Genomic DNA, 114,798 nt, shown 5'->3' with positions numbered 1-114,798 from the left:
CAGCGGCGCTTTGGGCGTGCCACCAAACAGCAGGTACAGGCCGCAGGCGAAGACGATGACGGGCAGCATCTGGTTCAGCCAGGCGGCGGGCAGATACTGAGCGATCACCGCGCCAATCAGGGCGCCGATGGCCGTGCCGATCAGGGCACGGCGCCATTGCCGGGGCGCGAACAGTTTGCGCCGGTAGAAGGTGAAACTGGCGGTGGCCGAGCCAAAGGTCGAACTAAGCTTATTGGTGCCCAGCACCAGATGCGGCGGCAGGCCGGCGGTCATCAGGGCTGGGGTGGTCAACAGACCGCCGCCACCGGCAATGGCATCGATGAAACCGGCAACAAAGGCGACGACCGCCAGAGCGGCCAGGGTGAGCGGGTCGACACTGAAATCAATAGGCATGGGGCAGGCTTACTGGGCAGAGTGGGCAGAAGGGCTGCCCGAAAGGCGCGCAGTTTAACGCAGTTTAGGTTGGAGCGAGGCTTGCCCGCGAAAGCTATGGTCTCGGTTTGGAATATTTTTGAATGTACCGACCTCTTCACGGGCAAGCCCGGCTCCAATGGTTCTGACATGCCGTTAAATCTCGCCGTTGAAAGCTAACAACTGGCCCAACCCCAAGGCGCCGGGTAGGATAGCCATATGCAATTACCAGCCAGTCCGTCGCCATGTTCAAACCCACTTTTGCCTGGGATGCCACCCGCCGCAGCCATCAACTGATCCTGCGTCTGCTTCCGGCCATCTGCGCCTTATTGCTGCTGATCGGCCTGGGTGGCTATCTGCTGGTCAAGAATGCCCTGAGCCAGGACCTCGACGTGCAGCAGCGCTCACGCATGTTCATTGCCCGCACCCTGGACCAGGTGCGCAATGAGGTGGGACGCAACATCATCAACTACAGCAAGTGGGGCGAGGCCTACAAACACTTGCATATGACGGTGGACAAGGTCTGGGCCGACGATCAGCGCAATGTTGGTGACATCCCCTACGATTTGTATGGTTACAACGGTGTGCTGGTCGTCAGCCCTCAGGACCGTACTGTCTATGCCGTGATCGATGGCAAGGCCTCGGATATCCAGGCCAGCGACTGGCTGGAAGGCGATCTCAACGGCCTGATCGCTGCGGCACGGGCGTCGACCAACGACAACGACGGTGTGGTCCGTGCCCTGCGGGTAGCCGGAATCCCGGCCCTGGTTGCCGCTTCTAGTATCTCGCCGGGTTGGGATCCGCTGATTGAGGTCACCCCTGGCCCGGCTTCGGTGATGATATTCGTGTCGGTGCTCGATGCCGCCAAGCTCAACCACTTGAGCGAAACCTATGGCCTGCCGGGCATGACGGTTTCCCGCGAGCCCATGGCCGATCATGAAAGCATGCCGTTGCTGGAGTCGAACATCTTGCTCAACTGGCGCGCGCCGCAGCCGGGCATGGGCTTGCTGCAACAGACCCTGCCTCTGTTTATCGCCGGGGTCCTGGCCTTGGCCGGCGTATTGATCGTACTGCTGCGCTACGCCCTTGCCTCGGCCCGGCAGATCGATGCGCAAATCGATGCGCTGCGCAGCAGCCAGGCCCAAGCGCATCATTTGTCCCTGCATGACTCGCTCACCGGTTTGCCCAATCGCTACCAGTTGCATCAGTTCCTCGCCAGCCAACTCGATCAGCAAACCCCACAGCCCCTGGCGCTGCTCAGTCTCGACCTGGACCGTTTCAAGCCCATCAACGACGCCCTGGGTCACGCCGCCGGTGATCAGGTGCTGCAAGAAGTCGGGCGGCGCTTGCATGACGCGGTTGCGGCGGACGGCATGGTCGCGCGTCTGGGCGGGGACGAGTTCATCGTGGTCGTTCCCGGCGGTCTGGATCAGGCGGCGATCAGCGATTTTTGTACCCATCTGGTGGGCCGGTTGTGTCATGCCATTCACCTCGACGGCCATACGGTTGCCGTCGGCACCAGTATTGGCATTGCGCTGGCGCCGCAGCATGGGCACAGCGCGAGCGAACTGCTGCGCATGGGTGATATCGCCCTGTATAAGGCCAAGGCCGATGGGCGCAATACCTGGTGCCTGTATGACGAAACCATGAGCGCGCAACTGCTCGCCCGTCAGCAGCTCGAACAGGAACTGCGCCAGGCCTTGCGCGAAGGCCAGTTGCGCGTGCACTACCAACCGCGCTACGCCACGGTCGACGGCAGTTTACGCAGCTTCGAGGCGCTGGTGCGTTGGCAGCACCCACGCCAAGGCTTGCTGGCGCCGGACGTGTTTATCGAATTGGCCGAAGACACGGGGCTGATCCTGCCCTTGGGGCGCTGGGTGCTGGAGCATGCCTGCCGCGAGGCAATGAACTGGCCGGATCACATTGGCTTGTCGGTCAACCTGTCGCCGTGCCAGTTCAGTGATAGCGAAGATATCGTCGCCAGTGTCAGCGAGGCACTGGCCAGCAGCGCCTTGCCCGCTTCACGCCTTGAGCTGGAAATCACTGAACGGGTGTTTCTGGAAAATACCCAGGGCGCCCTCAGCACCCTGCACGGCCTCAAGGCCTTGGGCGTACGCCTGAGCCTGGACGATTTCGGCACCGGCTTCTCATCCCTGGCCTACCTGCGCAGCTACCCGCTGGATGGCATCAAGATCGACCGCAGCTTCATCACCCACCTGATCGACCATGGCACCGATCAGGCCATCGTTCAGGCGGTCATCGACCTGGGGCGCGCCCTCGGTATCCGGGTCACGGCCGAAGGCGTGGAGACCCTCGAACAACTGGAATGCCTGCAGCGTCACCCGTGTGATGAAGTGCAGGGTTTTCATTTCAGCAAGGCACTACCAGCGGAACAGTTGGCGCCATTGTTTGCGGCGGCAGTCAGTATTACACCAAGTTAAACCCTTGAAATACGAGGGCTTGCGGGAGACCGGCGGTGTTTCTTCCAACATTGACGCATGTTAGATTGCCAGCATTGATGACCTGACGCCGGGAAAAAAACATGGCCGCTTCCACTTATTTCGATCAAATCCAGCAGTTGTATATCGCTTACTTTGGTCGTCCTGCCGATCCGGTCGGGCTTAACTATTGGGCCAGTCAGGTCGATGCGGCCAATGGCAGTGTCGCCGCGGTGATTGCCGGGTTTGCCGCGTCGTCCGAGTCCAATGCGCTGTACGCGGGTGTGCCGACGGCGCAAAAAGTCAGTGCCATTTACTTGAACCTGTTCAACCGTCTGCCGGAAGCGGCCGGGCTGGCGTACTGGACACAGCAGATTGACAGCGGCACCGTCACCCAGGCCCAGGCGGCGTATCAGATTCAGTCGTCGGCCGGGCCGGGCGACGCTTCGGCGGTGGCCAACAAGCTGGCCATGGCCAAGGCCTTCACCGCGCAGATCGACACCACGGCGGAAATCACTGGCTACAGCGGCGCGATTGCCGCCGCCTATGGCCGCGCGTACCTGACCTCGGTGGATTCGACCCAGGCTTCGGTGAACACCGCCACGAGCAGCTTGCTCAACTCGGTGGCTACGGCTACCGGTACCACTGTTCCGACGACTACTACACCACCGGTAACGCCCACTGCGCCGGTGGGTGCTACCTACGTATTGACGACCGCTTCCGAGAGCCTGACCGGTACGGCCGGCGATGACACGTTCACGGGGATTATTGACTCCGTAACCCCGGGCAACAGTACGCTGAACTTCAAGGACTTTCTTGATGGCGGCTCGGGCACCGACGCGCTGACGGTCACCGTGCAGGGCGCGGCGACAGCCACCTGGCCAACCGTGTCCCTGAGCAATATCGAGAAGCTGTCGATCCGCGACCAGCATACGGGTGGCGGTCTTTCCCTCTATAACCTGTCAGGGGTTACCGGCCTTTCAACCGTGGCGAGTAACGTCTCGACGGCGGCTGTGAGCTTTACCGGCCTGCAAACCGGCACCACCGTGGCCGTATTGGGCAACAAGGTCACCTCGGTGGGTAATGTTGCATTCAACATGGCCAACAACAGCGATACCGTCAGCCTCCTGTTGGACGGTGGCGTGCAAGGGGCGGCCACTATCAGCAATACTTCCACCACCGCTACGACGGCAACCATTGCCTCTACCGGTGCGGCCAACAAGGTGAGTACGATCTCGCTGGGTGGCGCGGACAGCTTCAGCAGCCTGACAATCAATGCCACCACCGACCTGACCGCCACGCTACAAGCGGCTGACTATAAATCCACAGCGTCGTTGACCGTGACCGGCGCGGGCAAGGTCGATCTGAGCAGCACGCTGGGCTTCGACGGCGCGAAAATCGACGCATCGGCCAACAGTGGCGGGCTGACCATTGCCCTGAGCAGCAGTAATATCCAGACCGTAGTCGGCAGCTCCGGGGCAGACCGCATCCTGGGCACCTCGTTGCTGGGCTCAGCGAGCAGCATCGACGGCGGTGCTGGTATCGACACTATGTCGGCGAGTCTCGTGGGCGCAGGCAACGGCGCAATCTTCAAGAACTTCGAGCTGCTGGATCTGGGCAGCGGTGCCAATAGCGGGGCGCTGGACGTTGGGCAACTGAGCAACTCGACCATCACCGGCGTGGTGCTTTCCGGTAATGCGGTGGCCCCAACGGTAGTCCTTAATAACGTGGTCGATACGCCAACCGGTTTCAATGTGAACCTGATTGCCAATTCGTCCTCCAGCAACCTGACTTTGAACTTCGGCAACGTGACCGGCAGCAACGATGTTCTTAACTTCAACTTCAGCAACGTTGCCGGCACCCAGTCGAATGCGGGCACGGTGGCTTCTCAGGGTATCGAGACCATCAATGTCAAGTCCGGCGGCATCGCCAACTCCCAAAACAGTCTGAGCATTGTGGATAATGCGCTCAAGTCCCTGGTGATTACCGGGAGTGAGTTAATCTTCCTGACGATAGGTGCGCAAACCGGTATAGGCGGTGCTTCGCAACTCACCAGTATCGATGGCTCGGCAGCTACCGGTAATCAGGTTATTACTGTTACAGCGCCCGCAAGCGGATCTCAAGCAGCCCTTATCATCAAGGGCGGTACGGGCAATGATTACTTTAGCGTGACGACTTCTGCGGTGTCCGGTTCACTCGGTACTTCTGTAACGACCGGTGCGGGTGCTGATACGATTTCCCTTGCAAACGCAACGGTGAGAGATGCAAGCAATCCGCAATTCACCACCATCACCGACGCGCGTACGGGTGACAAGTTGCAATTCGGTGGGAACAATACCTTTGTCAGTGCAGCGGTCCCGATCGCGGGTGGGCAGACAGTGACTCAGGCTCTGAATACTGCCGCCGATACTGCCAATACCACGAAGTGGTTTGTGTATGGCTTGGACTCATACATCGTTTACAACAATTCTACAGTCGGGATCGATGCCGCTGATATTGTGGTCAAGGTGTCAGGCGTGACCGATCTGAGCGGGATGACGGGCGGTGGCACGGGTACGCTGACGTTTGTCTGACCTGCCGAGGCTCGCTTGAGCGCACAGCCACTGCTACCCAACGAGCCGCGGATAGTCGACTCCCTGCGGGAACAGGCCCTGACTGAACAGCACCTGCTGCCGCATCTTGCGGCCCTGGAGCTGTTCTGCCTGAGCCTGCGGGCCAGCCTCGACGGGCCGTTGAGCCAGGCGCAGCCGAGCAAGCTGGGCAAACCGTATCCTTTGGGCCAGTGCCTGGAAATCTCCCAGGCGGCCGAGCGCTGCCTGACCCAACTCGAGCACCTGACGGTTACTGGCCCGGCCGCACAGGGCCATGCCGCCTTGCTCGCGTTCATGCGCGCGGGCGGCACGGTGCGCCAGGTGTGGGGCGACTTGCGTGGCGAGTATTTCCAGAATGCCTTTGTCGTCGGCAGTCTGTATGTCGATGTGTCCAACGATACGGTATTCAGCCACAAGCCCAAGGTCGAGATCCTGCCGTTCAACGAGGCGCGTTTTGCCCCGGTGGAGAATTTCTGGCACTTCATCCGCGTGGCCAATAATTACTGGCAGGCCGAGATCTATCCAAACTGGATCTTGCCGTCCCTGGCGCCGTATTTTCCCCTGGTCGTGGCCATGCCGGGCGGGAGCATTCGCCTTGAGGCGGCCTCCAACTATATGTTTGCCCTGGCCCGACGCAGTGGCTTCACGGTCAGCGCGGCGGTGCTTGATGGCCTGACCTTGAGTGATGAGCTGTTTGCGCAGATGAGCCAATGCCTGGCCGGTTCCGCTCTGGAAAGGGCGGCAAGCCTTGCTGAAGGCAAAGCCGCTGCATTGCGCCTGTGCGAGCACTACCGCAGTCATGAGCCGCAACTGACGACCGAGCGTTGTACTGATTTGATCAATGGCATGATTGAGGCCAACCGGCTGCTCACGCCTTTGCAGGTAAGCAAAAGCAAAGCGGCGGGCTAGGGGCTGCGACCATTCGCTATATGGCTAACCCGGTTGTCTGGCGTCAATAATGTGGGACCGGCTTTAGCCGGGAATGCGCTTCCCGGCTAAAGCCGGTCCCGCAGAAAAGCCCGCCGGTTCAATGTATTCAGGAATTCCCCTTGATCATCCGCCCCAAACCCCTCTCGACCCTGACCCTGTTGTTCTCCCTCAAGGGCTCGATCATTCCGGCCATCTGGCGCAAGGTGCTGTTTACCGTGCTGGTCAGTTCGGCGGTGGTGGCGATTCACGGTACGCTGTTCAACTTCAAGGTCATCCTTACCGCCACGCCCTTCACCCTGTGGGGGCTGACCCTGGCGATCTTCCTCGGCTTTCGCAATACCGTGGCCTACCAGAGATTCTGGGAGGCGCGTACGCTCTGGGGCGAGCTGTTGATCGTCAGCCGCAACCTGACCCGGCAGAGCCTCAGCCTGTTAGCCGGCCTGAGCCGTGAGCATCGTCGTGATCTTGCCGAAGGGTTGATTGTGTTCAGCCGCGCACTGAAAAACGACCTGCGCGCCGATCCGCAAAGCCCGGAGATTCAGGCCTGGATCGACAAGGGCCACGAGCATCCGGGCACGCCGAAAAGCGGCCTGCCCAATGCCGTGCTCGGCGAGCTGGGCAAGCGCTATATGGCGGCGACCCAACTAGTGCAGACCAGTCCTGTGGTGCAGGTGGATATCGATCAGCAGCTGTCACGGCTGTCCTCGGTGCTCGGCGGCTGCGAGCGCATCAGCAATACGCCGATTCCCTATCCCTACATCCTGATGCTGCACCGCATCGTGCATATCTACTGCTTCCTGCTGCCGTTTTGCCTGGTCGATACCATTGGCTGGTTCACGCCGTTTGCCGTATGTGTACTGGCCTACACCTTTTTTGGTCTAGATGCCCTGGGTGATCAGATCGCTGATCCGTTCGATAAGCAGCCCAACGATCTGCCCCTGGAAGCCATGTGCCGCACCCTGGAAATTGCCGTGCTGGAGCTGCTCGACGAGCCAGCCCCGGCACCACTGCAACCCACGGGCGACGTCCTGCTCTGATCAGGCCGGCACGCCAAGGATAATGTGCGAGGCTTTGATTACGGCGGTGGCGCTGACACCCGGCGCCAGGCCCAGTTCTTCGACGGCATCGCGGGTGACGATGGCAAATACCTCGGTACCGCCGGGCAGTTGCACGACTACTTCGGAGTTCACCGCGCCTTCGTTGACGCGAACCACCTTGCCTTCCAGGCAGTTGCGCGCCGACAGGCGGATATCACTGGCTTCGGTCATCAGCATGACCCACGGCGCCTTGATCAGCGCGACCGCATCCTTGCCCACGGCAAGGCCCAGGCTTTGCACGCTGGCCATGGTCACCACGGCCACCAGTTGCTCGCCACCGGCCAGGGTAAGGGCCACTTCGGCATTGACCGCACCGGCCTGAACCTGGCTGACGGTGCCTTTGAAAACATTGCGGGCGCTGACTTTCACGGGTGAACTCCTAGAGAAATTGAGGGCGCAAGCATCCGCCTTTACCCTAGGTCATTGCCACCCTGGCGCTGATAATTTTTAATTGCGCTCGGAGGACGGCTGAAGCTCAACCACCACTTTTCCTGCCGCGTTGCCTTCTGCCACGACTCTGTAGGCATCATTCACGTCATTCAGGGTAAAGCGCCGATCATCCAGACGAACCCGCAGCTGCCCGGCCTCGGCCATGCGAGTCGCTTCAGCCATGATCTCGCCGTGATGCTTGCGTCCCTTGCCGGTCAGCAGTGGCAGCAGGGTGAATACGCCTGAGTAAGTCGCCCCGCGAAACGACAGCGGCGCGAGCTTGTGTTCGCCCCAGCCCAGGCAACTGACGACATGGCCGGTGTAGACCTTCGCCACGCTGAATGACGCATCGAGGGTAGCGCCGCCCACCGTGTCATAAACGATATCGAAACCTTCCCCGGCGCTGTACTGCTCCATGTATTGGGCGGGCGTCTGTTCGCGGTAATCGATGGCGGTGGCATCGAAGCCTTCAATGGTTTCCCGGCTGCTGGCGCTGCCCGTGGCAAATACGTTGGCGCCATGGGCCTTGGCGATCTGCACAGCAATATGACCAACGCCGCCCGCACCGCCGTGAATCAGCACGCGGTGTCCGGGCTGGACCTTGGCCCGGTCTACCAGGCCTTCCCAGGCGGTGATGAAAATCAGCGGCAGGGCGGCGGCTTCGCGCATGCTCAAGTTATACGGCTTGCGTGCCAGCAGGTCGGCGTCCACCGCCATGTACTGCGCCAGCGAGCCCTGCTGGCCGCCGATGCCGCCGACCATGCCATATACCTCGTCACCGATCTTGAACGCACTGACTCCGGCCCCGAGGGCTTGGACCACGCCGGCCATATCCATGCCCAGCACCGCAGGCAGCGGCTGACGGGCGTGGCCGCCCTGACCGCGGCTGATCTTGGTGTCCAGCGGGTTGACGCCGCTGGCCATGACTTTCACCAATACCTGGCCTGCCTGAGGCACGGGTATGGGCAGTTCCTGCAGCTGCAACGGCGCTTCGGCTTGTACGGCGACGGCGGCGTGCATGGTGGTCTGGCTCATGGGGTAATCCTCTGATGTTAGGCGGTGGAGCTACTCTGCGCCGTTGCATTTATTTCGATAAGAGGCTAAATGGCTATAGTATTTATTCCTGATCATCGCTAAATGAGGCGCGAATGGACGCACTGGAAGCCATGGCAACCTTCGTCCGGGTGGTGGAACGAGGCAGTTTCTCGGCAGTGGCCCGGGAACTCGGCGTGACCCAACCGACCATCAGCAAGCAGATCGGCCTGCTGGAAAAGCGCCTGGGTGGGCGGCTGTTTGCCCGCAGCACTCGGCAGCTATTTCTCACCGATGAAGGTCAGCGTTACTACGAGCACTGCCGCCAAATCCTCAACGCAGTGGACAGCGCCGAGCAGAGCTTCAAGACCGGGCAGGAGCAAGTGGCCGGCACGTTGCGCATCGCTTCGTCAGGCAGCTTTGGCCGCGTGCAGATTGCGCCGCGCTTGCACGGTTTTTTGCAGCGCTGTCCGGATGTGACCATTGACCTGCAACTGAGTGACGAGAACGTTGATATCGTCAGTGAGGGCATTGATGTCGCCATCCGTATCGGTGAACTCAAGGACAGCAGCCTGATCGCCCGCCAGATCGGTCTGACCCGGCGCGGTGTATTCGTTGCGCCTGCCTATCTTGAGCAGCATGGGCTGCCGCTGATACCCGCCGATCTGGCCGCTCACAATTGCCTGGTGTTCAGCCAGTTGGCGCAGTTTGATCAATGGCGCTTTGCCCGCGATGGTCAGTGGCAGGCCGTGCAGGTCAAAGGCAATGTGCGCAGCAATAACAGCGAATCGATCCGGCAACTGGTGCTTAGCGGCGCCGGGTTATCACTGTCGCCGTCGTGGCTGTTTCGCGAGGATTTGCAGGCGGGGCGGGTGAAGGCGGTGCTGGAGGATTACGCCACCGCTACATTGCCGATTCATGCAGTGTTTGCTCCGGATCGTAGGCAGTCGGCACGGGTGCGGGCGTTTGTCGAGTATCTGGGGGAGGGGTTTGCCCAAGATGCGGACATTGCCAATACCCGATAGGAATGAGCTGTTATTGCCAGTGATTGAGTTTGCACTGCGGGAGCGAGCAAACCGCGCTCCATCGGTCCCATTTTGCCAAGCATCCGGGCAACGCCAGAAGCTAGCGATTCAATGCACTTCATCCTCCCCCAGATGATCAATATGCTCAAACCGTTCGACCAGAAAGTCGATCAGGCTGCGCACTCTGGCTGACAGGTGCAGTTGCTGCGGGTAGACGGCGTAGACGTCGGCCCGGGTCGGTGTCTGGTCTTCCAGTACCAGGCGCAGGCGGCCGCTGCGTAGATAGCGGGCGATATCCCATTCGGCGCGCAAGAGAATGCCATAGCCCTCCAGCGCCCAGTTCAGTGCTACTTCACCATCGTTGCAGCCCAGGGCGCCGCGCACCTTGATGTTCTGCGTGCGCCCGCCGTTGGTGAAGCTCCACACGCCATAGGGCGTTTCGTTCTGGCGCAGGAAGATACAGTTGTGTTGTTGCAGGTCGGCCAGGCGTTCTGGCACGCCGTGCTTTTCCAGGTACAGCGGTGAAGCGCACAGCAGCCTGCGGTTGGAGGCGATCTTGCGCGCATGAAAGGCCGCGTCCGGCAGGCTGCCGAAGCGAATGCCCAAGTCGAAGCCGTGGGTGGTCAGGTCCAGCGGGTGGTCGCTGATTTCCAGCTGGATCTCCACCTCCGGGTAGCGCGCAAAGAACGCGGCCAAAGCCGGGCCGATATAGCGGCGGCCAAAGCCCAGGGAGGCGTTGACCCTGATCAGGCCCTTGGGCGTGGCACGGCTGCTGCTGACCAACTGCTCCACTTCATCGATCTGGGTGAGGATGCGCGCGGCATGGGAGAAGTACAGCTCTCCCTCGGTGGTCAGGCTCATCGAACGGGTGGTGCGATTGACCAAGCGGATCCCCAGGCGCGCCTCCAGGGTGCTCAAGCGCTTGCTCACGGCGGGCGGCGTCACGCCCAGTTCCCGGGCTGTGGCGGCGAGGCTGCCTTGTTTGGCCAGCAGGTAGAAAAACGACAGATCCAGAGTCTGATTCATTCGTAACTCAAAGTTATGGATGTAGTGATTTTGAATAACTCACTGCTTTGAAGTCACTACATATACTCCCCTCAACCCCTGCTTGAACAGTCCGGTTCGCCAGGTAAAACAAGAACGTTGAGAGAGTGGAAACCATCATGAATGCATACAGAATTGCTGCGGTTCCCGGTGACGGTATTGGCGTGGAAGTGATCGCCGCCGGTGTTGAGGTGTTGCAGGCACTGTCGAATAAATCCGGCTTTGCCCTGGACTTCAAACACTTCGACTGGAACTCCGACAATTACCTGAAAGACGGCTACTACATTCCCGAGGGCGGGCTGGCCGAGCTGAAAACCTTCGACGCGATTTTCTTCGGTGCGGTCGGTGCTCTGAATGTTCCCGACCATATCTCCCTGTGGGGCCTGCGCCTGCCGATCTGCCAGGGCTTCGACCAATACGCCAACGTTCGCCCGGCGCGGGTTTTGCCGGGGGTGAAAAGTCCACTGCACAACGGCCACCTTATCGACTGGGTGGTGGTGCGGGAAAACTCCGAGGGCGAGTACTCCGGCAACGGCGGTCGCGTCCACCGGGGCCTGCCGGAGGAGGTGGCTACCGAGGTGTCGGTATTTACACGGGCCGGGGTCGAGCGTATTCATCGTTTCGCCTTCGAACTGGCCCGCAGCCGGCCGCGCAAGCACCTGACCATGGTCACCAAATCCAACGCCCAGCGCCATGGAATGGTGCTGTGGGACGAGATTTTCTACGAGGTGGCCAAGGACTTCCCTGATGTGCACATCGACAAGGAACTGGTCGATGCCGTGACCACCCGCATGGTGCTCAAGCCGGCGACTCTGGACGTGATCGTCGCTACCAACCTGCACGCCGACATTCTCTCTGACCTGGCGGCAGCCCTGTCCGGCAGCCTGGGCATTGCGCCCACCGCCAACCTCAATCCGTCGCGGCAGTTTCCGTCGATGTTCGAACCCATCCATGGCTCGGCCTTCGACATCACCGGCAAAGGCGTGGCCAACCCCATCGCGACTTTCTGGACCGCGGCCATGATGCTCGAACATCTCGGCGAACCGGCAGCAGCCCGGCAACTGATGGCGGCCATCGAGGCGGTCACCGAAAGCGGTCTGCACACCCCGGACCTGGGCGGTACCGCCACCACCCGGCAGATCACCGATGCGGTGCTGGAGTTGATCAACCGCTGATTCAAAACAGTACTGCGGCATAGCGCCAAGGGGCAGTTCTGCACCCTTGGCATTTCCTGACAACAATAAAAAATCAGGGCCCTGTCATGAAAAGAATAGTTGGCAAACTCTACGTACAAGTTCTTATCGCCGTGATCCTCGGCGCCCTCGTCGGTGAGCTGTTCCCCGACACTGCCACGTCGCTCAAACCCTTGGGTGACGCCTTTATCAAGCTGATCAAAATGCTTCTGGCGCCGGTGATTTTCCTCACCGTGGTCTCGGGTATCGCGCGCATGGAAAGCATGAAGGAACTGGGTCGCGTCGGTTTTCGCGCGCTGCTGTATTTCGAAGTGGTCTCTACCCTGGCCCTGGTGTTGGGGCTGATAGTGGTGGACGTCTTCACGCCCGGCGCCGGTATGAACATCGATGCCGCGAGCCTGGACACCTCCAGCCTTGCCACCTATACAAGCGCGGCCAAGCACAGCTCTTTCATGGAGTTCGTGATGAACATCATCCCGGACACCATCGTTGACGCATTCGCCAAGGGCAACGTGTTGCAGATCCTGCTGTTCTCGATCTTGCTGGGCGTCGCGCTCGCTCAGGTCGGGCCACGGGGCAAGGTGTTCGTTGATGCCCTGGACAGCCTGATGCAAGGCATGTTTCGCATCGTCAATATGGTCATGCGCCTGGCACCCATCGGCGCCTTCGGCGCCATCGCCTTTACCATCGGCAAATACGGTTTCGGTTCGCTGTTTTCCCTTGGCAAGCTGATGGCCTGCGTCTACCTGACCTGTGCGCTGTTCGTGATCTTTGTGCTGGGGCCGATCTGTCGCTACAGCGGCTTCAGCCTGTGGAAGTTCCTGCGTTTTATCAAAGAGGAGTTGTTCACCGTGCTGGGCACCAGTTCCTCGGAATCGGTATTGCCGCAAATGATCTCGAAAATGGAGCGGGCAGGGGTGTCAAAGCCGGTGGCGGGGATGATCATTCCTTCGGGCCTGACCTTCAATCCGGACGGCCAGGCGATCTACTACACCATCGCCGCGATCTTCATTGCCCAGGCCACCAATACGCCGCTGACGTTGACCGATCAGTTGATCGTCCTGGCGGTGCTGATGTTCACCTCCAAAGGGTCGGCAGGGGTTACCGGCTCGGGCTTTATCATCCTCGCTGCAACCCTGGCGTCATTGGGCACCATTCCGGTGGCGGGCATGGTCCTGTTGCTTGGGGTAGATCGCTTCATGTCCGAAGCCCGGGCCATTACCAACACCATTGGCAATGGCGTCGGCACCCTGGCCATTGCCAAGTGGGTCGGTGCGCTGGATACCGAGAAGATGAACCGGGCTTTCAATGGCGAGCCGGAGCCTGAAATCAGTCAGGCCGCAGCGCCCGTTACTCTCGCCAAGCATGGGGCGATCAGCGGGACGGCGCGGGCCTGATCTGGGAAGGGGGCGTTGCGAGGACGCCCCTTATTCTTTCGCCGCATCCCCACCATGAGCCGCTGCCAGTTCCTTGGCTTTTGCCAGGTGCTCTTTGAGCTTGGGCAGGGTTTCTTTGGCGAAGGCTTGCAGTTGTGCGTCCTCGCTGCCCGCCGCTTCTTCCTCGAATAGCTTGACCGCCGCTTCATGGGCCTTGACCTGATTGTTGGCGTAGGCCTGGTCGAAGGATTTGGCGCTGCGCAGGTCAAGAATCATGGTCTTGATTTTAGCCATCACGGTCGGGTCTTCGGAGACCTCGAGTTTTTTGCTCTGGGCGATTTCCTTGAGCTTGTTATTGGCCAGGGTATGGTCCTCGACCATCATGCCGCCGAAGGCTTTGATATCGTCGGCGACGCCTTTTTCCTGGGCCAGTTGCCCGGCCTGGATCTCACCGACACCGGCGGCCGAGGCATCATCGATAAAGCTGCGCGGGCTCTCGGCGGCGAAGGCGCTGTGGCAGCCGAGAGTGAGGGCGAGCGCCAGGGCGCTGCTTTTGAAAACCTGAGGAAGAGAGTGAGCCATGGTTAACATTCCTTATTGTTGGGCTGGGAACAGCCGTAACGGACGGCATGGAAATGTCGACTGAGGGCGTTTGCGAGGGTTCAGTTTTTTTGGCTGGGTGGCAGGGCCGAGCCGTCAGATGCGTTGGAATGCGATTTTCTTTGTGGGAGCCGGCTTGCTGGCGATGGGGTCAGTTCATTCAATGACGATATCGCCTGCCAGATCTCAATCGCCAGCAAACCGGCTCCCACAGTCCGATTAACCCGCAGGTCTATCGGTCAACCGTACCTCCATCACCTCCAGCACGTCACAACCATCCTGCAATAGCAGGCTCGCCGCATGAGCGATGTGGGACAGGTCCTGTTCCTCGGGGTCGGGCTTGCGGGTGCCGTCGAGGCATTGCATCAGGTTCTTAACGGCCAGCAGACGCTCGTAGGCGACGCTGTGCAGGTCGCTTAACGGGGCATCGGGGTTGATGAAAAGGACGGTATTGCAGGTGGTGCTTAACGGTATATAGCGAGTCATGCATGTAACTCCAGATTTGATGAAGCTGCCGCTGTCTCGTCGCCAAACGAAGCAGGGTGGCAGCTGTACGCGGGTTGGCGAACCGGTTACATGCACCCGGCAGACCCGAAGGTCTCCCACGCACAGCCGCCATAGATGTGGCCTGCACAAAAGGCAGACAACGTAGCCATGGAGCTGTTGCGGATACATGAACTCGGATCGCCAAATCCGATCGCTGGTATGCAGCGACGGGGCGAATCATAGGGGGGAGGGAGATTCGGTGCAACCGTTCGACGGCAGCGGCCTGAATGGAAATGCGGTTTTTCAGGCGCTGCCATGGCGCCTCTGACAACGCGCTTTCGCCCAGTAAACACCCGATCGTAGGACCGGCTTTAGCCGGGAGAGCGTCGTCAGACTCGCACGGTCTTCCCGGCTAAAGCCGGTCCCACACTATGTCTCCCCAAAAACCATGTCGCGAACACACACCACCCTGTCGGCCAGAAACAACCATCCCCTGATCGCCCCGCACCGGTCATCGCCGCATCTATTCAAAAAACGACAGGCCACATTCCTGTAAGCGACCACGTTACTTTTCCACTGAAAGCTAACTCCATGAAAAAAAAGGAAAAATAAAAATACTCTCGGTGTTTTTTAAGTATTTTCAATGTATACATAAGAAATACATTCTATTGACCGCCATATAGACCCATGCGAATCTGCATCCATCGGCCAGCCACAAAGCGTGGCTAACAACTTCCGGAGGTCGTTTGTGAAAAACGGCAAAAGCACTCTTTACGAAGACTTGAAGCGCCAGATCCTGACCATGGAACTGGACCCTGACGAAGCACTGGACGAGGTCATTCTCAGCGAACGCTACGGTCTGTCCCGCACCCCTGTTCGCGAAGTGTTCCGGCGTCTGGCGGGGGAGGGTTATCTGGATATTCGCGAGAACCGCGGTGCCCGGGTCATCCCCATGAATCATTCGACCCTGCGCAACTTCTTCCTGGTTGCGCCAATGATCTATGCCGCGATCGGTCGCCTGGCGGTGCAGAACTTCAAGCAGCGCCAACTGATCGAGTTAAAGGAAACCCAGTACCGCTTTCGCAAGGCCACGATCGATCGTGACGCCCTGGCCATGGCGGTGGAGAACACCCGCTTTCACGCAATCATGGGCGAAATGGCCGGCAACCAGTATCTGCAGCCGAGCCTGGAACGCCTGCTGATCGACCACGCCCGGATCGGCTACACGTTTTTCCGGCCGAACAACGAGCAGATGGAAGAGCGCCTCGATCAATCGGCCGGGCATCACGACTTGTTCATTGAGGCCATTGAGCGGCGCGATGAAAGTTCAGTAGTAGATCTTGTGTTTGAACATTGGGAACTGTCCCGGGAAGACATGGAAATGTATATCGCCCCGCAAGGCCTTAAAACCGATGCACGTGTCGATATTCCCGGTCATTCATCTTCGGAGAAATCGTCTTGAGATTTGAAGGTATTTACACGCCTGCGGTAACGCCTCATACCCCCGATGGGGAAATAGACTGGAGCGTCTTCAGCGAAGTGCTGGAGTCTCTGGTCGAGGCGAAAGTGCATGGCATTATCATCGGTGGTTCCACCGGTGAATATTATGCGCAGACCGCCGAAGAGCGCCTGAAACTGGCCGCCCGGGCCAAGGACGTGATTGGCTCGCGCACCCAGCTGATTATCGGCACCGGTGCCATTCGCACCGAAGATGCCGTGCTGTTCGCCGAAGATGCCAAGCGAATCAAGGCCGATGCCATTCTGGTCACTACGCCGCCGTACGCGCTGCCGACCGATCAGGAAAACGCCATTCACGCCCTGACCATCGATCGCGCTGCCAATATGCCGATCATGCTTTACAACTATCCGGGCCGCATGTGCGTGCAGATGAACGAGGACTATCTGGCGCGTGTCGGCAAGTCGAAGAACGTTGTCGCCATCAAGGAAAGTTCCGGTGAGATGGGCCGCGTGCACCTGCTGGCCCGCGAGTTCCCGCACATCGCGCTGTCCTGCGGCTGGGACGATCAAGCCCTGGAGTTCTTTGCCTGGGGCGCGCGCAGCTGGGTCTGTGCCGGTTCCAACTTCCTGCCCAAGGAACATATCGCGCTGTATGAAGCCTGCGTGGTCGAGAAGAACTTCGACAAGGGGCGCCAGATCATGTCGGCCATGATGCCGCTGATGAATGCCCTGGACGGCGGCAAGTTCGTGCAATGCATCAAGTTTGGCTGCGAATTGAACGGCCTGAAAGTCGGTGATGTGCGTGCCCCGTTGCGTCCGTTGAACGCGGATGACAAGCGCAGCCTTCAGACCGTCATCACCAACGTGAAGCGCACCGTCGCCCACATCACTTCGGGAGCCAGCCATGCGTGATCTGCTTACTGCGGCCGAATATGCCGCCATCGCCCAGTCGATGTCGTACCCCTCCAATGCCTTTATCAACGGTTCGTTCAAACCGGCGCTGTCGGGCAATACTTTTGCCACGATCAACCCGGCGACCGGTGAGTTCCTCACCGATGTTGCGGCCTGTGCCAGCGAAGACGTCGACTATGCCGTGGGCAAAGCCAAGGAGGCCTTCGACGATGGCCGCTGGCGACTGCTGGCACCGGGCGAGCGCAAGGCCGTGCTGCTCAAGTTCGCCAAATTGCTGGAAAACAATCGCCATGAACTGGCCGTGCTGGAAAGCCTGGACAGCGGCAAACCGGTGCGTGAGTGCCAGATGGTCGATGTACCGGACACCATTCATACCCTGCGTTGGCATGCCGAAATCATCGACAAGCTGTATGACCACACCGCCCCGGTTGGCAATGACGCCCTGACCATGGTCGTGCGTGAGCCTATCGGTGTGGTCGGTTGCGTACTGCCGTGGAACTTCCCGCTGCTGATGCTGGCCTGGAAAATCGGCCCGGCCCTGGCGTCCGGGTGCTCGGTGATCGTCAAGCCTGCCGAGCAGACCAGCCTGACCACCCTGCGTGTCGCTGAACTGGCCTTCGAAGCCGGTGTGCCAGCGGGCGTGCTGAATATCGTTACGGGCACCGGCAAGGAAGTGGGCGAGCCCATCGGTCTGCACAAAGACGTCGACATGATCAGCTTCACCGGTTCGACCGCGACCGGCCGCCGCTTCCTGCATTACTCGGCGGATTCGAACCTCAAGCGCGTGGTGCTGGAGTGTGGCGGCAAGAACCCGGCCGTGGTCATGGACGATGCCGAAGACCTGGATCTGGTTGCCGAGCACATCGTCAATGGCGCGTTCTGGAACATGGGCGAGAACTGCTCGGCCACCTCGCGTCTGTTGGTGCACGAGTCGGTCAAGGCCGAGTTGCTCGAGCGCATGGGTGCCTATATCCGCGAATGGAAAATGGGTGACCCCCTCGACCCGCAGAACCGTGTCGGCGCTCTGGTCAGCAGCGATCACTTCGAGAAAGTGAAGTCCTACCTCGAATACGCCATTGCCGGGAAACTGGACGTGGTCTACGGCGGCGATACCCAGGACGGCGCTTTCGTACAACCCACCGTGATCGATGGCGTGGACCGTGACAGCCGTCTGTTCCAGGAAGAAATCTTCGGACCGGTGCTGTCGGTCACGACCTTCACCTCGATTTCCGAAGCCATCGCCCTGGCCAACGATACCGCTTACGGTCTGGCGGCTTCGGTCTACACCGGCAGTCTGCGCAAGGCGATCAAGCTGGCTCGCGAGATTCGCGCCGGGATCGTCACCGTCAACTGCTTCGGCGAAGGCGATGCCTCGACGCCGTTCGGTGGCTACAAGGAGTCGGGCTTCGGTGGTCGCGACAAGTCGGTGTTCGCTCACGACCAGTACACCGAAATCAAAACCATCTGGATCGATGTGTCTGATCGGTCGGTTGATGAGACCGTAAAATGAGCACCCACACCATCAAGCGTCTGCCGGTAGACACCGGGGTTTCAGGCTGGGAGGCGACTTCCACGCGCACGGCTCCCATCCAAATGCTTGATGGGGCCGTGACGGCAGACTGGCTGATTATCGGCGCCGGTTTCGCCGGCCTGTCCGCTGCGCGCCGGTTGGCTCAACTGCGGCCCGGCGAGCGCATCGTGGTCGTCGATGCCCACGAAGTTGCCAAGGGCCCGGCGGGGCGCAACTCCGGCTTCATGATCGACGTGCCCCACAGCCTGTCGTCGGGTGAATACTCGGTGGCGGGGGAGTCGGCCACGGCACTGGAAATTGCCCAGAACCGCTTCGCCATCGGCTTTGCCGGGCAGGCTGCGCTGGAGTACGGCATGTCCGCCGGGACCTTCGACCCGTCGGGCAAGATCAACGCAGCGGCAACCGATCGCGGCGACAAGCTGAACATCAACTACGCCGCTTCGCTCAAGCGTATCGGTGAGCGTTTCGAGTTGTTCGATGCTGCGCAGATGCGCGAGATCACCGGCTCGAACTACTACCACGGCGGGCTATACACCCCCGGCGCGGTGATGATTCAGCCGGCGCAATATATCCGCGACCTGGCCGCTGGCCTGGGCGACAAGATCAGTCTGTTTGAGCGCTCGCCGATCATTGAGCTGTCCAGGGTCGGCAATGACTGGCGCGCGGTGTCCCATCGCGGATCGGTGATGGCGCCAAAGGTGATCCTGGCAGTCAACGGCCATATCGAAGACTTTGGTCATTTCGGCGGGCGCCTGCTGCATGTCTTCACCTATGCGTCCATGACTGCGGCTTACAGTCATCAGCAGTTCGGGCGCCCGGTGAGCGGCCAGCCGAACTGGGCCTTGCTGCCCGCTGACCCGATGGGCGCCACGGTACGCAAGATTACCCATGAAGGGCTGTCGCGGATCGTCATTCGTACCCGTTTCACTTACGACCCGAGCATTCAGGTCTCGCCCAGGCGCGTAGCTGAAATCGCCGAGGAGCAGCGCCATTCGCTGGATTTGCGTTTCCCCGAGCTGAAATCGACGCCGCTGGAATTCAGCTGGGCAGGGCGCCTGTGCCTGAGTCGCAACAGTGCTCCGGCATTCGGTGAGATAGAAGACAATCTGTACTCGGCCTGCTGTGAAAACGGCCTGGGTACAGTCAAGAGCACCTTGGCGGGCGTGATGGCCGCCGAGTTGGCAACGGGGACTCAGTCGCCGTTTCTCGATGAGTTCAACCGCGCACCAGGGCCCAGCAAACTTCCACCCAAAATAATTACCCAGCTGGGTGTCAGTTCCGTCATCCGCTGGCAAGAGTTGCGAGCGGGACGCGAGGGCTGATTAATGAGTTGCACAACTGCTTATAAAACCAAGGGCTTTTATTAACGAATCGCCTACATCCAGTTGTAATCACGTAACTGTATTAACTAACCAGGGGAATGCCATGAAGAATATGTGGAAGACACTCTGCGCCGTCGCGGTGGCGGGCATGATGAGCGTATCGGTTCAGGCGGAAGAAAAAACCATCACCATGGGCACCATGAACTGGGAAGATTTGACGCCTATTACCGGTATTACCAAAAAGGTTCTTGAGGACTCTGGTTATACCGTAAAAGTTGTCGAGTTCTCCGAGTGGGGCATTGCCTATGCCGCGTTGACCAAAGGTGACGTACAGGTGCTGGCGTCGCAGACCGATTACGCTGCCTCGGATTACTGGAACAAGAACAAGAACAAGATCGAGAAGTTGTCGCCGGTCTCATTCGGTTTGTACCAGGGTCTGGCCGTTCCCAGTTATGTCGATATCGACTCCATTGACCAGCTGAACGCCAACTCGGAAAAACTCGGCGGCAAGATCATCGGCATCGAGCCGGGTTCGGGCCTGATGAGCGATGCGACCAATGTGGTCAAGGCTTACGACCTGAAACTCAAGCTGGTCGAAGGCAGTACCACCGCCATGACCGCCGCCTTGAAGTCGGCTGTGGATCGCAAGGAGTGGGTCGCGGTAACGGTCTGGGATCCGTCGTGGATGACCAAGAAATATGACCTGAAATTCCTCAAGGACCCAAAAGGCATCTTCCCGCCGCTGCAAGGCTACTACTGGATCGGTCATAAAGGCTTTGCCCAGGAAAACCCTCGTGCCCGTGAGTTGATGGCCAGTGTTTATGTACCGATTGGCGATATTACTGCGATGAACGCCGAAGTCAAAGATGGCAAGACCATGGATCAGGCAGTCAAGGCCTGGACTGACAGTCACGCTGATTTGCTCAAGCGTTGGGAAAACGTCAAGAACTAAGCACTCACTTAGAAAAGCAACTTGCTTGTGCGCCACTGCTGCCGCCCTTTGATCAATTAGAGAAACCAGAAGTTACTGGTTCGACGGGTTACGAAATGACAACGGCAAAAATTGACACTAACGAAGTGCTGGTAGATTGCCAGTCGGTCTGGAAAATCTTTGGTGAAAGTGCACCTGCGGCGATGAAGGCTGTCGTCGAGAAGGGCCTGACCAAGACCCAGATACTGCAAGACTACAGCTGCGTAGTCGGGGTCTCTGACGTCAGTCTCCAGGTTCGCCGGGGAGAAATCTTCTGCATCATGGGGTTGTCAGGCAGTGGCAAATCCACCCTGATCAGGTTGCTCAACAAGCTGATCACACCCAGCGCCGGCAAGGTCCTGGTCAAAGGCAAGGACCTTTCCTCCCTGAGCCCCGCGCAGTTGCGCGAGGTCCGGGCCAAACATATCGGCATGGTCTTCCAGAGCGTTGCCTTGCTGCCCAATCGCACCGTGTTGGAGAACACTGCGTTTGGTCTGGAAGTGCAGGGCGTCGGCAAGGCCGAGCGCTACAAAGTGGCGGAGCACGCATTGGCCAAGGTCGGTCTCACCGACTGGGCCTCGCGTTATCCAAACGAACTGTCCGGCGGCATGCAGCAACGGGTCGGCCTGGCCCGAGCCATTACTGCGGATCCTGAAGTCATCCTGATGGATGAACCCTTCAGCGCCCTGGACCCCTTGATCCGTCGGCAACTGCAGGATGAATTCCGCCAGTTGACCAAGGAACTGGGCAAGTCGGCAGTGTTCATTACCCACGACCTCGACGAAGCGATTCGTATCGGTGATCGCATTGCGATCATGAAAGACGGCGTGATCATTCAAGTCGGTACAGCTGAAGACATCGTGCTCAACCCGGCCGACGATTATGTCGCCGAGTTCGTGGCAGGGATTTCCCGGCTGCACCTGGTCAAGGCCCATTCGGTGATGACGCCAGTGGAGCCGTTCAAGGCAGCCAACCCTGGGTGCGATGTCTCGCGCCTGCTCAAGACCACGCCGGGCGCCGATATCAACGAGCTGATCGGCCTGACCATGCAGTCCGAACGCGACGCCCTGGCAGTGGTTGATAACGGCGCGGTGGTCGGCATCATCACCCTGCGTGACCTGTTGCGCGGCGTGCAGGGGATTCCCAACGAGTTCGCGGCGACGTCGACGGCGGCGGTGCTGGAGGCGTCGGCATGAGCACGCCTGACTTCTCCAGCCAGTTCGATGGGGTGGTCGATGCGAGCCTTGAGTGGCTGGGCGACCATGGCGAATTCTTCTTCGATTTTGTCAACGCACTGCTGGCGGGCGGCTACAAGGGCATCCTCTGGTGCATCGCCTATCCGCCGTTCTACGTCATCGCTGCGCTGATCGCCCTGATCGGCTGGCGCATGGTCGGTCTGCGCTTTGCCATTCTGTCCGGTCTGGCCTTGCTGTTCTGCGCCTTGATCGGCCTGTGGATCGAGACTGTCAGTACCCTGGCTCTGGTCCTGACGGCCACGGTTATGGCGCTGACAGTGGCGATTCCCCTGGGCGTGCTGGCCGGGCTGGCGCCGCGTTTTGACCGTGTGGTCGATCCGTGCCTGGATCTGGTGCAGACCATGCCGCCCTACATTTACCTGTTGCCAGCGATTGCCTTGCTCGGCTACGGCCCGGCGACGGCGCTGCTGGCGACCTTCATTGTCGCGCTGCCACCGGCCCTGCGCCTGACTTCCCTGGGCATCCGTATGACACCCAAGGAGTTCATCGAGCTGGGCGAGGCCAGTGGTGTGACCGGCTGGCAGATGTTCTACAAAATCCGCCTGCCGTTTGCCCTGCCGAGCATCATGGCCGGGGTCAACCAGAGCCTGATGATGGCCTTCGGCATGGTGGTGATCGCCGGGATCGTCGGTTCCGGCGGCCTGGGCGAGTCCATCTACGGCGCAGTGCGCACCCTGGATATTGCCAAGTCGATCAATGCGGCCATGGCCATCGTGATCCTGACCATGATTCTCGACCGTCTGGCGCAAAGCGCTGCGCAATCGCGTAAAGGAGCAAGCCAATGACTGTGGCCGATATCCGTTTCTCGCCGGGCGAGTTCCTGGCTCCGGCGGTGGACTGGCTCAATGCCAATCTGCATGATTTTTTCCTGATCATCAGTCACATCATCGAGGCGGTACTGGGTTTTGCCGAGAGCCTGCTGCTGGCGCCGCACCCGTACGTGTTGATGGCGATTATCTTCGCCGCAGCCTGGCTGCTGGCGAACAAGCGCGTGGCGGTGTTTGCCGTGCTGATGTTGGCATTCTGCCTGTTCTCCGGGCTGTGGGTGGCGTCGATGCAGACCATTGCTTTGGTCTGTGTCTCGGTGCTGATCTCGGTGACCATCGCCTTCCCTTTGGGCGTGCTGGCGGCCCGGGTCAAACGGGTCGACGAGGCGTTCCTGCCGATCCTCAACATCATGCAGACCGTGCCGCCGTGGGTGTATTTGATCCCTGCGGTGATCCTGTTCAGCCTGGGCCGGGTGCCAGCCATCATCGCCACTATTGTCTATGGCATCCCGCCGATGCTGCGCCTGACCACTTTGGCGTTCAAACAGCTGCCCAAGGACCTGCTGGAACTGGGCCAGGCCAGCGGTGCTTCGCCACGGGACATCCTGTTCAAGATCGAACTGCCGACAGCCGCGCCGACCCTGCTGGTGGGTTTGAACCAGTGCATCCTCATGTCCCTGGCCATGGTGGTGCTGGCCGGCCTGGTCGGCGCTGGCGGCCTCGGCGCGGAGGTCACACGGGGCCTGTCGCGCATGGAAATGGGCCTGGGGCTGCGTGCGGGCCTGGCCATTGTCGCCATCGCCCTGTTGCTGGACCGCTTGTCCCGGGGCGCGTTGCAGCGTCACTCCCCACGCAAACTCGCTTGAGAGACTGAATCATGAGACGCAGCTTTTTCTGTATCGACTCCCATGCCTGCGGCAATCCGGTGCGGGTCGTCGCCGGTGGCGGGCCCTTGCTGCCTTCGGTGTCCATGGCCGAGCGGCGCGAGATTTTCGTTCGCGATCACGATTGGGTGCGCACCGCGCTGATGTTCGAGCCTCGGGGCCACGACATCATGTCCGGGGTGATCATTTATCCGTCGTCCCGTGACGATTGCGATTTCGGCGCGCTGTTCATCGAAGTCAGTGGCTGCCTGCCGATGTGCGGCGCGGGGACCATCGGCCTGTCTACTGTGGTGATCGAAGAAGGTCTGGTGACGCCGAAAGTGCCGGGCAAGCTGGCCATCGAGACCCCGGCAGGGCGTGTGGACGTGGATTACACCATGGGCGGTGAGTTCGTTGAGTCGATTCGTTTGTTCAACGTCGCCAGCTATCTGCATAGCACCGATGTCGCAGTCGAGGTGCCCGGTGTCGGCACCTTGATAGTGGACATTGCCTACGGTGGTAACTTCTATGCAGTGGTCGAGCCCCAGGCCAACTGGGCAGGGCTTGACGGTTTGCAGACGGCGGACATCGTCGGTCTGAGCCAGAAACTGCGCACGGCCCTGGCGGCGATCAGTAATCCGGTGCACCCGGAGAACGAGCGGATCAGCGGCGTGCACCACGTTATATGGTGTGACACGCCCCAGAGCAGCACGGCTCACGGGTGTTGTGCGGTGTTCTACGGCGACAAGGCCATCGACCGCTCGCCGGGTGGCACAGGCACCTCGGCGCGCATGGCGCAGTTGTATGGCAAGGGGCGCCTGAAGGTGGGCGATATCTATCGGCATGAAAGCCTGATCGGCACGATTTTCGAGGGCAAGGTGGAAGCGGCGGTGCAAGTGGGCGAGTTCGATGGCATCAGGCCGAGCATCAGTGGCTGGGCCCAGGTTACCGGGCACAACACCATTTTTGTCGATGATAAAGACCCGCTTGCCCATGGCTTTCAACTGGCATAATCGGCGCTTCGTGCGGGCACCGGCTGACTGTTCGTTACTACAAGAAAAGCGAGACGAGCATTGAACGAGCGACGCCAATTCAGCGGTGGCATGAAGGGCAAAAACCTTCGCTATGTCGAAGAGGGCCCCCGGGAGAGTACGCAACAGGCCCGGGCCGGTTTTCTCTTGCTCGAGCACTTCTCCCTGCCGGCTTTCACCCAGGCGCTGGACACTATTGTCACGGCCAATCTGTTGCGCCCGCGCCTGTTTTCCTCGCGTACTTTTGGCCTTGCCGAGGGTGAAGTGATCAGTGACCTGGGTCTGGTGATTCGCCCGGACGCGCAAATCAACCTGGAGGCCGTGCGCAATCTCGACCTGCTGGTGATCTGCGGTGGTTACCGCACCGAGCTCAAAGCCAGTGACGAACTGATCCACTTGCTGCGTACCGCCGCCGAAGTGGGAGTGACCCTGGCCGGGTTGTGGAATGGTGCGTGGTTCCTCGGCATGGCCGGTCTGCTGGAAGGCTACCGCTGTGCGATTCACCCGGAGCATCGCCCGGCCCTGGCGGAAATTTCCAGGGTGACCCAGGTCACCAGCGAGGCTTTTGTCATCGATCGCGACCGCCTGACCGCGTCCAGTCCGGCGGGGGCGTTCCATATGGCCCTGGAATGGATCAAGGGGTTGCACGACAAGGCCTTGATCGAGGGTATCGAAGACATCCTGTCCTTCGAGGAGTCACGCTACCGGCGGATCAATCCTTCCCGGCATATCTCCATGAGCGCGCCGCTGCGCGAAGTGGTCAAGCTGATGGAGGCGAATCTGGAAGAGCCGCTGGAAATGGAGCAACTGGCGGTATACGCCGGCCGCTCCCGGCGCCAGGTCGAGCGGCTGTTCAAGGAACAACTGGGCACTACACCGCAGCGGTATTACCTTGAGTTGCGCATAACCGAGGCACGGCGTCTGCTGCAACATACCGAACTGTCCCAGGTGGAAGTATTGGTGGCCTGCGGCTTTGTTTCACCGAGTCATTTCAGCAAGTGCTATAGCTCGTACTTTGGTTATCGGCCTTCGCGTGAGAAGCGCTTGGTCAAATAGGGGCATCGGATCGAAGTCTGTAGCAGGGAGTTCGGTGGGCGAATTCAGTGGGAGCGAATTCATTCGCGAAAGCGCCATTCCAGGCGACGAATATCTATCGAATGTACCGGCCTCTTCGCGAATGAATTCGCTCCCACAAGATTTGCGTCCTGCCTCGGTTAGTGTTTGCTGCGCGACAGCGCGGCGCGTTAGCGGCGGGACGGCTCCCACAAAAATCACCCCCACCATTCAATCCCACAGGTTGTTCCGCGGCATGAATTGCCTGTCCGGCCATTTATGACTAGTATCAGCCCCGGCCGATACAGCCAGCTGCTCGCACCCGCAAGGGACGGTGAATGTATCCTCAGGCTTGCGTCGAATCCCCCTCGTCCATAGCGAATGTGTCGGTAACGCGAGCCCCGGATCTACGTTCGCTGTACGAAGGATTGATTCATATGCGCAGCTTCCTCGATGCCAAGGCCATGGCCAAGGCACTCAAGCAACAACTTTCCGATCTCGATCTGCCTATCACTCACAGCCAGGCGCTGGAGTTGGTGGCGAAGCAATTTGCCCTGGACAGCTGGAATGTCCTGGCGGCGCGGATTGCTCAGGATGTCGACGCCAAGACTGTCGGCTTCACCCAGACAGCCCCGGTGTTCCGCAGTTTCGATGCACTCAAGGCCAAGGAATTCTACCTGGGTTTTTTGGGCTTCAAACTGGACTGGGAGCACCGCTTTGGCGATAACTTCCCCCTCTATATGCAAGTCTCCCGTGCGGGCCTGGTCCTGCATCTGAGTGAGCACCACGGCGATGCCAGCCCCGGTGCCACGGCTTTTGTCAGCATGCGCGGGGTCGATGACTATCAGCGCGAACTGGCGAGCAAGGACTATCAGTTCATGAAGCCCTCGGTTCAGGCGCTGGACTGGGGCAAGGAGATGATGGTCACCGATCCGTTCAGCAATCGCATTCGCTTCTGCGAGCTTTCTGACGACTAGCGCTATCGCGTGACCAACGCGAGACGGTGTGAGAACGAATGTGTGGGAGCGAATTCATTCGCGAAGACGATATTTCAGACGGTGAAAATGCATCGACTGTACTGGCCTCTTCGCGAATGAATTCGCTCCCACAGCGTTTCGGTGATTGCGCAGGTTTTGTGTTGTTTGATAAGAGGTCGCTGCGGGCGTTACATCGCCGCCAGATCCTCAAACAGACTTGGCCCTGCAGGTTGCCAGTTCAGGCGCTGGCGGGTCAGGGCCCCCGAGGCGGACATATCTTTGCCGACAAAGGCCGCCATCCAGCCAAAATGCTCCGCAGCCTGTGCCGACGGAATCGATGCCACGGGCAGGCCGAAGTGTTGGCCGATGGCTTCGGCGATCTGGCGGAAGGGAATCGCCTCTTCGGCGGTAGCGTGGTATCGGGCGCCGGGCTGATTCTTTTCCAGGGCCAGGCGAAACAGCCGTGCGGTGTCGGATATGTGTGCGGCCGTCCAGTTGTTGAGCCCCTCGTCGACGTAAGCCGAGACGCCGGTCCTGCGGGCGACTTCGATCACGTAGCTGACAAAGCCCTGTTTGACGGTGTCGTGGATCTGCGACAGGCGCATGACTGATACGTTGACGCCACGCTGAGTCAACTCTGCGCCTGCCAATTCCGAGGCAACGCGAGGGTTGGGATGGTCCGGGTTGAAGTAGTCCTCAGTGGCAACCAGCCCCGGTCCGGCCGAGCCGATCGGCGTGCCGGAAGTGATCAGCAGCGGACGGTCGGAGCCTTCCAGTGCTGCGCCCAGGGCAAGGATGGCCCGGCGATCCTTCTGGCAGTTCTCGACGAAGTGGGCGAAGTCATGATCGAAAGCGGTATGAATTACGCTATCGCACTGTGCGGCGCCGCGTTGCAGGCTGGCGAGGTCTTCGATGTCACCGCGAAAGGCCTCGGCACCGAGTGCAGCCAGGGCCTCAGCGCCCTTGTCCGAGCGGGTCAGGCCGAGTACCTGATGGCCGCCACGGATCAATTCCTGGGCCACCTGAGAACCGACAAAGCCTGTGGAACCGGTAAGAAATACGCGCATGGGTCTATTCTCCGTTTGCTGGAGGGCCAGCTTGCGCTTAGGCTTTATCCTGTAAAAGCAGTGTCCTTATCAGGGTATAAGAACTAACAGGATCAGCATGCCGGACGCTTCAGACAACTCGCTTGGGATCTATCTCAAGGACTACCGCGGTCGTATCGACCCGGCGACCTTCGGTTTCTCCAGTTCGCGTCGACGCACGCCGGGCCTGCGTCGGGAAGAAGTGGCCCAGCGCGCCAATATCAGCCCGACCTGGTACACCTGGCTGGAGCAGGGGCGTGGCGGCGCGCCGTCCAGGGAAGTGCTCAACCGCATCGCCGAGAGCTTGCTGATGACCGCGCCCGAACGCGAACACCTGTTCATGCTCGCCTTCGGTCACCCGCCTGAGGTGATCTATACGGTGCCGGGTGGGGTGACGCCACGCTTGCAGCGCCTGCTGGATCGCTTTGAGGTCAGCCCGGCAATCATCAAGACCGCAACCTGGGACGTACTGGCCTGGAACCGCGCCGCTGCCGTGGTCCTGACCGACTACAGTCTGTTACCGGTGGAGCAGCGCAATATTCTGCGGCTGATGTTTTCCAATGCCGGGGTGCGGGCCAAGCAGGACAACTGGCTGGGTATGGCGCGTTTCGTGGTCGCGGCCTTCAGGGCTGATGCCATTCGTGCGGGGGCTGCCTCGGAGGTCAATCGGCTGGTCGAAGAGCTGTGTCAGCTCAGCCCGGAATTTGCTGCCTTGTGGCGGGACAACGATATTCGCGTGCACGGCGAGGGCACCAAGCGCCTGCAACATCCGTTGCTTGGCCCGCTTGAGCTGGAGTACTCGTCCTTAGCCGTGGATGGTCGCCCGGACCTGGGCATGATCGTGTACAACCCGGCGACGCTTGCTCAAGAAGAAAGGATCCGGGAGCTGATTAATAAATCACCAGCGGCTGAGTAGCGTTTATGCATCACATCAAGAGGTCAGGATGCAACGATTTCAGTGCGCTGCGGTCGATGGATTAGCGCATGGCATGAGGCCATATCCGCCATGGCCCGAGCGATAATTTCCCTGTATCAATTTCCCTTGTTTCGTTCACACTGGCCTATCTTTTTTGTAGGCATTTTAATGCAGTCAGAGGCGCGTTGATTGTCGTTTGGCGATGATTTTTAGTGAGATTGTTGCCAATTGAATAGCTTCTCTTTGCTTCTCAAACAATAAGCGGCTTGCCGCCTGGTTATGTTTGTACACCTTCAGGAGTTGGATTAATGGCTACATTGCAGCAGCGCACTATTGAGGCTATGAAAAAATCCGAAACCTCACTGGCTTCGGACTGGCTGGCCAATCTGGAAGCCAGCGGTGCCACGCGCAATCTCAAGGGTGAGGAGATCAAGCAGCAGATCGCTGATTTCCTGCATCTGTTGTTGGCTGCATTTGCCAGCGGTAGCCAACAGAACCTGGCCGACAGCGTCTGGAACGATGCGCGCCTGTTCCTCGAGAAGCTGTCCCAAAGCCGCGCCCAGGCCGGTCAGGATTCGCAGCAGACCGCCAGTTTCATTTTCACGCTCAAGGGCCCGGTATTTGCGCTGTTGCAACGTGAATACAGCGACGACCGCGCTGATCTGGGCGAACAACTCTGGGTCGTCTCCGAACTGTTGGATGCCCTCGGGCTGCACACCATCCGTACTTTCCAGAAGTCTCGCGAAGCGGTCATCAAGCGTCAGCAGGAAGAGCTGCTGGAGCTGTCGACGCCGGTGGTCAAGCTATGGGATGGCGTCCTCGCGTTGCCCATGATCGGTACCCTGGATTCGCAGCGTACTCAGGTGGTGATGGAGTCGTTGCTGCAACGCATTGTCGATACCGGTTCGGAAATCGCCATTATCGATATTACCGGTGTGCCGACCGTAGACACTCTGGTGGCCCAGCACTTGCTCAAGACTGTCACTGCCATTCGGCTGATGGGCGCTGATTGCATTATCAGTGGCGTGCGTCCGCAGATCGCCCAGACCATCGTGCATCTGGGGCTCGACTTGCAGGGTGTAGTCACCAAGGCCAATCTCGCCGATGCGCTGGCGCTGGCCCTCAAGCGCCTGGGCATTACCGTCAGCAAGGCGGTGTAGGCTGATGGAACGCATTCCGATTTTGCAGATGGGCAAGTTTCTGCTCGTCACCATTCAGGTGGAAATGCATGACCAGCTTGCACTGACCCTGCAGGACGATCTGGCTGAACGTATCAGCACCAGCTCGGCGCGAGGCGTGTTGATCGACATCTCTGCGGTGGACATTGTCGACTCGTTTATCGGCCGGGTCATCGGCACCATTTCCGCATTGTCGCGGATCATGGACGTCGAGACCGTGCTGGTCGGCATGCAGCCTGCGGTGGCGATTACCCTGGTCGAGTTGGGCATGACCCTGCAGGGCGTGAGCACGGCGCTGAACGTTGAGCGCGGCATGAAGCTGTTGCACCAGCGGGTAAGCGAGCAATGAATGTACGCAGCAGCGGCAGTCAGCCGATTGTGATCGAGCAGGATGTGGTCCTGGCCCGGCAGACCGCGCGCAAGCTGGCTCAAGAGTGCGGCATGCGCCTGGTCGATCTGACCAAAATGGTCACTGCGGTCAGCGAGCTGGCACGCAACACCATGGTCTATGGCGGTGGCGGTGATATGGATTGGCAGATTGTCGAGGACGGCATGCGCACCGGTTTGCGCATTACCTTCCGTGATGAAGGGCCTGGCATTCCTGATCTGAAGCTGGCCATGACGGATGGCTGGACCTCCGGCGGCGGGCTGGGACTGGGGTTGACCGGCGCCAAGCGCCTGGTTGAAGATTTTGAACTGGATACCGCACCCGGTGCCGGTACGCGGATAACCATTACCCGATGGACTTGACTCTACGCAGTAGCCTTACCCAGGTTCTTTCCATTGATGACAGCAGTCAGATCGGTTATGCCCGGCGCATTGCGCAAACCCTGGCTGAACGCTGCGGGTTCGACGCCACCGACGCTGGGCGTGTTGCGCTGATTGTCACGGAACTGGCCAGCAATATCCTTAAGCATGCCCAGCGCGGTGAGTTGCACCTGCGTGTGCTACCGGGCGGGCAGCAGGCTGGTATCGAAATCCTGGCCGTTGATCGTGGGCCGGGCTTCGACCTGCATCTTTGCATGACGGACGGTTTTTCCAGCCAGGGCACCCAAGGCATCGGTCTGGGCGCGATCTTCCGCCAGGCGCAGGTGTTCGATGTCCATTCAGACGACCGCGGCTCGGTTGTTCTGGCGCGTTGTTACAGCCGTACCGACAAGGTTCAGGACCTGCGCTTCGGCGTCAGTCAGCACTCCTTGCGCGATGACCCGGCCTGTGGCGATGTCTGGGGCCTGACGATTGCCGGTTCGCGGATCAGCGCGTTGATGATCGACGGGCTTGGGCACGGTGAAGAAGCAGAGGCGGCGGGTCTTGCCGGTGCGGCGGTATTTCATCAGCAGCCTTTTGCCTCGCCACCCGTGCTGTTGGACGATATGCATGTGGCTATGCGCGGCACCCGCGGAGGTGCAGTTGCCATCAGCCAGTTTGATGCCAGTGAAGGCCGGTTGCAGTTCCTCGGAATCGGCAACATCGGTGCCAGCCTGATTGATGTGGAAAAGTCACGCGGGCTGACCTCGCATCCGGGCATTGTCGGCCTGCAATATCGTAAACCATTGGCGTTCGATTACCCCCAGTCCACCGGACAGTTGCTGGTGCTCTACAGTGATGGTCTGCAATCGCGCTGGAGTCTGGGTGACTACCCCGGCCTGCGTTATCGCCACCCGGCGGTTATTGCCGCGTTGCTGCACCGTGATTTCTGTCGTGGTCGTGACGATGTAACGGTCATGACCATTGCCTTGGAGAGCGCACATGCCTGAATCGACTTCTGCGCCCGTTTCGGCCATGGAGCTGGAGCTGCAACAATTGCGTGCGGAAACGGCGGCCTTGCGCGACGAGCTGGATGAGACCAACCAGGGTGTACTGGCCTTGTACGCTGAATTGGATACCCAGGCGGACCAGTTACGGCAGGCATCGGATTTAAAGAGTCGTTTCCTGGCCTACATGAGCCACGAATTCAGGACGCCCCTGGGGTCGATCCTGAGCATCGCCAGCATGCTGAGCGAGGAGTTCGATGGCCCGCTCACCGCTGAACAGCACAAGCAGGTTGTGTTCGTCAGCGGCGCGGCAAGGGAACTTAGCGATATGGTTGACGACTTGCTCGATCTGGCGAAGATCGAGGCCGGACGCATCACCATTTCGCCGGCCTGGTTCGACATGTTCGATCTGTTTTCTGCGCTGCGCGGCATGTTTCGACCCATCGCCGACGCAGGTTCCGTAGACCTGATTTTCGAAGCGCCCGAAGGCCTGCCGCGCCTGTACAGCGATGACAAGAAGCTGGCGCAGATTCTGCGCAATTTCATCTCCAATTCGCTGAAATTTACCCAGCGTGGAGAGGTGCGCATCTCAGTGCGCATGGAAGGTGAACAGCAGGTACGGTTTGCCGTCAGCGACACCGGCATCGGCATTCCCCAGGAAATGCACGGGGCGCTGTTCGAGGACTTCGCGCAGATCGACTCGCCCCTGCAGAAGCGCCTTCGCGGCACTGGTCTGGGGCTGTCGCTATGCAAGCGCTTCGCTCAGCTGATCGGCGGTTACGTCGGGCTCGAGAGTGAGCCAGGCCGAGGGTCCACATTCTTCGTGGTCATCCCACTGGCGATTGCTGCGGAGCCCAGCGATGAATCGTGAACTGCAACTGCTGATAGTCGACGACAATACCGCGACTCGCTATGCCCTGCGCCGTCGGCTGGAGCGGCACGGCTTTATCGTCAGAGAGGCGGGCACCGGCACTGACGGTCTGCAAATGCTTGCTGCCCAGATGCCGGATGCGCTGATCCTCGACATCAATCTGCCGGACATGAGCGGCTTCGATATCGTGCGCAAGCTGCGTTCCGAGCCCGCTACCGCGTTGCTGCCGGTGGTGCATGTGTCGGCTGCGTCGGTGCAGAGCGGCGATATCGTCACAGGCCTTGAAGCAGGAGCCGACGCCTACCTGATTCATCCGATTGACCCCGATGTGCTGCTGGCGACGCTGCGTACGCTGTTGCGTGTGCGTGATACCGAGCGCGCTTTACGCGACAGCGAGGCGCGTCTGCGGGAGATCTTTGTCAATGTATCGGCACCCATCGCCGTGATCGATGAAGAGCTCAGGGTGCATGAGTGCAACCATGCCTTTAGCCGCCTTCTTCACGATGAGCAGGCTCAGGCTTCGGTGCTTCATGCGTTCGCCGATAATCAGCAACTGATCATTCAGGAGCTGCGCGAACGCCTGCTGGTCGGGGAGCGTTGGAAGGGGACGTTGAGCATGCGCGTCAAAGGCGAAGTGCGTGAGACCGAGTGGCAGATTTCGCCTTACCGCACGCCGGGCTTGAGCCTGGTATTCGTTGAGGACGTCACCGAGCACCGCCTGCGCGAGCAGTCGCACCTGCGCCAGCTGGACAGCATGAACGACCAACTGGCTCATGAAGTGGCCGAGCGCGAGCGCACCGAAGCGCAGTTGCTGCAGGCGCAGAAAATGGATGCGATTGGCAAGCTCACCGGCGGCATCGCCCATGACTTCAACAACTTGCTGACGGGCATCATCACGGGTATCGAGCTGATCAAGAGCCGGACCTTGGACGGCAATACGCAAAAGGTCATGCGCTATGCCGATGCTGCGTTGACCTCTGCAATGAGCGCTGCCGCTCTGACCCACCGATTGCTGGCCTTTGCCCGCCAGCAGCCGCTGGACACCCGTGCAGTGGACATCAATGCTCATGTGCGCTCGCTCGAGGATTTGCTGCGCCGCACCATCGGCGAACGCATCGTGCTCAAGCTCGATCTCACCAGTAAGGCGGCCATTGCCCTGGTCGACTCCAGTCAACTGGAAAGCGCGATACTTAATCTGGTGATCAATGCCCGGGATGCGTTATCCAAGGGCGGCACGATACTGATCAATACGTATGCAATGCATTCCCATGGCGATGCGAAACTGGCGGATGGCGCGTATGTCGCCCTGTCAGTCAAGGATGACGGAGTGGGCATCGATCACAGTGTCATCGACAAGGTGTTCGACCCGTTCTTCACCACCAAGCCTCTGGGGCAGGGCACCGGCCTCGGGCTTTCAACCATCTATGGTTTTGCTCGCCAGTCCGCAGGCGATGTGCATATCCGCAGCCTGGTCGGCCATGGCACCGAAGTGACCTTGATGCTGCCGGCCGGGACCCAGTTGCCTGTAGTTGCCGAGCCTGTTTCAGACGCGCTGCAACCCGGTGCCGGGGAGCATATTCTGATTGTCGAAGACACGGCTTCGGTGCGCATGTTCGTCAACGAGCTGCTGGTCGACAATGGCTACAACTGTACCCAGGCCGCCGATATCGAAACGGCGCTGGCCATTCTCAAGAGTGATGCCTCGATTGATTTGCTGTTGAGCGATGTCGGCCTGCCGCAGATGAGTGGCCGCGAGCTGGCGGATCTGGCCCGGACGTGGCGCCCGGGCTTGCCGGTGCTGTTCATGACGGGCTATGCGGAAAACGCCGTCAACCGACAGCGCTTTCTGGGGGAGGGTATGGACATGATCATCAAGCCGTTTCAGCTCAATGCGCTGCTCAACTGCGTAAAGAATATTCTCAAGAAAAGCTGATGATTGAATCGGCAGGCTCGTTGGAGCCGGGCTTGCTCGCGAATACGGATATTCAGCCCCAGAAAGGTGGTGGAGGTACCGGCCCCTTCGCGGGCAAGCCTCGCTCCTACGGTGTTGGTGTTTGCCGCACGGATAGTTGAATTGGAGGCAGATAGGCATGTGTTCGCTGGGCGCGAACGGACCATGGTGGAGAACGACCTGGGCGCCGATATTGCCCGCAAAGTAGCGCGCAAGCGGGTGATCTATCAGCGCCGGGGCACTGAGCAGTCGCAGCTCTCGACCCTGCTGGAACCGGACCCCAAATCCGACCGGGTACGACTGGCCCTGGTCTATGCACGAGAAAACCTCAAGAGCGATCTATCCATTGAGGCCCTCGCCGATATGGCGCGGCTAAGCCCCGGGAGATGCAGCGAGGGTTTTACGCACAGCATGCGTGCTGAGGTGTTTGCCGCATGAAAGAGTGTTTCCATCCGCCCTGCTGGGGCGACGACGCTACAGGAGTCAACATCATGAAAGTGCCAGGCCCCGACCATCCCATCACTATCACAGCGGCCGCAGAGCTGATCGTAGTCAGCTTCCACGGCCAGGAAATCGCCCGTTCCACACGGGCCCTGGCCCTGGCCGAGTCGACCTATCCGACGGCGTTCTATATCCCACGGGAGGACGCCCGGATGGAGCAGATGAGCGCCTCGGAGCATCACACCTGGTGCCCCTACAAGGGCGAGGCCAGTTACTACAGTCTGGCCGAAGTTGCCGGTGACGGCTTGAATGCAGTGTGGAGTTACGAAGAGCCGTATCCGGCCATGGAGCAGATTCGCGGTCACCTGGCCTTTTACAGCAATCAGGTAGAAATCGTCCGCACGCCCCTGGCTTGATCGAAGGCGTGACAAAAGTCAACGCAACCATTTGAATTGGAACATCAATTCTGTGTTTGCCGTGCGACAGATTTATTGATGGGAATACAGCTTCAAGGCCTTGGCAAAACCCTGAGCCTTGAAGATGGCACTGCCTTCACCCAGGTCACCGTCACTGGCCACCAGATACACCTCGTTGGTGTCTGGCTTGAGCGCCAGGCTGGTGGAGCGCAGGTAGTGGCCATTCTCGCGGCCGGGGATCAGGATCTGGCCGATGGGCAGGCCATTGGGGTTGAGCACCAGCACGCGACCCTGGCTGTACATGGCCACGTACAGATTGCCGTCCTGGTCGACCCGCATCGAGTCCGGGGAGGGGCCGTTAAAGCGGTAGACCACGGCCTCGCCGAAAGGCGCGATGGTGGTGGCATCTTTCAATTCGATGCGGTGCAGCAGGCCGGTGGCGAACTCGGTGACCCACAGGGTTTTGCCATCCGGTGACAGGGCGATGCCGTTGGCAATGGCCAGGTTCGGCAGGATCGCCACCACGCGCTTGCCGTCGGCGGGCACGTAGTAGACGCCGCCGCTTGGCTGGGTCGAGGTGCCCTTGAAGTCGGTGAAGTAAAAACCGCCGTTGCTGTCAAATACCAGGTCATCGACCAGGTAGTTGCTCTTGCCAGGAATAATCACCTGCTTGCCCGAGCCATCGGCCTTGTAGGCGGTCAGGTTGCCGGTGTCCTTGAAGTTGCCCAGGCCTGCGACAAACAATCGGCCATCCTTGTGAATGGCCAGGCCGGCTGAACCGAGGGCGTTCTTTGGCACCAGGGTACTGAGCTTGCCTTGCGGATCGACCTTGAGCACCTGGCCGCCGAAGACCTCGACAAACAGCAGGTTGCCGTCGCGGTCGAACGACGGCCCTTCCAGTTGCAGGGCGGTGTCCGAGACCTTGAGCCAGCGCTGGGCGGTGACGGTGGGCAGGTCCTTTTCCGAAGCTGCGATGCCCTGCAACTGTTGCCCTTGTGCAGGGTAGACGAGGGCCGGGAGTGGTTCTTCGGCATAAGCGGTGGCCGTTTGTACGGCGCAGACGAACAGCATTGAAGCCAGCAGGTTTTTTTGCATCGTGGTCACCCAGGTATTGTTGTTATGTTGAGTCAGACGCCCATCAGGGCGGTCAGGGCCGGCACCGTCAGCACGGCGGTGTAGTAGCCCATGAACTGCACGCCGATGTTGAAACCGAGAAAACGCGAGAGAAAACCGCCCAGTAACCCGACGGTGACGATCACCAACAGTCCCAGCAGGCCGCCTTCCCAGATGCCGATCACCAGAATCAACCCGACGAAGGTCGAGATCACCGCCTCGTGGCTGATCTTGCGCGACACATAGGCCGCCGCGCGGTGTGCGTAATTCATGGTGAAGGGATAGGCGATCAGAATCGCGATCAGCACCGCCAGCAGGCCATAGCCGAGAAATTCCCAGGTGCTGAGCAGCGAATGCAGGTTATTGATCTGGCCGCTGGCGGCATCGACGCTGAAGCGCGGCGGGGCGTTGAACAGCGGCGCGGCCGGGCCTGCCGCTACCGGGCTGAGCGGCAGGCCGAAGGCGATCAGCGGGATCAGTGCTTCGGCGATGTAGGTGGCCTCGGTGACGCCATTGCGGGCCGTAATCACGGTGGTCAGGCGATGGTAAACATGCTTGACCCGGGCACCGACCATCTCGCCCATGATCACGGTCATGGCCACTGGGCTGAACACGAAGGTGGCACTGGAAATGACGGCGGTCACGGCGGTCCAGCGGCTCTGACCGCTGTCCAGGACCTTGAGCGGATTGGGGAAGAAACCGCCCCAGCTCTTGACGTCGGGGGACAGGGAAAAAGTGCGCCCGGTCTGGCGACGCATGGCAGCCCGTTCGGCAGGTGCGAGCAGAGAGAACAGCGCAGCGATCAGTGGGCCGATGGCGATGCCGAGGAAATAGCTGACGCTGAGCTTGACCCCGTATTTACCGGTGATGCTCTGCAGGCCGATGATGATCAGCACGAAAGGTATCAAAGCCAGTACCGCCGCCAGGCGACCTTTGGAGAACCCGGCGATGGCGATGGCTGCGGCCAGGAACACCCAGGGCGCCGCCTGTTTGATCATGTCGCCGAAGGGCGCCAGCATCACCGCGAACAGCACGGCCATGGGCACGGCGATCAACGCGGCAATCACCGCGCCGGAAATCATCTTGCGCAGGGCGATGTGGGGCACGCCCAGGTTGCGCAGGAAGTTGGCTTCGCGCATCAGCGGCGTGGCCAGGGTGTCACCCGGAATACCCAGCAGTGCGGTGGGCACCGCGTGGGTCATGTGCTTGGCCACAGCACCAGCCAGAAAGAAGGTCAGCACTCCGGGCGCGGGCACGCCGAGCAGCACCACCAGAAGCGTCAGTGGCGCCAGGGTCGTGGTTTCATCGCTGCCGGAAATCAGCCCGATCCCGGCAAAGATCACCGCCCCAAGGATGCCCATGCCTGCGGCAATCATTATCGATTCAAGCAACGGACCCATCATGACGACCTCCCTGGGTGCCCGGCGCAGTTTCGGGTGACGGGTGGGGACTCTTCAGGTCGCGTTCATAGTCGGCAAACAGCTGGTAAAGGTCCATTTCATGAAGTTCGGCCACCGTCGCCGGGGGCAGGTCGGCCAGACGGCCCAGGTCGCCAAATTCCTCCTGCAATTCGAGCAGCACCTGAGCGCGCCAGGCTGGATCGGCCTGATGCTCGACGACATGGCGCTTGGGTTTGAACAACAGAGCACTGAGCGCACCCCCGGCCAGGCAACCGATGATGCCCACTAGCATGGCGTAGGCCCGGGCCATTTGTTCGGAGGCGACCCAGCCCAGGAACAGTTGCTGGGCGCTGAAGAACGCGCCCAGGCTGATAGCGGCACCGATAAGGATGGAATAGAGCAGGTGGCGACCGTCTACGGTGTCGCCCCAGACTTCATAAAGTTCAGGTTTCAAAGGTGTCTCCCACTGCCCCAGGGGGCTTTTATTGTTATGACCGTGAAGAGAAGCGGCTTAATTCAGTTCCCGTGCGTGGCGTTTGCCGAGCATTGCCCGGGCGACCCTGGAGGCAGTCGTGCGGCCCAGTTCGGCATTGATGAACTCGCCGATATCGACCAGTGCGTCAAGGTCGACGCCGTGTTCGATACCCAGGCCATCCAGCAGGTACAACACGTCCTCGGTGGCCACGTTGCCTGTAGCGCCCGGCGAGTAGGGGCAGCCGCCCAGGCCCGCCACCGAACTGTCGAACACTCGTACATCGGCCTCCAGTGCCGCAAGGATATTGGCGACGGCCATGCCATAGGTGTCGTGGAAATGGCCGGCCAGAGCGTTGACAGGCACCACCTGGCGACACGCCTCGATCAGTCTGCGGGTTGCCGCGGGAGTACCGGCGCCGATGGTGTCGCCCAGGCTGATTTCATAACAGCCCATGCCGTACAGCGCGGCGCTGACTGCAGCGACCGCCTCCGGGCTGACATAACCACTGAAAGGGCAGCCCATGACGCACGAGACGTAACCTCTGACCTTGACGCCGGCCTCTCGTGCCAAAACCATCACTTCCTGAAAACGCTGCAGGCTTTGTGCAATCGAGCAGTTGATGTTTTTTTGTGAGAAGGCCTCCGATGCCGCTGCGAATACCGCTACTTCACGACAGCCCGCTGCCAGGGCCGCTTCGAGGCCCTGGCGATTGGGCACCAGGGCGGTCCAGGTCACGTCGGCAAGCGTCGGCAGGGCCTTGAACACCTCGCCGGACCCTGCCATTTGCGGCACCCAGCGCGGCGAGACAAAAGCCCCGGCCTCAAGAGTGCGCAAGCCCGCGCCCGCGAGCCTGCGCAGCAGTTGCACACGGATCTGCGGCGACAGGGTCAAGGCTTCGTTTTGCAGGCCGTCCCGTGCGCCGACTTCGACCAGGCGAACCGACGGTGCTGCGGCAGCGCTCATCACTGTGCCCGCTTTTGCTTGAGCAACTCGGCGGCATGATCGGCGCGTACATCGCGCGCCTGTACCATTTGCTTGACCAGCCAGTTCACTTCATCGCCCTTGGCCCCGGCCGACAGGGCAATGTTGCGGGCGTGCAAGGCCATATGCCCGCGCTGAATGCCTTCGGTGGACAGCGCTCGCAGTGCCCCGAGGTTTTGCGCCAGGCCTACGGCCACGGCGATTTCCGCCAGCTCCTGGGCAGTCTTTACCCCGAGGATACGCAGCGACAGTTGCGCCAGTGGGTGGGTTTTCGTGGCGCCGCCGACCAGGCCGACGGGCATGGGCATTTCCAGGGTGCCGACCAGATGGCCCTGGCTGTCCTTTTCCCAGGTGGTCAGGGAGCCATAGTGACCGTTGCGACAGGCGTAGGCATGAGCCCCGGCTTCCACGGCGCGCCAGTCGTTGCCGGTGGCGACAATCAACGGGTCGATGCCGTTCATGATGCCCTTGTTGTGGGTCGCCGCCCGATACGGATCGACCACGGCGAAGTTATAGGCATCGAGAATGCCTTCGATGACGTCCTCACCCTTGAACTCTATGGTATCGAGCAGGCGTGGGGCGATACGCAGCTGGGCCCGGGCCAGGCGCAGGTCGGCCAGGTTGGAGAGGATACGCAGACGCACTTTGCCGCCGGTGATCTCTTCCATCAGTGGCGCCACAGCTTCGGCCATGGTGTTGACGGTGTTGGCGCCCATGGCGTCGCGCACATCGACGATCAGGTGGGCCACCAGCATCGGCCCGCGCGGGCTTTGCGCAAAGGTGTGCACTTCAATGTCACGGCAGCCGCCGCCCAGCCGATTGAGCAACTGGTCCTTGCGGTTGGCCAGCTCGATGATCTCGTCCTTGCGCCGCAACAGGCTCAGCCGCGCATTGAACGGGTCGCTGACTTCGACGATCTGTACCTGGGCGCGCATCAGCGGCAGCGAACTGGAGGTCTGGAAGCCGCCTGCATCCCGGGCCAGCTTGGCCATGAACGAGGCCGCTGCCACGACCGAAGGCTCTTCGACCACCAGCGGCACGATGACGTCGCGGCCATTGATTTGAAAGTTGCTGGCCACGGCATATGGCAGCTCAAATGTGCCGATCACGTTCTCAATCATGCCATCGGCGATTTCCAGGGGCAGGGCGCCCGCATCGCTGAGCAGCGCCACATCACTGGCGGGCAATTGGAGCAGTTCCTGCAGATGCGCCAGGCGCTCAGTGGGGGTCAGGCTGCGAAACATGGGGAGGCGTGAGTCGATGCTCATGAGGGAAGGGCTTCCTGTAGCAATTATTGTTTTTCAGTTGCCGCCACCCTAAATCGCTCTGTACTGCGAAAGAAGGTACAGTTTTGACAGACAGTACCCAAGCTGTACCCTTGATTGATCTTCCCTGAGGACTGTACGCCATGGCACGCCTCACGCTGGCCCAGCAACTGACCGCATCACTGGTCGAGCAGATCGGCAACGGCACCTATCGGGTCGGCGATCGCTTGCCGTCCTTGCGCGAGTGCATGCGTCTGCTGGGGCATTCGAAAAATACGGTGATAAACGCCTACGAGTCACTGGCGTCCATGGGCCTGGTCGAGGCCCGTCATGGTCAGGGTTTTTTCGTCAAGCAAGGTGCGCCCAATGGCAGCGAGCCGGAAGAACCGCTGCCCTACGCCCGGGCCATGGACACCATCTGGCTGATGCGCCAGCAGTTCGTTCGCGAGCCTGGCCATTCCCCTCTGGGAGAAGGCTTTGCTCCGGTGGAATGGCTGATGGACCTGCGCCTGGACAAGTTCACCCGGCAGATCATGCGGACCGGCGTCACCACCTTGTTCCGCTACGGCAACCGCCTGGGCAATGCCCAGTTGCGCCAGCATCTGGCGCAGAAACTGGCGACCTACGCCATCAACGCAAGCCCCAGGCAGATCGTCACCACCCACGGCGCCAATCATGGCCTGGACCTGATCATCCGGCGCTTTGTCGCCAACGGTGACGCTGTACTGGTGGAGGACCCCGGATACTACCCGCTGTTCGGCAAACTGCAATTGCAGGGCGCCCGCATGCTCAGCGTACCGCGCCTGGCAGATGGCCCGGACATGGCAGTGCTGGAACAGCATCTGCGGATACACAAGCCGAAGTTGTTCTTCCTGCAATCAGTGGGGCATAACCCCACCGGCTCCGATATCTCCCCGGGCAAGGCCCACCAACTGGTGCAACTGGCCGAGAAACATCAGTTCATTCTGGTGGACGACGACGCCCTGGCGGATTTCAAGCCGACTTCGGCGATCAAGGTCTCGGCCCTCGACCAGCTCAAGCGTTCTCTCTATGTCGGCAGTTTTTCCAAGTCAGTGTCGGCGGCGCTGCGGGTCGGCTTCATTGCCGGCAGCAAAGAGGTCATCGATGAGCTGGGGGACTTGAAGATGCTGCTACACACCAGTTCATCGGAGTTGTGCGAGCGAACGGTTGATGTGATTCTCACCGAGGGACATTTCCTGCGCCATCTGGTGCGCTTGCAGGAGCGCTTGCAAGCCGCCACGGCAACGGGTCTACAGGTGCTTGACGAGATCGGTGCCGAGGTCTTCGTGCGGCCGCAGCAGAGCCTGTATCTGTGGGCGCGTTTCGGCCATATCGCCGATGCCAGGGAACTGACCCGGCAACTGCTGCCCAAGGGTTTCATGATTGCGCCGGGGCATATCTTTTCCCCGGAGCAATCGACGATCAATCCCTGGACCCGGCTGAATGTCGCCTACCTCGATGATCCGCTGCTCAAGGCAGTATTCAGGCAGGCCTGATATCAGCCCGGATGCACATCCTTCATCAGCAAGCCAAAGCGCAGATCCAGCCCGTCGTTGACGCGCAGATACACGGTATGGCCATCCCCCGGCGCCACCTCGACAGGCTCGCCCTTGCTGTTGTGCAACTGCAGCAGATCGAAGTGAACGTTGCCGTTGGGGGTCATCAGTTCCAAGTGGTCGCCCCGGGCAAAGCGGTTCTTGACCTTGACCTCGGCCAGGCCGTCGCGGCGTTCGCCGGTCAGCTCGCCGACGAACTGCTGACGCTCTGACACCGAACTGCCGTTCTGATAGTTCTGATACTCGTCATGCACATGCCGACGCAGGAAGCCCTCGGTATAGTCGCGCTGGGCCAGGGACTCCAGATCGAGCATCAGGCTGCGGTCGAACTCGCGCCCGGCCATGGCGTCGTCGATGGCGCGACGGTAGACCTGGGTGGTGCGGGCGCAGTAGAAGTGCGACTTGGTCCGGCCTTCGATTTTCAGCGAGTGCACGCCCATTTTGCTCAGGCGCTCGACATGCTGCACCGCGCGCAGATCTTTGGAGTTCATGATGTAGGTGCCGTGCTCGTCTTCGAAGGCGGGCATCAGCTCATCCGGGCGATTGGCTTCCTGCAGCAGGAATACCTGGTCGGTGGGCGCACCGCTGCCCAGGGTCGGCTCGGGCTGGAAGGTCTGGACGATTTCGCCGAGCTGGTTTTCCGTGGCCTCCTGTGCCGAATATTTCCAGCGGCAGGCGTTGGTGCAACTGCCCTGGTTGGCGTCGCGCTTGTTGATATAGCCCGACAACAGGCAGCGACCGGAATAGGCCATGCACAGCGCGCCGTGAACGAACACTTCCAGCTCCATGGTGGGCACTTGTCGACGGATTTCCTCGATCTCGTCCAGGGACAGCTCCCGGGACAGGATGATCCGGCTCACCCCCTGCTGCTGCCAGAACTCGACACTGGCCCAGTTCACAGTATTGGCCTGCACCGACAGATGAATCGGCATCTGCGGGTAATGCCGCCGTACCAGCATGATCAGACCGGGATCGGACATGATCAACGCATCCGGCGCCATGGCAATCACCGGTTCCAGGTCTTTGAGGAACGTCTTGAGCTTGGCGTTGTGCGGCGCGATGTTCACCACTACATAGAAACGCTTGCCCTGATCCTGGGCCTCACGAATGCCCAGGGCCAGATTGGCGTGATCGAATTCGTTATTGCGCACGCGCAGGCTGTAGCGCGGCTGCCCGGCATACACCGCATCGGCGCCATAGGCAAAGGCATAACGCATGTTTTTCAGGGTGCCGGCGGGGGCGAGCAGTTCCGGGGTAGAGAGGGGCATGGCGGTGGTTGATCGCAAAAGCCGGGCAGGGTAGCGGGGCTGGCGATTGGGGTTATTGATCAGGGTCAATGTTCGTATTGGGCATGGTTGGCGCATATCTGATGGTTGCGGACTGCAAGACCCTCAAGACCCTGATCAATACGGTGTGGATCTACCCACCAGCGGCTGATCGTGAAGTAGCCTGGGCGGTTCCGTTGATTCCGATTGCCTGATATTGCTGAACCGGATTCATCTCGTTGGAGCGAGGCTTGCCCGCGAATGGCGCGACGCGACAAGTCAGGCACACCGCGTCGGGGGCTTCGCGGGCAAGCCTCGCTCCAACAGCCGCACTTGTATCGTTTGCACCAACGCCCTCCCGGCTAAAGCCGACCCACAGTTGGTGCTCAGCCATCATTGTCGGCGGGGGCCTTGGCCTTGCGCCGCTGCTCCTCTGACGGCTCCTTGATTCGATACCAGGTCACATACAGTGCCGGCAGGAACAGCAGGGTCAGCAGGGTGGCGATGATGATGCCGCCGATCATCGCGTAAGCCATGGGGCCCCAGAATACCTCCCGGGCGATAGGGATCATGCCCAGGCTGGCGGCAGCGGCGGTGAGCAGGATCGGTCGGCGACGGTGGCGGGTGGCTTCGGTCACGGCGTCCCAGGGCAGATAACCGCTACTTTCGTAGGCGCCGATCTGGGTGACTAGAATCACCGAGTTACGAATGATGATGCCGATCAGCGCCAGTACCCCGAGAATCGCCACAAAGCCCAGAGGCGTGCCCGTGGGGATCAAGGCCAGGACCACGCCTATCAGCCCCAACGGCGCCACACTGGCCACCAGAAACATCTTCTGCACGCTGTGCAGTTGAATCATCAGGAAGGTCGCCATGAGGAAAATCATCAGCGGCACGACCTTGGCAATCGGCCCCTGGGCCTTGCCGCTTTCTTCTACGGTGCCGCCGGTAGCGACCTTGTAGCCGGTTGGCAGGCCCGCGTTGAACTTGTCGATCTGCGGCTTGAGTTGCTTGACCAGGTCGGTGGGCTGCAGGTCGTCACTGACCGCCGCTTTCACGGTAATGGTCGGCTTGCGATCGCGGCGCCAGACCAGCGGCTGCTCCAGTTCATAGCGCACGGTGGCAAAGGCCAGCAGCGGAATCGAGTTGCCCTGCGGCGTGACGATCTGCAGGTTCTGCAAGGTTTCCGGCGAACCGCGCTCGGCGTCTTCGGCACGACCGACGACATTGATCAGGTAGATGTCGTCGCGTACCTGGGTCACGGACGAACCGCTGACGATGCTGTTCATCAACTGCGCCACGTCCTCGGAGGACAGGCCCAGTTGCCTCGCCTTGTCCTGATTGATATCGATGCGCAGGACTTTCCCCGGCTCGTTCCAGTCGTAGATCATCTCACCGACATGGGGGTTCTGGTTCAGCAGGGTGGCCAGTTCGATGGCATGCTGGCGCACCTTGTCGATGTTAGGGCCACTGACCCGATACTGCAGCGGACGACCTACCGGCGGGCCCATTTCCAAAGGCTGGACATAGCTGCCAATACCGACGAAGTCTTCGCGCAGGCGCTTGTTCAGGCGCTCGGTGAGCCCGGCGCGCTCTTCCAGGCCCTTACTGACGATGACCAACTGGGCGTAGTAGGGGTTTTCCAGTTGCTGATCCAGGGGCAGGTAAAAACGCACGGCGCCCTGGCCGATGTAGGTGCTCCAGCGCACGATGTCCGGATCGTCCTTGAGCGTGGCTTCGAGGCGATCGACCACCTTGCGGGTTTCATTGATCGAGGCGTTCTGTGGCAGGTTCAGGTCGACGAGGATTTCCGGGCGATCCGATGACGGGAAAAACTGGTTCTGCACGAACTGCATGGAAAACACCGCGCCGACAAACAGCAGCACGGTGATCGCGATCGTCAGCCAACGATGGCGCATGGCCCAGAACATGCTGTTGTTGAAGCCGCGGGCGATGCGGCCGTCCTCTTTCTTTTTCTTCTTCAGTTCGCTGCTGAGGATATGCACGCCGATGACCGGCGCAAACAACACGGCGACCACCCATGACACCAGCATGGCTACGGCAATCACCGCGAACAGAGTGAAGGTATATTCTCCGGCCGAACTGGCGTTCAAGCCAATGGGCACGAAACCGGCAACGGTCACCAGGGTGCCGGTGAGCATGGGGAACGCCGTGGAGGTGTAGGCGAAGGTGGCGGCCTTTTCCTTGGAATCGCCCATTTCCAGACGCGTGACCATCATTTCCACGGTGATCATCGCATCGTCCACCAACAGACCCAGGGCGATGATCAGTGCGCCGAGGGAAATCCGCTGCATGGTAATGCCGCTGTACTCCATGAATACGAAGACCATGGCCAGCACCAACGGGATCGAGCAGGCCACCACCAACCCGGCGCGCACGCCCAGGCTGACGAAGCTGACAATCAGGACGATGACCACGGCTTCGAACAGCGCACTGGTAAAGCCGCCCACGGCCTTTTCCACCACTTCGGCCTGATCGGAAACGTTGTTCACTCCGACACCCACCGGCAGGTTCGCCGTGGCGCTGTCCATGCGCGCGTGCAACGCCTTGCCGAAGTCCTGGATATTGCCGCCTTTCTTCATGGCAATGGCCAGGCCGATAGCCGGTTTGCCGTTGAACCGGAACAGCGGTTTTGGCGGATCGGTGTAGCCGCGGGTGATTTCAGCGATATCGCTCAGGCGATAGAAACGGTTGTTGAGGCGCAGGTTGACCTCGGCGAGGTCTTTCTCCGAAGCGAACTGACCCGAGGTGCGTACTGAAATACGCTCAGGGCCGGCTTCAATCACTCCGGCCGGGGTGACGGTGTTCTGCGCTTGCAGGCTTTGCACCACCTGGCGTTGATCCAGGCCCAGGGCCGCAAGCTTGCGGGTGGAGAAGTTCAGGTAAAGCACTTCATCCTGCTGGCCAATCATCTCGACCTTGCCCAGCCCCGGCACTTCGCGAATTTCCGCGCGCACCTGCTCCACGTAATCGCGTAGCTGGCGCATGGTGAAGCCGTCGGCGGTGAAGGCGTAGATCGAGCCGTAGACGTCGCCGAACTCATCGTTGAACGCAGGCCCCTGTATGCCTTGGGGGAACTGGCCACGGATATCGTCGATCTTCTTGCGCACCTGATACCAGATTTCCGGAATCGCCTTGGCGTCGGTGGTATCGAGCAGATTGAGCATGATGGTCGATTCGCCGGGGCGGGTGTAGCTCTTCACGTAGTCGAGGGAATCCAGCTCTTCGAGTTTTTTCTCGATGCGATCGGTGACTTGCTCCAGGGTTTCATCCACCGTCGCGCCGGGCCAGCGGGTCTGAATGACCATGGTCTTGATGGTGAAGGAAGGGTCTTCTTCTCGACCCAGATTCATGTAGGAAAACACGCCCATGAGCAGGGCGACGAACATCAGGTACCAGACGAACGACTGGTGTTTGATGGCCCACTCGGACAGGTTGAAACTCCCTTTCATCGCGGGCTTTCCTCATCGACTTTGACTTTCTGCCCCGGTTTCAGGCTGTTTACTCCAGCACTCACCACACGTTCCCCTGCCTGCACGCCGCTGCTCAGGACCATGCTGTCGGCCGTGCGGCTGGCGATGCTGACCGGGCGAGGAGTGACGGTCTGGCTCTGCTTGTCGACGATCCACACCTGGGCTTTGCCATCGACCTCTTGCAGGGCACCGATGGGTAGCTCGATGCGGGTGGCGATGGCCGAGCTGATGGTCACGCTGATGGCGGTGCCGAGGCGGAAGGCGTCCGGCGTCTCCGACAGGGTCAGGCGCGCGCGGCGGGTGCGGGTGGTACGGTCGGCCTGAGGCTCGATTTCACGCAGGGTCGCCAGGGTATTGATCTGCGGGGCGAGTTGGCTGGCGACTTTGAACTCGACACCGGCCGGCAACTGATCGACCACTGAGTCGGGCAGATCAATCACGGCTTCCTTGATATCCGGACGGGCCAGGGTTACCACTTCCTGACCGGCGCTGACCACCTGGCCTGCCTCGACCTGCCAGTGGGTAACCACGGCGGCGTGGTCGGCGCGCAACTCGCTGTAGCCCAATTGATCCTGGGCCTGACGGGCAGCGGCCTGGGCTTGCTCCAGGGACGAACGAGTGGTTTTCAGGTCGGTCAGGGCGATGTCGAGTTGCGCCTGGGCGCCGACGCCACGGTCGAACAGCTCCTGTTGGCGGCGGGCGTTGGCCTGGCTGTTGATCCACTGCGCTTCGATACGCGACAGATCACCCTGGCTGGCGCGCAGGTTGTTTTGCTGGTCCGTGGGGTCCAGGGTCGCCAGCAGCGTGTCCTTGTCCACCTCGCTGCCAACGTCGACAAAGCGTCGGGCGATGCGCCCGGAAATACGGAAACCCAGGGTGCTTTCATAGCGCGCTTCGATATTGCCGGCGAAGCGCCCAAGGCTTTCCTGGGATATCGGCTGCACATCGACGAACAGCACCGGGCGTACCGGCTCCGGCGGCGGTTCTTTCTTGCTGCAGGCACTGAGCACGCCGAGCAATAGCAGGCAGGGCAATCGTTTCATGGCTGTGCTCCGCCCTTGGTCTCGGCGATTTCGACCTGCATGTCCGGGTGCAACAGCTGGCCGCCGGCGATCACGACTTTTTCGCCGGATTTCAAACCGTCGCTGATGATGACCTTGGCGGTCAGGTAACGGCCGACCGTGACTCCGCGCAGATTGGCCTTGCCCTGTTCGTCGACAATCCATACCGCAGGTTTGCCCAGTTGATCGCCAAGGCCTTTGGTCAGCGCAGCCCAAGGCAGCTCAACGCTGCTTTTGCCGGAAGTGCTCAGGGCGACGCTGACTACCGAACCGAGGTCCATGCCCGGCGGCAGTTGGCTCAGGGCGATTTTCACTTGCAGGGTGCCGGTCTCGGCGGACACTGCCGGGGTGACCTCGCGGACCTTGCCGAAGGCTTTGACCTGGGGATTGTCCAGCAGCGTCACCTGTACCGGCTGATCATTGGCCGGTTGCACGAACAGCGATTCATAGACGTTGAATACGGCATCGCGATCGCCATCCCGGGCCAGGCCGAAGATCGGCATGGTCGCCTGGACCACTTGTCCGACTTCCGCCTGGCGCGCAGTGATCACCCCTGGCGCTTCGGCAACCAGCGCGGTGTAACTCAGCTGCTCACGGGCACTGGCCAACTGCGCCTGGGCCGCCTTGAGGGCGCTCTGGCTGCTGCGCAAGGCAGCCTGGGCCGAATCGTATTCACTGCGGCTGGTGTAGCCCTTGGGCAGGAGTTTTTCCTGGCGCACAAAGGCGGCGCTGGTCTGGCTGACCCGCGCCTGTTCGGCGGCGACGGCAGCCACGGCGGAATCGACGCTGGTCTGCAGATCCTTGGGGTCGAGCCGGGCCAGTACCTGGTGTGCGGAAATGCGGTCACCGACATCCACCGAGCGCTGGATGATTTTGCCGCCGACGCGAAAGGACAATTGCGTCTGCACTCGCGCCTGAATATCGCCGGTGAGATTAACTTCAGAGGCGTAATCGGCTTCCTTGACGGCTTGCACCTGCACCCTGGGCAAGACGGGCGCAGGCGGTTTTTCCTTGCCGCAACCGCTCAGCGCGGCCAGTGACAGCGTCAGGCCGAGGAGGGTCAGTCTGGGTAGAGAAGCGGGCATGCATATTCCTTGTCGGGATGCCGGGCGCACGCCGGTCGTGGCGTCGATCACTATGCGACTTCGGCCGCTCTTGAGGGTTCCTTGTCGGCCTCACCCATCTTTGCGCTGCTTTGTGCGCTCGTAGTGGGCCAGCAGCGGCTGAGTGGTCAGGCCATGGACGAGAATGCTCAGGGCCACCACCGACAGCGTGAGATTGGTACTGGATACGGCGATATCCGGGGCGAGGTCGTGATTCAGAGCATAGAACAGGTAATAAAGACTGCCGATGCCGCGGATGCCGAACCAGCCGAGCAACAGCCGTTGATGACCGCCAAGCAAGGCTCCCCAGGGCATCAGTAGTACGCTCGCTGGGCGGATCAGCAGGAACAGTGCCGCCGCGACCGGTAAGGCGTGCCAGTCCCAGTGCAGCGGCAGCACCACGCCAAGCAGGGTGACGATAAAGACTTCCATGGAGCGCTCGACCAGGCTGCCGAAGGCGAGCATGTCACCGAGCATGATCCCGGCCGCCACCTGGGTTTCCTCCAGTTCCTCGATATCGCCATGGACCGCTTTTTCGGGATCGATATGCTGATGCCCGACCACAGGCTGCACCAGATGCTCGGCGGGCGTTTGCGGATCGGTAGTGGAGTGCACTTCTGCCTGACGCAGACCGAGGCCTGCGGCGAACACTGCAAGGAAGCCATAGCCATGGATCAGTTCGGCGACGACATAGGCCAGAGCGATCAAGGCCAGGGTCAGGTAGTCGTTGGGCGACACCGTGCTGTCGGCATGGCGGGTACGGATCAGCAGGGTCAGGCGCCCCAGCCCACGACCCATCCAGTAACCGCAGAGCAGCCCGGCGGGCACGGCCCAGAGTACGTTGACCCAGAGCCAGTCGCTCAGCCAGGCGTGGTTATTGTCCGGCGCCATCAGGAGCAGCAGTCCGAGGATCACAAAGGGAAAGGCCACGCCGTCGTTGAGCCCGGCTTCACCGGAAAGGCCGAAGCGCACCCGGTCATAGTCCTGGGCGTCGTTGACCTGCACCAGTGTCGCCAGTACCGGATCGGTAGGCGCCAGCATCGCGCCGATCAGCACCGATAATCCCCAGGAAAGCTGCAAGCCGTAATGCAGCACCAGACTGACCCCGGCGATACACAGCACCATCACCGGTCCGGCCAAACCGAAGGCGACCCGCCAACTGCGACTGGTCAGGGGCAGCCGCAGCTTGAGGCCGCTGACGAACAGCGAGAACAGCACCGCCACCTCGGTCAGGTGCTCCATCCAGCTGGCGCTCTGGGCAAGGTCCAGGTGCAGCAGCATCAATCCGCCGGGGCCGATGGCAATGCCCAGGGCCAGGCAGACCACCGAGGTGGTCACGGGCATCCAGCGCAAGTAGGAGGAGGTCAGGGCGAGGATCAACAGGACCGCGCCCAGTACGGCGACCCAGATACTGAAGCTCATGCCCGTGGATACTCACAGGTTGCGCGGGCAGGCAAGGGTATGCAGGTAGGGCTCGGGCAGGCAGACATAGAAAAACCTTGTCGGGTGGAGCGAGGGGAGGCTCTCTAGTGCTGACGTCCGCCGGGCGCGGACGTTCCATCGGCACGCCGGATGGCACGGTGCTCAGGGCTGGCTGCCCTTGACCCTCTCATCCACTCGGGACTGGAACAGCAACCGCAAAGCACCTTTGGCTACCTGGCCTCACATCTCGATCAGTTCCCCGTTGGCCTACCTGCATATCATCGAGCCACGGGTCGAAGGCTCCGATGAAAACCTCGCGGCTTCTCAAGTGCGGCGGCTTGAGCCAGTAGATGCCAACGGTTCACAACGTGGCGAGTCGCAACTCGGTGTAAGCCTCGACCAGTCGATCCAGGTTGAATGAACGGTTCAAGCCGCTGGGATTGGGCAATACCCAGACCTTGGCTTCAGCGAAACGTTGTGCCTGTAAACCCCAGTGGATCTCGCGCTGGCCACTGATGGCGGCATAGGCAGGCTTGCCGAGGAAAGCGATATACGCTGGCTGCCAATGGGCGATTTTGTCTTCCAGCGCTTGCGCTGCGTCACGATATTCATGGGCTTTCACCGCCTGTGCCGAGGTCGTGGCGCGGGGCACCACGGTGGTCAGGCCGCAGCCGAACTCCAGGACCCGATTATCCTCAAGAGGGCTGAGCTGCTCAGAGGTGAAACCTGCCAGATGCAGGGTGCGCCAGAAACGGTTGCTGGGATTGAGGAAATGGCGCTGTTCCAGGGCTGAACTCAACCCGGGATTGAGTCCGCAAAAAACTACGGATAGTCCGGGCGCCAGCAGGTCAGGCAGGCCGGGTGCGTCTTCTTTCATGTCGGCTGCGCCGCTCACTGTGCTGTTACAACAATCGTTTATCGACCGTCAGGCAGGGCATTCTGCCTCAGTTATGGGAAGCGGGTCATGGGTTCAGCAATGGCCACATACTTGGCGACCCTATAGTTCGGTAAACACCGAGTCGTAGGACCGGCTAAAGCCGGTCTTACGGTCGCCCATTGCTGCGCGACATTGTATTTGTCAGGCGCGGGCGCATAAACAGCAGCTCGCCGACTCGATATTCAAACGCCCTTGGTCGACGGCAGCAGAATCGTCAGCACGCCAATCAACGGCAGGTACGAGCAGAGCGTGTACACGTACTCGATGCCATGGATATCCGCCAGATGACCGAGCAACGCGGCGCCAATCCCGCCAAAGCCAAACATCAGGCCGAAGAAAATCCCGGCAATCATGCCGACATTGCCCGGCACCAGTTCCTGGGCGAAAACCACGATGGCGGAGAATGCCGACGCCAGGATGAAACCAATCAGCATGCTCAGTACGCCGGTCCAGAACAGGTCCACATACGGCAGCGCCAGGGTGAAGGGCGCGGCGCCGAGAATGGAGCACCAGATCACTTTTTTGCGGCCGATCCGGTCACCGATGGGGCCGCCAAAGAAGGTCCCGGCGGCAACGGAGCCGAGGAACAGGAACAAATACAACTGCGAACTGGCGACGGACAGGTCGAACTTCTCGATCAGGTAGAAGGTGAAATAACTGGTGAAGCTGGTCATGTAGAAATACTTCGAGAACACCAGCAATGCCAGTACGAACAGAGCGAAGCTCACGCGTCGACGGGACAGACCATGGGTGGCCTGGCTGCCTTGCTTGAGTTTGAACAGGTTCAGGTGCTCGCGGTACCAGCGGCTGAGGCCGAACAGCACGAGGATGGCGAAGGCGGCAAACAGACCGAACCAGGCGACATTGCCCTGGCCGTAGGGGATGACGATGGCGGCGGCAAGCAGAGGGCCGAAGGCGCTACCCGCGTTACCGCCGACCTGGAAGGTTGACTGCGCCAGACCATATCGGCCGCCCGAGGCAAGGCGGGCAACACGGGAGGTTTCCGGGTGAAAGGTCGAGGACCCGACTCCCACCAGCGCCGAGGCCAGCAGAATCGCTGGAAAGCTGCCGACAAAGGCCAGCATCAAAATGCCAATCAACGTGCAGACCATGCCCGCAGGCAGCAGCCAGGGCTTGGGATGACGATCCGTGTGATAGCCGATCCAGGGTTGCAGCAATGAAGCGGTCAGCTGGAAGGTCAGGGTGATCAGGCCCACCTGGGTGAAGGTCAGGCCGTAGTTGGCCTTGAGCATGGGGTAGATCGATGGCAGCACCGCCTGAATCAGGTCGTTGATCAGGTGCGCCAGCGCGCAGGCACCGATCACGCGCATGACCAGTGGGCTGGCTTGGCTGGCAACCGAGGCGGTTGTCGCAGAGGGGGTCGTACTGATGGACATCGCAGGTCTTCCGGACTGTGGAGGAGAGGGCTGTGCGTGGCGTCATGTGGCGAACGGTCGCAGCTCATGACCGGGGACTATGCTAGATTCTCGAGAATTGCCTGTCTCGCGCAGTTCGGGCGTCTACCTTCGCAAAAAGGGCATTATGGTCAAGTCGCAGAAAGAGTTTCTGATCGAAGTGGATCAGCAGGCCTGGACGGTCAGCAGCAGTGCCACCGATTATCCGGAGAACTGGTTCATCGAACCGCACTCCCATACCAAGCATCAGCTGATTTATGCCATCGAGGGGGTCATGGTGGTGTATTCGGCGCTTGACCAATGGACGGTGCCACCCAGTCGCGGAGTCTGGATGCCTGCGGGGCAGGCGCACTCGGTTCGCTGTGTCGGCGCGGTGAAAATGCGCAGCGTATTCGTGCATCCAAAGTATTTCCCCGGCATGCCGACCGAAACCCGGGCGGTGAGCATCTCGCCGCTGTTGAGTGAGCTGATCAAGGCTTCGGTGGACATTGTCCATCCCGTTGATCCTGATTCACGGGAAGCCAGGGTCATGCGCCTGATTCTCGATGAGCTGGCGATCCTGCCGGTGCTGCCCTTGCACCTGCCGCAACCGGCCGACCCGCGGATCAACAGCATCTGCTCAGCCTTGCAGCGCGATCCCGGTGACGGCTCCACCCTGGCGGACTGGAGCGGGCGTTTGAGTCTTGATGAAAAGACTATCCAGCGCCTGTTTCACAAGGAAACCGGCATGACATTCGGCCAATGGCGGCAACAGGCAAGGCTGCTCCTGGCTCTGGAGCGTATTGCCGTTGGCGAGAAAATCATCGATATCGCCGGTGAACTCGGTTACGACAGCCCCAGCGCCTTTACCACCATGTTCAAGAAACAGTTCGGCAAGACGCCCAGTCAGTTCTTCAAGTAAAGGTCAGGTTTGCTGTGGGGCGGCGGGAAGTGGGTTGTCGATTTTGCCAAATGGCAGTAAAGTTATTGCCATCTGTCTCAGTGTGAAGGAGTCAAACATGACTGCAACAGCAGAGAGCCTGGGCGCCCCCAAAGCTTCGCCAAAAGCAGCAAAGGTGAAGGCCGATGGTGTGAAAGCGGTCGCCAAGGCCGCCCCGGTAAAGCGAGTAAAAAAAGCCGTAACCCAGGCCACCGGAGTGGCTTCGGCGCAAGGGCAATATGTCGTTACCAAGGCTGGCGGTCGTCAGCCCATCATCGCCTTGCTGCTGCCTGGCACCAATACCGATGATCGTATGGAAGTTTTCCGTGCCACAAAAACCGGATTCCCACTCAGCTCAGTGGTTGATCTGGTGGAGTCGGTGGATGCCTTCAAGCGCAATAACGTGCTCTCGAAGATCTTTGGTCTGTCCGATCGCACGTTGGCGCGGCGAATGAAGAACAAGGACGAGTCCCTGAGCCAGGAACAGAGCGCTCGCGCCTTGTACTACGCCGAGATACTGGAAAAGGCCCAGGAGGTTTTCGGTACGCGGCAGTTGGCGGAGGAGTGGATGATCAAGCCTGCGCTGGGCCTGGACGGCGAAACCCCCATCGACCTGCTGTCCAATCCGGTCGGTTATGAACTGGTGGCGGACTTTCTCCATCGGCTCGAGTACGGAGTCTATTGATGCTGACCGACCCGTTGAGCACGGACGTTCATTTCTGGCGCCTCGACCAGGCCCGCCATGCCGCCACCTGGAACAGCGGCATCGGTGCAGAAGGCAGTGGCGGGCGCTGGAATCCCAAGGGCGTGCAAGTCGTCTACACCAGTCTCGATGCCGCGACGGCGATTCTGGAGGTGGCGGTACACAAGGGCTTTGCTGCGCTCGACTGCGTGCCGCATACGCTGACGGCGGCGCGGGTGCTGGATCCTTCCAGAATTCATCGGGTTCGCCCGCAAGATATCCCCAATCCCAACTGGCTGATCCCCGGCACCCCGAGTCGCAGCCAGCAAGCTTTTGGCGCGAGCCTTCTGACGCAGCATCCGTTTGTCCTGATTCCGTCCAGCGTGTCGCGCCATAGCTGGAACCTGCTGGTGAATCCGACGCTGGCGCATGGGCTCTACGAGTTGGTGATACAGGAGCGATTCGGTCTGGATGGGCGGTTGAATCCACCGGACTCTTGAGGCAAACACATCACCTGCGGCAAAGCCTTTCGTAATAGGCCTGGATTTCCATCGGGATCATATCCTTGAGATCCCAGTCAGGGTGTTGGGCTACCAGGATTGGCGTCAGGTCTCGTTGTATGGATGACAGATCATTACCTGCGGCGCATCGCTGAGTGACTTCCTTGCTAGCGAAATCCATATGGCGGGCAGCTTCGTCCAGATCTGCTGCAGTACCGACCTGGCCATGTCCGGGAATCACGACTACAGGGTTTGTCGCTGCGACATTGCGGAAAATTTCCCGCCAGTTTGCCGGGTTGACGTCTGTATCTGAAAGTTCAGGAAACCAGGGCATTATCGGGAAGGACTGGGTCTCGAGCAGATCGCCGAGTATCACGACGCCTTGCGCGGGGATCGAGATCACCTGGTCGCCAAGCGTGTGTGCAGGCTTGTAGTAGTTGAGTTTCACTACCCGCCCGCCAAGATCGATTTGTGCTTCGCTGTCATAGACAATATCGGGTGTCACCAGCTTTACACCCTTCATGGCATCAGCCACGCTAAGTTTGTCTGCGAAAAGAGCCTGGAAGGGCGCGCCCTTTTTCAGGAGTTCGTCGCGCTGGGCGCGGTTGTAGATGATCGTGGCCTGGCCTTTGAATACTTGCGCGCCAAAGCCATGTTCAGGGTGGAAGTGAGTGACGGTCAGATATAGCTTTCGATTTCCCGCCAGCTTTCTGGCTTCACTCAATACACGTTGTGCGCTCTCTATTCCCAATCCCGTATCGACGATGAGTGCTGCGTCCGTGCCGACAATAATAGTGATATTGGGCACCAGGAATATGTGCTGTTTATCTTCTATCACATGTACGCCTGGGCTGACTTCAGTGATGTTGTCGAGATTGACAATCTTCTCTCTGGATATATCTACATACTTTGCAACTGCGGCGGATGCGGCCAGTAATGCAAGCATCAAGATAATGGGATTGAACGTTCGGGTTTTCACGGCTTCTGCCTCCAGCGTGAGTCGACAATCTGCCTGAGTCTGGAGGCAGAAAAAGAGTAAGGTTTATGGTTGCGGGCGAATGGGTAGGGCTGCCTTAGCCAACATCGATCACCACCTTGCCGAATGCGCCCTTCGCCGCGTGCCGGAAAGCAGCCGGAGCGTCAGCGAATGCGTAAGAGCGGTCGATCACCGGGCGGATACCTGTCGTTTCGATGAAGCTGATCAAGTCTTCCTGCATCTGACGGCTGCCGACCATCATTCCGGCGAGTGTTTTGGCGCCGCCAATAAGAACACCAGGCTCTACGGCGGCACCTTCTGCAGCGGCACGGCCGCCGACGACCACGATCGTGCCGCCCAGTCGTGTGGCTTCAATAGAGCGTTTCATCGTGCCCTTGCCGCCGACTTCAATCACCAGATCGACACCGCGTCCGTTGGTCAGTCGTTTGACTTCATCCTGCCATTCAGGTGTTTTCACGTAGTTGATGGTCTCGCTTGCGCCCAATGCTCGGGCACGAGCCAGTTTTTCGTCGCTTGAAGAGGTAATGATTGAGCGAAGCCCGGCGGCCTGGGCCAATTGCAGGGCCCAGATCGATACGCCACCGGTGCCCAATATCAATACAGAGGCTCCTGGCTTCAGTCCACCTCTGACAAACAAAGCGTTCCATGCCGTGACGCCGGCACAGGCAATGGTCGCAGCCTCTGCAAACGACAACCCTGCGGGCGCGATGGTCAAGGCGTTCTCATCGGTCACCAGTTGCTCGGCCAAAGTACCGTCAGGCCCTGCGCCGAATTGCGCCGAGATTTTCTCGGGAGCGATCTGGCCATCCAACCAGCGTGGCCAAAAACCGACAATGACATGATCGCCTTTTTTGACTCGCACGACCTCGCTGCCCATCTCGACGACTTCGCCTGCACCATCGCTGAGTGGCACTACGACCTGACCGGCAGGAATACCGTAGTTGCCGTCCGCAATCATCAAGTCGCGAAAGTTAATGGCCGCAGCGCTGAGTTTGACGCGAACTTCATGGGCGCCAAGTTCCTTGGCGGGACGCTCGACCTGTCTTAGAGAATCAATACTTTTACCGGCAACGAGTTCATAAGCATTCATTCGAAATACCTCTCAGGTTGTTGCATCAGATTTAAAGGATGAAATGGCCTGATATCGCGTCGCTACCGTGATGGAAGGTGCGATGAAATCCTGGAGGCGTGTACGCAACAATGACGCTTTATAAGCGTGAATATCGTTCGTTTAAGCCGCCAGGCCTTGGCGTGCCCGGAATATAGAACGACGTATTTAGTGGACGTGAGTGATATTATTGCGCCATTTTGTAGCGAGAAATTCTACAATGGGCATGAGCGATCTGTTTAACGACGTCCCTGCGTTTGTTGCGGTCGTAGAGGCGGGTAGCTTTGCGGCAGGCGCCAGACGCCTTCACTTGTCGCGCTCGGCGGTGGGAAAGGCTGTGGCTCGTCTCGAGGAGCGCCTCGGAGTACGACTGTTTCAGCGCACTACGCGCAGCTTGAGCCTGACTGACGACGGGCAAGCTTTTTTTGAGCATTGCCAGCAGGCCATTGCCGCGCTGATGGCGGGCCAGGCTGTAGTCGAGACCGGTAATAAGGTTGTCAGCGGCACGTTGCGCGTAACGATGCCGGTGCTGTTCGGGCGGCTGTGTGTGGCGCCGATTTTAATACGGCTTGCGGTACAGCATCCGGCTCTGACGCTTGAACTCGATTTTCGTGACCAGCATGTCGACCTCATCGAGTCGGGCATGGACCTGGCCATTCGCAACGGCGCTGTTGGCGCTGGCACCGGCCTCGTCGCCCGACACGTCGCCCATAAGAAGACCCTGCTCTGCGCCGCGCCGTCCTACATCGAGCGTTGTGGCAAACCGCAAGGCCCGGATGACCTGGCTCGACATCAGACCATCGCCTACAGCCGCGATGGGCGTGTGCTGATCTGGCAGTTTTATCGCGACGACGGAACGCTCTGTGAACTGATGCCTTCTTCGCGTCTGCTTCTGAACGATCTCGGCTCCATGCTTGATGCGGTTGTTGCCGGTCAGGGAATAGCCTGGCTACCCGACTGGTTGATAAGCGAAAGCCTCAAGCGCGGCGAGTTGCTGCAACTGCTGCCTGATGCGCCCAGCAGGCTTGAAGACGTTCATTTGATATGGCCGCAAGCACCGCATTTGCCGGTGCGTGTTCGGGTGGCTATCGAAGCGCTGACACTGGGTTTGTCCGGGGTGGCGCGGGATGTTCTGCAAAAGCCTGCGTGAGTCCTTTTTGACGACAGATACCTATCAGGTTTTGGCTGCCACTGTCTGGCTGCCAATGTCGCAGCTGAGAGGCATGTTGACGATATATAATATGCGCACATATGATAAGCCAACTTACAAAAAGGTGCCGACATGTCCAATCGCAGCCACGCCACTGCTTCATACAGCCATGAAACCAGCGCATCAGCCGCTACCGTGTGGGCGCTTTTAGAAGCCGTTCCCCATTGGAAAGACTGGAATGCAGGTGTCTACTCGTGCTCGCTCGATGGCCCGTTCGTCAAAGGCTCGTGGATGACAATGGTGTTGCCTGATCAAGAGGTCATCAAGTCGCAACTGGTAGACGTCAATGAACCTGACGGTTTTACCGACGAAACCGTGCTGGGTGATATCACCGTTCGCGTCAGGCACGAAATCACTGCGCTCCCGAATGGCAACCATTCAATCGCTTATTCGATAGACGTGATCGGGGAGGGCGCCGATGAGATCTGCTCACAAGTCTCTTCCGACTTCCCTGACGTCCTGCGTGCACTGGTGGCCCGTGCAGAAAGTGTGGTGGGTGTATGAGCCAGGGCTGGCTGGGCGTCGTCTCACGCTCGCACGTCTGGCGAGGGGTGGAGGGTGGCTTTGCGCAAGTCTGTCACGGCAAGGTCCAGCCTCTGCGCAGGATGAAGAAGGGCGACATTTTCGTGTACTACTCCCCGAGTGTAGAGATGCAGGGCGCGCCGCTCAAAGCCTTCACAGCCCTGGGGATAATCCAGGACGATGAGGTATTTGAATTCGATATGGGCGAGGGCTTTGTGCCGTTTCGTCGACGGGTTCGATATGCCGTGGCCCAAGAGGTCGCCCTTGATGAAGTGCGTGCTGATCTGGACCTGTGTGTCCCGCCAAACTGGGGCATTGTGCTTCGGCGCGGCTTGATCCCGTTGACCGAAAAAGACGTCTGCACCCTTGCCAGGGCAATGGGTGTCGATCTGGATGAATTGAGGCGTAGTCAATGAAGTCGAAACCGCTGCCAACCCGCCATGGCGGACCGTCAGACAGCCCTGGCTTTTTGCTCTGGCGCATCTCCAACACCTGGCAGCGCGAGCAACGCGCCGCATTGCAGCCGCTGGGCCTGACCCATACGCAGTTTGTCATGCTCGCCGTCACCACCTGGTTCGGCTCGCAAGAGCCCCTGACCCAGGCGCGCCTTTCGCAACTGACGGGCAGCGACCCGATGACCACTTCACAGGTGGTCAGGACGCTGCTTGCAAATGGGCTTTTTGTGAGAGATATCCATCCTACCGATACGCGGGCCAAGATTATTTCAGTATCAGAAGCCGGTCGTGATATCGCACACAAAGCCATAGTCGTGGTGGAGGAGGTCGATCGCAGATTTTTTGCCCCTCTGGGCGAACAGCAATCGAGCCTCGTCACTCTTTTCCAACAACTGCTCGACAACAAATCATCGACAGAATGACCTGTTGCTGATCAGCCGGGCGATACCGGCATTTCTGACGATTTCGCGGCCCCGATCAGAAACACCACAACCTGCATCGGAATGGCCGAGCAACCGGGGATCAATGATGTACGCATAAAATCAGTAAAAAATTCACTACCCGCGCTTGACTTCTCTATAGCAATCAGTAAGATAGCCCTCATTCCGCGATAGCTCAGTTGGTAGAGCAAGTGACTGTTAATCACTGGGTCCCTGGTTCGAGTCCAGGTCGTGGAGCCAGATGCTACAAGGCTTTGAGCGGGTTTTGCAGGATGTTTCAAAAGCCACGATGATCTCCATCGCGGCCACTGAAACACTTTGCAAACCCGCTCTTTGTCGTTTTACACATCTGGTTACAAAGCTTTCGGGTTCTCTGTGCAGGTGCAACCGCTGTCTCTAATCATTCGATTTAGAGGCCAGCATCATGAAAATAGCATCGGTCATCTCGACCAAAGGCGGACCGGGTAAAACCACGGTCACTGCCAATCTGGGCGCGTTCTGCGCCGAATCCAACCTCCGTACCCTGCTTGTCGACCTCGATACGCAACCCTCGTTGTCCTCGTTTTATCGCCTTGAGCATGAAGCGCCAGGCGGCACCTACGAGCTCATCTCGCAAAATCAGACCCGTGCCGATCAGGTCATTTCCCGCACCTACATTCCCAATCTGTCGGTGATCCTATCCAACGATCCTCATAACCAGCTCAGCAATATGCTGCTGTACGCGGCGGACGGGCGCTTGCGCCTGAAAAATCTGGTTGCAGCGTTTGCTGATGATTTCGACCTGATGTTGATCGACACCCAGGGGGCTCGGTCGATCACTCTGGAAACCGCGCTGCTGTGTTCGGACCTGGCGATCTCGCCGATAACCCCGGATATGCTCGCCGCACGGGAGTTTTACCGCGGTACCCAGCAGTTGCTCAAAGACCTGGAGCCGCTCTCGGTACTGGGCGTACACACGCCGCCGTTAAACATTGTGATTAATAAACTCGATGCGACCAACGACGCGAGCCTGATCTATCAGTCGCTGGTCGAGACGTTGGCCGATCACCCCCGGCTCAATCTGCTGAACACCACCATTCCAGCCGCTGTCAGCTTCCGCCGTGCAGCAACGGAAGGAGTGCCGGCTCACCGTCTGGAGTATCGCCAACCCCACAACCGCCGTTCCCCGGCAGCCTTCAGCGTCATTCGTGCCTTGGCCTGCGAACTGTTCCCCGAATGGCGCGGCCACTTCGACAAACTGGCGTTCGAGTTGCTTGGTGCGCACGAGGAGTTGGCATCATGAAGGCGACCGATCTGATCACGCCGCCACACTCCATTGAGGCCGAGCAGGGCGTACTGGGTGGGCTGATGCTGGATAACAGCACCTGGGACTTGATCGCTGACGAACTGGACGCCGCAGACTTCTTCACCAGCGCCCATCGCTTGATCTTTCAGTCGATCCAGTCGCTGGCGACGACGAATGCGCCCTTCGACGTGATCACCATCGCCGAGTCGTTGGCTTCTGCCGACGGCGTCGGCGGCCTGGCGTACCTCAGCGAACTGGCGAAGAACACACCATCGGTGGCCAATATCGAGGCCTACGCACGCATCGTTCGAGAGCGTTCGCACCTTCGCCAGTTGATCGCCCTTGGCTACGAATGCAGCCGCAGTGCTTCCACCGAGCAAGCGCAAAGCCAGCAAGTCCAGGAGGAGGTCGAGCAGAAGTTATTTGCACTGGGCCAGGGCAAGGCGCCGAACAGCTTTGTCGACATCAAATTTGCCCTGATGAATGTGCTGGATCAGGTGGACTACCACTTCAACCACGGCTCGGGCGTTACCGGGGTTCCGAGCGGACTGAAGGATCTCGATGAGAAAACCGGCGGTTTTCAGGATGCCGACCTGATCATCGTCGCCGCACGTCCGTCCATGGGCAAGACCAGTCTGGCGCTGAGTCTGGTGGATACGGTGCTTGGGCAGGACGCCAATAGCAGCGTGCAAATCTACAGCCTGGAGATGCCCGCTCATGCCCTGATGTATCGCCTGCTGGCCATCCTCGGGCAAATGGATGTGGCCAAGCTGATGCGTGGCCAACTGGATGATGACGATTGGGCACGGTTGAGTCTGGCCGTGGCCAAGATCAATCAATACGGCGAGCGCTTGGTCATCGATGACAGCTCTGGCCTGACCCCCACAGCCATGCGTGCCCGGGCTCGACGGGCGGCCCGGCGCTTTGGCAAGCCGCGGCTGATTCTGGTCGATTACCTGCAGTTGATGCAGTGCCCGGGCAAGGAGAACCGCAACCTGGAAATCGCGGCGATCTCCAGTGGCTTGAAAGCCCTGGCCAAGGAATTCAGTTGCCCGGTCATCGCCTTGTCCCAGCTCAACCGCTCACTGGAAAATCGCCCCAATAAGCGTCCCCATAACGGCGACCTGCGTGAGTCCGGCGCGTTGGAGCAGGATGCGGACCTCACCTTATTTATCTACCGGGACGAGGTTTATAACCCCGACACCCAGGACAAGGGCATCGCCGAACTGATCATCGGCAAGCACCGCAACGGTCCGACTGGTGTCGTGCGCACGGCCTTTATTCCCAGCCAGACACGTTTCGCCAACCTGCAGCCGGGTGCCCGGCAGGAGGCGTACGCATGAACAAGCGACCTGTACGCCGTGGCTATTGCAAGGATTGTCACGCCGACTTTGCCCTGCATCGTGCCATCCGCCGCTTCGCCGAAACCATCCCGTCGGATGACGAAGGTGATCTCTATTTCTGCCCTGAATGTGACAGCTACGCCGTCGAGGAGGCCTGCCTTGAACAAGAAGCACAGTGATGACCTGCCGTGCCTGTGCACGGTGGTTTTTGACATCAAGAAGGGGCAGGCCGACGTCGGCCGTTTCATCTACGCACTGGCCTGTCGCGTGGAAAAGTGGCAGGACATCGAAGTCGTCAGCCTGAAAGTGGGCGATCAGCACTACCTCTCGAACTCAACGGAAGAACTCAATCAAGGAGCCGATCATGACCAGTAACTTCAAGGAAAAATTCGTTGTGCGTTTCCCTGAGACCGGCCTCAGGGACCAGGTGGCAACCATGGCCTACAGGAGCAATCGCTCGATGAATGCAGAGATCATTCATCGGTTGTTCCGCAGCTTTGAGCTGGAGCAGGAACTCCAGCGTGCCAATGCAGTAATCGATCGATTGACCGGTGCTTTTCCACCAGGCACGGAGGAGGGTTGATGGCTGCCAAAAACGTCGACCCCAACGACATTAAGGGCAAGCTGCTGCAGGGGGCCTTTACCAGTAAAGGCCCCGCAGTGTCGCAATTGTCTGACCCGATCGCCGACACGCCCATGGTCATGACCCTGGACAAGCTGCGGCCCTACGAACATAACCCGCGTATCAACCGCAACCCGATGTACGACGAGCTCAAGGCCTCGATTCTCAATCGAGGCCTTGAGGCCCCGCCGCCGATCACTCGGCGGCCTGGGGAGGAGCATTACATCATCCGCAATGGTGGCAACACGCGGCTAACGATCCTCAACGAGCTTTGGGCGGAGACTCGCGACGAGCGATTCTTCCGCATCAATTGCCTGTTCCGTCCCTGGCCCGAGCGCGGCGATATCGTCGCGCTTACCGGGCATCTGGCCGAGAACGACATGCATGGCGAACTGACCTTCGTCGAGCGCGCCCTGGGTATCGATCAGGCCAGGGAGTTTTATGAGTGCGAAACAGGCCAGCCGGTGTCCCAGCGTGAGCTGGCCCGGCTACTGGCCGCAGATGGTTACCCGGTGTCACAGCCCCATATCAGCAAGATGCAGGACACCTTGCACCATCTGCTGCCGGCCATTCCCAATATCCTCTACGGCGGTTTGGGCAAACCGCAGATAGAAAAGCTGATCGCCCTGCGCCGTGGTGCGGCAAAGACCTGGCAACAGTATGCCGATAACACTGAAATCGACTTCGCCGGCCTGTTCCTCGAGACGCTTTCGACCTTCGATGGCAATCCTGATTTCAGCGTTGAGCGCTTCCAGGATGAATTAATCCATCAGATGCAGCAGCCTCTGGGCAAGGACTACAACTGGCTCAAACTGGACATCCTCGAAAGCCGGCGGCCCGAGAAAGCGCCGCCTGTTCAGCGTGAAAAAGTGGAGAGGGCAACGACACCCCCGGATCGCCCTCCGGCACCAGCGCCTGAACCGCCACCTCCCGAGCCTGAGCAACATGATCAGCCGGATCCTGCTCCATTAACTGACGAGCAGGCCGAGGCCCTGATTCAGGCTCATGTGGTCACGCCTATCCCTGGCCTGACCCCGCGTACCCAGGCCATGAAGCGCAAGGTCGCTCAGGCGACCGGCGAGCCCATCCCTGACTTCGACGAAACCTGCCTGCAGGCGATCCCGATCCAGGTCGGCGGCCTGCATCCGGTTTCTGATCTTTGGTACATCGAATGGCAGATCGACGAGCCCACAGCCCTGCGGCAGGAAATCTTCGGGCTGGCTTGCGACATCGCCGAAGAGGTTGGGGCGAGTTCAAGGCTCTGCGCCAGTGAATGGGGAATCGGGTTCACCGTTACGCCTGAGCCAGATATCGAGCCTTCGGCATGCAGCTCCATTGCTGATTCAACCCTGCAGCTGCTCGATGCGCTGAGCACTGGCCCGGGTGCACAGCTGGAGCTGGGCCAACTGATGTTAGGCAATCCGGCGCTTTCCTCGCAGCCAGCCTCTATGACCAATCGCCTCAGCGATCAGGCGTTGGTCAAGATTTTCCGCATCGTACGTTTGGCTCGGCGCTTGATTGAACTGGAGGTATCGACATGAACTCACCCACCTATGTTCCGATGGATCAGGGGAGATGGCCATGTCTCATCCCCTGAATCTCGCTATCGCCCTGCAGATCCTCAACGACATCCGTAACGGGCAGCTTCGCAGCTGCCTGGCGATGGGCTTTGCCGAACAGGATCTGAGGGATTTCATCGAACCCCAGTGCATGAGCGTGTTGGTTAACGCGCCGGTGCCCTGGTTCAAGGTAGTGGTCGACCCTGTGGTCCTGCAGCGGCTTCTGGCTCAGGCCAAAGACAGGGAGGACGAGCAGCTTATCGACGCGGCATTAGAGCAGGGCGGCAGCTCGCCGCTGATTCATGAGGTGTTCGGCCTCACTAATAAGGAGATTTCCCTGAGACGCACGATGCTTGGCATCCCCAATCGCAAAGGACGCTGGCCAGCCATCAGCCAGGCCCAGGAGCGCGAGTTGTGGAACGCCTGGGCCAATCTGGTCAAGGACCACCCCATTAAAACTGGCGATGTCAGAACACGATTAAAGGTGGCGATCCAACTGAGCCAGAGATTACCGTCACTCAACCTGACCATGGTCTGGAACACCATTCAAGGCTGGATTGAACAGGATTTGTTGTAATGCCCAATACGTCGCGCCGGTTCACTCCGGGGAATGTCGATGCACTCAATACGCTACTCGACTTTGCATCCGAGCGTCTGGCTACGCAACGCCAGACCTCGTCCAGGACAGGACAACCCGGACGTTCCGGCGCCGCGCCGCTGACGTCGATTCTCGGCAGCGAAAACACCGGCATCCTGTTTACCGGCAACCCCCACGAAGCCGTGCCGCGACGGCTGCTGCTCGACAACCGGCTGACGCCTCTGGAGCGTAATGCCTGGCAAGTGTTCCGCCTGTTGCTCAATGACGACGGCCTGACGTCGTTCCCAACCTATGAACAGCTGCAACCCTATCTGGCGTCGTCTCCCTTTAAAGTGGCCTCCCGGGAAACTGTGGCCAAGGCCCTCACCACCCTGCGGCTGACCCGCTGGCTCAGCCTCGCGGGGCAGGTGCGTGACGAAAAGACCGGGCAGATGAAGGGCAATATCTACCTGCTGCACGATGAGCCAGTCAGCATCCCTGAAGCCATGCTGCTCGATCGCAATTACCTGGAGCTGCTGGGCAACGCACAGCAACATGCCAATAAGTCTATTCGTGAGGTCGCAGCCCATACCCTGGAGGAATTCAGCCAGGATCCTCACGTGTGTCACCACACCGTACCCACCCGCCTGGATGTCCTCCAGCAGCGCATGGCCAGACAGTCCTGGGCCACCGCCAAGCCTGAAAGAACAACTGAGCACCAATCCGAACTCAGCTCGAGAAACTCCGAACTCAGTAAACACCAATCCGAACTCAGTGAAAAAAACCCAGTTCGGAATGGCGCGTCGCCCAGTTCGGAATCCGAACGCAGCCGAAAACAGGGGACTTCCAGCCCAGTTCGGAATCCGAACTCATCTAGTACATGTACAAATACAAATACAGATGTATGTAAAAGCGTTGTACCGCGCGCACACGCGAGCCAGGACGATGGCTATCCATCGCCTTTCCTGGAGTTGCCGCCAGACCAGCGACTCAAGGCGATCCAGGCCTTGATCCCATTGCCTGAGCAATTGCGCCGGGACGTACTCAGCCAGTGGGCGTCAAAACCCCACAGCAGCCTGCGCAATCCGTTTGGCTACCTGCTCGGGATGATCGAAAAAGCCCGTAATGGCGAATTCAATCAGCGACCCCGGCAGCTCCCTGATCGCCCGGCGCCTATGCCGGCAACTACGCCGACGCATGCCGTCAAGGCCGAAGCACCGGTTCATCAGCCCCATTGCCCGAGCGAGGAAAGCCGTGCCCTGGCCAAACAGAAAATGACTGAGATGATGCAGATGGTGCGCGGGCGGCCGTCGAGAGAGGCAGTAAGCCCGGTGGCTGAGTATGCGGTGGACGGAGGGGAGGTTGATTCCAGTGGAATCACCTGACAGCGAGCTAAGGTCTAATTCGAACTTTTCAAACGGCTATGTACCCCCGGATTTTTCCGGATCCGGTTCATTGACCCGCATCAGCCCAGTCGGTCATTCGTTGCTTGAGAAAGTCATGTCAAAGGTATATCTTGTGGTTAGATCGAAAAATAACACTAGATATAGTGTTTTATTCGGTTTTCTCGCTGAGTCTGGCGACCATCAGGTACACGTTTGAAATTCATGATGAATGGAAGGAGTTAAGTTATGACTGACCGACGTCCAATCAACAAAGATGTGAACGTTCCAAAAAAAGGTGGTGGGGAACAACCCCGGTCACGAAATCAGGATGGGCAAATTCGTGATAAGCGCAGCGACGCGGGAAAGCCTCGTAAGTAATTGGTAGAAACATCAGCGGAGGACATTCTGTCCTTCGCTGTATTGCTGCAGTTAAAATGGCATTTCCCATTGCAATCACACCCCGCGCGGCCGTATCAGGAGCGATGGCACGGACGATCCGAGTACGCCGATATAGTTATGAGACATTGAATAGTCGTTACTCATCGTCCCACCATCAACGGTGATTCCACTGGAATCATGCTGCCGAAATGCCACCGTGATTCCACTGGAATCACACCCGAGCAAGCATTAAACCCTCACCCCCGATTCCAGTTTCCGGACTGACAGCCTTCTTGCTTCTCGCAACACTGACCACCTCATTGCAATACGGGAGGTCAGACGTGTCCGAATCCATTCAGCTCAACCTGGGCGCCTTGCGCAGCAGCATGAAGCTCACCCTGCATACCCATCATGCCGCCCGTGTCTGGCATGGTCGAATGGCCAGCGAGACCAAGAACGGCATCATCGGCCTGAATGCCTTTGTCGGCATCATGAACAAGATGAAACGCGGCGCAGAGCAGGACGATCCCTATTCGGATTGGTGGATGATCCGTATCGAGGAAAAGCTCGCGACATCCAAGGCCACGCTCACCACCATCGAGGAGCAACTGGATCAGTTGATGGCTGACCTGCCACCCGCGTTGAGTATTGGCGACAACCTCAATGTCCAGCCGGTTACGCTGCCACTGTTCATCAGTGCGCAACTGGGCTTTATGGCGGTGTATCTGCTGACCCAGTTCGACAACCTCGCCCGACGCCTGTTGCTGGCCCATCACACTGCGCTGATTGGTCGGCGTGATATGGAGCGCTGGATGAATGAGGGCGCTCATGTGCTGCGCAGCCTGTTTGGCCTGGCCCAGCAGTACCGCTTCTCTGGCGCGACCCGTGACGATTTTGCAGCGCAGAATGCCTGTGCGCGTGAAGCCCTGGAGAAGTTCGGTGAGTTGCCTCAGGACGTGCTTGAAGGCACCCGCCGTTCAGAGTTTGCGCCGCCCATTGTTCGCCAGACACCGAAGGTCGATGCCCCACAATCCCCAGAATCAATAGCTGCCCCAGATCCTTTGCCAGAGTCCGTGGATGATGGCGCAGTCGGGCATGAGTCCTGATCCATGGCCTCATTCGATAATCCTGTTGGAACAGCTTCCCGGGCCGAGGGGTCTGCGCCAAAACATGGCACCTTCCGACCCCTGCAACAGGCCGCCTTCTCGACCCTTGAACACGCAGCCTTCCTTAAAGGGCTTTTAAAACCTTTTAAGGGTAAGGGGGAGCTGAGCCAATGGGCGGGTGTTTGTCGGCAGTTGATGGAAGGCCTGATCCAGCTCGCCAACGACGAAGTGCTGCTCCAGGCACAACGTTATCCATTCAGCTTGTTGCCAATCCGCATGACCCGGCAATCGACTGGTGCAGGCACGGTCTTCCTGCGCTGGAGCAGAACAGACCGCAGCAAGATGGGCGTCCGGCTTTGGGACGAACTCCTCGACGACCCGCGCACACCCGCCAACCTGATCGCTGACCTGTACCAGTTGGAGCTGCAACGCATCACGCTGAACATGCAGATCAGCCTGACCCACACCATCTGCCGCCAGGCTGCGGAATGCACCGAAAAAATGGCCCAGGCAGAAGCCATCTATCACCACCGTATCAATCTCATCAACAGCAACCAGACCAAGGAGGCCTGACCATGGCCACGACTTTTTGGGGTGAAGGCAACATCGGCAGCAAACCCGAGTTCAAGGAGTTTCCCAACGGCAACGAAGAGCCGCGGCGGCTGCTGCGCCTGAACGTCTACTTCGACAACTCCTTCCCGCGCAGTGACGGCAAGTACGAGGATCGCGGAGGCTTCTGGGCCAATGTCGAACTCTGGCATAAAGATGCCGAGCGCTACGCCCATCTCTATGCCAAGGGCCTCAGAGTCCTGGTGCAGGGCCGCATGCATCTGGACAAGTGGGAGGACGACGAAGGCGACGAAAACAGCGCCATGAAGGTTCAGGCCAGCCGTATCGGCGTCTTGCCGCATCGGGTCGAGAGCATCGTACTCGCTGCACCAGAGCATGCGGCTGCTGAGCCGGAGTCTTGAAACTGGCATAAAAATCGCCCCGAGCGTGGAGCTTCCGATGGAATTGAAGCTTCGCGCTCGGCGAGTTTCAGGTGCCGCGAAACTTTTTCAGGGCAGGGCAAGCAAGGGTGATTCCACTGGAATCATAGTGGCGTTCAGGCATTATGATTCCAGTGGAATCACCTCTCACCCGAGCAAACCACGCTCGCTGACAAATCGCGTTACCCGTCATACCTATCGCGAATGCGGACTCTTGGCCGCTGCTCTTCACCCGCCATCAATTCATTCCATGAAACCTTACCCATGAAACTACGACGCCCCCCGTTGCTTAAGCGAGTGGTCTAAGACGGCTATGACTACGGTCTGTTATTGACCTTCATCGAAGGCGCCAATCGCGTGCTACTGCAGCGTCAGGGCTATTTCATGCGCCGCGCCGAACATCCTCAGCACAAGGCCTGGCGCATCCCAAAAGGCCGTATGCATAGCGACCCTGACGGGCTCTTCAACGAACTGACAGCGCTGACCACCATCCGCTTCGCCGAGACGCCTGAGAGCTTTTTGACGAAGCTGGATGAGGCCCGTAGTCACTGCCAGCGGGATGCTTTCATCTGGGGCATGCGCCTTCGGTTGGCGCCGTTGGTGGACGGGGGCGTGCTGGTCAGCGGTGACTATCACCCGGGCGTAGTCGCAGTCTGTAAACGCATGCACGGTCGTTACCTGTCGCAGATGCGTGCATGGCAGCTGTCTGGCACTGCCGAGGTGGTGAAGCTCAACCTCATTGACGAGTTGGGCTTTGCCGATGATCAGATTGAAACCCTGATGACGCTGCAACAGTTGCATAGCGACGGTTCGCTCGCGCCAGTCAAAAACAGCGATGGCATCCATCTGGGCGGCGACTATCCCGAAGCCGGCGCGCAACAGCCAGAGGATGAGAACTCCAAGGACATCTTTCTCGCCAGCATTGGCGAAATTCAGCGCACCGCCTGGACTGAACAAAGCATCGCCCAGGCCCTGCAAGATTTCTCGCTATACGATTACCAACACTACGGCGTGCGCCATCTGTTATTGCGCAATAGCGCGTTGCTGGCCGATGACATGGGCCTGGGAAAAACCCGCCAGGCGATCGTTGCCGCGTACCTGCAGGCGGCTGGAAGGCCGATCATGATCGTTTGCCTGGTGAGCTTGATCATCAACTGGGAGCGGGAGATTCTCGCCGTTTTGCCCGACGCGAAAGTTTCCCGCCAACAAGCGGATTCCGAGGCCGATTGGGTACTGGTCAATTACGAGCGACTGGCGGATTTCGTCCAGGACGCCGGCCGCTACGCAGTGCTCCTCATCGACGAAGCCCACCGCCTGAAAGAACCCACCGCACTCTGGACCCGTCACGCCTTCGACATCGCCGCCCAGGTCCCGTATCGCTATCTGCTGACCGGCACCCCGGTGCTCAACCGCGAAACCGAACTGCACACTCTGTTACGCCTCTCCGGCCATAACATCGGGCAGATGCCGCTCAAAGCCTTCTGCAAGGAATTCACCGGCAGCACGGAGTTCCGCCATGCATTGCGCGGGCAACTCTCAGACTGGATGCTACGCCGACGCAAGGACGTATTGCCCCAGCTCAAGGGCAAACAACGTCAGCAACTCACCCTGGCCCTGACCGACGCCCAGCGCACGCAATACGACGCCATCTTCCATGGTTCCGAACCTGTACTGGCCCGCATCGGCAAACTGCGGGTCCTCTTGGAAGGGTTCAAACTCGCGACAATCATCGCCCTGATCCAGGAGCTGGATGTCGAGGACAAGGTCATCGTCTTCTGCGAATTCAAAGACAGCGTCGCCACCCTGAAAAGCGAATGCGAGGCTCTGGGCGTAGCCAGCGTCACCCTGATCGGCAGCGACTCGGTAACCAAACGCCAGAAAGCCATCGACCGCTTCCAGAACGACCCCGACACCCGGGTATTTATCGGCACCACCTCGGCAGCCGGTACCGGCAATAACCTCACCGCAGCCAACTACGTGATGTTCGCCAGCCAGCCGTGGACGCCTGCGCAACAGGATCAGGCCGAGGACCGGGCATATCGGAATGGGCAGTTGCGGTTGGTGCTGGTGAAGATTTTGATGGTCGAGAATAGTATCGATCAGCAGCTTTGGGGGATGTTGGAGGGGAAGAGGGCGTTGGCGCGGGATTTGGTGGAGTCGGAGGATGATGTGAGCAAGGCGCATCAGGTGTTGGCTGAGGTGCTGCTGACCTCGGCCAGCTTAGGCTAAACGTAAAACGAATGAAGGTAGCTGGCGCTGAGCATTAAGGTTAATCCGTCGTTTTTCGAAGCGCCGGAGCTCAAAAAATATGCACATACCTTTAGGATCAATATAAATCAGCAATCGCAGATTATTACTGGTCCTTGGGGTTCCGGACATCGGCCGATAAGGCTCGCAAAAAAAGTCTCGCTTGGTCATACGGATAAGTTTTAAACATAATCTGCTGGCGATTCCCACTCGCAAAGATGAGACCGCCTACAACTTCTTCAGCCAATCTACTTTCGAAATGAATTCGAGAGGCTGTAGTCTTTAGCCGCCCGCCATGCTCATTTCGACTTGCCGCTGACGCGCGGCAGGTTGATCGGAGCATGCCTAGAATTGCAAGCGGCGATACTCGAGCTTATGTTACCGACCACCATGCTTCGGCAAGTCTTAGCCTCAAGCGTTCGGCATCCTTCGACCTGATGGCTGATGAGGTGATTATCTCGAATTGCATGACTTGTGACGACGGTAAGTCCTGACGCATCAGCCGCCCCAACTCTTGCTTCTCGGTCACGAGGGAAACTGGGAGTAGGGCTGAACCGAATCCTGCACATACTGCGTCAGTTAAGGTGCTGATGCTGGTGGATTCAAAAACGGTTGTGTGTTGTGTTTCCAATGAGTTGAGGGTGGCGAGGGTCATATCTCGCAAGATGCAATCAGTGGAAAGCAGTGCGATTCTCTCAATGTCGTTATCAACTTTTGGTTTGCCGAACCAGCCGACACTTTCTGTCCATAATACGTCATTGGATCCTTTGTTGATCTCGCAGGCGACAATGGCGATGTCCATGTCACCTGCTTTGACCCGTCCTCGCAAAAGACGACTGGGTTCGAGAACCACTTTGGGGTCAATGAGCGGAAACTCATTGTTCAGTAGCGGCAGGAGTTTGTGAATCAGTGCCGGTCCGTAGTCAGCAGGCGCACCGAAGCTCACTACACCACTCATTTCGTCGCGGCGCAGATCGGCAAGAAGCAGGTTGTTCGTGCGCAGAAGCGATTCGCCATGCGCACGGACGGTTCTTCCGGCATCGGTCAGAGTGATCCCTTGATTGTTACGCTCCAGAATCCTGCGTCCCAGAACCTCCTCCAAACGCTTGAGCTGCATGCTGATTGCTGAAGGCGATTTGTGTAGCTGCGCTGCTGCTGTTTTCTGGCAACCCGTGGTCACTACCGTGAGAAATGTTTTGATCAGCTCAAGGTCCAGCGCTGTGTTCATCATTCAACTTCCTTGAAGTACTTGTTTAAATGGTTTCGATTGAGTGAATGATACGCAGCCGTTATGGTTTTATAAAGCCTACGGAGAACGGCAATGAACCTTTCCTTGATCAATCCCAAAGAAGTCACCGTGCGTGCGTACCGTTTGGACCGGACCCGGCAAATGCTTGCTCGCCACGGTATGGACGCGGCGATTCTGTTCGATCCCCTCAACCTGCGTTACGCGACCGGGTGCCGCAATATGCAGGTCTGGACCGCGCATCATTTTTCCCGATACGTATTTGTGCCTGTGGTCGGCCCGGTGGTGCTGTTCGACTACGGAGGCGCCATGCACCTATCGGATAATCTGGAAACCATTAGTGAAACACGCCCGGCTAGATCCTGGGACTACTTCGGCTCCGGCGAGCGGTCTTTCGAGCATGCAGGTGCCTGGGCGAATGAAGTGACTGATTTGCTTTATGAGACCTGCGGTTCTGGCGCAGTGCTGGGTATTGACCGTGCGGATATGCTGCCTTCGCGAGCCCTTGAGAGACTCGGTGTGGAGGTCAGAGATGCGAAGGCGCCGCTGGAAATTGCCAAGTCGATTAAGTCGCCTTATGAAGTCGAGGTCATCAAGCGATCGATGTCAGTATGCAGTGACGCCATCACCTTCATGCGTGAACATGCTGTTCCGGGCGTCACCGAGAATTATCTGCTGTCTCTGGTGAACCAGTTCAATATCGAACATGGTGGCGAATACCAGGAAACCCGACTTCTGGTATCCGGCCAACACACTAATCCTTGGTTTACGGAAACCTCCGACAAAGTTGTTACGGCCGGTGAAATGCTGGTGTTTGACAGCGACCTCATCGGGCCTGACGGTATCTTCACTGATCAGACGCGCTCATTTGTCATAGGGGATGGGCACGCCACTGACAGGCAGCGCCATCTTTATTCTCAGGCACATGAACAGCTGATGCACAACATTGGCTTGCTCAAACCAGGACTTGAGTTTTCCGATTTCATCGACAAGTCCTGGAAGATGCATGATATCTACCTGCCCAATCGCTACGCTGAGATGGTCCATGGCATTGGCTTTGGCGTGGAGTTCCCAGTCGTGTATTACCCGGATGATGCTGCGACCTGGCAATACAACGGTCGTTTTGAAGCCGGCATGACGGTTTGCGTTGAAAGCTATATCGGCAAGGTTGGTGCAGAGGAGGGCGTTAAGCTTGAGCAACCAATCCTGATCACAGAGCAGGGCCCCGTGCCACTTTCGAACCTCGCATTCGAAGAACACTACCTCTGATCTCCGTTGCGCTGTTTATCACTCTTCAACTTAATGGTTACTCTCATGCCTGCAGACCGACGAGCGTTGAAAACCACCCTCCTGTCCCGACATTTAGCTACTTCGGATACCCGGCGTAAAACTGTGGCTTGGGCTGTCTGGCAATGCGCCGATGCCATCTACAGCCACGAATACGACAAAGAAGTGTCCTTTCTGGTTCTGGCAGGTTGCGCCCTGATCGAGCTCAGCAGCGGAGACAGAGTGGATGTGTTGCCGGGTGATTTTGTGACAATACGCCCCGGCATTTCTTGCCGCTGGCACATCAGCGAGCCGATGGAAAACCGTTACTGCTACCACGATTCCTTTGAAATCGCGGAGCGGCGCGCTTTGCTGTCATCGCCACAGGACCAATCCCATGATCAATAATCTTGAGTTCGATTACATCATCGGTGGAGCCGGATCGGCGGGTTGTGTGATTGCCAGACGGCTCACCGATGCTGGCCATCGCGTCCTTCTGCTTGAAGCGGGGCCTGATGACAGATCTTGGGTCATTCGCATGCCTGCAGGATTACGCTCGATTTTCAAACCGTCGTCCAAATACAACTACCGGTTTGAAACGACGCCGCAGGTGCATCTCAACTCACGTACGATCCAGCAGCCTCGCGGCAGGGTTCTGGGTGGATCTTCATCGATTAACGGCATGACCTGGCTACGGGGCCACTCCCTGGATTACGACCGCTGGGCAAATGAGGGCGCAGACGGCTGGGCATGGAAAGACTGCCTTCCGTATTTTCGGAAAGTAGAAAGCAGTAGTATTCGCGGGCTGTATCGTGGGCACGACGGGCCAATTCATGTCCAGCGTCAGGAGCAGCTCAGCCCACTGAACAATGCTTTCTTGAATGCGGCGATGCAGGCCGGATTGCCGATGACCGATGATGTGAATGGCTATCAGCAGGAAGGCGTATCACGGTTCGAGATGAGTGTCGAAAATGGTGTGCGCAATAGTGCGGCGTACGGCTATCTTCATCGTGACAAAGCCATTGAAAGGATGACGGTGTGGAGCGGCTGCAAGATTCTGAAGATTAATCTGGAGGGCACTCGAGCTGTTGGATTCAAGGTCCGTTATCAAGGGCGTGAGATCAATGTCCTCTCGCGGATCGAGACCATCGTCTGTTGTGGCGTATTTGGTTCGCCGCAGTTATTGATGCTGTCCGGTATCGGCCCGCGCCAGCACCTCAATCAACTGGATATCAAGTGCCACGTTGATCTGCCTGGGGTTGGCCAAAACCTTCAGGATCACCTCGAATGCCATATCCAGATCGAGACCAGACAGCCTGTATCCTTGAATAAAGAGCTGCAGCCACACTGGATGCTTAAGGCAGGTATCGAATGGTTTTTGCTTAAAAAGGGTGTGGGTTCAGTCAACCAGTGCCACGTGGGCGCCTTCATTTATAGCGATGAAGATATGCCACACCCGGACATACAGTTTCATTTCTTTCCAGTGTTTTTCGACAAGAACTGGATCCCGACGCCAACCACCTATGGTTACCGCATAGGTGTCGGCCCGATGCGTCCTATGAGTCGCGGCGACGTGCGTCTGCAAAGCAAAGACCCGGACGATCCATTACTGATCAATCCGAACTATATGGCAGAGGAAGATGACTGGAAAGTCATGCGTCAAGCAATGCGTATGGGTATCAAGGTCTCAAGGCAGTCTGCGTTCAAGGATTTCCATTTCAAGGAGCACACGCCGGGAATTGATATCGACGATGACAAAGTATTGGATGACTTTATCCGTGAAGACGCTACGAGTGCATATCATCCCTGCGGGACCTGCAAGATGGGAGTGCGACAGGATGCGATGGCGGTGGTCGACCCGGATGCTCGAGTTTATGGCGCACGCAATCTGCGAGTGATTGATGCGTCCATCATGCCATCGGTGCCCAGTGCGAACATAAATGCGGCCACGATCATGCTCGCAGAGAAGCTGGCGGACGTACTGTTGGGTAGAGAGACGTTAAGCCCGATGAGTCTTCCGGCGAAATCAAATCTGGCGGAATCAGTGGTCAACTGAATATGTGGCATCGACGAATCGGGAGGGCTGGCTCAGTGCTGCAATGCGAGGGCACGAACAACCGACCTTCGCTGAGATGGCGGCCCTGGTGATCTATGGCCGCTGCCCTTAGCTGCGTTTCTCACGGTTCAATAGCCACTATCAATCACGTCTAGTCATGGGCGTTGTGATTCGAAAGCTCGTCCGGTCTATCGGGTTTGGAGCTACACCGATTCGCTGGTTGACGCGGAGTTCTGGAACGATCAGACTGGAAGTCGATCAATGAAGGAAACCACTCATGACGCAGATGGGCCGCCCTCGCGCTTTTGACCGTGACTTGGCTGTCGATAAAGCAGTGTTGCTGTTTTGGCGGCACGGCTTTGATTCGACTTCACTGAGTCAGTTGAAGGAAGAACTGGGTATATCTGCGGCTAGTTTCTACGCGGCTTTTGGTTCGAAGGAAGGTTTATTCAGAGAGGCCATCACCCGTTACGTTGACAGCTACGGCAGGGCGACCTCGCCACTTTGGAACAGTTCTATATCCCCCAGCAAGGCGCTTGAGCAAGCGTTAACAGAATCGGCACGTATGCAAACTGACAAGGCGCACCCCCTGGGTTGTCTGCTCGTCATATCGACCACAACGTCGGCGGAAAATGAGCATCTACAAACGTTGCTCAGCAAGGCGCGCAGACGTATTCGCGAGGGTATTAATGCTTGTCTGCTTCGAGCGCGCCTTGAGGGAGAGGTAAGTGCGTTGGTTAGTATTGAAATTCTTTCTGAGATTTTTTGCGTTTTTCTCTTCGGCCTTACTACGCAGGCGCGTGATGGTGCTTCTTATGAGTCTCTAAAGAAGGCCATAGATGCCATGATGGCATTGGTACGGAGCGGCTGAACATTATTTTTCAGGTGTACTAAGAAAGCTCAAAATTTTTTATTCAATTATGGATCGATTGATCCGTAAATCACAGCTCTACAGATTGGAGTAACGAGTATGGCCAAGCCACTTAAGATTGATTTTATATCCGACATTTCCTGCGGGTGGTGCGCTGTTGGTCTGCGTGCCGTTGAGGAAGCCATCCGAAATATCGGATCAGAGGCGCTTGCAGAGTTTCATTTTCAGCCTTTCGAGCTGAATCCTAAGATGCCAGCAGGCGGAGAAAATCTCATCGATCACCTCAATCACAAATACGGTCCCAGCGCAGCGGAGCAGTACTTTTCTGCTACTCGTGCGAATGGTGCCGCAGTGGGCTTTGAATTCAATCTTAATGAGGATAGCCGCATATACAACACTTTTGACGCTCACCGTTTGCTGCACTGGGCCAGCCTGACAGGAAATCAGACAGAGCTCAGCCATGCTTTTTTCGAGGCCCACTTTACCCAAAATAGAGACCCTAGTGACCACGACGTGCTACTGGCGTGTGTAGCAGTTGCCCAGCTTGATGTTACAGAAGCCGGAAGAGTACTTGCCTCTAACGAATTCGGAGATGAGGTACGGGAGCTTGAGGCAAACGTGGAGATCATGGGGGTTCATGCAGTGCCAACAATTGTAATCAACGACCAGTACATGATTTCGGGAAGTCGGTCAGTTGCCGCCTTCGAACAATTTCTTCGCAAGGCACTCAATCCGGAGCCTTAGTGAATCGGGTACTTATTATTCTTGTATTCAGCAAAGGGGCAAAGAATTATGATCGACGATTCCAGCATTGGTTTAACTCAGTGGGAAAAAGAGGCAGGTAATTGCGCAGATGGCTTTTGCGGATTGCCTGAGAGAAAGGCTGAGCCTTTACCATCTCGCGAGCCTCGACAAAAATCTAAAGAGGTAATCAACATAAAAGACGTGCCTGCAAGCCCATTGCTGCCGCCCGATGAATAAAGTTCAACATATGTGGAGATGTGCGGGCAGCGTTAGATCCTAGATCTGATCCTAAAGGCGAACGGTCGGCGGATACGTCCTTTAATCAATTATACAAGGTGACCCTAAAAGTCATATTGCTAATTAATTTAACTGTCAAACGTACAATTGAGGTGCTTCTATGCGTATTGTTGTCACTGGATTAGGGGTAGTGTCCCCATTAGGCTGCGACGTTGAAACTGTCTGGGAAAATCTCCTCAACGGACGGTCCGGTGTACAACGCCTCAAGCCCGACTTTGCCCCAGGGGTTGTCTCGCAGGTGGCAGGGCTGGTGCGGGATTCAACTGAGGTTGGGGGATTTAATCCTGATGGTGTAATCGAACCGCAAAACCAGAAAAAGATGGATCGATTTATCCAGTTCGCAATTGCTGCCGCCGCTCAGGCATTGGCGCAAGCAGGTTGGGCTCCTAAAACTGAGGCAGAACAACAACGTACGGCTACGGTAATCGCGACCGGCATTGGTGGGTTTCACGCTATCACCGAGTCAGTGCGAATTACCGATGGGCGTGGCCCTCGTCGCTTGTCGCCGTTCATTGTACCAGCCTTCCTCGCGAACCTTGCGGCAGGTTGGGTGAGCATCCTCAATAGTCTCAAGGGGCCTATCGGAGCGCCAGTCACCGCGTGCGCTGCAGGTGCCCAGGCGATAGGCGACGCAGCACGCTTGATTCGTTCTGGTGAGGCTGATATAGCGATTTGCGGCGGAGCAGAAGCGTCCATCAACAGGGTCAGCATGGGAGCGTTTGGCGCTGCCAGGGCTTTATCCTCTCGATTCAACGAAACGCCTGATTTGGCATCTCGTCCTTTCGACATTGATCGAGATGGTTTTGTCATGGCGGAAGGTGCAGGGATGTTGGTTATTGAATCACTCCAGCATGCGCTCGCCCGTGGCGCGGTACCCATCTCGGAATTGGTCGGTTATGGAACCAGTGCCGATGCTTATCATTTGACCTCAGGACCAGAAGATGGATCCGGGGCCAGCCGCGCGATGATGGCTGCGATAGCCCAAGCGGGGATTTCGGCTGATGCAATCGGCCATTTGAACGCTCATGCGACCTCAACCCAAATCGGGGATCGAAGCGAGTTAGCCGCGATCAAATCGGTTTTCGGCGAAAGCCCTCGCTTGGCAATCAGCGCAACCAAATCTGCAACGGGCCACATGCTAGGGGCTGCAGGAGGCATTGAAGCGATTTTTACTGTATTGGCTCTTCGTGATGCAATGGCACCTCCGACCCGAAACCTGGGTACCGTCGATTCGATGGCTGAAGGCCTCGACATTATCGGCCACCTTGCCCGGTCGTTATCAACGAATTACGCGATGTCAAACGGTTTTGGTTTTGGCGGCGTAAATGCCAGCGTTATTTTTAAAAAATGGAGTTGAAACTCGGGCAGCCGTTAGCAAAATGCTATAGGAAACAGAATGAAAAAAAATCTGAAAATTGACTTTGTCTCTGATGTTTCTTGTGGTTGGTGTGCCGTCGCTTTGCAAACGCTGGAAATAGCGTTAAGAAATGTTGGGCACGACGTAACCGCTGAAATTCATTTTCAACCGTTTGAGTTAAATCCAAAAATGTCTATAAAGGGTGAAAATCTTACCGAACATTTAACTTATAAGTACGGTGGTCGGGGTGCCGCACAGTATTTTGCAGGCACGCTTGAGCAAGGCACACGTGTTGGTTTTGACTTCAATATTGACAGTAGAAGTCGTATATATAACACCTTCGATGCGCACAGATTATTGTGTTGGGCTGGAGTAAAAGGTAAGCAAGTCGAGTTAAAGCATGCGCTTTTCAATGCACATTTTTCCGAGAATAAAAACCCGGGCGATCACGGTGTTTTGCTAGCTTGTGCTGAGATCGCGCAGTTAGAAGTGATTGAGGCCAGACAGGTATTGAGTTCGCAAGCTTATAGCAGTGAAGTCAGGTCGCTGGAATCTCAGTGGCGCCGCCAAGGTGTTCATGCGGTGCCGACAGTTATCATTAATGATTATTATATAATTACCGGTAGTCGATCCGTAGAGGTGTTTGAAGAGGGTATTCGAGCAGTCATGGATTCGAAGTCGACCGCAGTTATTGATATTTAATTAGTCTTTAGTGCGGTAGAAGATAATATTGATATATTGGCTATTCGGTTTTTTACGCAAGTTAAAGCCTTGTTTATTGTGCTATTGCTTTGGTTAGTTTTATTTTAAGAAAGGAGTTGTGTATGCGCATTGTTGTTACAGGGCTAGGCGCTGTGTCCCCGCTCGGTTGTGGGGTTGAAGCAGTTTGGTCTCGTCTGATCGACGGGCATTCGGGTTTACGTCGTCTAGCCCCCGGATTTGCGCCTGATGTAGCGTCCCAGGTCGCGGGGTTGGTTCCCGAGGTGGATGAGCCGATAGGGTTTGATGTTAATCGAACTGTAGACGTCAAGGATCAGAAGAAGATGGACCGATTCATCCAGTTTGCACTGGCCGCCACGGATGAGGCAGTCCTGCAGGCTGGATGGATTCCTCAGGATGAGGCTTCTCGCGAACGTACGGCAACGGTCATTGCTACCGGTCTTGGCGGGTTTCCCACCATCATTGCCGCAGTCAGGACGACAGACGCACAAGGTACGCGGCGGCTTTCTCCTTTTACTGCTCCTTCTTTCCTTGCCAACCTTGCTGCTGGCTGGGTCAGTATCCGCTATGGATTCAAAGGGCCTATCAGTGCTCCCGCGACAGCCTGTGCCGCTGGCGCACAGGCGATAGCTGATGCCGCAAGACTCATTCGTGCAGGTGAGGCCGATGTGGCTATTTGCGGCGGCGCCGAAGCAGCCATCGACCGAGTAAGCATGGGCGCATTTGCCGCAGCCCGGGCGCTTTCCTCGAATTTCAACGACACACCAGAAAAAGCATCGCGGCCGTTTGATGTCAATCGAGACGGCTTTGTGATTGCCGAGGGCGCAGGCATCTTGGTCTTGGAGTCGTTGGAGCACGCCTTGGCTCGCGGTGCAAAACCTATTGCGGAGTTAGTAGGTTATGGCGCTAGCGCCGACGCCTATCATCTGACGGCGGGCCCTTCTGATGGTTCTGGCGCACAGAGGGCAATGCTTGCGGCAATCGGCCAAGCTGGGATTTCTCCCTCTCAGATTGGTCATCTCAATGCTCATGCAACTTCGACACAGGTGGGAGACAAGAGTGAGTTGGCCGCGATAAAAGCGGTGTTCGGCCGTGGCGCGCAACTGGCGATCAGTGCCACCAAGTCGGCGACCGGTCACATGTTTGGAGCAGCTGGAGGTATTGAAGCACTCTTCACCGTGTTGGCCCTGCGCGATGGGATCGCGCCACCCACGCTGAATTTAGACCATGTGGATCCTATGGCTGAAGGACTGGATATCGTAGGTAAGGCCGCCCGCAGCATCACCACGGATTACGCCTTGTCAAATGGGTTTGGATTTGGAGGCGTCAACGTCAGCGTGGTGTTCAAGCGATGGTTATCCGATGACCACTGATCGTAGTGGAGGATGCGATGAGTATTTGTCCATTTTGCTATACAATGGAAGCCTTTCATGCTGCGATCTTACGAGGGTCCATTACAGCCATGAGATCACTCCCTCGAGTCGCGCATGGAAAAGATCTCTTGGCCTACTGCTGGATTAGTAGCAGAAAATGTCAGAGTGAGGTTGTGACTCTAGATTTAGTTAAGCATGGGATTTCGCAGTTTTATTCAGCTACTGGTATTGCGCTTGTTTTCATGCATTACTCAGGTTAATCTTCAGCTAATTGCTGATTGATTTACGTCATCGGACGTGCGTATTTCATTCCGGTTGGCATTAATGCTAATGTTTTTCAGAGAGAGTAAATTGTGGCAAGGCCCCGTGAATTCAATGAAACTGATGTCGTGCGATTGGTGAGCCGGACGTTTTGGCAAAAAGGATATCAGGCCACTTCAATGCGCGATATCGAAGATGCAACGGGGCTTACCGCTGGCAGTATTTATAAGGCGTATGGAAGCAAGCGAGAGTTATTTTTATTGTGTCTTGAACAGTATTTGAAGGAAGAGTCATATTTGGCTCTTTTGCTGGCAATGTTTGAATCGCCTCTCGATGAATCCCTTAGAATGATTTTTGACACAATTATTGATACCGCTTATGAAGGCAGCGAACGACCTGCAGGTTGTCTCATAACGAAACTTTTTGCTGAATTATTGAGCGTTGATGCGTGCCTTGGTCGTGGGGCTATATCCGGGTTGAACGAGATGCAGAAGACACTGCGACTTCGTTTGATGTGGGCTCAGGAAAATGGCGATTTGGACAAACGTGCGGATGTGGACGCATTGGGCGCTTATCTGATGGTGGTCATCCAAGGAATGCTGGTTGTCTCGACTTCTACCAAGGATATTCTCGCGATGAAAATGGCGAGGGATATGGCTCTTTCCAGCCTGCACTAGGTGTAGAGCGCACATCCCATGCCTCCCTACTACTTGGGAGATCTTTCGATTACCGAGAAGGCGAACCACGAGCAATTTCCTGAGTTTCGAGATAACGTTGCGCGTCTAAAGCTGCCATGCATCCTGTACCTGCGCTAGTAATGGCCTGTCGATAAATGTGGTCCTGGACATCTCCTGCGGCAAATACGCCCGGGATGTTAGTTGCTGTGGCCATGCCATCAAGGCCAGAACGTGTCTTGATAAAGCCATTTCGCATGTCGAGTTGACCTTTGAAAATATTTGTGTTTGGTTTGTGACCAATGGCAATAAACAGACCATGAACTCCGAGCGAAGAAATTATGTTTTCTTCAGTCGACTTTATATTGATGCTGGTCACACCACTAGAGTCTCCGGTTATTTCATCAAGTGTGTGGTTATACTTTATAATAACCTTTCCTTCTGCGACTCGGGTATTTAGCCGCTCGATCAGGATTGCCTCGGCACGAAATTTTTCTCGACGGTGGACTATCGTGACCTTGCTGGCAATATTCGACAGGTACAGCGCTTCCTCGACAGCGGTATTACCCCCTCCGATCACCGCTACTTCCCGGTCCCGATAGAAGAAGCCATCACAGGTAGCGCAGGCCGACACACCTTTGCCCATAAATGCTTCTTCCGATGGCAGACCCAGGTATTGCGCCGATGCACCAGTAGCGATGATAAGAGCGTCGCATGTGTAATCTCCCTGCTCACCGATCAAACGAATTGGCTTTTCCTCCAACCTGGCAGTGTGTATATGATCAACAATCAACTGTGTATTAAAGCGCTCGGCATGCTCTTGAAAACGCTGCATCAGCTCAGGTCCTTGGACTCCCTGCGGATCTGCTGGCCAGTTATCTACATCTGTCGTTGCCATCAATTGACCGCCTTGCTCGATGCCTGTAATCAGCACCGGATTCAAATTAGCGCGTGCCGCATAGACTGCGGCTGAAAAACCAGCAGGACCCGATCCCAATATTAGTACACGCGCGTGCCTGCATTTGGACATTTAATAATACCTCTTATAATTTTAGGGCGATTGAGTGGTAATGATTTCTATGAACAGGCTATTTATCGCTCACGATCTGCCAGTTGCTGGTGTCGTCAGATAAGCCCGATCCCGACTAAAGTTTCTAGTCGGAATGGGGTGGGGGGCTGAAAATACTTCAGAGATTCACGTAGCGCTTGCGACGGCTCTACGTATCATTTCGTAAGGTACTTTACCCATTAGCTGATCAACGCGTTGTCCCGCGCGATAAATTTGCAAGTTTGGCAGACTTCGAACGTCGTAATCGTTCAGCAGGTGCTTGTGCTCCTCCGCGTCGATCTTGACGATACGAAGGCTTGGGAACTCTTTAGCCAGGCGATCAAGCATTGGAGCCATTGCTCGACACGGTGCGCACCATGTTGCCCAGAAATCAACCATCACAAATTCGTCTTCACGAATATGCCGAACCAAAGATTCACCGTCGACATGCATCATTTGTTCACCTTCCATATTATTCTCCGTGGGTTGGCGAGTTGGCGGCAGCGCGGATATCAGCACCTGGGTAGACCAAGCCTTTCGTGTAGCCGCTTTCTTCGCTGCTATCGATTTGCATGGTGATGTTGAACTTGTTACCCCAATTAAAGATGCTGCAAGCAAACACCAGTTCGATAACCTCTTCTTCGCTGTAGGTCCCTGCGAGCCTCTCGAAGAATCCATCAGGAATATAGTTCGGATCGCCGGCGATGTACTCGGCAAGCTGGACAGCTAACGCTTCGTTCAATGGGAGACGGTCAAAGTCGACCTTTCCAAAAAAGGCGGATTCTTTTTCTTTGATCAACTCTCGGGTTGCTTCGGTACGCACTTCTTTACAATAAGTGCAGTCATTAATTTCACCGGTTTTAAGCCGCATCATTTCAAAAACATGAGCTGGAATGCGACCTGCGCCGAAGAAGGATTCGAAAACAGGGACAATGGTTTTCAGCAAGGCGGGTTGCCGAGCGATAGTGCCGAACATGGAGCTATCTTGCCACCAGCCATTGCTAGCCCCCGCAAGGAGTTCGTTGACCTTTGGATCAGGGGATTGGCCGGGTTTCAAGGCTTGGAAACGACTCATTATGATTCTCCTATCGTTTTATCGTTGTTATAGATCTAGAGTAATCGCGCCGAATTTTAGGGAAACGCGCGCTTCCTAATCTAGTGGTGTCGATGATGCTTGTCAATACATGCGCTGAGCGCACCCAGATTTCGCGTTATCGCAGTCTTCGGTTGGGGGGCTCCGAGGAGTCAACTGGTTTCATGATGGAGAGCTAGACAGTGCGTAGCTTCCTACGCGGTTTGTGAGTTGTAAGTGGCGTAGGGACACTGGTGGGCACGTTATAGCGTCATCCGACCATGGCGCAGCTGCACAGAGCCGTATCGGCTTAATTCTGATTTTTGCTACGGCCTTTGTTCATGAGGCATGGAGTGAAACGGACAAGTTCGATTGCTATTGGCCGATTCTGTTGGAAATTGTTTTGTGATAACTCGATATTTCATTGTCTATTCAGCGAGTTGCTGCGCGGCTGCATCGTCGTAAGCTTGGTCAAGCACGAAGGTTGTGCTTTGGATGCCGACATTATCCAATGCGGATGCTAGTCGGCAACGAGGCGTACCCAACAAAGGATAAGTGAACTGGAGCGATCCGTCGTTGAGTACTCGCGCCGTACGTGAGTATCTTGAAGCACTGGATGAAGAATCTTTGTAAGCGTCCGAAAATAATTCAAAACCAAGATCCCGGCCCAGATAGGGCTATCGACTCCTGTATTTATTTATGCACCCTACACCTTGGGATCGCCTCCGGAATCTGGCGTTGAACCCTGTGCTCTTGCTGTCTATGAACTGGAGGACTCGACGCTGCTTGCCATCAAGCAGCAGAATCTGGATTTCTTCAAAAGTGCGACTCAGTGGCGAGAGCGTCAGCCATAGCGACGGTATCCAGCCGACTATACGTTTCAACCTTGGAAGCCCACGCCCGTCCCCCTGGAGTATGACGATACCGGTGCGTGGTTCGGTAGTTGCGCTCCTGACAATCGAGCAAGGTTCCACGAAATAATTAAGGCTGGAGAGGCAGAAGGAGGTTTCTACACTCGGACTGTTTCAAAGGAAGCCATGATCGTAGTGCTTCCTACGCTCAAGCAGGTGATTTACTCATACTGGCGAGACTGATCCGGTTCTTTCTCGCTTACCGCTTCCTGACTCCCGCAGTAGCGCGGCTGGCTGAGGTAGTGAGTCGCATGTGTCCCTCTAGTCTGGGTGCTTTCGGAAACCTCCCACAACATTGTCGGAAAAAGCCGATTTCAGCGTAATTCGCTTTTTTGATCTTCTCGCGCTTTGGAAAGGATTGTTTCAAGCGAGGGAGCCAAGGTGAAAAGGTCAGGTAGAAAGCCCGGTCGTGCGTTCCGTTTTGGTTATTTTTGGGGCTCCGCGACCCGTCGATATGCCTTATTCGAAGCGACCACTATGAGACGGTGGCTGCTAGCCAAAGGCACCAATTCCAAGCTCTGCGACTGGCTTCTCCTCATACCGAAGGTCATCCTCATAGGCCTGTCTTTGTGTGTGCTGTTCTGGGTTGTAGTGGTCTATCTTGGGGTTTTGGTTCTCCAAGCGCTTGCGGAACTCAGGGCTGTGCCTGTCTACGTGGTAAATGACGAAAATGGCTGGCGGGACGGACCGGCTGGTTTCGGATACTACCGCGGGGACTACCGCGTTGATGGAGGCAGAGACGAGAACCTGGAGCAGGGCCGTGCGTGATAGCGCGATAGGGCAATCACCTCAATGCGCTTTGTAATTTCAAAAGGGAGATGATCAACATGGACGATTCAAAGAATGCCCAATGCCTGTCACGTCAGGCGGGCCGCTTAGCAGGCGAGGCTGTACGTCGTTACCTATCTGTTGAAAGAGTCATGAAAACCTGGCTTATCAGTAGAGGTGTAAACGCTACCGTATGTACATGGGTTTTCCTGATACTCAAGCTCGGTCTCACAGGTCTTGCTTTGTATGTGTCGTTTTGGATTGCTGCGACTCTCTTCGGGCTCTGGCTCCTCAAAGAAATGGCAGTGGCAGGCTTGAACTCCAAGGCGACGGACACTCAGGAAGGCTGGGACTACGGCCATTCTGGTTTTGGCTACTACATCAATGGGTATCGCGTGGATCCGGGCCGGGACGATGATGAATGAGGGAGGCACTTTGGCCTCCCTCCGAGACGTCATTTCTTCATCTTGCTCTTGATGGCCGCCATGCCAATGTCCTTAAGAGCGTCCCCACCTTTTGCTCCTGCTGCTTGAGCATCTTTGGTCCCGGTAATTAGCCCATCCATGGCTTTTCCAGCATTCACTCCTGCGAAACCTAGTGCTGCCACCCAAAAGGTGGGCAGCACGATGAACATTGCACCCAGCACAAAATTCAGCAGCATATCTTCCTGTTCGTTATTCATCCCTAGTAACGGATTGAGCGTGCCATGTGGTGAATTCGACCCATACAGGGCATCTATTATCGTGGTGTCCAGCCACCGACCTAGCTGAAACCAGAAGTCGACAAAGATCATCGCAAACTGGACGATGGAGACGGTTATGACCGACTTCAAATCAAAAGTGCTAAGCACCAGCAGCAGCGGTATGCAGATGATCAACGCCATCTTCAATAGCGCCATCACCATGGGTAGAGCTTGACGCACCACATCCATGGCCGGGAAATACGCGAGCGATCCTATCCCTAAGCCCAAAGCCCCAGCCGTACGACTCATATCGTTGAACATCGACCCACCCACCTGTCCCCCATAATCGGTATACACCTGCCCCTGAGTCATCCGCTGCGCCCGGGGCGATGCAATCTCCCGGATTAGCGCATCGTTAACCTCGTCCGGGCTCATGAAGCTGGCCCAGTTGACGAACCGCTCCACCAGCCCCGTATCAACCTGGGCCAGCAGACGATCGCGCAGGCCTTTACCGCCGTCGCTCCACCACTGATCACACATCGGGAAGCCACCGCCATTCTTGACTCTCGGCATGCCGGCATCACGCACCGGGTCGTAGGGCCATTCCTGTCGCGGCGAGCGCGAGTAGTAGTTGTTGTAGTAGCCAGGCTGAGTGCTGAAGTAGCGGGAGCCGATCCAGGTGACATCGTTCATTACCTTGGCATCCAGCGTGGGCCGGTTCATGAACAGCTTGGCGCGGGAGGCTGCGTAGCAGTCCTTGGTGAAGTCGGAGACCTCCTGGGCGAGGATCGGGTCATGAATGCGGATTTTGCTGATCTCCATACGCATCTGGCGCAGGTCGGTGCCGCAGGGGATCGAGGCCACGGCCGCGTTGGTCACCGCCTTCGACATCGAGTGAGTGAAGAACCACCACACCGGTACCTTGGCGCTTTGGTTGTTCAGGGTCGTGAAGGACTTGCCCCACTGGGTGTCCTGGGGCTGAGCGACCTGGTACTGACACTGTATCGAGCGGGCCTCGTCGAATTTCAATGTGCCAATGTCCAGATCAACCATGGGCAGCCCGGCGAACATGATCACTACCAGGGCCACCCAGACGCGATTCTCGACGCGTATCGTCGAGAGCATGCCCTTGTTGCCTTCGTCGGCACCCTCGCTGCGAGCCTTGAGCCATTCCTGGATGATGATAGCGATGACGGGCAGGGCGTAGAGCCCTGAGTCCATGAGCACCTCCCAGATGCCATTGCTGACGATCCAGGCGACCAGGGTCAGGTAGTACTCCAGGTAATCGTTGGTATAGAGCGTCATGCTGCCCCCCATTGGCCGTTGGATTGGGCGCGTGAAACTTCAAACAGCACCAGCACCAGGACGAAACCGACTTCCGCCCGCAGCAGCCTTGAATGTCTTTCGGGCTCGCGTTCCAGTAGCTTTCTGCGCAGGGGAATCCAGCCCGCGATGATGCCGCCGTAGAGCATCAGTCGCCACGCCAGAAAGTGTCCGTAAGATTCGGCGCGCCACGCCTGCCAACCGTCCAGGCTACCGGTCAGGTAAATGCCCAGCAGATTGATCGCGATGCCGACGATCAGGATCATCATGGCCAGGGCGAACAGCCCCCAGGACATGGATCTGAGGAAATAAAAGGGATTGATCTTCATCAGGTGAGCGCTCCTATGGGTTGTCCTGGCGGGTGGCTTTCTGCGCGTCTTCCAGACGATTCATGTCGGTCTCGCCCTGGTAGATCGAGCGCGAGTTTTCCTGGCGTTCGCGATAGCGCGAGATGATGGCCATCGGCGAATTGCTGGCCAGCGTGCGACGCAGCTCCAGCTCGGTCTTGAGGTTGTCGATTTCCAGTTTGAGGTTCTGGTTTTCTTGGCTGATGGCCGAGGTGGCCACGTCGTTCGCCGAGACATTTGGCTCCTTGTTGCCGGCAAGCAGGGTGCGCTGCAGCAGAAGGGCTTTTTCGAGAATGCTGGACACCGCAACCTCGGACGCCAGACGTTGGGCCAGCAGCTCCTGATCGGGCTCATCCTTGAGCGCTGCGATAACGCCCCGGGTAATGGGCAGTGAGTTGCTGCTGGCAGCGGCGAGGTTTTCCGGGGTGGTCTCCTTGCTGCCGGAGATCAACTCCTGCAGCGCCTGCAGCTTGCTGTCGTATTCCTCCTGGATCAGTGGGGTGAGGCCGACGCCAGCAGTCGTGCTGGATTTGGTGCAGGTCTCGCAGGTCTGTTGCTCGACTTCGCCGAGCACCCGGTTGGCGAACTGAGCGGCTTCGTCCGGAGACTTCCAGGTGCCGCACAGCATGCCGCTGTTGCAACTGCCCTGACTGATGGCTGAAGTGTCCGTCGCGCTACGGCTATTGAGCAGGTTGTAGCCAGCCTTGGTCACCTCGCTCACTACCCGTATCGGCTGCTGGCCCTGGCCGCCGGCTTTGGTGCCCCCGATCCACGGCACACCGCTATTGCCCTTGGACGACTCCGCAGTCTTGGTGGCAGCCACTGCATCGGGATTGCGGCTCACGGCTTCCTTCAGCGCCTGGCCGTCGGCAAGAGCGCTCCAGCCGGCCTGATTGCCCGCCAGATCGGCCATCTTTGCGGTCATGGCGGTACAACTGACCTTGGCGCGATCGAAGTCGAGCCGCGCCTGCAGAATGCCGTTGGTGAGCAGGTTGTATACCCCAGGATCCGCCCGCTGAATGATCAGCGCCGGTAACGAAGCCACCGCCCCGGTAGCGCCCTGGATCACGCTGCTCATGATGTTGCGAAAACCATCGGTGGCACCGTTCAACTGGTTCTGCAGCGTGGTCGACAGATCCATGTTTCCGCACATCAGATTGCTGTTCCAGCCCACACCGACACCGATGCTTTGCATATTGCCGGCACGGCCCATGGTTACCGCGTTTCCGCCGCCGATGCTGTACAGCACATCGTCACCGATGACGCTGCCAGAGGTCTGCGCATTGAGTGGCTCTGCCTGTGCCGTGGCAGAGACGAACAGAGCCAACAGCGGCAGTCTGGCGAGAAGTAAAAAGTGATTCATAAGCGGCCTCGATCAGTAAATGCCGGTGCTGCCCAGAAAGGTCTGACCTTCCCGTTTGCAGCAGCTATATGGGCGCCACAACGCCCAGGCGTAAGCGCCACCCAGGGCCTGGACGCTTGGTGTGAAATCAGGGAAGACCCCACAGATGGGGCTGGTGATGGGGGTGAGCTGCTGCCATTTGCCGGTGCGAATCTGCATCTCTTTCAACTCGCCGGCCGGCCAGTAACCCGGTTGTGGAATGGCCAACAGCGGCTGATACACATGCACCTGGCCAAGCCGGGTGACGATGTCTCCCGCGCGCTGCGCCATGACGGCCGCGGCCTTGTAATCATCGGTCTGATGCAGGAAACCGCTACGCGGATAAACGCTGCCCCACAAATTGAGCATCGTGCGATTGCCGATCTCCCGCATACCCGGGATCAGCGCCTGGGGAAACACACTTTCAGGCACCCCATTTCGCCAGGCGAGGCTGTCCAGTGTGCTGAGCATATTCGGCACATAAGGCGTACCGGCGCCCGAGCAGGCATACCCTGAGCCACTGGCAAAACTGTTGAAAGCCGCGATCCCGGGGTGGCCAATCACATCGACGTTCTTGAACACCGACAGATTGTTTTCATGAGAATCAGCCGTTGTGCCGCTGCCACCGCCCATTGCAGAAGCATTGGGTGAACTCAGACTGCTGACCTCAACCCAGGGATTCATCCCGGTGGACGAGTAGCTGGAAACCACCGCGTCAGGCACGTAATGCCCGACCTTCGAAGACGTCTTCACATCACAGCCGAAGCTCGTGCACATCAACCAGTAACAGACCCCAACCACGCGGTAGTCCATGCAGGTCGGCGAGAACACGGAGGGGACAATGGTTGCCGTTGTCAGCGCGAAAGCCGGGGTGCTGGTCAGCAGCAAGGCGGGCAGGGTGCGTTTGGCGAACTGGTGCAGGGAGAGAAGAGTCATGGCTCAAGGCTCCGGTGTTGTTCAATGCGCTCCAGTGCACGCTGGATATCGGTTTCGCCGTAGATGACGTACTTGCGATCAACCACCACCGCCGGGATGCGAGTGACGCCCATGCTCCAGGCATCGGCGACATCCTGGTGGGCTTGGGTCAGGCGGGCGGAGAGGGCTGGGGTCAGGCGTTGCTGGACGATGGCTTGGGCTTTGGATGGGTCTGCGGGCAGGTTGGTGGAGAGCTCGGCTTCCAGGGTTGCGGGAAGGTCGAGGGTTATGGTGCGGACTTCTTGCGTTGTGGGGATGGGGTGGTGGGTGTCGGTTATGAGGATGGTTTCGGCCCATGCGGTGGCATGGGTGAGCAGGAGGGCAGTGATGGCTAGTTTTGCTTTCAAATTCAAAGCAAGGGATGCGACTGGGAGGTACATGGCTATGTGTCCGAAGAGGCCGTCGGACGCAGTTAACAGGGGCAGGCGGGATGGCGCAGTAAACAAACTGGTTTTGGTAAGTTAGATTTTGGTACCCAGTTCTAGCGGGGCCAGGTCCCAAACCGTCTCGCCGTGGGACCGACATGTGCCATGGTATTTTCCGTGAACACCAGGTGCAGCCTGCTGATACCCTTGTCCGGAGGCCCCGGCCTGACTCTCTCCAGATCGAGCACGATCCACATGTAATCCTGACAGAGAGGCCACATGACCATCCGCCGCGCTACTTCGCTTCGCCCTGGACAATTCAAGCACCTGATCCGCGTTGCATCCGTAACTGGCCGAATGTCAGAGCGCGATGTAATGCTTTTGTGGATCACGCACACCACTGGTATTCGCGTATCTGAAGAAAGCGCTGACGCGTTCAAAGTTTCCGGTCAGAGGAATGTCGGTCCTGGTTTTTTCCGGCAGTAATTATCCCGATAGCAAAGCTTGTCAGGGTGTCGGTCAGTTCGGACACTGGGATTTCAGGGGTGCGCCACTGTGAGTGCCCGTAGAACATACCAATTAAAGCGTCAGTTATCACCCCGGTGCACTCGCTAGTGCGGTCCTGTTCGCTGCGCTCAGTCGAGACGATGGTATTCAAGAGGCTCGCGTAGCTGCATTTGAGCTGGTTGATTTCTTTCTGCTGATCTTCAGTGAGGTTAACGAACTCCCGGGTCACCAGAAGCAGGCGATTTTTTTCTGCAAGGCTGAACGATACGAACGCATTAATAAAACGGCGCAGGCGCTCACGATTGCTGTTTGCGCCGCGCATGCGTCTTTTGGTGTCGGCAAGCAGGTCGGACAGAGCGGCTTCGATCAGTTCGAACAGCAGGCATTGCTTGTTTTCGATGTGGTTGTACAACGACCCTGCATGCAGCCCCAAATGACCGGCCAGATCGCGCAGACCTATGGCCTGATAGCCTCGGGTGGCGAAGAGTTCCAAGGCGGCATCGACAAGGCGGTCGCGGGCACTGTTCGGGACGCATTTAGCGGGGGGCGTGACCGCAGGCATTGGAGTGTCCTGTGTGGTTGATAATAGGCATTCGCTGACGTCGAGCAGGCAAATTGGGTTTGACCAAATGTAAGACAACAGGCATCTTACGTAAAGACTAATCGCGGAGGTGTTTTATGGATGGGCAAACGGTCGTAATCGTCGGTGGCGCCTCGGGTTTGGGCCTTGAAACTGCGAAGTTGATGCGCAAGCGCGGAGCAACGAAAATCGGCATTATCGACAGAAATGCAGAGTTAATGGCCGTTGCCGCAGAGATCCTGCGCGCCGAAGGCTGTGAAGTCGCGACAGCGGCAGGCGACATCTCGCGCAAGGAAACCGCCCACGGTGCGTTCCAGCAGATCGTTGACGCCCTTGGCCGCGTCGATTGTCTGGTCAACAGCGCAGCGATTTATCCGCGCCAGGAAATTTTCGAGATCAGCGACGAAGAGTGGGATCTGGAAAACGCGATTAACATCAAGGGCACCTATCACATGATGGTGGCGGCGGTGAAGCACATGCAGGCTTATGTAGCTGCGCCTGCTGTGACCGGTCGAATCGTCAATGTCACGTCCGTTGATGCCTTCAAGGCTCACCCGCAGAACGCCCACTATGCTGCGACCAAGGCCGCCGTGGTCAGCCTGACCAAATCTTTCGCCCAGGCCTGCGCCAAGGATCAGATCCTGGTCAACTCCGTGGCCCCGGCCGGCTTTGCCACCGAGCGCGCCAAGCAACTGGGTTTCCTCGGTGAGCTGGCCGCCGCCAACCCTCTGGGTCGGGCTGCCGAGCCTGCGGAAATCGCCGAGTGGATCGTGATGATGGGCAGCAGCCGCAACAGCTACGCCACCGGTGAAAACGTGATTGTCAGCGGGGGATATATCTATGCCTGATTCAGCGTCCGGCCTGGCCCGTTATAAGTGTGCCCTGGTGACCGGGGCTACCAGTGGCATCGGTAAGGCCGTGGTCATTGCCCTGCGCGATGCCGGTCTGCAAGTCATTGCCGTAGGGCGCAGCCCCGAAGCCTTGCAGGCGTTGCGCGAAGAGAGGGGTGTGGTAGTGGTTGAAGCCGATATCCGCCAGGTCGAAGTTTTCGATGCCGTCCTCGCGCAATACCCGGTGGACGTGCTAGTGAACAATGCCGGCGTGCTGTCCAGTCGCGCAGCCTTTCAGGATATCGATCCCGCCGAGATCGACAATATGTTCGATATCAACCTCAAGGCGCCGTTGCACCTGACGCGCAAGGTTGTGCCGGGAATGATCACGCGGGGTCATGGCCATCTGTTCTTTATCGGATCCAGCGCCGGTCGTGCGCCGCACCCGGGGGCGGCGGTGTATGGCGCGTCCAAGGCCGGTATCAGCCTGTTCTGTGATGCTCTGCGCTGCGACCTGTTGGGCAGTGGCGTGCGGGTCACGGAAATTGCCCCGGGCCGGGTCCAAACTCAGTTGTACAAGGCGGCCATGGGCATGCAGGCGGCCGGTGAGCAGCTGTACGACGGCTATGAATCGATCATGCCCGAAGACATCGCCCAACTGCTGTTGGCGGCGCTAAGCTTACCGCAACAAGTGGACGTGTCCCGGCTCGAGGTGTTCCCGACGGCGCAGGCGGTCGGTGGTGCGCGGATGGTGAAAACTCTGGGCTGATGATGGGCGCGCTGCATGCGCTAATTTAAGTCGGTTAATCAAATGAATGTTGGAGGTAGGAGCCAACTTATTGGCGAGAGGTTTTGCGCGGCGTGTCCGATCCACTGCCTCGCGAACAGGTTCGCTCCTACCGACTTGTTGACTGACCGGCATTAGGGTATGCGCCCGGCCGGTCATTTATGTACGCCGTAACGGGCAGAATGACGAGCCGCAATGCTTGACTACCTGTAAGACAACATATAACTTACATTTAAAGCGGCGCCATCGCTGCCTTCATGACATCAGCAATTCCAGGGGATACGACGATGACTGCGACTTCATGCCGGGTCGGCGTGGACATAGGTGGGACCTTTACCGATATCGCGCTGGACGTGGACGGGGTGCTGCATTCGACCAAGATTCTGACCGACTACGAGTTGCCCGAGCGTGCCATTCTGAGCGGCGTGAAAAGCGTCGTGGAAGCGGCTGGGCTGACGCTCGCGGATATCGATCAGTTGATCCACGGCACAACCCTGGCGACCAACGCCCTGATCGAGCGGCGCGGAGCCAGGACGGCGTTCATCACCACCGAGGGTTTTCGTGACACGTTGGAAATGCGCACCGAAAACCGCTTCGAACAATACGACATCAATATCACGCTGCCGCCGCCGCTGATTGAGCGCGAGCACCGTTACACCCTGCGCGAGCGCCTGGATGTCCACGGTGATGTGCTGATCGCCCCGAGCAAGGTTGATATCGACGCCCTGGTCGAGCGCATTTCCGAGGGCAACTACCAGAGTATTGCGGTCGGCCTGATTCACAGCTACGTCAACGGCGCCCATGAGCGCTTGCTGCGCGATGCCTTGCAAAGCCGCCTGCCGGACGTTTCCGTGTCGATTTCCAGCGAAGTCTCGCCGCAGATACGCGAGTTCGAGCGCTTCAATACGGTCTGCGCCAATGCCTACGTCAAGCCACTGATCAAGTCCTACCTAGACCGTCTGGTGGTGACGCTCAAGAAGTCCGGAGCCGATTGCCCGGTGTTTATGATCCATTCCGGCGGCGGGATCATTTCCGTGCAGAGCGCCGCCGAGTTCCCGGTGCGCCTGGTAGAGTCCGGCCCGGCGGGCGGGGCGATTTTCGCGGCGGATATCGCCCGCAAATATTCCCTGGATTCGGTGGTGTCGTTCGACATGGGCGGCACCACAGCGAAGATCTGCCTGATCGAAAACCAGGTGCCGAAAACCGCCAAGACCTTTGAGGTGGCCCGGACCTGGCGCTTCAAGAAAGGCAGCGGCATGCCCATTTCGATACCGGTGGTGGAGATGGTCGAGATCGGCGCGGGGGGAGGTTCCATCGCCAGTATCGACAGCATGCGCCAGATTCGCGTCGGCCCGCACAGTGCCGGTTCCGAGCCGGGCCCGGCCTGCTACGGCCGGGGTGGTGAGCAACCGACCATCACCGATGCCAACCTGCTGCTCGGGCGCCTGGACGCCGACAACTTCGCGGGCGGCGCCATGCGTCTGCATACCGACAGCGCAGCAGCTGCGGTCGGCCGTGCCATTGGCACACCGCTGAACATGGAGGCGGTCACTGCCGCCTACGGCATCTGCGAAGTGGTCGACGAAAACATGGCCAATGCCGGGCGCGTGCATGCAGTGGAAAGCGGTAAGGACATTGCCGAATACACCATGATCACCTTTGGCGGTGGCGGCCCGCTACATGCGGCGCGCCTGTGCGAGAAAATGGGCGTTTCGCGCTTCCTGGTTCCGGCCGGTGCCGGGGTCGGCTCTGCCATTGGCTTCCTGCGTGCGCCGTTCGGTTATGAAGCGGTGCGCAGCGCGTTCGTGCGCCTGTCCGAGTTCGATGCGCCCCAGGTCAACGCGCTGATCGACGACATGCAGGCCGAGTCCATCGGTTTCCTGCGCCAGGGCATGCCCGAGGGCGAGCCAGAGCTGGAGTGCACGGCGTTCATGCGCTATGTCGGCCAGGGTTGGGAAATTCCTGTCAGCGTGCCGTTCAAGGCCTTCAGTACCAGCGACACCGCGCAATTCAAGAGCCTGTTCGAGGCCGCCTACACCATGTTCTTCGGTCGCCCGATCGAAGGGCCGGATATCGAGATCGTCAGTTGGTCGGTCAAGGCCAGTTCGCCGCTGCTGGCCGTCGTGCCGGTGGAGCAGGTCAAGGCCTCCCACCGCGCCGAAGAAGTTGCACGACGCCAAGTCTTCGATGTAGTCAGCGGCGGCTTTGTCGAGGCAGGGATCTTCCAGCGTGAAGTCTTGCAACCCGGAGCGAGGGTCGACGGCCCGGCGATCATCGCTGAGCGCGAGACCTCGACTTTCGTCTCGTCCACCTTTACTGCCACGGTCCAGCCTGACGGCTGCCTGCTGGTTGTTCGGCGTTAAGCCTCACGTGCATAGAAGGCGATTCATTCATGAGCAATACCTTGATCGATATTCAAATGCAGGTGATGTGGAATCGCCTGATCTCGGTGGTCGAAGAGCAGGCCCTGACCCTGATCCGCACGGCGTTTTCCACCAGTGTTCGGGAAGCGGGGGACTTGTCTGCCGGGGTCTTCGACCGCGCCGGCAACATGCTCGCCCAGGCCGTAACCGGCACTCCCGGCCACGTCAACACCATGGCTGAGGCGGTGGTGCATTTCATCAAGGACATCGGCCCGGAGAATATCTTCGAAGGCGATGTCTACGTGACCAACGATCCCTGGAAAGGCACCGGCCACCTGCACGACATCACCATTGTCTCGCCCTCGTTTTACCAGGGCAGGCTGATCGGTTACTTCGCCAGTACCGCCCATGTGGTCGATATCGGTGGCCGGGGCTTTGGTCCGGATGCCCGTGAGGTCTACGAAGAAGGCCTGTTCATTCCGATCATGAAGTTGTTCGAGCGGGGCAAGGTCAACCGTGACCTGATCAATATCCTGCGCAACAACGTGCGTGAGAATGACCGGGTGGTCGGCGACTTCTATGCGCTGTCGGCCTGCAACGAGACCGGCCACAAGCGTCTGTTGAGCATGCTCGACGAATTCAAACTGGACGATCTGGAGCATATCGGCGGTTTCATTCTGGAGCACAGCCGGCGCGCCACCCTGGAGTGCTTCAAGTCGCTGCCCCATGGCACCTACCAGAACAGCATGACCCTGGACGGCTACGACGTGCCGGTGACCCTGGCCGTAACCCTGACGGTGGGACCGGACGGCATCCTCACTGATTTCAGCGGCACCTCCGGCATGAGCCAGTTCGGCATCAATGTGCCCCTGGGGTATGCCAAGGCCTACGCCTGCTACGGCCTCAAGTGCATCGTCGCGCCGGAGATCCCCAATAACTCGGCGTCCCTGGAACCGTTCGCGGTGACTGCTCCCGAGGGCTGCATTCTCAATGCCAGGCACCCGGCTCCGGTTTCGGTGCGCCATGTCCTCGGCCACTTCGTACCCGACCTGGTCCTCGGCGCGCTGCACAAATGTCTACCGGGCCAGGTGCCGGCCGAAGGCGCCAGCGCCCTGTGGAACCTGCACCTGAGCGTGCGGCCGCTGGAGAACAATCCCCAGGGTCGCAATGCCGAGATGCTGATGTTCAATAGCGGCGGCATGGGCGCCCGGGCGGCCAAGGATGGCTTGAGCGCCACGGCGTTCCCCAGCGGCGTGCACACCATGCCGGTGGAGGCCACGGAACACGCCGGGCCGGTGATCGTCTGGCGCAAGGAGCTGCGTGAAGGCTCCGGCGGCGCAGGGCAATTGCGCGGTGGTCTGGGTCAGGAAATCGAAATCTCCGCGGCGGCCGGTTACTCGTTCCGCTTTAGCGCCATGTTCGACCGCATCCAGCATGCGGCCCGAGGCCTGGAAGGGGGTAGGGAAGGCGCCCAGGGCTATGTCGGCCTGGACGACGGCACCCTGCTGCGTGGCAAGGGCCAGCAGTTTGTTCCGGCCGATCGCCGCCTGGTGCTCAGCCTGCCTGGTGGTGGTGGCTACGGTGAGCCGGGGAAGCGCTCCCGGGACGAGGTCGAGCGCGACCTGCGGTTTGGTTACATCAGCGCCGAGCAGGCGCGTGACGATTATGGTTATGAGTCCGGCCGGGGTGGCAAGTAATGGAATTTCAAAGTACGCGCGTCAGAACCGTTAAAAGTTCGCCGAGCATGGCTGTGTCGGTCCTGGCCAAGCAAATGCTGGCCCGGGGCGAGCCGGTTATCAATCTGAGCTTGGGCGAGCCAGACTTCAATACCCCGGCCCACGTCATCGAAGCGGCCCATCAAGCGATGCTCGACGGCAACAACCACTACACCGCACCCAACGGCTACGAGGCGCTGCGCAAGGCCATCGTCGACAAGTTCGCCCATGAGAACGGCCTGACCTATGGCATGGACGAAATCTGCGTGGCCAACGGTGCCAAGCAGTTGCTGTTCAATGCCTTCCTCTCGACCCTGGAGCCGGGCGACGAAGTCATCACCCCGGCACCTTATTGGGTGTCGTACACCGATATGGTGCTGCTCAATGGTGGCGTGCCCAAGGTGATTCCCTGTGGCTCGGAGTACGGTTTCAAACTCGACGCCGCGCGGCTGGAAGCGGCCATCACCCCGAAGACCCGCTGGCTGATGCTCAACTCGCCGAACAATCCATGCGGGGCGATCTACACCGCTGCGGAGTTTGCCGCCCTCGGCGAAGTGCTAGCGAAGTACCCGCGGGTACTGGTGATCTCCGATGAGATCTATGAACACATCATTCTCGGCGACAAGACCTTCGTGCCCTTCGTCACGGCCTGCCCGGCGCTGCGTGATCGCACGTTGCTGATCAATGGTGTGTCCAAGGCCTACGCCATGACCGGCTATCGTCTGGGTTATGCCGCCGGGCCCAAGGGTTTGATCGATGCCATGAACAAGACCCAGTCCCAAACCACCACCTGCCCCTCGGCCATTTCGCAACTGGCCGCCGCCGCCGCGCTCAGCGGCCCGCAGGATTTCGTGCGCAACGCCAACCGCGAATATCAGGCCCGTGGCGCCCTGGTGGTGAAAGGCCTGTCGGCCATCGATGGCCTGGAATTGCAGATGCCGGAAGGGGCCTTTTACGCCTTCCCCAAATGCGCGGCCTTTATCGGCACCCATACCCCGGACGGCCAGGTGATCGAGAGCGATACGGACCTGGCCAACTACCTGCTGCGTGTCGGCAAGGTGGCCACGGTACCGGGCTCGGCCTTTGGTCTGGAACCCTATATTCGTCTGTCCTTTGCGACCTCGCGGCAACAGCTGGAGCAGGCCATCTTGCAGATGCGCGATGCCCTGGCCCTGTTGGTGCATGCGCCGCAGTCACTGACCCAATCGAGAGTGTCCTGATGAGCAAGCCTTTCAAGCGACTGTTAATCACCGGTGCCGCCGGCCGCCTGGGGCGTATCCTGCGCGCCGAGATGAGCGCCTTCGCCGATCACCTGCGCCTGACCGATATCGCTGATATGGGCGAAGCGGCACCCCACGAAGAGCTGGTGCAATGCGACTTGGCCAGTTTCGCCGATGTGCTACCCCTGGCCGAGGGTGTCGATGCGATCATTCATGCCGGCGGCGTGCCGGTGGAAAACACCTTCGAGCTGATCCTCAACGGCAATATCCTTGGCACCTACAACATCTACGAGGCAGCGAGGCAGAAGGGCGTCAAGCGGGTGATCTACACCAGCTCCAACCACGCCATCGGCTTCTACGACCGCACCGAAACCATCGATGCCAGCGTGCCCCATCGCCCGGACTCGCTGTACGGCCTGAGTAAGTGCTTCGCTGAAGATCTGGGTCGCTACTACTGGGACAAGTTCGGCATCGAGTCGGTGAATATCCGCATCGGCTCGTCCTTCGAAGAGCCTCTGGACCGACGCATGCTGGCCACCTGGCTGTCGTTCTCCGACTTCAGCCAGATCGTCGAGCGCTCCCTGCACGCGCCGCGGGTCGGCCACATGATCGTCTACGGCATGTCGGCCAACCGCGAATCGCTGTGGGATAACCGCGCCGCGTCCTCGATTGGCTACGTCGCCAAGGACAGCGCCGATGCCTACCGCGAGAAGGTCGAGGCAAAGTTTCCCTCGCTGGATCCCAATGAGCCCGCAGCGCGCTACCACGGTGGCAACTTCGCCGGTGCCGGGCATTTCGAAGATCCGAAGTAACTTTTATTCAGTGCATTTTCAGGGGTCCGAGTCATGGCTTCGACAGCAACAAAGCAGCATTACGATGTGGTGATTGTCGGCGGCGCGGTGAACGGCAGCGCCACGGCGTATTTCCTCGCCAATAACCCGGACTTCACCGGTTCGGTGCTGGTCATCGAGCGCGACTGGACCTACGCCCAGTCGGCCACGGCGCTGTCCAGCAGCTCGATTCGTGTGCAGTTTTCCAACCCGATCAATATCCAGATCTCCCGCTTCGGTGCGCAGTTCATCCGTGATTTTCCGCAGCTGATGGAGGTCAACGGCGACAAGCCCGACCTGGCCTTCAAGGAGAACGGCTATCTGTTCCTCGCCGACCAGATAGGCTTCGAGGTGCTCAAGCGCCTGCACCAGACCCAGCTGGACAATGGCGCTGACGTCACTCTGATGGGCACCGATGCGCTGATCCAGCGCTTCCCCTGGGTCAACCCGGACAACCTGGCGGGGGGCACCTATGGCGAGCGGGACGAAGGCTGGTTCGACAACTACGGCATCATGAACGGCTTTCGCAAGAAGGCCCGTGCCCTGGGGGTCGAGTACATCGAGAACGAAGTGGTCGAAGTGCTGCGCAAGGGCGATCGGGTCACCGGCGTGACCCTGGCCAGCGGCGAGCGCATCGGCTGCGAGACCCTGGTTAATACCGCCGGCACCCGTGGGCCGCAAGTGGCGCGGATGGCCGGTCTGCAGATTCCGGTGGAGCCGCGCCGCCGCTCTTTGTTCGTCTTTGCCTGCCACACGCCGCTGCCGGGGGTGGTGCCCCTGACCATCGATCCGACCGGAGTGTTTTTCCGTCCAGAAGGGCATCTGTACCTGGGTGGCACTTACCCGAAAGTCGACCCGGAAGTGGCCTTTGATGACTTCGATGTCCTGCACGATGAGTTCGAGGAAGAGGTCTGGCCGATCCTCGCCGAGCGCGTGCCGGCATTCGAGGCGATCAAGGTGGTCAACTCCTGGGCCGGGCATTACGACTTCTGCGTTCTGGACCACAACGCCATCGTCGGGCCCCACAGTGAAGTGAGCAATTTTCTCTTCTGCAACGGCTTCAGCGGCCACGGCCTGCAACAGGCTCCGGCCATCGGTCGCGGCTTGAGTGAACTGATTACCTATGGCGAATACAGAAGCCTTGATCTGAGTCCGCTTTCTTACGAGCGCGTGGTTGAAAATCGTCCCTTTCTGGAAGACTCGGTCATCTGACCGGGCAGCCTGCTGGAGTACATGATGACTAACAATAATTCCACAGCAACCCGCACTGGCGGCCAGGTACTGGTCGATGCCTTGCGTATCAATGGTGTCGAGCGGGCGTTCTGTGTGCCGGGGGAAAGCTACCTGGCGGTGCTGGATGCGCTGCACGATGCCAAGGATGATATCGAGCTGATCGTCTGCCGTCAGGAAGGCGGCGCGGCCTACATGGCCGAGGCCTACGGCAAGCTGACCGGCAAGCCGGGAATCTGCTTTGTGACCCGTGGCCCGGGGGCGACCAATGCTTCAGTTGGAGTGCATACTGCCTTTCAGGACTCGACGCCGATGATTCTGTTTATCGGCCAGGTGGCGCGGGACCAGGTGGAGCGTGAGGCCTTCCAGGAAATCGACTACCGGCGCATGTTCGGCCAGATGGCCAAGTGGGTGGTGCAGGTGGACGACGCGGCGCGCCTGCCCGAGCTGCTCAGCCAGGCGTTTCACCGCGCCAGCAATGGTCGCCCCGGGCCGGTGGTGGTGGCCTTGCCGGAAGACATGCTGACTGATCTGGTCAGTGTCGCCGATGCCGGGCCGGCACAGGCTATCGAGCCGGCGGCGGCCCCGGCCGCGCTGGCGCAACTACAGGAACTGATTGGAGCGGCGCAGCGTCCGCTGGTGGTGCTCGGCGGCGGCGGTTGGGATGCTACGGCGGTGGCTGATATCCGCCGCTTTATCGAGACCCAGAACCTGCCGGTGGCGGCGTCCTTCCGATGCCAGGACCTGTTCAATAACACCTTGCCCAACTATGCCGGTGACCTTGGCCTGGCGGCGGGTCCCGAGCTGGTCGAGGCGGTGAAGAACGCCGATCTGTTACTGGTCATCGGTGCGCGCCTGGGCGAGATGACCACCGGGGGTTATTCCCTGGTCAACATTCCTGTGCCCAAACAGAAACTGGTGCATGTGCATCCGGGGATCGAAGAGCTGGGGCGCGTTTATCAACCGACGCTGGCAATCAATGCCGGGATGAAAATCTTCGCTGCCCAGATAGCCGCCTTGCCAGCGGTCAAGCCCCAGGCAATGGTCGAGTGGACCACGCGGCTCAACCGCGGCTACCGCGCCAATTTCGATTGCCCGCCATCACCCGGGCCGGTGCAAATGAGCCAAGTGATCGCCTGGCTCAATGACCGCCTGCCTCACGACAGCATCATGACCTGCGGCGCGGGCAACTACACCGGCTGGCTGCATCGCGGCTACCAGCACCGCACCTTCCGCACGCTGCTGGGACCGACCAACGGTTCAATGGGCTACGGCGTGCCGGCGGCGGTGGCGGCCAAGATCACTGCGCCCGAACGCATGGTGCTGGCCTTTGCCGGGGACGGCTGCTTTCTCATGAACGGTCAGGAACTGGCGACGGCGGCCAACTACGATGCGCGGGTGATCGTGATCGTGGTCAATAACGGCATGTACGGCACCATTCGCATGCACCAAGAGCGCAGCTACCCGGGGCGGGTGTCCGGCACCGAGCTGCATAACCCGGACTTCGCCATGTTGGCTCGTTCCTACGGCTTCCATGCCGAAACGGTGGTGGCGACCGACCAGTTCGCGCAGGCCTTCGAGCGCTGTGTGGCCTCGCAGAAACCGGCGCTGATCGAGATTCGAGTCGATCCCGAAGCCCTGACGCCGCGCATGAGTCTGAGCCAGATCCGCGAAAAAGCCCTGGCGACACGGTGATTGTGTCGGGCTGCTGAGATTTCTTTGTGGGACCGGCTTTAGCCGGGAAGGCGTCGGGTCCGCACCTGCAACTGCACCGGTTGTACCGGCCCTTTCCCGGCTGAAGCCGGTCCCACAGGGGCGTATTTTTTCAGAGAGTGGTGTTGTGTTTTGCCGGAGTGGGGATTTATTCCCCGCTCTGCACCAGGCGCTGATAGCGCGACAGGCTTTCCTCAAGGTGTTTGCGTAGTGCGTTGCGTGCGCCGTTGATGTCGCCCATGGTGATTGCCGTGAGAATGGCGCCGTGTTCACGACCGATCTTCTTGATGTGGGCCAGGCGGCTCTTGCCGGTGGACTGGCCGTGCTTGAGGTGCAGGTCAAAGATGATGTCCGAGCCCAGGGCTTCCAGCAGTTGGGTGAAATGCGGGTTGTTGGTGGCGCGGGCAATGGCCAGATGGAACTCGAAGTCGGCCTTGGCTTCTTCTTCCAGGTCGGTGCCGTCCAGCGCGTTGAAGCGATCGAAGGCTTCGGTGATATCCGACAGGCTGGCCGGGCTGCGACGTTCGGCGGCGCGGGCGACCGATTCGGTTTCCACGCCCAGGCGCAGCTCCAGCACCTGGGCTGCTGCGCGGACATCATCCACGGCGGTGCTCAAGGCATAACCGATGCGCTTGACGTCCTGCTCGACGACGAACACCCCGACACCCTGGCGGGCAATCAGGCGTCCGCCCAGGCGCAGGGATGCCACGGCCTCGCGGACCACAGGACGGCTGACGTTGAATTCCTTGCACAACTCCTGCTCGGAGGGAAGTTTTTCCCCTGGGCGATAGGTGCCCAAATCGATACGATTGGACAGTTCACGGATAACCGTCTCAGCAAGATTGCCTCTGCGCGCACCTGTCGTGGCGTCCATTTGTGTTGCTCCTGAAACCTGAGTGCTCATCACGGAAGATGAATGGTTGAACAGCTGAGTGGACTTCGTCAAATAAGTTGCAAAGCCTCTGCATTGTTTAGTCGGCAACCGGCTGAAACGAGCGGTCGACCTTAACCCATATGTTATCAAACAACTGACCAGATAGGGTGCAAAGCCCCTCTGTTCACGGCTTTTCACGCCTCGAGTTTGTGCATTTCCCCTTCGTTGAAAATTCTTCACGGCCATTTTGTTCTGCTTGAGCATACACCCATTGACAGTTGCCTGCTGACTGTTATCTTACAAGTGCGCTCGCTTCTGGCGGGGTGCAATGCAGTGAGAGGGTCCCGAATAAAGTCTGGATGCCGTGACAGGGTCCAGGCGTGGAAAAGAAGACTTGCACGCCAACGTGCTCAATTCGTTTGTCCGTTGTTTCTGGGAGGGGTATATGCGTAAACACAACCTGATCGTCACCGCGCTGGCTGCGGCCTTGGCCACTGCACTGAACACGGGGATCGCCACTGCGGCCGACACCGAACTGGTCAAGATCGGCTTTGCCGGACCACTGACCGGGCCGTCCGGCCACCAGGGCCTGGATGTTGAGCACGGGGTGAATATCGCCATCGACGAGGCCAACCAGCAGAAGTTGAAGATCGGTGACAAGGTCGTCGAGTTCAAGCTGGTCTCCGAGGATGACGTCGCCGACCCGCGCACCGGCACCGCTGTCGCCCAGCGCCTGGTGGACGCCAAGGTCGCCGTGGTGATCGGCCACTACAACTCCGGCACCAGCATCCCGGCCTCGAAAATCTACGCCGATGCCGGTATTCCGCAGATCTCTCCCTCGGCGACCAACCCGGCGCTGACTAAACAGGGTATCAAGTCGGTGTTCCGCGTGGTCAACGACGACGCGACCCTGGGCCGTTATGCCGGCAACTACTTGGTCAACAAACTCGCCGCCAAGCGCATCGCCATCTTTGATGACCGCACCGCCTACGGCCAGGGCCTGGCTGATGAAGTGAACAAGGCGGTCAAGGCCGCTGGTGGCAATGTCGTGGTACGTGAATACACCAATGACAAGGCCACCGACTTCAACGCCATCCTCACCACCGCCAAGGCCCAGCAGGCCGATGCAGTGTTCTTCGCCGCCCTGGATTATCAGGCGGCGCCCATGGCCAAGCAGATGAAGAACCTGGGCCTGAAAGCCAAGTTCATGAACATCGGCAACCTGCCCAATGACGAGTTCAAGAAAATGGCTGGCAGCGCCGCCGAAGGCACCTACGCCTGGAACTACGGCACGCCGCTGCAGGACATGCCCAAGGGCGCGGCCTTCGAGCAGAAGCTCAAGGCCAAGTATGGCGTCGGTGTCGTGCAGTCGTCCCCGGCCGCCTATGACGCGACCTGGGCGGCGATCAGCGCCATGGTCAAGGCGCAGTCGGTCATCCCGGCGGTGTACCTGCCGGTGCTGAAAAGCTCCAGCTACGACGGCGTCACCGGGACCATCGCCTTCGATGACGAGGGCAACCTGAAAAACGCCGCCGCGACGATCTTCCGGTTTGAAGGCGGCGCCTGGAAAACCTTGTCCGTCGAGCGAGACTGAGTCACGGCCACACCCCAAAAAAACCATAAGCGGGCCAGTCATGGCCCGCGACCATAACAAAAAGACTTTTGCTGATCTGCCCCGAATGCCACCGCGTCGTGCCTGCCGGCCAGCGTTGGTGGATACGACGCAGCTTTGAGGATTCACCAAGTGGAAGCCAATCTGAATATCTTGTTGCAGCAGGTCCTCAACGGCCTGGTGCTGGGCAGCATCTATGCCCTGGTCGCTCTGGGCTACACCATGGTCTACGGGATCATCGGCCTGATCAATTTCGCCCATGGCGAGATCGTCATGGTCGGGGCCATGGTGACGATCTCGGTGCTGAACATGCTGGCAGGTTTTGGCTTCGCTCCCGGCGTGCTGACCCTGTTGTTCGCCATCATGATCGCGGCCGTGGTCTGCATGCTGATGGCCCAGGGCATGGAGAAATTCGCCTACCGGCCGCTGCGCAAGGCGCCGCGCCTGACGCCGTTGATTCTGGCCATCGGCATTTCGATTTTCCTGCAGAACCTGGCGATGATGATCTGGGGCCGAGGCTACAAGACTTTTCCTGACGTCGTAGAAACCCAGCCGATCGATATTTTCGGCGCGACCATCACCAATGTCCAGTTGAGCATCATGCTGATCTCGGTGGCGATCATGCTGGCGCTGTGGTTACTGGTCGACAAGACCCGCCTGGGCAAGGCCATGCGTGCCACTGCGCAGAATCAAGAAGTGGCCGGCCTTATGGGCATCAATATCAATCGGGTGATTTCCGCCACCTTCGTCATCGGCGCCTCGCTGGGGGCCATTGCCGGTGTCATGCGTGCCGTAAATTACGGCCAGGCCGACGCCTATATGGGGTTGTTGCTCGGTCTCAAAGCATTTTCGGCAGCTGTACTGGGCGGCATCGGCAATCTATTCGGAGCCATGGCCGGGGGCTTATTGCTGGGCCTGATCGAATCTCTGGCGGCCGGTTATACCGGGCAGCTCACTGGCGGTTTTCTCGGCGCCAACTATCAGGACATCTTCGCCTTCATGGTGCTGATCATGGTCCTGCTGTTCCGGCCCAACGGCCTGATGGGTGAACGCATGGCCGATCGCGCTTAAGGGAGAGGCTGTCATGAAAAACACTATCAATAATGTTTACGCACAATATGCCTTGCTGGCTCTGGCGTTCATTGCCCTGCCTTTTGTGGTCGAGGCGATTCCGTTCCTCGGGCCGACCTGGGTGCGCATCCTCGGCTTCGCCATGCTCTATGTGTTACTGGCTTTGGGCCTGAATATCGTCATCGGCTACGCAGGTCTGCTGGACATGGGCTATATCGGTTTCTATGCCATTGGCGCTTACCTTTACGCCTTGCTGTCCTCGCCGCACTTGAACCTGGCGGGGTTGGCTGAAGGAGTACTTAACTGGCCGCTGTGGGTGATCATTCCGTTATCGGCAGTGGTAGCGGCGTTTTGCGGAGTGCTGATCGGGGCGCCCGTGCTCAAGCTGCGCGGCGACTACCTGGCCATCGTCACCCTGGGGTTCGGTGAGATTATCCGCATCTTTATGAATAACCTGGACCAGCCGGTGAATATCACCAACGGCCCCCAGGGCATTGCCGGCATCGCGCCGCTGCATATCGACGGCGGTGCCTGGAGCTACGCCGCTGGCCAGGCGCCCCACGCGATCCTGAGCTTGCAGAGCAAGTGGAGCCTGTTCGGTCTGCAGGTGTCGCCGGTGATCAGCTATTACCTGTTCTTTCTGGCTGTTGTGGTGCTGGCGATCATCCTTTCCAAGCGTCTGGAAGTGTCACGCATCGGCCGCGCCTGGATGGCCTTGCGCGAGGACGAAGTGGCCGCCGAAGCCATGGGTCTGAACAAACGCAACCTCAAGCTGCTGGCCTTTGCTATGGGTGCCACCTTTGGCGGTGTCTCCGGTGTGCTGTTCTCGGCTTATCAGGGGTTTGTCAGCCCGGAGTCCTTCACGCTGATGGAATCGATCATGGTCCTGGCCATGGTAGTGCTGGGTGGCATGGGCTCGATTCGCGGCGTAGTGCTGGGGGCGCTGATTCTCTCGGTGATGCCGGAGGTGTTCCGCGACCTGGTCAACTGGGTGCAGCCCTATGTGCTGGATAACGTGACGTTCATCAGCCGCGACGTGCTGCGCAACGTGCTGGATGCCTCGACCCTGCGCATGCTGGTGTTCGGCCTGGCGCTGATCCTGGTCATGCGGTTCCGTCCCGAGGGGCTATGGCCGTCGAGCCGGCGCCGGGCCGAGCTGCATGAAGATCAAAGTGAAACCCTGCTGCCTGCACCGGCACTGGATACGGCGCTCGGGCAAGGGGAGCCGGCAGCCGCCGGGTTCGGACTGAAAGAGGCAAACAAGGTATGAGCGACGTACTGCTGGAGCTGCGTTCGGTCAGCAAGTTCTTTGGCGGCCTGCAGGCCTTGCATGGCATTGATCTGAGTATCAAGCGTGGCGAAATCCGTGGCTTGCTGGGGCCCAATGGCGCGGGCAAGACCACTTTGTTCAACGTGCTCACCGGGCTGTATCGGGCCGAAGAAGGCAAGGTGACTTTCGATGGCAAGCCGCTGCGCATCAGCAAGCCGCATAAAGTGGTGGAGGCGGGAATTTCCCGGACTTTCCAGAACATTCGCCTGTTTCACAATATGACGGCCTTGGAAAACGTCATGATCGGTCGGCACGTGCGCACCAAAAGCGGCGTGTTCGGCGCGATCCTGCGTACCCGTCGTTGCGTGCAGGAAGAACGTGAGATTCACGAGGCCGCGCGCTATTGGCTCAATTACGTAGGCATCGCCCGTTTTGCTGGCGAGCTTGCGAAGAACCTGTCCTATGGTGATCAGCGCCGTTTGGAAATCGCCCGGGCACTGGCCACTGAGCCGCTGTTGGTGGCTCTGGATGAACCGGCGGCGGGCATGAACGCCTCGGAGACCGAAGGGCTGCGCCAACTGATGTGCAAGATGAAGGCGGACGGCAAGACGGTGCTGCTTATCGAACACGATGTGAAGCTGGTCATGGGCTTGTGCGATCACGTCACGGTGCTGGAGTTCGGCAGGAAAATTGCCGATGGCCTGCCTGCGCATGTGCAAAAAGACCCTCGGGTGATCGAGGCTTATCTAGGTTCGGAGACGGCATGAAAAATATCCTGCAGGTACGGGATCTCAAGGTGTCCTACGGGGCTATCCAGGCGATCAAGGGGCTGGACTTTCATGTTGGCGAAGGCGAAATGGTCGCTCTGATCGGTGCCAATGGCGCGGGCAAGACCACCACCCTCAAGACGCTGGCTGGACTGCTGACGCCGACAGCGGGGCAGATTACCTTCGATGGCAAGGTGCATTCGAAGATCAAGAGCTACGACCTTATCCGAGAAGGGCTGGCCCTGGTGCCCGAAGGCCGAGGCATTTTCCCCAAACTGACGGTTCACGAAAACCTGGAAATGGGCGCTTTCTCCCGCACTGACGGCAACGCCGCCATCGAGGCTGATATCGAGCGCATGTTCGGTGTTTTCCCTCGACTCAAAGAGCGTGCTTTTCAGTTAGCGGGCACTATGTCCGGCGGCGAGCAGCAGATGTTGGCGATCTCCCGCGCGCTCATGGGCAAGCCCAAGCTGTTGTTGCTGGATGAGCCGTCCATGGGCCTGGCGCCGATCATCGTGCAGAAAATTTTCGAGACCATTCGCGAGGTAGTCAAAAGCGGCGTGACCTTGCTGCTGGTCGAGCAGAACGCAAAGCTGGCCCTGCAAACATGCCAGCGCGCTTATGTCATAGATGGCGGCCGCATCGCCCTTGAAGGGAAGGCGGATGATCTTTTGCATAACGAGCAGGTACAAAAGGCTTATCTTGGGGAGTAACCACGAAGTTATCAACTTTTCCCAGGCTCCTGCATGGGGCGGTAAGGGAGCATGTCTGCGCCCGAGTCTTAGGTGTGCATCCTTGCTTACCTGACAAGCGCTTGCACTTACTGAATGCTGACCCACCAGCGGAACTACCGCGAAGGCAGTTGCATCGACAAGATGATCTGGCTCAACACCAGTAACTTCGCTGTGCCATTAGCTCTGTAGAGGTCGGTGACAAACATCACAGGATGATGGCCAGGCCTCGCGTCAGCAACCGGCGCAGCCAGTCCGGAACGCGCTCTGCCGGGATTTACGCCGGCCCCCTTGCCGCAAACTTGCCTCGCATTACGCTTACGGCTTGAAAGTCCAGTATCAGGTCATCAGTTGCACCCAAGTCTCACCGTCAACGCGGGGCCGGGCCGGCAGAAGACGCCAGTTTTTCACGTAACCCCAAAAATCACGGAACCTATAGCAAATCCTGGCTTTCTCAGAGTTAAGAACTTGGGAGGTGCTATGGGACAGCTAGTTTTGGTTGTTGAAGACGAGCCAGTACTTTTGGAACTGGCCCAGGAGATTTTGGAGCTTGGTGAGATCAACGCCATCGGCGCATCGGATGCTCATAAAGCACTCAGCGTTTTAGAGAGTGAAGCAGGTATCGGTCTCGTAATCACGGACATCAAGATGCCTGGAAAAATTAACGGCTTTGAACTGGCTTGGCTCATTGCAGAGCGCTGGCCGCACATTCCAGTGCTGGTCACGTCGGGCCATCAGACGCTCAAACCCGACGAGCTACCACCTCATGCGCAATTCTTGCCAAAACCTTGGTTGATCAGCAGCTTTCTCGACAAGGCCAATGACATGCTCATAGAGTCTGAAGGTTTTCAAAGTCTCCATTCTAAGCAGACGCCTGATCTTTGATCATGGGAAATCTCTGCGGCTCCACCCAAGCCCCGACCTCAAAACATCGGGGCAATGTGCTTAGACGGGCTCTGGTTTGAACGCTTTTAAAGCAGAGTGGATTCTGAAATTGGCTGACACGTTAAGTTCATCAATAGACAGCCCTACCTACACCAGGCAGCAAGCGCTATTGGGCTTATTGTTCACTCTCGTGGATGTAGGGCAAGCATTGGCAACTCATGCCCGGACACGACCAGGTCTAGCCATCGAGCCGGGTCGAGAAACCTTCATGCCGACTGCCTTCGCTCAGTCTTTGCTTGCCGGCGCTTGCTCGTAGCGGGCGCTGAACGCTTGAATGAAGCCGTTACGCAGTATTTCCCAAAAGGCCTGCAGCGGGCTGATGTCCAAGCGATGCACATCGCCGCTTAGCTCCACGCGTGTAGCGAACTGGTTTTTGCGCTGGTTCTTCAGGACTGTCTCGGTGCCGCCAACCAAGGCTTCCCAGACCGAGCGTAATAAACTCTTGTCTTTGTTTTCCACATCCTGCTGCCAGTTGAGCACATCCACGTCACGCAGCAGTGGCTTTATATACCCATTGAGTTTGCCTTTGCTGGCTTGGGCCTCGATCACCACGTCACCGTGCCCGGCGTTGAAGTCGAACTTGCCATAGGCCGAGGCGAAGTCGTTGATGCGCTTGAGCTCGATGTTGGTCACACGCAGACGGAACTCGAAATTTTCGAAGTTGCTCAAGGGATCGAAGGCCGCTGTAGCGTCTAGTGGCGCCTGGCCGAACAATACGGCCTTGCCCTCAAAGCGCGCGTCACGCTTGCCTTCCGGGTTTTGCACGTTGGTGAGGTTGTAAAAGCTCGCGTCAATCTTGCTGGCTTCGAGCTTTACCGGGGGTTTGGAATTGAAATTATTGAACGTGATCTTGCCATCTTCCACACGTACTTCATTCAGGGTAATGGGCAGCAGTTTTTCGAGCTGCGCGCGCCAGTTGGTACCGGCCCCCGTCTGGGACGCCTGCTTGTTTACGCCGCCGTCGACGAAGTTGAGAGTGGGCTGGAGGAAGCCTGCCGTGGCCACGACGGCATGGTCATACCATAGCGAATGCCAGCTGACGGCGATGTCAATATGAGGCACGTCCAGCAGGGGTATAGGTACCTTGCCGTCGACCTTGGTCACTTTAAGGCCTTTGATGGCGTAGGCTCCGCGCCATAGCGCGATGTCCACGTCCTCGACGTGACCGCTGTAGGAATCCATGTCCCGCAGTTTGTCGTTGAGGTAGTCCCGTACAAGGAAGGGCAGGGCAATATTCAAGAGGGTCAACAGCACCGCCAGGGAAGCGAAGATCACCAGCGGCCAGCGATAGCGAAGTTTCATAAGGGCGCTCCATGGATATGCTCAATGGACTGCCCTGAACTCAAAGCGTTCGACTAACTGCTGCCTGGACGCTCCCCGTGGGATGGCTTGCGGTAAATCCATCGACTGAGCCAAGCCATGGGCGCGATATGGGCCGCTGACAACCCATTGCCTTGACAGACACCCTCGTAGGGAGCAACCGCTTCGCACCTCGCGGGGTGCCCACCAAGGTCAAGACCGAAGTGCTTGACTAGATGGTTTTTCGTCCAAAAAAAGCCAGCTTTGGCCCACATAGGTGCCCGGACATACTGTTTGCGAAGCCCCCTGATGATGGGGGAGGCGACGAACTGCAATTGCAGTGATGTCAATATGCCTTTATATCTAGGGTGCACATCTCAGTTGAGGATCTACGATGACAAATCTCATGAGCCTTGGTATTGATCCCACCACCCAACTCTCGGTAGTCAACGCTACGCTTGCGGCCATTCAGGCAAAACTTCAGTTGTTGTCCAGGTTGCCTGCTGACCAGGTGAGACATACCGATCTGCTGGATTACTCTCAACTGATGCTCTATCAGGATCTGTTGACGTCGATGCCTTTTGCTTAGATGTGAATCCTCGCTTGCCTGGCAAACTCTTGTATTTCGTCGATGCTGACCTGGGGCCTGCATTTGCCGATGCCGAAGGTCAGATTCCAAACCATGCGACGTGCCTGGCTGGTGCTTGCGACTTCACATGGGCGAGTGCTTTGGGGTGCAGTACAAAAAGACGCTTTACAGCGCATTTTCATGCGACTCATCGCTGACCTGTTGATGCGAGGCAAGAGGTCTGCCGATTTCTCGGGGATACAAACCCGCTAAAGGATCAAAGGCTTTGGTACCAATCTGCATAGGGCGTGTCGATCACCTTGCGCTGGTTCAGATCCGGAGCGCCGTCCTCCCACCAGACTGGGCCTCGCTCCCCAAGCGCGACCTTGGCAGCCTGAACACTCGCCCTGGCCACCTTTAGCTCACCTGGATCACCTGAAGCCTTTGCCGCTTTAACTGCCCGACGCGCAGCCATAAGGTCATTCACCAAACGCTGGCGTTCCTCTTCGTTCAGCGACGGATCAGTGCAGCGCCATAGCTGCCCTTTGACAACAAAATAGCGTCCATCCGGGGTTGCTGGGTTCATGCCTGAAAATAATCCATAGGTGGATGAAAGTTGGGCCACATCCCTAGCCTGTTGTTCTACAGCGGCCTCTGCGGCTCTGCGGCTCTGCGGCTCTGCGGCTCTGCGACTGGACTATGCGCGTGCATACACAGTTCCAACATGCAGAAGGCGATCGACCAAGATACTCCGCGCGCGATCATTGAGACCGCAGCTATACGTGAAATCCAGCGCGTTCGCGGGCCCGAGCGCTGTGACCGATTGCACCGGAGGCCAGGTCATCGATTTTTTCGCATGATCGAGAAATTCAGCGCTGCCGCAACGGTCAACCAGGCCAGGTACGGAAACAGGATCAGGCCAGTGATGACGTCCAGCCGCAATGCCAGCCACAGCATGGCTGCGACAACCAGCCAGAGCAGGGCAAGGATAATCATCCCCGCGACAATACGATTTGCGCCAAAAAACACGGGTGTCCATAGCGTGTTCAACGCTATCTGAGCTGACCATAGTGCCAGCGCCGTCTCGTTGCCAGGCAAGAGGGTCAGGCGGTAGCCAGCCCAGGCGATGAGCAAATAGATCGTCGTCCAGGCGACCGGGAACAGCCAGTTCGGAGGTGTGAAGGCTGGCTTGCGAAGCGATTCGTACCAGCTCCCGGGTTTGAAAATGATGCCGGTACTTGCCGCAGCACAGCAAGCGAGGAGGAATATGTAGAAAGTCATCTGCAGTCCTTAGCCTGGTTGATCTGGATCGAGGGCTAGCTGGCCCTCTGGATGTTGGATACGTGTGTGACAGAAAAGTCCTTTCTGATTGCGAAAGATCGTCGGGATTCAGAGATTGATATCAATCCGCACAAGGTGTGTTCGCCACCGTATGTTGCTCTGACCTGGGGCTCCGTCATGGCACTGTATTGATGGTGGGATACAGCATTCGCAGGATCCACTTATCGACATTGCCCACGGATAAATGGAACGCCAGGTAGCTCAGCCTTTCAGAAGTAGAAGATCTTCCAGCGAGATGTGAGAAATCATCAGCAATCAGATACGAACCACTGCGCCGCGCCCTTGGTGCCTGAGTGACGCCTGGCACGGTGCGTTCGGATAGATTGGCAACTCATCAACACGCCTACTGAGAAGGTCGGCTATGAATCGGTATCGCGAGGCTTAGTCGGCGATCCCATCCAATACCCATGCCCCAATGCATATGGCGCTGTCTTGTCTACCATGGGCCCAACTGCCCATGGCGCTCGATACTGATACACCAGGGCTTGGGCAACACTTCAGAAGCGGTATCGATAGGCCATTTCTGTCCAGGAGAGATTTCGTATGCGCCCCCAGACCTCTTTCATATTTGACCTTGATGGCACTCTCACAGATAGCGTTTATCAAAACGTAGCCGCGTGGAAAGAAGCCCTCGACGCTGAGGGCATTCCTTTGGCCATGTGGAGAATTCATCGGAAAATCGGCATGAGCGGCGGATTGATGCTGAAGTCCCTCTCACGGGAAACCGGTCTTGATATCAGTGAAGAACAAGCTCAACGACTCAGCGAGAAGCATGCGCGAGCGTACCAGCGTCTACAAGGTCAAATAGTCGCTCTGCCAGGCGCGGTGCAGCTTCTCGACGCGCTCAGCCGGGACAACCTCAAGTGGTGTATAGCGACGAGCGGGGGAGTCGATACAGCCAAGATAAATCTCAAAGCGTTGGAGCTTGATTTCGACGACATTGAAATCGTCACGCGAGACGACGTGACATACGGAAAGCCAGACCCGGATTTGTTTTTGGCTGCCGCTCAGCGAATGAATGTCGATATCCAGGAATGCCTGGTTATAGGCGACGCCATTTGGGACATGCTTGCCGCACGACGTTGTAAAGCGACGGGCGTCGGTTTGTTATCAGGTGGTTATGATATTGGTGAACTTGAGCGGGCAGGGGCTCTGCGGGTCTATGAAGATCCGCTGGATTTGCTCGCTCATTTGGATGAAATCGCCTCTCGCCCATAAGCAACAACGTGCGGCCAAGAGTAGTTGGATTCATGGGATTCGATGCCCCCTGTGTGATAGCGTAGCGTAATACAGTCCTCGAACTGCCCGCTTGTAACTGTCTACCATTCCCCCCCATATGAAGGCATATTCTGAATGCGTTGGCTCGGCACGAAAATGTCTGGGCTTTACACAAGGAATCACTGAGGTATCGCATGGATCGTTTCAGCCCTAAAGTCTCAACTCAAACAGTTGAGTCTTTATCACCGTCTCAATCCAATGCATCCCCAGCGGACGTATCAGAGCGCTTGCAACTGGCATTGGATGCAGGCGCGATCATCGGCACTTGGGTGTGGGATATTCCAACTGACTCTG

110 protein-coding genes, 1 tRNA gene and 4 pseudogenes (2 of these 115 cut by a window edge) are annotated in these 114,798 nt (G+C 58.5%); 79 read left to right on the top strand and 36 right to left on the bottom strand.

Going from position 1 to position 114,798, the window contains the following annotated elements; genetic code table 11:
- Positions 1-393 carry the 5' portion of a TSUP family transporter gene (locus tag M2401_RS19505; RefSeq protein WP_259105230.1) on the bottom strand. Its footprint begins 387 nt before the window's first position, so the window shows 393 of its 780 coding nt (coding positions 1-393); the start codon lies at positions 391-393; its stop codon lies beyond the left edge, outside the window.
- A gap of 263 nt (positions 394-656) precedes the next feature.
- Between M2401_RS19505 and M2401_RS19500 the strand changes: the two genes are divergently transcribed.
- The 4 genes from M2401_RS19500 (at position 657) to M2401_RS19485 (ending at position 7,407) form a co-directional block, all read left to right on the top strand.
- Positions 657-2,852, top strand: a complete 2,196-nt coding sequence (locus tag M2401_RS19500) for an EAL domain-containing protein (protein ID WP_259105228.1) — start codon at positions 657-659, stop codon at positions 2,850-2,852.
- Between the two features lie 101 nt (positions 2,853-2,953).
- Entirely contained in the window at positions 2,954-5,422 is a 2,469-nt protein-coding gene (locus M2401_RS19495; protein ID WP_259105226.1) for a DUF4214 domain-containing protein, read from the top strand.
- 15 nt (positions 5,423-5,437) lie between these two features.
- Positions 5,438-6,349, top strand: a complete 912-nt coding sequence (locus tag M2401_RS19490; RefSeq protein WP_259105225.1) for a hypothetical protein — start codon at positions 5,438-5,440, stop codon at positions 6,347-6,349.
- A 140-nt stretch (positions 6,350-6,489) separates the two neighbouring features.
- Positions 6,490-7,407, top strand: coding sequence for a bestrophin family protein (locus tag M2401_RS19485; protein WP_259105223.1), 918 nt, complete (start codon positions 6,490-6,492; stop codon positions 7,405-7,407).
- On the opposite strand, the gene M2401_RS19480 is transcribed toward M2401_RS19485, so the two are convergent.
- Positions 7,408-7,836, bottom strand: coding sequence for a molybdopterin-binding protein (locus M2401_RS19480; protein WP_259105222.1), 429 nt, complete (start codon positions 7,834-7,836; stop codon positions 7,408-7,410).
- 78 nt (positions 7,837-7,914) lie between these two features.
- Complete coding sequence (locus tag M2401_RS19475; protein WP_259105221.1) at positions 7,915-8,931, bottom strand: zinc-dependent alcohol dehydrogenase family protein; 1,017 nt, start codon at positions 8,929-8,931, stop codon at positions 7,915-7,917.
- A gap of 113 nt (positions 8,932-9,044) precedes the next feature.
- Here M2401_RS19475 and M2401_RS19470 point away from each other — a divergent pair, with 113 nt between their 5' ends.
- Complete coding sequence (locus M2401_RS19470; protein ID WP_259105219.1) at positions 9,045-9,953, top strand: LysR family transcriptional regulator; 909 nt, start codon at positions 9,045-9,047, stop codon at positions 9,951-9,953.
- A gap of 108 nt (positions 9,954-10,061) precedes the next feature.
- Here M2401_RS19470 and M2401_RS19465 read toward each other — a convergent pair whose 3' ends face one another.
- Positions 10,062-10,979 (bottom strand): LysR family transcriptional regulator, encoded by a 918-nt coding sequence (locus tag M2401_RS19465; protein WP_259105218.1) that lies wholly within the window; start codon positions 10,977-10,979, stop codon positions 10,062-10,064.
- A 137-nt stretch (positions 10,980-11,116) separates the two neighbouring features.
- Between M2401_RS19465 and M2401_RS19460 the strand changes: the two genes are divergently transcribed.
- Together M2401_RS19460 and M2401_RS19455 are read left to right on the top strand one after the other, a co-directional pair.
- On the top strand, positions 11,117-12,172 hold the full coding sequence (locus tag M2401_RS19460) for a tartrate dehydrogenase (protein WP_259105217.1): 1,056 nt from the start codon (positions 11,117-11,119) through the stop codon (positions 12,170-12,172).
- Positions 12,173-12,258: 86 nt separating this feature from the next.
- A complete protein-coding gene (locus tag M2401_RS19455) occupies positions 12,259-13,587 on the top strand; it encodes a dicarboxylate/amino acid:cation symporter (protein WP_259105216.1) in 1,329 nt (442 codons plus the stop codon).
- Between the two features lie 30 nt (positions 13,588-13,617).
- On the opposite strand, the gene M2401_RS19450 is transcribed toward M2401_RS19455, so the two are convergent.
- Positions 13,618-14,148 (bottom strand): DUF4142 domain-containing protein, encoded by a 531-nt coding sequence (locus tag M2401_RS19450; RefSeq protein ID WP_259105214.1) that lies wholly within the window; start codon positions 14,146-14,148, stop codon positions 13,618-13,620.
- A 237-nt stretch (positions 14,149-14,385) separates the two neighbouring features.
- Positions 14,386-14,652: a hypothetical protein gene (locus M2401_RS19445; protein WP_259105212.1), complete on the bottom strand. Its 267-nt coding sequence runs from the start codon at positions 14,650-14,652 to the stop codon at positions 14,386-14,388.
- A gap of 748 nt (positions 14,653-15,400) precedes the next feature.
- Here M2401_RS19445 and M2401_RS19440 point away from each other — a divergent pair.
- The 11 genes from M2401_RS19440 (at position 15,401) to M2401_RS19390 (ending at position 26,792) form a co-directional block, all read left to right on the top strand.
- The gene (locus tag M2401_RS19440) at positions 15,401-16,114 is read left to right on the top strand and encodes a GntR family transcriptional regulator (protein ID WP_259105210.1); all 714 of its coding nucleotides are present in this window, start codon (positions 15,401-15,403) and stop codon (positions 16,112-16,114) included.
- Positions 16,111-17,022, top strand: a complete 912-nt coding sequence (locus M2401_RS19435) for a dihydrodipicolinate synthase family protein (protein WP_259105208.1) — start codon at positions 16,111-16,113, stop codon at positions 17,020-17,022. The genes M2401_RS19440 and M2401_RS19435 overlap by 4 nt, the downstream gene beginning before the upstream one ends.
- Positions 17,015-18,532 (top strand): aldehyde dehydrogenase, encoded by a 1,518-nt coding sequence (locus M2401_RS19430; protein ID WP_259105206.1) that lies wholly within the window; start codon positions 17,015-17,017, stop codon positions 18,530-18,532. The genes M2401_RS19435 and M2401_RS19430 overlap by 8 nt, the downstream gene beginning before the upstream one ends.
- Positions 18,529-19,875, top strand: a complete 1,347-nt coding sequence (locus M2401_RS19425) for an FAD-binding oxidoreductase (RefSeq protein WP_259105204.1) — start codon at positions 18,529-18,531, stop codon at positions 19,873-19,875. The genes M2401_RS19430 and M2401_RS19425 overlap by 4 nt, the downstream gene beginning before the upstream one ends.
- A gap of 103 nt (positions 19,876-19,978) precedes the next feature.
- Positions 19,979-20,827 carry a glycine betaine ABC transporter substrate-binding protein gene (locus M2401_RS19420; RefSeq protein WP_259105203.1) on the top strand — a complete coding sequence of 283 codons (849 nt, stop codon included), beginning with the start codon at positions 19,979-19,981 and terminating at the stop codon, positions 20,825-20,827.
- A gap of 95 nt (positions 20,828-20,922) precedes the next feature.
- Positions 20,923-22,041 (top strand): glycine betaine/L-proline ABC transporter ATP-binding protein, encoded by a 1,119-nt coding sequence (locus tag M2401_RS19415; RefSeq protein WP_259105201.1) that lies wholly within the window; start codon positions 20,923-20,925, stop codon positions 22,039-22,041.
- Complete coding sequence (locus M2401_RS19410; RefSeq protein ID WP_259105199.1) at positions 22,038-22,886, top strand: proline/glycine betaine ABC transporter permease; 849 nt, start codon at positions 22,038-22,040, stop codon at positions 22,884-22,886. Before M2401_RS19415 ends, M2401_RS19410 begins: the two co-directional genes overlap by 4 nt.
- Positions 22,883-23,734 (top strand): proline/glycine betaine ABC transporter permease, encoded by an 852-nt coding sequence (locus M2401_RS19405; protein WP_259105197.1) that lies wholly within the window; start codon positions 22,883-22,885, stop codon positions 23,732-23,734. Before M2401_RS19410 ends, M2401_RS19405 begins: the two co-directional genes overlap by 4 nt.
- A gap of 11 nt (positions 23,735-23,745) precedes the next feature.
- Positions 23,746-24,744: a 4-hydroxyproline epimerase gene (locus M2401_RS19400; RefSeq protein WP_259105196.1), complete on the top strand. Its 999-nt coding sequence runs from the start codon at positions 23,746-23,748 to the stop codon at positions 24,742-24,744.
- 60 nt (positions 24,745-24,804) lie between these two features.
- Positions 24,805-25,818: a GlxA family transcriptional regulator gene (locus M2401_RS19395; RefSeq protein WP_259105195.1), complete on the top strand. Its 1,014-nt coding sequence runs from the start codon at positions 24,805-24,807 to the stop codon at positions 25,816-25,818.
- Between the two features lie 434 nt (positions 25,819-26,252).
- A complete protein-coding gene (locus M2401_RS19390) occupies positions 26,253-26,792 on the top strand; it encodes a VOC family protein (RefSeq protein ID WP_259105194.1) in 540 nt (179 codons plus the stop codon).
- Between the two features lie 188 nt (positions 26,793-26,980).
- On the opposite strand, the gene M2401_RS19385 is transcribed toward M2401_RS19390, so the two are convergent.
- Positions 26,981-27,859 (bottom strand): SDR family oxidoreductase, encoded by an 879-nt coding sequence (locus M2401_RS19385; protein WP_259105193.1) that lies wholly within the window; start codon positions 27,857-27,859, stop codon positions 26,981-26,983.
- Positions 27,860-27,956: 97 nt separating this feature from the next.
- Here M2401_RS19385 and M2401_RS19380 point away from each other — a divergent pair, with 97 nt between their 5' ends.
- The 9 genes and pseudogenes from M2401_RS19380 to M2401_RS19340 all read left to right on the top strand — a co-directional run bounded on the left by M2401_RS19380 (position 27,957) and on the right by M2401_RS19340 (position 35,404).
- The gene (locus tag M2401_RS19380) at positions 27,957-28,793 is read left to right on the top strand and encodes a helix-turn-helix transcriptional regulator (RefSeq protein ID WP_259105191.1); all 837 of its coding nucleotides are present in this window, start codon (positions 27,957-27,959) and stop codon (positions 28,791-28,793) included.
- Between the two features lie 308 nt (positions 28,794-29,101).
- Positions 29,102-29,953, top strand: a complete 852-nt coding sequence (locus M2401_RS19375; protein ID WP_259105190.1) for an STAS domain-containing protein — start codon at positions 29,102-29,104, stop codon at positions 29,951-29,953.
- A 4-nt stretch (positions 29,954-29,957) separates the two neighbouring features.
- Positions 29,958-30,320: an STAS domain-containing protein gene (locus tag M2401_RS19370; RefSeq protein ID WP_259105188.1), complete on the top strand. Its 363-nt coding sequence runs from the start codon at positions 29,958-29,960 to the stop codon at positions 30,318-30,320.
- Positions 30,317-30,721 carry an anti-sigma regulatory factor gene (locus M2401_RS19365; RefSeq protein ID WP_259105186.1) on the top strand — a complete coding sequence of 135 codons (405 nt, stop codon included), beginning with the start codon at positions 30,317-30,319 and terminating at the stop codon, positions 30,719-30,721. The genes M2401_RS19370 and M2401_RS19365 overlap by 4 nt, the downstream gene beginning before the upstream one ends.
- Positions 30,712-31,728 carry an anti-sigma regulatory factor gene (locus M2401_RS19360; RefSeq protein ID WP_259105184.1) on the top strand — a complete coding sequence of 339 codons (1,017 nt, stop codon included), beginning with the start codon at positions 30,712-30,714 and terminating at the stop codon, positions 31,726-31,728. The genes M2401_RS19365 and M2401_RS19360 overlap by 10 nt, the downstream gene beginning before the upstream one ends.
- A gap of 25 nt (positions 31,729-31,753) precedes the next feature.
- Positions 31,754-32,596 carry a sensor histidine kinase KdpD gene (locus tag M2401_RS19355; RefSeq protein WP_259105327.1) on the top strand — a complete coding sequence of 281 codons (843 nt, stop codon included), beginning with the start codon at positions 31,754-31,756 and terminating at the stop codon, positions 32,594-32,596.
- Positions 32,586-34,529: a response regulator gene (locus M2401_RS19350; protein WP_259105182.1), complete on the top strand. Its 1,944-nt coding sequence runs from the start codon at positions 32,586-32,588 to the stop codon at positions 34,527-34,529. The genes M2401_RS19355 and M2401_RS19350 overlap by 11 nt, the downstream gene beginning before the upstream one ends.
- Before the next feature lie 183 nt (positions 34,530-34,712).
- Positions 34,713-34,949, top strand: a pseudogene (locus M2401_RS19345) (GlxA family transcriptional regulator); the annotation flags it as partial.
- Between the two features lie 89 nt (positions 34,950-35,038).
- The gene (locus M2401_RS19340; RefSeq protein ID WP_259105181.1) at positions 35,039-35,404 is read left to right on the top strand and encodes a DUF427 domain-containing protein; all 366 of its coding nucleotides are present in this window, start codon (positions 35,039-35,041) and stop codon (positions 35,402-35,404) included.
- 72 nt (positions 35,405-35,476) lie between these two features.
- Here M2401_RS19340 and M2401_RS19335 read toward each other — a convergent pair whose 3' ends face one another.
- The 5 genes from M2401_RS19335 to M2401_RS19315 are packed head-to-tail and all read right to left on the bottom strand — an operon-like array spanning position 35,477 to position 40,641.
- On the bottom strand, positions 35,477-36,499 hold the full coding sequence (locus M2401_RS19335; RefSeq protein ID WP_259105179.1) for an SMP-30/gluconolactonase/LRE family protein: 1,023 nt from the start codon (positions 36,497-36,499) through the stop codon (positions 35,477-35,479).
- Between the two features lie 32 nt (positions 36,500-36,531).
- Positions 36,532-37,920 (bottom strand): tripartite tricarboxylate transporter permease, encoded by a 1,389-nt coding sequence (locus M2401_RS19330; RefSeq protein WP_259105178.1) that lies wholly within the window; start codon positions 37,918-37,920, stop codon positions 36,532-36,534.
- Entirely contained in the window at positions 37,901-38,371 is a 471-nt protein-coding gene (locus M2401_RS19325; RefSeq protein ID WP_259105176.1) for a hypothetical protein, read from the bottom strand. The genes M2401_RS19330 and M2401_RS19325 overlap by 20 nt, the downstream gene beginning before the upstream one ends.
- Positions 38,372-38,428: 57 nt before the next feature.
- A complete protein-coding gene (locus M2401_RS19320; protein ID WP_259105174.1) occupies positions 38,429-39,355 on the bottom strand; it encodes a hydroxymethylglutaryl-CoA lyase in 927 nt (308 codons plus the stop codon).
- The gene (locus M2401_RS19315; RefSeq protein ID WP_259105172.1) at positions 39,355-40,641 is read right to left on the bottom strand and encodes a hydroxymethylglutaryl-CoA reductase, degradative; all 1,287 of its coding nucleotides are present in this window, start codon (positions 40,639-40,641) and stop codon (positions 39,355-39,357) included. The genes M2401_RS19320 and M2401_RS19315 overlap by 1 nt, the downstream gene beginning before the upstream one ends.
- A 140-nt stretch (positions 40,642-40,781) precedes the next feature.
- Here M2401_RS19315 and M2401_RS19310 point away from each other — a divergent pair, with 140 nt between their 5' ends.
- The gene (locus tag M2401_RS19310) at positions 40,782-42,155 is read left to right on the top strand and encodes a PLP-dependent aminotransferase family protein (RefSeq protein WP_259105171.1); all 1,374 of its coding nucleotides are present in this window, start codon (positions 40,782-40,784) and stop codon (positions 42,153-42,155) included.
- Positions 42,156-42,157: 2 nt separating this feature from the next.
- Here the strand turns inward: M2401_RS19310 and yegQ are convergent, their stop codons facing one another.
- Positions 42,158-43,483: a tRNA 5-hydroxyuridine modification protein YegQ gene (yegQ, locus tag M2401_RS19305; protein ID WP_259105169.1), complete on the bottom strand. Its 1,326-nt coding sequence runs from the start codon at positions 43,481-43,483 to the stop codon at positions 42,158-42,160.
- A gap of 116 nt (positions 43,484-43,599) precedes the next feature.
- Here yegQ and M2401_RS19300 point away from each other — a divergent pair.
- A pseudogene (locus tag M2401_RS19300) lies at positions 43,600-43,695 on the top strand (hypothetical protein); the annotation flags it as partial.
- A 171-nt stretch (positions 43,696-43,866) separates the two neighbouring features.
- On the opposite strand, the gene M2401_RS19295 reads toward M2401_RS19300, so the two are convergent.
- The 6 genes from M2401_RS19295 to M2401_RS19270 all read right to left on the bottom strand — a co-directional run bounded on the left by M2401_RS19295 (position 43,867) and on the right by M2401_RS19270 (position 52,894).
- Entirely contained in the window at positions 43,867-46,953 is a 3,087-nt protein-coding gene (locus M2401_RS19295; RefSeq protein WP_259105167.1) for an efflux RND transporter permease subunit, read from the bottom strand.
- Positions 46,950-48,017, bottom strand: coding sequence for an efflux RND transporter periplasmic adaptor subunit (locus tag M2401_RS19290; protein WP_259105165.1), 1,068 nt, complete (start codon positions 48,015-48,017; stop codon positions 46,950-46,952). The genes M2401_RS19295 and M2401_RS19290 overlap by 4 nt, the downstream gene beginning before the upstream one ends.
- Entirely contained in the window at positions 48,014-49,120 is a 1,107-nt protein-coding gene (locus M2401_RS19285; protein ID WP_259105164.1) for an efflux RND transporter periplasmic adaptor subunit, read from the bottom strand. The genes M2401_RS19290 and M2401_RS19285 overlap by 4 nt, the downstream gene beginning before the upstream one ends.
- 90 nt (positions 49,121-49,210) lie before the next feature.
- Positions 49,211-50,560, bottom strand: coding sequence for a sodium:proton antiporter (locus tag M2401_RS19280; protein ID WP_259105162.1), 1,350 nt, complete (start codon positions 50,558-50,560; stop codon positions 49,211-49,213).
- A 361-nt stretch (positions 50,561-50,921) separates the two neighbouring features.
- Entirely contained in the window at positions 50,922-51,437 is a 516-nt protein-coding gene (gene mug / locus M2401_RS19275; RefSeq protein ID WP_259105160.1) for a G/U mismatch-specific DNA glycosylase, read from the bottom strand.
- A gap of 242 nt (positions 51,438-51,679) precedes the next feature.
- A complete protein-coding gene (locus tag M2401_RS19270) occupies positions 51,680-52,894 on the bottom strand; it encodes an MFS transporter (protein ID WP_310504140.1) in 1,215 nt (404 codons plus the stop codon).
- A 145-nt stretch (positions 52,895-53,039) separates the two neighbouring features.
- Here M2401_RS19270 and M2401_RS19265 point away from each other — a divergent pair, with 145 nt between their 5' ends.
- From M2401_RS19265 to M2401_RS19255, 3 genes are all read left to right on the top strand, one after another.
- Positions 53,040-53,813, top strand: coding sequence for a helix-turn-helix domain-containing protein (locus M2401_RS19265; protein ID WP_259105159.1), 774 nt, complete (start codon positions 53,040-53,042; stop codon positions 53,811-53,813).
- 97 nt (positions 53,814-53,910) lie between these two features.
- Complete coding sequence (locus M2401_RS19260) at positions 53,911-54,516, top strand: antitoxin Xre/MbcA/ParS toxin-binding domain-containing protein (protein ID WP_259105158.1); 606 nt, start codon at positions 53,911-53,913, stop codon at positions 54,514-54,516.
- Positions 54,516-55,013, top strand: coding sequence for an RES family NAD+ phosphorylase (locus tag M2401_RS19255; protein ID WP_259105157.1), 498 nt, complete (start codon positions 54,516-54,518; stop codon positions 55,011-55,013). Before M2401_RS19260 ends, M2401_RS19255 begins: the two co-directional genes overlap by 1 nt.
- A gap of 10 nt (positions 55,014-55,023) precedes the next feature.
- Here the strand turns inward: M2401_RS19255 and M2401_RS19250 are convergent, their stop codons facing one another.
- Both M2401_RS19250 and M2401_RS19245 read right to left on the bottom strand, forming a co-directional pair.
- Positions 55,024-55,992: an MBL fold metallo-hydrolase gene (locus M2401_RS19250; protein ID WP_259105156.1), complete on the bottom strand. Its 969-nt coding sequence runs from the start codon at positions 55,990-55,992 to the stop codon at positions 55,024-55,026.
- A 94-nt stretch (positions 55,993-56,086) separates the two neighbouring features.
- Positions 56,087-57,100 carry an NAD(P)-dependent alcohol dehydrogenase gene (locus M2401_RS19245; RefSeq protein WP_259105155.1) on the bottom strand — a complete coding sequence of 338 codons (1,014 nt, stop codon included), beginning with the start codon at positions 57,098-57,100 and terminating at the stop codon, positions 56,087-56,089.
- Positions 57,101-57,338: 238 nt separating this feature from the next.
- On the opposite strand from M2401_RS19245, the gene M2401_RS19240 reads away from it, so the two are divergent.
- The 17 genes from M2401_RS19240 to M2401_RS19160 all read left to right on the top strand — a co-directional run bounded on the left by M2401_RS19240 (position 57,339) and on the right by M2401_RS19160 (position 71,218).
- Positions 57,339-58,268, top strand: a complete 930-nt coding sequence (locus tag M2401_RS19240; protein WP_310504139.1) for a LysR family transcriptional regulator — start codon at positions 57,339-57,341, stop codon at positions 58,266-58,268.
- Between the two features lie 132 nt (positions 58,269-58,400).
- Entirely contained in the window at positions 58,401-58,832 is a 432-nt protein-coding gene (locus M2401_RS19235) for an SRPBCC family protein (protein ID WP_259105153.1), read from the top strand.
- Positions 58,829-59,266: an EVE domain-containing protein gene (locus tag M2401_RS19230; RefSeq protein ID WP_259105152.1), complete on the top strand. Its 438-nt coding sequence runs from the start codon at positions 58,829-58,831 to the stop codon at positions 59,264-59,266. Before M2401_RS19235 ends, M2401_RS19230 begins: the two co-directional genes overlap by 4 nt.
- Positions 59,263-59,727 carry a MarR family winged helix-turn-helix transcriptional regulator gene (locus tag M2401_RS19225; RefSeq protein WP_259105151.1) on the top strand — a complete coding sequence of 155 codons (465 nt, stop codon included), beginning with the start codon at positions 59,263-59,265 and terminating at the stop codon, positions 59,725-59,727. The genes M2401_RS19230 and M2401_RS19225 overlap by 4 nt, the downstream gene beginning before the upstream one ends.
- Before the next feature lie 182 nt (positions 59,728-59,909).
- A tRNA-Asn gene (locus tag M2401_RS19220) sits at positions 59,910-59,985 on the top strand.
- Between the two features lie 184 nt (positions 59,986-60,169).
- Positions 60,170-61,027: a ParA family protein gene (locus M2401_RS19215; RefSeq protein WP_259105150.1), complete on the top strand. Its 858-nt coding sequence runs from the start codon at positions 60,170-60,172 to the stop codon at positions 61,025-61,027.
- Positions 61,024-62,373, top strand: a complete 1,350-nt coding sequence (dnaB, locus tag M2401_RS19210; protein ID WP_259105149.1) for a replicative DNA helicase — start codon at positions 61,024-61,026, stop codon at positions 62,371-62,373. The genes M2401_RS19215 and dnaB overlap by 4 nt, the downstream gene beginning before the upstream one ends.
- Positions 62,370-62,552, top strand: coding sequence for a hypothetical protein (locus M2401_RS19205; protein ID WP_259105148.1), 183 nt, complete (start codon positions 62,370-62,372; stop codon positions 62,550-62,552). Before dnaB ends, M2401_RS19205 begins: the two co-directional genes overlap by 4 nt.
- Positions 62,533-62,748, top strand: a complete 216-nt coding sequence (locus M2401_RS19200; protein WP_259105147.1) for a hypothetical protein — start codon at positions 62,533-62,535, stop codon at positions 62,746-62,748. The genes M2401_RS19205 and M2401_RS19200 overlap by 20 nt, the downstream gene beginning before the upstream one ends.
- Entirely contained in the window at positions 62,738-62,956 is a 219-nt protein-coding gene (locus M2401_RS19195; RefSeq protein ID WP_259105146.1) for an Arc family DNA-binding protein, read from the top strand. The genes M2401_RS19200 and M2401_RS19195 overlap by 11 nt, the downstream gene beginning before the upstream one ends.
- Positions 62,956-64,536 carry a ParB family protein gene (locus M2401_RS19190; protein WP_259105145.1) on the top strand — a complete coding sequence of 527 codons (1,581 nt, stop codon included), beginning with the start codon at positions 62,956-62,958 and terminating at the stop codon, positions 64,534-64,536. The genes M2401_RS19195 and M2401_RS19190 overlap by 1 nt, the downstream gene beginning before the upstream one ends.
- 40 nt (positions 64,537-64,576) lie before the next feature.
- Entirely contained in the window at positions 64,577-65,131 is a 555-nt protein-coding gene (locus M2401_RS19185) for a DUF2857 domain-containing protein (protein ID WP_259105144.1), read from the top strand.
- Positions 65,131-66,516, top strand: coding sequence for an STY4528 family pathogenicity island replication protein (locus M2401_RS19180; RefSeq protein ID WP_259105143.1), 1,386 nt, complete (start codon positions 65,131-65,133; stop codon positions 66,514-66,516). The genes M2401_RS19185 and M2401_RS19180 overlap by 1 nt, the downstream gene beginning before the upstream one ends.
- 764 nt (positions 66,517-67,280) lie before the next feature.
- Positions 67,281-68,000: a PFL_4669 family integrating conjugative element protein gene (locus M2401_RS19175; RefSeq protein WP_409033956.1), complete on the top strand. Its 720-nt coding sequence runs from the start codon at positions 67,281-67,283 to the stop codon at positions 67,998-68,000.
- Positions 68,001-68,003: 3 nt separating this feature from the next.
- Positions 68,004-68,573, top strand: a complete 570-nt coding sequence (locus M2401_RS19170) for a DUF3158 family protein (protein ID WP_259105140.1) — start codon at positions 68,004-68,006, stop codon at positions 68,571-68,573.
- Positions 68,574-68,575: 2 nt separating this feature from the next.
- The gene (locus M2401_RS19165) at positions 68,576-68,971 is read left to right on the top strand and encodes a single-stranded DNA-binding protein (RefSeq protein WP_259105139.1); all 396 of its coding nucleotides are present in this window, start codon (positions 68,576-68,578) and stop codon (positions 68,969-68,971) included.
- A gap of 342 nt (positions 68,972-69,313) precedes the next feature.
- Positions 69,314-71,218 (top strand): DEAD/DEAH box helicase, encoded by a 1,905-nt coding sequence (locus M2401_RS19160; protein WP_259105324.1) that lies wholly within the window; start codon positions 69,314-69,316, stop codon positions 71,216-71,218.
- A 391-nt stretch (positions 71,219-71,609) separates the two neighbouring features.
- Here the strand turns inward: M2401_RS19160 and M2401_RS19155 are convergent, their stop codons facing one another.
- Positions 71,610-72,464 (bottom strand): LysR family transcriptional regulator, encoded by an 855-nt coding sequence (locus tag M2401_RS19155; RefSeq protein WP_259105137.1) that lies wholly within the window; start codon positions 72,462-72,464, stop codon positions 71,610-71,612.
- Between the two features lie 93 nt (positions 72,465-72,557).
- On the opposite strand from M2401_RS19155, the gene M2401_RS19150 reads away from it, so the two are divergent.
- The 10 genes from M2401_RS19150 (at position 72,558) to M2401_RS19105 (ending at position 82,104) form a co-directional block, all read left to right on the top strand.
- Entirely contained in the window at positions 72,558-73,751 is a 1,194-nt protein-coding gene (locus M2401_RS19150) for a Xaa-Pro peptidase family protein (RefSeq protein ID WP_259105136.1), read from the top strand.
- Positions 73,752-73,796: 45 nt separating this feature from the next.
- Complete coding sequence (locus M2401_RS19145; protein ID WP_259105135.1) at positions 73,797-74,156, top strand: cupin domain-containing protein; 360 nt, start codon at positions 73,797-73,799, stop codon at positions 74,154-74,156.
- The gene (locus M2401_RS19140) at positions 74,146-75,804 is read left to right on the top strand and encodes a choline dehydrogenase (protein ID WP_259105133.1); all 1,659 of its coding nucleotides are present in this window, start codon (positions 74,146-74,148) and stop codon (positions 75,802-75,804) included. Before M2401_RS19145 ends, M2401_RS19140 begins: the two co-directional genes overlap by 11 nt.
- 277 nt (positions 75,805-76,081) lie before the next feature.
- The gene (locus M2401_RS19135) at positions 76,082-76,675 is read left to right on the top strand and encodes a TetR/AcrR family transcriptional regulator (RefSeq protein ID WP_259105131.1); all 594 of its coding nucleotides are present in this window, start codon (positions 76,082-76,084) and stop codon (positions 76,673-76,675) included.
- Positions 76,676-76,774: 99 nt separating this feature from the next.
- Positions 76,775-77,419 carry a DsbA family protein gene (locus M2401_RS19130; RefSeq protein WP_259105130.1) on the top strand — a complete coding sequence of 215 codons (645 nt, stop codon included), beginning with the start codon at positions 76,775-76,777 and terminating at the stop codon, positions 77,417-77,419.
- Positions 77,420-77,467: 48 nt separating this feature from the next.
- Positions 77,468-77,656: a hypothetical protein gene (locus M2401_RS19125; protein ID WP_259105129.1), complete on the top strand. Its 189-nt coding sequence runs from the start codon at positions 77,468-77,470 to the stop codon at positions 77,654-77,656.
- A gap of 160 nt (positions 77,657-77,816) precedes the next feature.
- The gene (gene fabF, locus M2401_RS19120; RefSeq protein ID WP_259105127.1) at positions 77,817-79,073 is read left to right on the top strand and encodes a beta-ketoacyl-ACP synthase II; all 1,257 of its coding nucleotides are present in this window, start codon (positions 77,817-77,819) and stop codon (positions 79,071-79,073) included.
- Between the two features lie 39 nt (positions 79,074-79,112).
- Positions 79,113-79,775: a DsbA family protein gene (locus M2401_RS19115; protein ID WP_259105126.1), complete on the top strand. Its 663-nt coding sequence runs from the start codon at positions 79,113-79,115 to the stop codon at positions 79,773-79,775.
- Positions 79,776-79,897: 122 nt separating this feature from the next.
- Positions 79,898-81,166, top strand: a complete 1,269-nt coding sequence (fabF, locus tag M2401_RS19110; RefSeq protein ID WP_259105125.1) for a beta-ketoacyl-ACP synthase II — start codon at positions 79,898-79,900, stop codon at positions 81,164-81,166.
- 353 nt (positions 81,167-81,519) lie between these two features.
- Positions 81,520-82,104, top strand: a complete 585-nt coding sequence (locus M2401_RS19105) for a helix-turn-helix domain-containing protein (RefSeq protein WP_310504138.1) — start codon at positions 81,520-81,522, stop codon at positions 82,102-82,104.
- A 49-nt stretch (positions 82,105-82,153) separates the two neighbouring features.
- Here M2401_RS19105 and trxB read toward each other — a convergent pair whose 3' ends face one another.
- The 3 genes from trxB to M2401_RS19090 form a co-directional block, all read right to left on the bottom strand.
- Entirely contained in the window at positions 82,154-83,131 is a 978-nt protein-coding gene (trxB, locus tag M2401_RS19100; RefSeq protein WP_259105124.1) for a thioredoxin-disulfide reductase, read from the bottom strand.
- Between the two features lie 165 nt (positions 83,132-83,296).
- Entirely contained in the window at positions 83,297-83,620 is a 324-nt protein-coding gene (locus M2401_RS19095; RefSeq protein WP_259105123.1) for a co-chaperone YbbN, read from the bottom strand.
- Between the two features lies 1 nt (position 83,621).
- Entirely contained in the window at positions 83,622-84,224 is a 603-nt protein-coding gene (locus M2401_RS19090) for a carboxymuconolactone decarboxylase family protein (protein WP_259105122.1), read from the bottom strand.
- 398 nt (positions 84,225-84,622) lie between these two features.
- Here M2401_RS19090 and M2401_RS19085 point away from each other — a divergent pair.
- The 3 genes and pseudogenes from M2401_RS19085 to M2401_RS19080 all read left to right on the top strand — a co-directional run.
- A pseudogene (locus M2401_RS19085) lies at positions 84,623-84,851 on the top strand (IS5/IS1182 family transposase); the annotation flags it as partial.
- A 662-nt stretch (positions 84,852-85,513) separates the two neighbouring features.
- Positions 85,514-85,900: a DUF3742 family protein gene (locus tag M2401_RS34615; protein ID WP_409033953.1), complete on the top strand. Its 387-nt coding sequence runs from the start codon at positions 85,514-85,516 to the stop codon at positions 85,898-85,900.
- Positions 85,901-85,959: 59 nt separating this feature from the next.
- Complete coding sequence (locus M2401_RS19080; protein ID WP_259105121.1) at positions 85,960-86,325, top strand: DUF3742 family protein; 366 nt, start codon at positions 85,960-85,962, stop codon at positions 86,323-86,325.
- 29 nt (positions 86,326-86,354) lie between these two features.
- On the opposite strand, the gene M2401_RS19075 is transcribed toward M2401_RS19080, so the two are convergent.
- The 6 genes from M2401_RS19075 to M2401_RS19050 form a co-directional block, all read right to left on the bottom strand.
- A complete protein-coding gene (locus M2401_RS19075; protein ID WP_259105120.1) occupies positions 86,355-87,887 on the bottom strand; it encodes a conjugal transfer protein TraG N-terminal domain-containing protein in 1,533 nt (510 codons plus the stop codon).
- Positions 87,884-88,234 carry a hypothetical protein gene (locus M2401_RS19070; RefSeq protein WP_259105119.1) on the bottom strand — a complete coding sequence of 117 codons (351 nt, stop codon included), beginning with the start codon at positions 88,232-88,234 and terminating at the stop codon, positions 87,884-87,886. The genes M2401_RS19075 and M2401_RS19070 overlap by 4 nt, the downstream gene beginning before the upstream one ends.
- A 13-nt stretch (positions 88,235-88,247) precedes the next feature.
- Positions 88,248-89,615: an integrating conjugative element protein gene (locus M2401_RS19065; protein WP_259105118.1), complete on the bottom strand. Its 1,368-nt coding sequence runs from the start codon at positions 89,613-89,615 to the stop codon at positions 88,248-88,250.
- Positions 89,616-89,627: 12 nt separating this feature from the next.
- On the bottom strand, positions 89,628-90,569 hold the full coding sequence (locus M2401_RS19060) for a TIGR03756 family integrating conjugative element protein (protein WP_259105117.1): 942 nt from the start codon (positions 90,567-90,569) through the stop codon (positions 89,628-89,630).
- On the bottom strand, positions 90,566-90,988 hold the full coding sequence (locus tag M2401_RS19055; RefSeq protein WP_259105116.1) for a TIGR03757 family integrating conjugative element protein: 423 nt from the start codon (positions 90,986-90,988) through the stop codon (positions 90,566-90,568). The genes M2401_RS19060 and M2401_RS19055 overlap by 4 nt, the downstream gene beginning before the upstream one ends.
- 421 nt (positions 90,989-91,409) lie before the next feature.
- Complete coding sequence (locus M2401_RS19050) at positions 91,410-92,042, bottom strand: TetR/AcrR family transcriptional regulator (RefSeq protein ID WP_259105113.1); 633 nt, start codon at positions 92,040-92,042, stop codon at positions 91,410-91,412.
- 116 nt (positions 92,043-92,158) lie between these two features.
- On the opposite strand from M2401_RS19050, the gene M2401_RS19045 reads away from it, so the two are divergent.
- From M2401_RS19045 to M2401_RS19010, 8 genes are all read left to right on the top strand, one after another.
- Positions 92,159-92,908 (top strand): SDR family NAD(P)-dependent oxidoreductase, encoded by a 750-nt coding sequence (locus M2401_RS19045; protein ID WP_259105111.1) that lies wholly within the window; start codon positions 92,159-92,161, stop codon positions 92,906-92,908.
- Positions 92,901-93,659, top strand: coding sequence for an SDR family oxidoreductase (locus M2401_RS19040; protein WP_259105108.1), 759 nt, complete (start codon positions 92,901-92,903; stop codon positions 93,657-93,659). Before M2401_RS19045 ends, M2401_RS19040 begins: the two co-directional genes overlap by 8 nt.
- Positions 93,660-93,964: 305 nt before the next feature.
- Entirely contained in the window at positions 93,965-96,040 is a 2,076-nt protein-coding gene (locus M2401_RS19035) for a hydantoinase/oxoprolinase family protein (RefSeq protein WP_259105107.1), read from the top strand.
- A 29-nt stretch (positions 96,041-96,069) separates the two neighbouring features.
- Positions 96,070-97,737 carry a hydantoinase B/oxoprolinase family protein gene (locus tag M2401_RS19030; RefSeq protein WP_259105106.1) on the top strand — a complete coding sequence of 556 codons (1,668 nt, stop codon included), beginning with the start codon at positions 96,070-96,072 and terminating at the stop codon, positions 97,735-97,737.
- Positions 97,737-98,975 (top strand): pyridoxal phosphate-dependent aminotransferase, encoded by a 1,239-nt coding sequence (locus M2401_RS19025; RefSeq protein ID WP_259105105.1) that lies wholly within the window; start codon positions 97,737-97,739, stop codon positions 98,973-98,975. The genes M2401_RS19030 and M2401_RS19025 overlap by 1 nt, the downstream gene beginning before the upstream one ends.
- A complete protein-coding gene (locus M2401_RS19020; protein WP_259105103.1) occupies positions 98,975-99,787 on the top strand; it encodes an NAD(P)-dependent oxidoreductase in 813 nt (270 codons plus the stop codon). The genes M2401_RS19025 and M2401_RS19020 overlap by 1 nt, the downstream gene beginning before the upstream one ends.
- A 33-nt stretch (positions 99,788-99,820) precedes the next feature.
- Positions 99,821-101,017: an FAD-binding oxidoreductase gene (locus M2401_RS19015; protein WP_259105102.1), complete on the top strand. Its 1,197-nt coding sequence runs from the start codon at positions 99,821-99,823 to the stop codon at positions 101,015-101,017.
- 24 nt (positions 101,018-101,041) lie between these two features.
- Complete coding sequence (locus M2401_RS19010) at positions 101,042-102,730, top strand: thiamine pyrophosphate-binding protein (protein WP_259105100.1); 1,689 nt, start codon at positions 101,042-101,044, stop codon at positions 102,728-102,730.
- Positions 102,731-102,896: 166 nt separating this feature from the next.
- Here the strand turns inward: M2401_RS19010 and M2401_RS19005 are convergent, their stop codons facing one another.
- Positions 102,897-103,622, bottom strand: coding sequence for a FadR/GntR family transcriptional regulator (locus M2401_RS19005; protein WP_259105098.1), 726 nt, complete (start codon positions 103,620-103,622; stop codon positions 102,897-102,899).
- A 445-nt stretch (positions 103,623-104,067) separates the two neighbouring features.
- Between M2401_RS19005 and M2401_RS19000 the strand changes: the two genes are divergently transcribed.
- From M2401_RS19000 to M2401_RS18980, 5 genes are all read left to right on the top strand, one after another.
- Positions 104,068-105,216 carry a branched-chain amino acid ABC transporter substrate-binding protein gene (locus M2401_RS19000; RefSeq protein WP_259105096.1) on the top strand — a complete coding sequence of 383 codons (1,149 nt, stop codon included), beginning with the start codon at positions 104,068-104,070 and terminating at the stop codon, positions 105,214-105,216.
- A gap of 162 nt (positions 105,217-105,378) precedes the next feature.
- Positions 105,379-106,305 carry a branched-chain amino acid ABC transporter permease gene (locus M2401_RS18995; RefSeq protein ID WP_409033955.1) on the top strand — a complete coding sequence of 309 codons (927 nt, stop codon included), beginning with the start codon at positions 105,379-105,381 and terminating at the stop codon, positions 106,303-106,305.
- Positions 106,306-106,318: 13 nt separating this feature from the next.
- Positions 106,319-107,575, top strand: a complete 1,257-nt coding sequence (locus M2401_RS18990; protein WP_409033952.1) for an ABC transporter permease subunit — start codon at positions 106,319-106,321, stop codon at positions 107,573-107,575.
- Positions 107,572-108,342: an ABC transporter ATP-binding protein gene (locus tag M2401_RS18985; protein ID WP_259105093.1), complete on the top strand. Its 771-nt coding sequence runs from the start codon at positions 107,572-107,574 to the stop codon at positions 108,340-108,342. Before M2401_RS18990 ends, M2401_RS18985 begins: the two co-directional genes overlap by 4 nt.
- A complete protein-coding gene (locus M2401_RS18980; RefSeq protein ID WP_259105091.1) occupies positions 108,339-109,055 on the top strand; it encodes an ABC transporter ATP-binding protein in 717 nt (238 codons plus the stop codon). Before M2401_RS18985 ends, M2401_RS18980 begins: the two co-directional genes overlap by 4 nt.
- 143 nt (positions 109,056-109,198) lie before the next feature.
- Here M2401_RS18980 and M2401_RS18975 read toward each other — a convergent pair.
- Positions 109,199-109,338, bottom strand: a pseudogene (locus M2401_RS18975) (divalent metal cation transporter); the annotation flags it as partial.
- 215 nt (positions 109,339-109,553) lie between these two features.
- Between M2401_RS18975 and M2401_RS18970 the strand changes: the two are divergent.
- Positions 109,554-109,958, top strand: coding sequence for a response regulator (locus M2401_RS18970; protein ID WP_259105090.1), 405 nt, complete (start codon positions 109,554-109,556; stop codon positions 109,956-109,958).
- Between the two features lie 285 nt (positions 109,959-110,243).
- On the opposite strand, the gene M2401_RS18965 is transcribed toward M2401_RS18970, so the two are convergent.
- Complete coding sequence (locus M2401_RS18965) at positions 110,244-111,320, bottom strand: DUF748 domain-containing protein (protein WP_259105089.1); 1,077 nt, start codon at positions 111,318-111,320, stop codon at positions 110,244-110,246.
- Between the two features lie 391 nt (positions 111,321-111,711).
- Here M2401_RS18965 and M2401_RS18960 point away from each other — a divergent pair, with 391 nt between their 5' ends.
- On the top strand, positions 111,712-111,906 hold the full coding sequence (locus M2401_RS18960; protein ID WP_259105088.1) for a hypothetical protein: 195 nt from the start codon (positions 111,712-111,714) through the stop codon (positions 111,904-111,906).
- A gap of 256 nt (positions 111,907-112,162) precedes the next feature.
- Here the strand turns inward: M2401_RS18960 and M2401_RS18955 are convergent, their stop codons facing one another.
- On the bottom strand, positions 112,163-112,471 hold the full coding sequence (locus M2401_RS18955) for a hypothetical protein (protein ID WP_259105321.1): 309 nt from the start codon (positions 112,469-112,471) through the stop codon (positions 112,163-112,165).
- 254 nt (positions 112,472-112,725) lie between these two features.
- The gene (gene tspO, locus M2401_RS18950) at positions 112,726-113,166 is read right to left on the bottom strand and encodes a tryptophan-rich sensory protein TspO (protein WP_259105087.1); all 441 of its coding nucleotides are present in this window, start codon (positions 113,164-113,166) and stop codon (positions 112,726-112,728) included.
- Between the two features lie 603 nt (positions 113,167-113,769).
- On the opposite strand from tspO, the gene M2401_RS18945 reads away from it, so the two are divergent.
- On the top strand, positions 113,770-114,444 hold the full coding sequence (locus tag M2401_RS18945) for an HAD family phosphatase (RefSeq protein ID WP_259105085.1): 675 nt from the start codon (positions 113,770-113,772) through the stop codon (positions 114,442-114,444).
- Between the two features lie 194 nt (positions 114,445-114,638).
- Positions 114,639-114,798, top strand: the start of a protein-coding gene (locus M2401_RS18940; protein WP_259105084.1) for a PAS domain-containing sensor histidine kinase. Its footprint extends 1,910 nt past the window's final position; 160 of the gene's 2,070 nt are visible here — the first part of the coding sequence; it begins with the start codon at positions 114,639-114,641; the stop codon falls past the right edge of the window.

It is taken from the genome of Pseudomonas sp. JUb42 (assembly GCF_024807945.1).
Lineage (GTDB): Bacteria > Pseudomonadota > Gammaproteobacteria > Pseudomonadales > Pseudomonadaceae > Aquipseudomonas.
This window is presented reverse-complemented; position numbering and strand designations above follow the sequence as displayed.

Coding starts and splice junctions, on each gene's coding strand:
- M2401_RS19500 (WP_259105228.1), top strand. CDS start 657: ATGTTCAAACCCACTTTTGCCTGGGATGCCACCCGCCGCAGCCATCAA.
- M2401_RS19495 (WP_259105226.1), top strand. CDS start 2,954: ATGGCCGCTTCCACTTATTTCGATCAAATCCAGCAGTTGTATATCGCT.
- M2401_RS19475 (WP_259105221.1), bottom strand. CDS start 8,931: ATGAGCCAGACCACCATGCACGCCGCCGTCGCCGTACAAGCCGAAGCG.
- M2401_RS19470 (WP_259105219.1), top strand. CDS start 9,045: ATGGACGCACTGGAAGCCATGGCAACCTTCGTCCGGGTGGTGGAACGA.
- M2401_RS19465 (WP_259105218.1), bottom strand. CDS start 10,979: ATGAATCAGACTCTGGATCTGTCGTTTTTCTACCTGCTGGCCAAACAA.
- M2401_RS19460 (WP_259105217.1), top strand. CDS start 11,117: ATGAATGCATACAGAATTGCTGCGGTTCCCGGTGACGGTATTGGCGTG.
- M2401_RS19455 (WP_259105216.1), top strand. CDS start 12,259: ATGAAAAGAATAGTTGGCAAACTCTACGTACAAGTTCTTATCGCCGTG.
- M2401_RS19450 (WP_259105214.1), bottom strand. CDS start 14,148: ATGGCTCACTCTCTTCCTCAGGTTTTCAAAAGCAGCGCCCTGGCGCTC.
- M2401_RS19445 (WP_259105212.1), bottom strand. CDS start 14,652: ATGACTCGCTATATACCGTTAAGCACCACCTGCAATACCGTCCTTTTC.
- M2401_RS19430 (WP_259105206.1), top strand. CDS start 17,015: ATGCGTGATCTGCTTACTGCGGCCGAATATGCCGCCATCGCCCAGTCG.
- M2401_RS19425 (WP_259105204.1), top strand. CDS start 18,529: ATGAGCACCCACACCATCAAGCGTCTGCCGGTAGACACCGGGGTTTCA.
- M2401_RS19420 (WP_259105203.1), top strand. CDS start 19,979: ATGAAGAATATGTGGAAGACACTCTGCGCCGTCGCGGTGGCGGGCATG.
- M2401_RS19415 (WP_259105201.1), top strand. CDS start 20,923: ATGACAACGGCAAAAATTGACACTAACGAAGTGCTGGTAGATTGCCAG.
- M2401_RS19410 (WP_259105199.1), top strand. CDS start 22,038: ATGAGCACGCCTGACTTCTCCAGCCAGTTCGATGGGGTGGTCGATGCG.
- M2401_RS19405 (WP_259105197.1), top strand. CDS start 22,883: ATGACTGTGGCCGATATCCGTTTCTCGCCGGGCGAGTTCCTGGCTCCG.
- M2401_RS19400 (WP_259105196.1), top strand. CDS start 23,746: ATGAGACGCAGCTTTTTCTGTATCGACTCCCATGCCTGCGGCAATCCG.
- M2401_RS19390 (WP_259105194.1), top strand. CDS start 26,253: ATGCGCAGCTTCCTCGATGCCAAGGCCATGGCCAAGGCACTCAAGCAA.
- M2401_RS19385 (WP_259105193.1), bottom strand. CDS start 27,859: ATGCGCGTATTTCTTACCGGTTCCACAGGCTTTGTCGGTTCTCAGGTG.
- M2401_RS19380 (WP_259105191.1), top strand. CDS start 27,957: ATGCCGGACGCTTCAGACAACTCGCTTGGGATCTATCTCAAGGACTAC.
- M2401_RS19375 (WP_259105190.1), top strand. CDS start 29,102: ATGGCTACATTGCAGCAGCGCACTATTGAGGCTATGAAAAAATCCGAA.
- M2401_RS19370 (WP_259105188.1), top strand. CDS start 29,958: ATGGAACGCATTCCGATTTTGCAGATGGGCAAGTTTCTGCTCGTCACC.
- M2401_RS19365 (WP_259105186.1), top strand. CDS start 30,317: ATGAATGTACGCAGCAGCGGCAGTCAGCCGATTGTGATCGAGCAGGAT.
- M2401_RS19360 (WP_259105184.1), top strand. CDS start 30,712: ATGGACTTGACTCTACGCAGTAGCCTTACCCAGGTTCTTTCCATTGAT.
- M2401_RS19355 (WP_259105327.1), top strand. CDS start 31,754: ATGGAGCTGGAGCTGCAACAATTGCGTGCGGAAACGGCGGCCTTGCGC.
- M2401_RS19350 (WP_259105182.1), top strand. CDS start 32,586: ATGAATCGTGAACTGCAACTGCTGATAGTCGACGACAATACCGCGACT.
- M2401_RS19340 (WP_259105181.1), top strand. CDS start 35,039: ATGAAAGTGCCAGGCCCCGACCATCCCATCACTATCACAGCGGCCGCA.
- M2401_RS19335 (WP_259105179.1), bottom strand. CDS start 36,499: ATGCAAAAAAACCTGCTGGCTTCAATGCTGTTCGTCTGCGCCGTACAA.
- M2401_RS19330 (WP_259105178.1), bottom strand. CDS start 37,920: ATGATGGGTCCGTTGCTTGAATCGATAATGATTGCCGCAGGCATGGGC.
- M2401_RS19320 (WP_259105174.1), bottom strand. CDS start 39,355: ATGAGCGCTGCCGCAGCACCGTCGGTTCGCCTGGTCGAAGTCGGCGCA.
- M2401_RS19315 (WP_259105172.1), bottom strand. CDS start 40,641: ATGAGCATCGACTCACGCCTCCCCATGTTTCGCAGCCTGACCCCCACT.
- M2401_RS19310 (WP_259105171.1), top strand. CDS start 40,782: ATGGCACGCCTCACGCTGGCCCAGCAACTGACCGCATCACTGGTCGAG.
- yegQ (WP_259105169.1), bottom strand. CDS start 43,483: ATGCCCCTCTCTACCCCGGAACTGCTCGCCCCCGCCGGCACCCTGAAA.
- M2401_RS19295 (WP_259105167.1), bottom strand. CDS start 46,953: ATGAAAGGGAGTTTCAACCTGTCCGAGTGGGCCATCAAACACCAGTCG.
- M2401_RS19290 (WP_259105165.1), bottom strand. CDS start 48,017: ATGAAACGATTGCCCTGCCTGCTATTGCTCGGCGTGCTCAGTGCCTGC.
- M2401_RS19285 (WP_259105164.1), bottom strand. CDS start 49,120: ATGCCCGCTTCTCTACCCAGACTGACCCTCCTCGGCCTGACGCTGTCA.
- M2401_RS19280 (WP_259105162.1), bottom strand. CDS start 50,560: ATGAGCTTCAGTATCTGGGTCGCCGTACTGGGCGCGGTCCTGTTGATC.
- mug (WP_259105160.1), bottom strand. CDS start 51,437: ATGAAAGAAGACGCACCCGGCCTGCCTGACCTGCTGGCGCCCGGACTA.
- M2401_RS19270 (WP_310504140.1), bottom strand. CDS start 52,894: ATGTCCATCAGTACGACCCCCTCTGCGACAACCGCCTCGGTTGCCAGC.
- M2401_RS19265 (WP_259105159.1), top strand. CDS start 53,040: ATGGTCAAGTCGCAGAAAGAGTTTCTGATCGAAGTGGATCAGCAGGCC.
- M2401_RS19260 (WP_259105158.1), top strand. CDS start 53,911: ATGACTGCAACAGCAGAGAGCCTGGGCGCCCCCAAAGCTTCGCCAAAA.
- M2401_RS19255 (WP_259105157.1), top strand. CDS start 54,516: ATGCTGACCGACCCGTTGAGCACGGACGTTCATTTCTGGCGCCTCGAC.
- M2401_RS19245 (WP_259105155.1), bottom strand. CDS start 57,100: ATGAATGCTTATGAACTCGTTGCCGGTAAAAGTATTGATTCTCTAAGA.
- M2401_RS19240 (WP_310504139.1), top strand. CDS start 57,339: ATGGGCATGAGCGATCTGTTTAACGACGTCCCTGCGTTTGTTGCGGTC.
- M2401_RS19235 (WP_259105153.1), top strand. CDS start 58,401: ATGTCCAATCGCAGCCACGCCACTGCTTCATACAGCCATGAAACCAGC.
- M2401_RS19230 (WP_259105152.1), top strand. CDS start 58,829: ATGAGCCAGGGCTGGCTGGGCGTCGTCTCACGCTCGCACGTCTGGCGA.
- M2401_RS19225 (WP_259105151.1), top strand. CDS start 59,263: ATGAAGTCGAAACCGCTGCCAACCCGCCATGGCGGACCGTCAGACAGC.
- M2401_RS19215 (WP_259105150.1), top strand. CDS start 60,170: ATGAAAATAGCATCGGTCATCTCGACCAAAGGCGGACCGGGTAAAACC.
- dnaB (WP_259105149.1), top strand. CDS start 61,024: ATGAAGGCGACCGATCTGATCACGCCGCCACACTCCATTGAGGCCGAG.
- M2401_RS19205 (WP_259105148.1), top strand. CDS start 62,370: ATGAACAAGCGACCTGTACGCCGTGGCTATTGCAAGGATTGTCACGCC.
- M2401_RS19195 (WP_259105146.1), top strand. CDS start 62,738: ATGACCAGTAACTTCAAGGAAAAATTCGTTGTGCGTTTCCCTGAGACC.
- M2401_RS19190 (WP_259105145.1), top strand. CDS start 62,956: ATGGCTGCCAAAAACGTCGACCCCAACGACATTAAGGGCAAGCTGCTG.
- M2401_RS19185 (WP_259105144.1), top strand. CDS start 64,577: ATGTCTCATCCCCTGAATCTCGCTATCGCCCTGCAGATCCTCAACGAC.
- M2401_RS19180 (WP_259105143.1), top strand. CDS start 65,131: ATGCCCAATACGTCGCGCCGGTTCACTCCGGGGAATGTCGATGCACTC.
- M2401_RS19175 (WP_409033956.1), top strand. CDS start 67,281: ATGAAGCTCACCCTGCATACCCATCATGCCGCCCGTGTCTGGCATGGT.
- M2401_RS19170 (WP_259105140.1), top strand. CDS start 68,004: ATGGCCTCATTCGATAATCCTGTTGGAACAGCTTCCCGGGCCGAGGGG.
- M2401_RS19165 (WP_259105139.1), top strand. CDS start 68,576: ATGGCCACGACTTTTTGGGGTGAAGGCAACATCGGCAGCAAACCCGAG.
- M2401_RS19155 (WP_259105137.1), bottom strand. CDS start 72,464: ATGAACACAGCGCTGGACCTTGAGCTGATCAAAACATTTCTCACGGTA.
- M2401_RS19150 (WP_259105136.1), top strand. CDS start 72,558: ATGAACCTTTCCTTGATCAATCCCAAAGAAGTCACCGTGCGTGCGTAC.
- M2401_RS19145 (WP_259105135.1), top strand. CDS start 73,797: ATGCCTGCAGACCGACGAGCGTTGAAAACCACCCTCCTGTCCCGACAT.
- M2401_RS19140 (WP_259105133.1), top strand. CDS start 74,146: ATGATCAATAATCTTGAGTTCGATTACATCATCGGTGGAGCCGGATCG.
- M2401_RS19135 (WP_259105131.1), top strand. CDS start 76,082: ATGACGCAGATGGGCCGCCCTCGCGCTTTTGACCGTGACTTGGCTGTC.
- M2401_RS19130 (WP_259105130.1), top strand. CDS start 76,775: ATGGCCAAGCCACTTAAGATTGATTTTATATCCGACATTTCCTGCGGG.
- M2401_RS19125 (WP_259105129.1), top strand. CDS start 77,468: ATGATCGACGATTCCAGCATTGGTTTAACTCAGTGGGAAAAAGAGGCA.
- fabF (WP_259105127.1), top strand. CDS start 77,817: ATGCGTATTGTTGTCACTGGATTAGGGGTAGTGTCCCCATTAGGCTGC.
- M2401_RS19115 (WP_259105126.1), top strand. CDS start 79,113: ATGAAAAAAAATCTGAAAATTGACTTTGTCTCTGATGTTTCTTGTGGT.
- fabF (WP_259105125.1), top strand. CDS start 79,898: ATGCGCATTGTTGTTACAGGGCTAGGCGCTGTGTCCCCGCTCGGTTGT.
- trxB (WP_259105124.1), bottom strand. CDS start 83,131: ATGTCCAAATGCAGGCACGCGCGTGTACTAATATTGGGATCGGGTCCT.
- M2401_RS19095 (WP_259105123.1), bottom strand. CDS start 83,620: ATGGAAGGTGAACAAATGATGCATGTCGACGGTGAATCTTTGGTTCGG.
- M2401_RS19090 (WP_259105122.1), bottom strand. CDS start 84,224: ATGAGTCGTTTCCAAGCCTTGAAACCCGGCCAATCCCCTGATCCAAAG.
- M2401_RS19080 (WP_259105121.1), top strand. CDS start 85,960: ATGGACGATTCAAAGAATGCCCAATGCCTGTCACGTCAGGCGGGCCGC.
- M2401_RS19075 (WP_259105120.1), bottom strand. CDS start 87,887: ATGACGCTCTATACCAACGATTACCTGGAGTACTACCTGACCCTGGTC.
- M2401_RS19070 (WP_259105119.1), bottom strand. CDS start 88,234: ATGAAGATCAATCCCTTTTATTTCCTCAGATCCATGTCCTGGGGGCTG.
- M2401_RS19065 (WP_259105118.1), bottom strand. CDS start 89,615: ATGAATCACTTTTTACTTCTCGCCAGACTGCCGCTGTTGGCTCTGTTC.
- M2401_RS19060 (WP_259105117.1), bottom strand. CDS start 90,569: ATGACTCTTCTCTCCCTGCACCAGTTCGCCAAACGCACCCTGCCCGCC.
- M2401_RS19055 (WP_259105116.1), bottom strand. CDS start 90,988: ATGTACCTCCCAGTCGCATCCCTTGCTTTGAATTTGAAAGCAAAACTA.
- M2401_RS19050 (WP_259105113.1), bottom strand. CDS start 92,042: ATGCCTGCGGTCACGCCCCCCGCTAAATGCGTCCCGAACAGTGCCCGC.
- M2401_RS19045 (WP_259105111.1), top strand. CDS start 92,159: ATGGATGGGCAAACGGTCGTAATCGTCGGTGGCGCCTCGGGTTTGGGC.
- M2401_RS19040 (WP_259105108.1), top strand. CDS start 92,901: ATGCCTGATTCAGCGTCCGGCCTGGCCCGTTATAAGTGTGCCCTGGTG.
- M2401_RS19035 (WP_259105107.1), top strand. CDS start 93,965: ATGACTGCGACTTCATGCCGGGTCGGCGTGGACATAGGTGGGACCTTT.
- M2401_RS19030 (WP_259105106.1), top strand. CDS start 96,070: ATGAGCAATACCTTGATCGATATTCAAATGCAGGTGATGTGGAATCGC.
- M2401_RS19025 (WP_259105105.1), top strand. CDS start 97,737: ATGGAATTTCAAAGTACGCGCGTCAGAACCGTTAAAAGTTCGCCGAGC.
- M2401_RS19020 (WP_259105103.1), top strand. CDS start 98,975: ATGAGCAAGCCTTTCAAGCGACTGTTAATCACCGGTGCCGCCGGCCGC.
- M2401_RS19015 (WP_259105102.1), top strand. CDS start 99,821: ATGGCTTCGACAGCAACAAAGCAGCATTACGATGTGGTGATTGTCGGC.
- M2401_RS19010 (WP_259105100.1), top strand. CDS start 101,042: ATGACTAACAATAATTCCACAGCAACCCGCACTGGCGGCCAGGTACTG.
- M2401_RS19005 (WP_259105098.1), bottom strand. CDS start 103,622: ATGGACGCCACGACAGGTGCGCGCAGAGGCAATCTTGCTGAGACGGTT.
- M2401_RS19000 (WP_259105096.1), top strand. CDS start 104,068: ATGCGTAAACACAACCTGATCGTCACCGCGCTGGCTGCGGCCTTGGCC.
- M2401_RS18990 (WP_409033952.1), top strand. CDS start 106,319: ATGAAAAACACTATCAATAATGTTTACGCACAATATGCCTTGCTGGCT.
- M2401_RS18985 (WP_259105093.1), top strand. CDS start 107,572: ATGAGCGACGTACTGCTGGAGCTGCGTTCGGTCAGCAAGTTCTTTGGC.
- M2401_RS18980 (WP_259105091.1), top strand. CDS start 108,339: ATGAAAAATATCCTGCAGGTACGGGATCTCAAGGTGTCCTACGGGGCT.
- M2401_RS18970 (WP_259105090.1), top strand. CDS start 109,554: ATGGGACAGCTAGTTTTGGTTGTTGAAGACGAGCCAGTACTTTTGGAA.
- M2401_RS18965 (WP_259105089.1), bottom strand. CDS start 111,320: ATGAAACTTCGCTATCGCTGGCCGCTGGTGATCTTCGCTTCCCTGGCG.
- M2401_RS18960 (WP_259105088.1), top strand. CDS start 111,712: ATGACAAATCTCATGAGCCTTGGTATTGATCCCACCACCCAACTCTCG.
- M2401_RS18955 (WP_259105321.1), bottom strand. CDS start 112,471: ATGAACCCAGCAACCCCGGATGGACGCTATTTTGTTGTCAAAGGGCAG.
- tspO (WP_259105087.1), bottom strand. CDS start 113,166: ATGACTTTCTACATATTCCTCCTCGCTTGCTGTGCTGCGGCAAGTACC.
- M2401_RS18945 (WP_259105085.1), top strand. CDS start 113,770: ATGCGCCCCCAGACCTCTTTCATATTTGACCTTGATGGCACTCTCACA.